We start from the raw sequence: 112,888 nt of genomic DNA on the forward strand, positions 1-112,888 counted from the left end.
CTTGCTGGCCTGTCGCTGCAGGTGGTGCTGGGCATCGTCACTGTTATCTACGCCGCACCGTGGCAAGTCGCCATCCTACACCAACTGCTCGCCGTTGGCGTCTGGACCCTGATCCTACGCGCCCGCTTCCTGACCGCTTATCCCATTGCAACCTCACTTCGCGGAGTTTGACTTCATGACTGCATTCGACGACCTGATGGCCTTCCAGCGGGAAACCTCGGCCTTGGGGCAGATCTCAGGACGGCTGGGCTGGGATCAGGAAACGGTGATGCCCCGCGGTGCCGCGCAGCAGCGGGGCGAGGAGATGGCGGCGATCGAGGCGGTGCTGCATGCCCGCCGCTCCGACCCGCGCGTCGGTGACTGGCTGAAGCGGGCCGAGGCGCCCTGCGAGGTCGGCGCAGCGCAACTGCGCGAGATCCGCCGCGCGTTCGAGCGGACCAGCAAAGTGCCCGCCGATCTGGCCAAGGCAATCGCGCGGGTGACCTCTCAGGCGCAGGGCAAGTGGGCCCAGGCCCGCGCGGATGAGGATGTGGCCGCCTTCCTGCCGGTGCTGGAAGAGGTGGTCGCGCTGAAACGCGAAGAGGGCGCGGCGCTGGCGCAGGGCGGCGATATCTACGACGCCATGGTCGAGGACTATGAGCCCTACACCACGGGCGGCCAGATCGCCGCGATCTTCGACGCGATGCGTCCGCGCCTGGTGGCCTTGCGTGCCGCGGTGCTGGACAAACCGATGCCCAAGGGCGTCTCGGGCACCTTTGACGAGCAGTCGCAGATGCAGCTGTCGCGGAAACTGGCCGTCACTTTCGGGTATGACCTGAACCGGGGCCGGGTGGACAAGGCGGTGCATCCGTTCAGCTCGGGCAGCGGCTTGGACGTGCGGATCACCACCCGCACCAGCAATGTGGACCCGTTCAACTGTTTCTACTCGACCATCCACGAGGTCGGCCATGCCGCCTACGAGCAGGGGATCAATCCGGCCTATGCGCTGACGCCGCTAGGGCAAGGCGTATCGATGGGCGTGCATGAAAGCCAGAGCCGGATTTACGAAAACCAGCTTGGCCGGGGCCGCGCCTTCACCGGCTGGCTGTTCGGGCAGATGACCGACCTGTTCGGCGATTTCGGCATTTCGGATGCGGATGAGTTCTACTCCGCCGTGAACCGGGTCCATAACGGCTATATCCGCACCGAGGCGGATGAGGTGCAGTACAACCTGCACATCATGCTGCGCTTCGATCTGGAGCGCGCGCTGATGGCGGGCGATCTGCAGGTGGCCGATCTGGAGGCGGCGTGGAACGACCGGTTCGAGGCCGATTTCGGCTATGCGGTGGACAAGCCCTCGAACGGGTGTTTGCAGGATGTGCACTGGTCGGTGGGACTTTTCGGCTATTTCCCGACTTATTCGCTGGGCAATGTCTATGCTGGGTGTCTTTACGAGGCGCTGCAGGCGGCGGTGCCGGACCTTGGGGCACAACTGGGCCAAGGCGATACCTCGGGCGCGACCGGCTGGCTGCACGAGAACCTGCAGCGGCACGGCGGCCTCTATGCCCCGCGCGAGGTGATCGAGCGGGCCAGTGGCATGGAGCCGGGACCGGAGCCGCTGCTGCGGTATCTCGAAGGTAAGTTCGGTGCGCTTTACAGGCTGTAACCTTTAACATGACCCGGAATGGCCGCCGTGGGGCGGCCATTTTCGTTTCTGCGAGGCAGGGGCCGCGACGTCATCGCGGGTTCGGGGCGGAACTTCTGGCATCCGGTCGCACTCGGACTAAAGTGGTCCGACACGGATCGTACGGAAATAGTCTTGTTCTTTGACAGCATTGTGAAATCACGGATCGCATCGGTTCCGACCAGCGAGGAGCTCTTGCGGGTGCGACGGCGGGCGCGGGAGTTACGACGAAAAGCGCGCGGGGCGCCTCATACGGTGTCCTATTTTCACGATGTCTCGGATCCCTACAGCTTTCTGACTTCTCAGGTGCTTAGGGAGTTTTGTGATCGCTATTCGGTCGAGTTACGCTCTTATCTGATCTCCGGGCCTCCGGACGCGGCTCTGCCGGACCCGGCGGCGCATCAGAGGAACGCGCTTGCGGATGCCGCGCGTCTGGCTCGCAAGCAGGGGCTGGTTGTGCCGAGGAGTACTCCGCCTGACCGGGCGGCGATTGCTTCAGCTGAGGCGCGCTTGGCAGCGGAATTGCAGAGCCCGGATTTTGCTGGGATTGCCCGCAAGGTCGGCGCGGTTTTGTGGGCGGGGCAGGATATCCCGAAGGGACCGACAATAGACCCCGGCGAGTTCAAACAGGCTGGGGACCAGCAGCTTGCCGATTGGGGGCACTATCTGGGTGGAACGTTTCATTATGCCGGCGAATGGTATTGGGGCATCGACCGGCTGCACTATCTGGAAACCCGCCTGCAGGAGCTGGGTCTGGGCGAAAGGCACCCACCCATCGCACCGCCATCTGAGCCGCGTGCGGAAGGGGCCGCGAAGCAGGGCAGCGAGGTTGAATTCTTCTTCTCTTTTCGCAGTCCCTACTCCTATCTCGCTTTTAACCGCGTTTGCGATCTGGCCCACCGGCACAACGCCCAGCTGATACTGCGTCCGGTCCTGCCTATGCTGATGCGCGGCCTGCCGGTTCCGCCCGCTAAATCCTCGTACATTCTGTACGACTGCGCCTGCGAAGCGCGTCGTATGGGCATTCCCTTCGGACGCATCTGCGACCCGCTGGGGTGGGCGGTCGAGCGGGGATATGCGCTGCTTGATCATGCCGAGGCGCAGGGGCGGTTGGCGGAGTTCTGTGCCGCGTTCATGTCCGGAGTTTGGTCACAGGGGATCGACGCGGCGACGGATCGAGGGATTGCCCGGATCGTTGAGGCGGCAGGGTTGAACTGGGATGCCGCAAAGCCCAAATTGCAGGCAAACAATTGGCGGAAGCGCATCGAAGCCAATCAGGCCCGGTTGCAGGAGATCGGCCTGTGGGGTGTGCCGAGCTTTCATGTGGCCGGGCAGAGCATCTGGGGGCAGGATCGGCTTTGGGCCGTCGACGAGTTGCTGACAGTGCAAGACTGATCAAAAAAGGCACCGCAGCAATTGCCACGGTGCCCGTCATCTCAAGTGTGAAGCGGCTTATTCCTCGGCCTCTTCGTCACCCTGATCCGCGATCCAGGCGACGCTGACGACTTCCTCGCCTTTGCCGGTGTTGAACACCTTTACACCACCCGCCGAGCGTGACCGGAACGAGATGCCATCGACCGGCACCCGGATCGACTGACCCCTGGACGTCGCCAGCATGATCTGATCGTCGATCTCGACCGGGAACGAAGCGACCAGTTCGCCGCCGCGCATGGCCTTATCCATGGCCGCGACGCCCATGCCGCCGCGCCCGCGCACCGGATAGTCGTGGCTGGAGCTTAGCTTACCGGACCCGCCCGCCGTGATGGTCAGGATCAGATTCTCGGCCGCCGACATCTCGGCGTAACGCTCCTGACTGATGGTGGCCATGGCGTCGCCTTCCTCATCCGTGGTTTCGGCATCGTCGGTCAGCCCCGCCACCGCGCGGCGCATCTTGAGATAAGCGGCGCGCTCGTCCGAGGTCGCGTCGAAATGGCGGATCACCGACATTGATACAACGTGGTCGCCATTTGTCAGCTTGATGCCGCGCACACCGGTCGACTTGCGGCCCTTGAAAACACGCACATCGGTAGTCTGGAAGCGGATCGCGCGGCCTGAATTGGTCACCAGCATCACGTCATCGTCTTCGGAACAGATGCGGACATTGACCAATTCCACGCCCTCGGGCAGGTCCATGGCGATCTTGCCGTTGCGCTTGACGTTGGTGAAATCGCTCAGCGCGTTGCGGCGTACGTCTCCGGCGCTGGTGGCGAAGACGATTTGGAGGTTTTCCCATTCCTCGTCCGGCACATCCACCGGCATGATCGCCGCGATGGATACGCCGGTCGGGATCGGCAGGATGTTGACGATTGCCTTGCCCTTGCCTGTGCGTCCCGATTGCGGCAGGCGCCAGGTCTTGAGCTTGTAGACCATCCCATCGGTGGTGAAGAACAGAAGCTGCGTATGAGTGTTGGCGACGAAGAGGGTGGTGACCACGTCCTCTTCCTTGGTCTGCATGCCGCTTAGCCCCTTGCCACCGCGCTTCTGGGCGCGGAAATCGGCCAGCGGCGTACGCTTTATGTAGCCGCCCGAGGTGACCGTGACGACCATGTCCTCTCGCTCGATCAGGTCCTCGTCTTCCATGTCGCCGGACCAGTCGACGATCTCGGTACGGCGCGGCACGGCAAACTGTTCGCGCACGTTGCGCAGTTCATCGGCGATGATGGACATGATCCGCTCGCGCGAGCTGAGAATGTCCAGGTATTCCTTAATCTTGCGCGCCAGTTCTTCCAACTCGTCGGTGACTTCCTTGACACCCAGCTGGGTCAGGCGCTGCAGGCGAAGGTCGAGGATGGCGCGGGCCTGAGTTTCGGACAGGTTATAGGTTCCGTCCTCGTTCATCCTGTGGGTCGGGTCGTCGATCAACTGGATGTAGCCCGCGATATCGGCGGCGGGCCAGCGACGGGTCATCAGCTTTTCGCGCGCTTCGGCGGCATCCGCCGAACTGCGGATCGTGGCAACCACTTCGTCCACGTTCGAGACTGCGACGGCCAAACCACACAGGACATGGCTGCGTTCGCGCGCCTTGCGCAGGTCGAACGCGGTGCGGCGGGCAACGACATCCTCGCGAAAATCGATGAACGAGGTCAGGAACCGGCGCAGGGTCAATTGCTCGGGGCGTCCACCGTTCAGCGCCAGCATGTTGCAGCCGAATGAGGTCTGCATCGGCGAGAAGCGATAGAGCTGGTTCAGCACCACTTCGGGCGTTGCATCGCGTTTCAGTTCGATCACCACCCGCACGCCATTGCGGTCGGATTCGTCCTGAACGTGGGACACGCCTTCGATCCGCTTTTCGCGCACCGCTTCGGCGATCTTTTCGATCATTGCCGCCTTGTTCACCTGATAGGGGATCTCATCCACGATGATGGCGTAACGGTCCTTACGCAGTTCTTCGGTGCGGGTCTTGGCGCGGATGATGACGCTGCCGCGCCCTTCCAGATAGGCTTTTCGGGCACCAGAGCGACCTAGCATGACGCCGCCGGTCGGGAAGTCAGGGCCGGGGACGTATTCGATCAGTTGCTCGGACGTCAGGTCCGGGTCGTCAATCAGGGCCAGCGTGGCATCGACCACCTCGCCCAGATTGTGCGGCGGGATGTTGGTGGCCATACCGACGGCAATACCACCGGCGCCATTGACCAGCATGTTCGGGAAGCGGGCGGGCAGGACCGTCGGTTCCTTGTCCTTGCCGTCGTAGTTATCCTGAAAGTCGACCGTTTCTTTCTCGATATCGGCCAGCAGGGCGCCCGCAGGCTTATCCATCCGCACTTCGGTATACCGCATGGCCGCCGGGTTATCGCCGTCCATCGAGCCAAAGTTACCCTGACCATCCAGCAGTGGCAGCGACATCGAGAAATCCTGCGCCATCCGCACCAGCGCGTCATAGATCGCGCTGTCACCATGCGGGTGGTATTTACCCATCACGTCACCCACCGGACGGGCCGATTTGCGATAGGTCTTGTCATGGGTGTTGCCGGTCTCGTGCATCGCGTAGAGGATGCGCCTGTGTACCGGTTTCAGCCCGTCGCGCAGATCGGGGATCGCGCGGCTGACGATGACCGACATCGCGTAATCGAGATACGAGGTGCGCATCTCGGATTCGATGGACACGGTAGGCCCGTCGTAGCTGGGGCGCTGGGGTGGGGTTTCATCCATGTTTTCAGGGGTTTCTGGCGTATCGCTCACGTAAACTGCCCGATCTTTATGCAGGGTCTATATCTTGTGGATGCATCTTATCAGACTGCGTACATAAGGTGCAAGCAAGCAGCATCGTGGCGCGAAAATTACCGTTCACGGATCGGTAACACATTGTTTTCGTAAGTGTTTAACCATTTTCGTGGTATCGTGAAGAGACCGAACCAGAAATGGAGGTCTTGTATGGAGCAAAGCGAAACCGAGCTAATGCTCAAAGGCTACGGCCTGACCACGGCCGAATTTTACTATCACATGCCGGATTACATCCACGTTTTAAACACGTTCATCTGGCAGGAATACGACCTGGCGCCCGACCATCCCAGATTGTTCAAGTTCGTCGAATTCTGGCAGCGCGAGATCGAGGGGCCGCTGCATTCTGTGCGGTTCACCCATCGCAAGATGATTTCGCCGGGGGAATGGCGGAATGTGACCGGAGAGTTTTACCTGAACTGACGGACTCAGCCCGCGCGCCAGGCATAGACGGAGCAGCCGGTGGATGTAGTTGCGGTATAACTTTTCCCGTCGGCGGCCATGCGACCACGCCATGTCACGGTGATACCCGGGAAATAGTCGGTGCCATTGATCTGCTGATCGTTCAGATAGACCTCGGAATGGGCCTTTTGCCCCAGCGAGTCGCTGATGTTGCCGGTGTATTTGTTGCCGCCCGCATGATTAAAACGAACGCGCCCGGTAACCTTCAGAACCAGCACGCAGTTGGCCTTGTAGCTCCATGCCCCGGCCAATGTCAGAGCCGATGATTTGGGGCTGGGAGAGGGGCTGGTCTTGGGCGCAACAGCGGCCTTGCAGATCGTCCCGCTTTTGCCCTGCAATTCTTCCAAAGCATGTGCGGTGCCCAGATCGTCAGAGCCCAGAGACGAACCGCTGGCGGCCAGATAGGTTTGGAAAGCCCGCTTGGTGCGTGGCCCTGCTATTCCGTCGGCGCCACCCGCCGAACACCCAAGAGTATTCAACGCCCGTTGGGTTGCGCGCATAACCTCGCGGTTGTCGTCCACAACGGGTGCGGCTGCCACTTCCACCGGTTCACTGTCAGCGTGCCGCGCAACCGGTTCGGTATCGGGCTGCTTGAGGCTCTCGCGTAGCTGCAGGGCGACCGTATAGCTGTAGTCCTGTGATTGGTCTTTGTAGCGGTCCAGAAAACTGTCCAGCGCGCTCACCGTGCCGATCGACCGGGCCAGTTCCAGATCGGCCCGCATGTCGTCCGCCGGGGCGGGCAGGGCATCCGCTACCGGAGCTGCCGCAGCGGCGGGCGTGAAATAGAACTCACCCAGTAACTCGTCATAATAAGCCGGGAACTGGTTGTGCTGGACAGATCTGGCCAGATCGCTCACCTCGACACGCAGGTCCGAGACCAGCGCCCGCAGCTCCAGCCCGGGCTGCGACAGGCGCGGCAGCAAGGCGCGGGTAAAGACCGAGTTCTCGGCGGCATCCGTGTCGTTCAGCTTGTCCAGCGCCAACTGACCCGCCCCCGCGGAAAAGATCACGAAGGTCCCTTGCGGCGCGGTGATCCGCCCCAGCCCCCGCGTTCGCCCGATGCTGCGGCCCGCAACCGTCTCAAACGGGTTGTTGCGGCAGGCGTCAATGATGGCGATCGAGGTGCGTGCCCCGGTGGCGCGCACCCGGTCGAGCAGGTCCGACAGCGCAATGGATTCGGATTTCACGAAATCGCTTTCACCAGCATTCGGGGCCACGATATCGGTCGGCAGCAGATAATTCTCGCCGTCGATTTCAACTCCGTGCCCGGCGAAGAACACAAAAGCCGTATCGCCGGGTTCCAGCCGTGCGGTGAATTCCGAGACGCGTCGGTTCATGGCACGACGATCAAGGTCGATGCCCTCGACCGTTTCAAAGCCCAGACCCTTCAGCCGGGCTGAGACCGCGCGGGCGTCCGCCCCGGCCTTGGCCAGCGCCGGAACGGCGTCATAAGCGTCATTCCCGATGACCAGCGCCAGCCGTTGTTCGGCCCAGGCGGGCAGGGTTGCGAGAAAGAAAAACAGAATAAAATACCAGCCTGTCAAAATGACCTCACATTGAATTCGCAGTTGCGCCTTCAGTATAGCCCCCGAACTCAAATGAACGGAGAAAGTGAGCCGCACTTTAACCGGACAGACAGCCAAAATAAGTGAATTCGATCACAAGAGGCCAGTTTCGTGCGTGTTCCGGTTTCTGCCGATTGCAGCGCGACGCTCGAGAATGTCTTTTCAATTCCTGTGCAGCAGGATTAACTGACTGAGATAACTGACCTATTGCGTGGGTACGGGTGGCCCAGCCAATACGGCTGGAATTCAAGCTGTCAGCAGAATATACCGAAAATGATTGCGCTAACATTGGACATGGCAGGGCATCGGAGTTAAGGACGGGGCATGGTTTCACGCGTCATACCGGTTGATCCTTTCGATCTGGTCATCTTCGGCGGCACAGGCGATCTGGCCCGGCGCAAGATCCTGCCTGCGCTGTTTCGCAGGTATTGCGCCGGTCAATGGCCCGAGGATGTCCGCATCATCGGGGCTGCCCGGTCCGAACACGATGATTCCGCCTATCGCGCACTTGTCGCTGATGCGCTGCGCGAGTTCGCCCCGGAGCGTGCCAAGGATTCGCCGTCAGTTGACGGGTTTCTTGCCCGTGTCAGCTATGTCCGGATCGACGCCGAGGAGCAGGCGGGATGGGCCGAACTGGCCGGGCAACTGACCGAGGATCGGGTGCGCGCATTCTACTTTTCGGTCGGTCCGCGTCTGTTCGGTGCGCTTGCTGGGCAGATCGAGGCGCATGGCATGGTCACCGACCGGACCCGGATCGTGGTGGAGAAACCCTTTGGTCACGACTTGCAAAGCGCCCGCGATCTCAACGCCACATTGGCGGGGCATTTCGACGAAGGCCAGATCTATCGGATCGACCATTATCTGGGCAAGGAGACGGTCCAGAACCTGATGGCGGTGCGCTTTGGCAACATGCTATTCGAGCCGCTGTGGAACAGCCAGTATGTCGATCACATTCAGATCACCGTGGCCGAGACGGTGGGGATCGCCGGGCGCGAGGGGTATTATGACCGCGCGGGCGCGATGCGCGACATGATGCAGAATCACCTGATGCAGCTTCTGTGCCTGATCGCCATGGAGCCGCCCGCGAAATTCGACCCCGATGCGGTGCGGGATGAAAAACTCAAGGTGATTCGCGCGCTCGATCAGGTGCAGCCGCATCACATCGTGCGCGGTCAGTACGGGCCCAGCGACGGTGAACCGGACTATCGCGGCGCGGTGGGCAATCCGCGCTCGGCAACCGAGAGCTATATCGCCTTGCGCGCCCATATCAGCAACTGGCGGTGGGCGGGCACGCCGTTCTATCTGCGTACCGGTAAGCGGCTGGTGGCGCGGTCCTCGGTGATCAACGTGATGTTCAAGGACGCGCCGCATTCGATCTTTGGCGCTGATGCCGGGCGGCATGCAAATGTACTGTCGATCCGGTTGCAGCCCAACGAGGGCATCACGCTGAAGGTGACGATCAAGGAACCGGGGCCGGGCGGTATGCGTCTGATCGACGTGCCTCTGGACATGAGCTTTGCCGAAGCGTTGGGGCCGGAAAACCAGGACCCGCCGGATGCTTACGAGCGGCTGATCATGGACGTGATCCGCGGCAACCAAACGCTGTTCATGCGCGGCGACGAGGTTGAGGCCGCCTGGGCCTGGACCGATCCGATCATCGCCGGATGGCAGGCCCGCGGCGATGTGCCGAAACCATACGACAGCGGCAGCACCGGCCCGGGCGACGCCGAGCTGCTGATGAAACGGGACGGTCGCCATTGGCAGGGGATCAAGCCATGAACATCCAGGAATACGCCGATCGCGACATGCTGGCCATCGACGTGGCCAACCAACTGGCCGGAGATCTGGAAACGGCGCTGCTGCATCACGACACAGCCGCGCTGGCAGTGGCAGGGGGAACGACGCCCGGCCCGGTCTTTGACAGCCTCTGCGCCGCCGATCTGGAATGGGATCGGGTGCATGTCCTGCCGACCGACGAACGCTGCGTGCCGCAAGACCATGACCGCTCGAACGCGCGCCTGATACAGGAGCGTTTACTGGTCAACCGCGCCGCCACCGCGCGGTTCCTGCCGCTTTACGTCCCCGCGACCGAGCCCGAGGACGTCCTGCCCGAGATCGAGGCGATGCTGGCCCCGGAACTGCCGATTTCGGTGCTGGTGCTGGGCATGGGTGAGGATATGCACACAGCCTCGCTCTTTCCCGGCATGCCGGGTCTGATGGCCGCGCTTGATCACGACGCTCCGCCACTGGCGGTTGCCCGGCCCGAAACCCAGCCCGAGGCGCGGATCACCCTGACGGCGCCGGTGCTGGACGGGGCGGTGTCGAAACATCTGGTGATCTACGGGGCCGCCAAGCGCAACGCGCTTGAGCGGGCCATGTCCCTGCCGCCCGAAGACGCCCCGATCGCGGCGGTTCTGGGTGGCACCACGGTGCATTGGGCGGAATGAGGAGCAGACATGTTTGACCGATTGCAGGCACTGGCCACCGAGGCGCAAGGACGCCATATCCTTGATCTCTTTGCCGCCGACTCGGATCGCGCGGCGCGGTACTCGGCCGAGACCGGCGACATGCGGCTGGACTATTCCAAGACGCATATTGACGACGCGGTGCAGGAAGAACTGCTGGCGCTTTGCGACCGGACCGATCTGGCGGCACGGCGCGAGGCGATGTTCAGCGGCGCGCCGATCAACGAGACCGAAGGGCGCGCGGTGCTGCACACGGCGTTGCGCAATCTCGACGGTGATCCGGTCGAGGTGGACGGCCAGGATGTCATGCTCGGTGTGCTGGAAGTGCTGCAGCGGATGCGCGTCTTTGCCGAAGAGGTGCGCGGCGGCGCGATACAGGGGGCAGGGGGCAGCTTCACCGATGTGGTCAATATCGGCATCGGCGGTTCGGACCTTGGCCCGGTGATGGCGGCGCTGGCGCTGTCGCCCTATCACGACGGCCCGCGCGTGCACTACGTCTCGAACGTGGATGGGGCGCATATCGCGGATACGCTGCGCCCGCTCGATCCGAAACGGACGCTGGTGATCGTGGCCTCCAAGACCTTCACCACCATCGAGACGATGACCAATGCTCGCACCGCCCGCGCCTGGATGCAGGATGGCGGCGGCGATCCCACCCGGCAATTCGCTGCTGTGTCTACGGCTTTGGATCTGACCGGCGACTTCGGCATCCCGCCCGAGCATGTGTTCGGGTTCGAAGACTGGGTTGGCGGGCGTTATTCGGTTTGGGGGCCCATCGGCCTGCCAGTGATGATTGCCGTCGGCGCCAATGCCTTCGATGCGTTTTTGCGTGGCGGACAGGCGATGGACCGGCATTTCCGGTCGGCGGATTGGGCCGAGAACATGCCCGTTATGCTGGCGCTGGTCGGGATCTGGCACCGTCAAGGCTGTGGCCATCCCAGCCGAGTGGTGCTGCCCTATGATCAGCGCCTGCTGCGCCTGCCAGCCTATCTGCAACAGCTTGAGATGGAATCGAACGGCAAATCAGTGGCGATGGACGGCTCGCCGCTGTCCGTGCCCTCGGGACCAGTTGTCTGGGGCGAGCCCGGCACCAATGGCCAGCACGCCTTTTATCAGCTGATCCATCAGGGCACCGACGTTGTGCCGTGCGAGTTCATGGTGGCCGCCGAGGGGCATGAGCCTGAACTGGCGCATCACCACCGCCTGCTGCTGGCCAACTGCCTTGCTCAATCAGAGGCGCTCATGCGCGGACGGTCTCTGGATGAGGCACGTCAGCGGATGGCCGACAAGGGGCTGACCGGGGATGAGCTGGAACGGCAGGCCCGCCACAGGGTCTTTGCGGGCAACCGGCCATCGACCACACTGATTTACCCAAAGCTCACGCCATTTGTTCTGGGCCAGATCGTGGCGCTTTATGAACATCGCGTCTTCGTAGAGGGAGTGATCCTGGGGATCAATTCCTTCGACCAGTGGGGCGTGGAACTGGGTAAGGAGCTTGCAACGTCTTTGGACCCGATCGTGGATGGCGAAGCTGGGACCGAAGGCAAGGACGGCTCGACCGCAGCACTGGTTGCTTACGCCCTGCGCCATCGCGATTGAACGTCCGGGTGTGCTTAGCCTGCCGTAACGGAAAGTTGCACGTGACTTGTTGTTTTTAACAGCGTCTCTTGGCAGGCTCCCCTTCGGGAGAAAATGACCCGAGGCTTCCGGCCCTATCAGCGTCGCCACAGGTCATCGACAAGAAAAAGCGGTTCCGGAGAATGATGCCCGGAACTCTGACGGGAGGGACAGTTCCATGCTGGGACAGATGATGACGCAGCCGCTGCTGATTTCGTCACTGATCGACCACGCCGAGCGGTATCACGGCCAGACCGAGATCTGGTCCGTGGAAACCTCGGGTGGAGTGACGCAGACAAGCTGGGCCGAGGTCGCCCGCAATGCGCGCCGCATGGCCTCGGCGCTCACCAAGCTGGGCTTGGAGCCGCAGGCGCGTGTCGCCACACTGGCCTGGAACAATCGGCGGCATCTGGAGATCTACTATGCGGTTTCGGGGGCGGGCTTGGTCTGCCACACGATCAACCCGCGCCTTTTTCCGGAACAGCTGATCTATATCATCAACCATGCCGAGGATCGGGTTCTGTTTCTTGACGCGACCTTCGTGCCGCTGGTTGCCGCGATCCGGGACAAGCTGGAAGGTGTCGAGCAGTTCGTGTTGATGGGTGCTCGTGATGATGGTGCAGCAGAGCAGATCCCCGGCCTGACCTTCTATGACGACCTCATCGAGACTGGGGACGCCGATTTCAACTGGCCGGTTTTCGACGAAAACACCGCTTCGAGCCTTTGCTACACGTCTGGCACCACGGGTCACCCCAAAGGCGTGCTTTATTCTCATCGATCCACCGTGCTTCACAGCTTTGCCTCGAACACCCGCGACGTCATCGGGTATTCGGCGCGGGATGTGGTGATGCCTGTGGTGCCGATGTTTCATGTCAACGCCTGGGGATCGCCCTATGGCTGCGCCATGTCCGGCGCGCGCATGGTGCTGCCAGGGCCGGATCTGAGCGGCGACGCGCTGGTGCGGCTGATCGACGGGTATGGCGTGACGCTGGCCATGGGTGTGCCGACCATCTGGCAGGGCCTGCTGGCCTCTGCCGCCAAGCTGGGAAGCAAGCTCGACAGCCTGACCCAGACCGTGATCGGCGGCGCGGCCTGTCCGCCGTCGATGATCGAGGCCTTCCGCGAGCAATATGGTGTCGATACCGTCCACGCCTGGGGCATGTCCGAGATGAGCCCGCTGGGCACGACCAATATTCCGCTGGCGAAACATTTCGATCTGCCGCTTGAGGATCAGTACCGCCTGCGCGAAAGCCAGGGCCGTCCGCCTTATGGGGTCGAGCTGAAGATCGTGGATGACGAGGGCCGAGACCTGCCTAATGATGGGGTCACACAGGGCGACCTGATGGTGCGTGGCCACTGGGTGCTGACCAGCTATTTCCACATGGAGGATCAGGCACTGCTGCAGGATGGCTGGTTCGCCACCGGCGATGTGGCGACACTGGACACAGACGGCTACATGACGATCCGCGACCGCTCCAAGGACATCATCAAATCCGGCGGCGAGTGGATCAGTTCGGTCGAGCTGGAAAACATCGCCGTCGCCCATCCCAAACTCGCCACCGCTGCCGTGGTGGGGGTGCCGCATCCGAAATGGGACGAGCGGCCCTTATTGGTGGCGGTCAAGGCCGAGGGCGAGGAGCCATCCGAGGCCGAGCTTCTGGAGTTCTTCGACGGCAAGATCGCCAACTGGCAGGTGCCGGACAAGGTGATCTTCGTCGAGGCCCTGCCGCTGAATGCAACAGGCAAAGTTCTCAAACGGAACTTGCGCGAGCAGTTTTCAGGAGCTTTAAGCGGTTGAAACGACCGGGCTACCGAAGGCTGTTTTAGCTTTCTCGAACTGCTTTTTGACAGGCTGTGGCATGGAGCGTGTTTGAAATTCACTGTTCTCGAAATTGAAACCCGGCACACAAACATTGCTCGCAAGATCCTGGAAATAATAAACAATACGGGGAGATGTCTTTGGAGCGGGTAACGGGAATCGAACCCGTAACTTAAGCTTGGGAAGCTCGCGTGATACCTTTTCACCATACCCGCGCTCCGAGGCCTTGAAATACGCAATCCCCATCTAGGCGTCAAGCTGGTACCGCGCCCGGTTTCTGAGCCGAGGCGAAACCTCCGCCAGCCATTTCCTGCCCGCGGATCAAGGCACATCCAGCCCCTTCTTCTGTTTTAAAATATCACGGGGGAGTCACGGCTTGCCGGGACGGGGGCAGAGCCCCCCTCCAATCCAAAAACTATCCGCGCCGACGCCGACGTCGACCACCGCCTGCACCGGCCTCGGCCTCTCCGCCGGTGTTGAACGAAGGCGAGGGCAGAGACACAACCAGGCCAAGCTCCGGAAACGGATCGGTCTTGTGCGGGATCGCGTTGGCGGCGACGAAATGATCCTGGAATTTGGGCTCGATGGCGGTTTCCACCTTGGTGATCTCGCGCACCACCCGTTCGATCTCGGCCCGTGAGGCGATGTTGCAGAGTGCAATCCGCGCGCCGGTCCCGGCGGCGTTGCCTGCGCTCATCACCTTGTCCAGCGGTGCGTCGGGGATCATGCCGAGCACCATGGCGTGCTTGGTCGAGATATGGGCGCCGAAGGCTCCGGCCAGCACCACGCGGTCCACACGCTCCACGCCCATCTCGTCCATCAGCAGCCGCGCGCCCGCATAAAGCGCGGATTTCGCCAGCTGGATGGCGCGGATGTCGCCCTGGGTCACGGTGATGCGCGGGCCGCCCTCGGCGCTGGCGTCGTGGATCAGATAGGCGTGGGTGCGACCCTCGGGCACGCAGCGGGCGGTGCCGGTCTGCCCGGCAGACCCGATCAGGCCGCTTTCATCCAGCAGGCCCGCCATGCGCATCTCGGCCACCGCCTCGATGATGCCCGAGCCGCAGATGCCGGTGATGCCTGTGGTGGCGATGTCGATGTCGAACCCGTCCTCATTCGACCATTTCTCGGACCCGATGATGCGGAATCGGGGTTCCTTGGTGACCGGGTCGATCTCGATCCGTTCGATGGCTCCGGGTGCGGCACGCTGGCCGGAACTGATCTGCGCGCCTTCGAAGGCCGGGCCGGTGGGCGAGGAACAGGCCAGCACGCGGGACGTGTTGCCCAGCAGGATCTCGGCATTGGTGCCCACGTCGACGATCAGCACCAGATCCTCGGATTTGCCGGGCTCTTCGCTCAGTGCCACGGCGGCGCAATCGGCACCCACGTGGCCGGCGATGCAGGGCAGGATGTAGACCCGCGCGCGCGGGTTTATGGCGGTCAGATCCATCTCGCGCGCGGGGAGCGAGAGGCTTTCCGAGGTGGCCAGCGCGAACGGCGCCTGACCCAGTTCCACCGGGTCGAGGCCCAGCAGCAGGTGGTGCATCACCGGGTTGCAGACAAACACCGTCTCGACGATCAGGGCGGCGTCGATCCCCGCCTCTTCGGCGATTGAGGTGGTCAGGTCATTGATCGCCTCGCGCACGGCCCTGGTCATCTCCTGATCGCCGCCGGGGTTCATCATCGCATAAGAGACCCGGCTCATCAGATCCTCGCCAAAGCGGATCTGCGGGTTCATCAGGCCGGACGAAGCCTTGACTTCGCCCGTTTCCAGATCGGTCAGATGCGCGGCGATGGTGGTCGAGCCGAGGTCGATGGCCAGCCCGAAAAGACCGCTTTCATGCAGGCCGGGCCAGATTTCGACGATGCGGGCCACCTCGTCCTTGTGGCCCTTGTGAACGGCGACGGTGACCTCCCATTTGCCCTTGCGCAGGGTCGGCTGCAGCTTGGTCATCAGCGACAGGTCCGCCGTGACCGCCTCGATGTTCCATTGCTGGCGCAGGGCGCGTTCCAGCCGCTCCAGATCGCCGGTGGGGGAATGCATGTCCGGTTCCTCGACCACCACGAAATAAAGCCGGGTGGCCGGGTCCATGACGATGGCGCGGGCGGCGGCAGCCTTGCGCACCACCTGGCGATGCACCTGGCTTTCGGGTGGCACGTCGATCACTACATCGCCCTGCACGGCGGCCTGACAGCCCAGACGGCGGCCCGGCTTCAGCCCGCGCTTGTCGTCATAGCGCTGCTCGACCGCATTCCAGTCGCTCAGCGCGCCTTCGCGCACGGTCACGCCATGCTTGGGGAACTCTCCATAAGATGGCGTGATCTGACATTTCGAGCAGATCCCGCGCCCGCCGCAGACCGAATCCAGATCGACGCCCAACTGACGCGCGGCGGTCAGGATCGGGGTGCCGACAGGAAAATGGCCGCGCTTGCCGGACGGTGTGAAGACGACGAGAGGGTCGGTGGTCATGAAGGGCCTGCCTTTGGTGTTCACGCGTATGCCGCGCAAGATATGGAATTGCGCCAGAAGGGAAAGGGTATTCAGCGGCAGGTTTTGGCCGGGTTGCGTCCTTTCCGCCGCTTTGTTTCGTGGCCTCGTGCGGATTTGCGTATTTGGGGCAAGAAGAAGCGGGCGGGGATTACGGAGGTGAGGGGGTTTCCCTTAGCCCGAAACCATGCCATAGGGTCACCGCCAAACGGGGCTTTGCATGGGGTTAACAGATGCAGATTCGTGAGGCACTCACCTTTGATGACGTTCTACTGGTTCCGGCGGCCTCGTCGGTGCTGCCGTCCACGGCGGACACGACCACGCGCGTGACGCGCGAGATCACCATGAACATACCGCTGCTCAGCTCAGCCATGGACACCGTGACCGAGGCGCGCATGGCTATTGCGATGGCGCAGGCGGGCGGCATGGGGGTGGTCCACAAGAACCTCTCGGTTGATGAGCAAGCGCGTGAGGTGCGGCGGGTCAAGCGGTTCGAATCGGGTATCGTATACAACCCGGTGACGCTGCGTGCCGATCAGACCTTGGCCGATGCCAAGGCACTGGTTGCGCGGTACAATTTCACCGGCTTCCCTGTGGTGGATGACGCGGGCCGAGTGGTTGGCATCGTCACCAACCGCGACATGCGCTTTGCCACGTCGGAAGATACACCGATCCGGGCGATGATGACCGCCGATAATCTGGCCATGCTGCGCGAGCCTGCGGATCTAGAAGAGGCCAAGTCCCTCATGAAGGCGCGCCGGATCGAGAAGTTGCTGGTGGTGGATGGCGATGGCAAGCTGACCGGCCTGCTGACATTGAAAGACACCGAACAGGCGGTTCTGAACCCCACCGCCTGCAAGGACCAGTTGGGCCGTCTGCGCGTGGCGGCGGCCAGTTCGGTTGGCGATTCAGGGTATGAGCGCAGCGGGGCACTGGTGGATGCGGGCGTCGACATCATCGTGGTGGACACCGCGCATGGCCATTCCGAGGGCGTGATTCAGGCGGTGAAGCGGGCAAAGACCTTGTCGAACGAGGTGCAGATCATCGCCGGCAACGTGGCCACAGCCGAGGCGGCCAGCGCGCTGATCGACGCGGGTGCGGATGCGGTGAAGGTTGGCATCGGGCCGGGCTCGATCTGCACCACGCGGATGGTGGCAGGTGTGGGCGTGCCGCAGCTGACAGCGATCATGGATTGTGCCTCAGCCGCGGGTGACGTGCCGGTGATCGCCGACGGTGGCATCAAGTTCTCGGGCGATTTCGCCAAGGCGATTGCGGCGGGAGCGTCCTGCGCCATGGTGGGCTCGATGATCGCCGGGACCGACGAGTCTCCGGGTGAGGTGATCCTGTATCAGGGCCGCTCGTTCAAATCCTATCGTGGTATGGGCAGTCTGGGCGCCATGGCGCGCGGCTCGGCGGACAGGTATTTCCAGAAAGATGCCGCCAGCGATAAGCTGGTGCCCGAAGGGATCGAAGGACAGGTGCCTTACAAAGGCTCGGCCAGTGCCGTCGTGCATCAGCTGGTGGGCGGTCTGCGTGCGGCCATGGGCTATACTGGTTGCGCCACGGTCGAGGAGATGCGCCGCGACTGCAACTTCGTCAAGATCACCGGTGCGGGGCTCAAGGAAAGCCACGTGCATGACGTGCAGATCACTCGCGAGAGCCCGAACTACCGCGTCATGTGATTTTGAATTGATCGCGACCGGTGCCCCCGCGAGGCGGCGCCGGTTTTCGTTTGCTCCGAGGCGGATCGGCAGTTATGAGCGTGTGAACGATCTGAAAATCGGACCTCTGCCATGACCCCCGCCGCCCGCGTTCAGGCCGCCATCGATATTCTAGATCAGATCCTCGCTGGGGCACCTGCCGAAAAGGCGCTGACCGGTTGGGCGCGGCGCAGCCGGTTTGCAGGCTCCAAGGACCGGGCAGCCATCCGCGACCACGTGTTTGATGCCCTACGCTGCAAGCGGTCCTTTGCGGCTTTGGGCGGGGCCGGAACCGGGCGTGGTCTGATGATCGGTGCGTGCCGTGCGCGCGGCGAGGATCTGGCGGAGATTTTCACCGGACAGGGCCATGCGCCGCAGCCATTGCGACCTGATGAATCCGGGCGCGCGCCACAGGGAGATGCCGAAGCGCTCGATATTCCCGATTGGCTCTGGCCGTCATTTTCCGACGGTCTCGGCGCAGAAGCCGCAGCCGCCGCAAAATCCCTGCAAACCCGCGCGCCGGTGCATCTGCGAGTCAATCTACGCAAGGCGGACGTGCCAGAGGCCATCGCAGCGCTCGCAGCCGACGGGATCACGGCAGTGCCGCATCCAGCCTGCGCTACAGCGCTTGAGGTCACCGAAGGCGCTCGCCGGGTTGCCCAGAGCGCGGCCTATCGGGATGGGTTGGTCGAGTTGCAGGACGCCGCCAGCCAAGCCGTGGTCGAGACCCTGCCCTTGGCGCAGGGGATGCGCGTGCTGGATTATTGCGCGGGCGGTGGCGGCAAGACATTGGCGCTGGCTGCGCATACCGGGATCATGGTCTTTGCCCATGACGCGGCTCCGCAACGGATGCGCGATCTTCCGGGAAGAGCCGAGCGGGCCGGGTTGGCCGTGACGCTGCTCAACAAAAGCCAGATTGCCCGGCAGGTGCCATTCGATCTGGTTTTGACCGATGCGCCATGTTCCGGCAGCGGATCGTGGCGTCGGGCGCCCGCTGGCAAGTGGACGCTGACGGAGAAGCGCCTGGGTGAGTTGGTGGAGATTCAGCAGTCCATTCTGGAACACTCCTCCAGTTTGGTGACGCCAAACGGAGTGCTGGCCTATGCCACCTGCTCGATGCTGTGTGAAGAAAATGGACATAACATCAATAAATTCCTTAGGAATCACCCGACTTGGTCCGAGTCCTTCCGTAAACAATGGCTGGTATCACACGGCACCGACGGTTTCTTTGCGTCACACTTGACGCGGGATAGAAATGACGCGTAGCAACTATAGGTAGAGTTGCTGCGTTAAGCCGGGTTTAACCCTTGTTGCGCGAAATACTCCTGTCGAATCCCTGCAAGACGGAGTTGGGACGTGTCAGATTTTGCCGCATCGTCTACCCCGTTCCTTGAGCGTCAGACGCCCAGGGGATCGCGGGTTGTGGTGGTCTGCGTTCTGGCGGTCATTGCGCTGGCGGCGGCCTATGGTGGCAGTTTCTCTCAGGCAATGCAGTACGCGCTGGCGGCAGGGGGGCTTTCGCTGGTATTGGTGCTTGGCGTGATGATCGCGCTCGGCTGGCGCGCCGACCGATCGGGACGGGTGGCGCGTGCGATGTTGTTTTCCTTCATCGAAAGGGACGCCACGCCCAGTTTCGTTGCTGACGAGAATGGGGTCATTCAGACCGGCAACATCGCCGCCTCTGCGCGGTTCTCGGCCGGGCAGGGTGAGACGATGGCAGCGGCGCTGCGGTCGGCCCTCCCCAACCCTCAGGCCATTCTCTACAGGCTGCAGGCCCGCGCGATGCTGGATGGCAACGCGCGCGAGGATGCGGTGACCCGCCGTGGCCATGTGCGGCTGGCAGTGCATCTTTTGGGAAATGGTGCCTTTTTGTGGCGCGTTGAGGATATTCAGGACGGACGGGGTGCTAACGCACGCGCAGACATGCTGCCTCTGCCCATGCTGACCGTGGGCCGGTCAGGGACGGTGCTTTTCATGAACGAGGCCGCGCGCCGTTTTGCAGGCGGGCGGGTGAAGTCGCTGGACCGCCTTTTTGTCGAGTTGCCTTACAAGCCGGGTGAGATCAATCAGGTGTCGGTGGAAGGCGGGATTGTTAACGCCGTGGTGACCGAGCTTGCCGAGGCGCCGGCCCGGCTCGAGCTTGTTCTTGTTCCCGTCGACCAAACCTCGGTTGAGGCCGTGAACACGGATTTCGCCGCGCTGCCGGTGCCGCTGATGCGGCTGTCTCCCAAGGGGCGCATCCTCGAGGTGAACCGGCTCGCGGCGGAACTGCTGGGCCCGGAGTTATCCGAGAGCGTTTCGGTCGAGGATGCGATGCAAGGGTTGGGGCGCCCGATCCCCGACTGGTTGCGTGAAACCGTGATCGGGGCGGCAGCGCCCCGCTCGGAATTCCTGCGCTTGACCCGCAAGGACAAGGAGATGTTCGTTCAGGTCACGCTGAGCCGGGCCTGCAAGGATGGTGAGGCTGGGTTGATCGCGGTGCTGAACGACGCGACTGAGCTCAAGACGCTCGAGGCACAATTCGTGCAAAGCCAGAAGATGCAGGCCGTGGGCCAACTCGCCGGCGGTGTGGCGCATGATTTCAACAACCTGCTGACCGCGATTTCCGGCCATTGCGATCTGCTGCTCTTGCGGCACGATCAGGGCGATCCGGACTATGGTGATCTAGTGCAAATCAACCAGAATGCAAACCGCGCCGCAGCCCTTGTCGGTCAGTTACTGGCCTTTTCCCGCAAACAGACCCTGCGGCCCGAAACTTTGGATCTGCGCGATACTCTGTCAGATCTGATCCATCTGCTGAACCGGTTGGTTGGCGAGAAGATCACGCTGACGCTCAGCCACGATCCGGTACTGAGGCCGGTGCGAGCCGACAAGCGGCAGCTCGAACAGGTGCTGATGAATCTCGTGGTGAATGCACGTGATGCCATGCCCAATGGCGGCGAAGTACGGATCGAGACCGAGATTGTACAATTGGATCAGCCGATGAACCGCGACCGAGCCACGCTGCCCGTCGGCGAGTATGTGACCGTCAAGGTGATCGACGAAGGCATCGGTATCGCGTCGGACAAACTGCAAAAGGTGTTTGAGCCGTTCTACACCACCAAGCGAACCGGCGAGGGGACCGGGCTGGGTTTGTCCACTGCCTATGGAATCATCAAGCAGACCGGCGGGTTCATTTTTGTCGACAGTGTCGAGGGGAAGGGATCGGAATTCACGCTATATCTGCCAGTCTGCGTTGAAACTGCCCGTAAGGAGACAGTCAGCGATACACCGGCGCCGACGCCCGCCTCGAAACATGGTGAAGGCGTTGTTTTGCTGGTCGAGGACGAAGCACCTGTCCGTGCCTTCGCCTCGCGCGCCCTGCGTTTGCGAGGGTACACGGTTTTGGAAGCAGAATCGGCCGAGGATGCGTTGCGCCTGCTGGAAGATCGCGACTTAGCCGTGGATGTTTTTGTCACCGATGTCGTGATGCCCGGGATGGATGGTCCCAGCTGGGTTCGCATGGCCCTGGCTGATCGTCCCCAGGTGCGGGTGGTATTCGTGTCCGGTTATGCCGAAGGAGCCTTTGGCGATGCTGGACCAGAGGTCCCGAATTCGATCTTTCTTCCCAAACCGTTTTCGCTGAATCAGTTAACCGAAACGGTTTATCAGCAGTTGCATTGAAAACGGCCTCGTTTTGGTTCGCGGTGTGGCAGCGTGGCGAGCTAGACCTTGAGTATGCTTGGGCCGAGGTCGGTTGGAACGGCACTGCAGTAGCCCTGGAGCGACAGAACCGTTCGCATGCCTCAGAGGGCAGCGCCTATCGCGCCGATTTGTGCAGATCGAACTCCCCGGCGAATTTACGACGAAAGCGCTCTTCGACTTTCGAAGACAGGGAAAGTGGTATCTCCGGAGAGGCGTTCTCGCGGTTCAGGATGATCTTGGTGCCCAGGCGGTTTTCCAGAAACGCGATGATCTTGTCTTGGTGTTCATACTTGAAGATATGGGTGGCGCCGACGCCGTTGCTTCGGGTGATGAAAAACTGGCTTTGGCTGCCGACATCGGCAAAGGCGGGGCGGGTGCCTTTCATGTAGGCTTCGACGAATTCGTCGAAACTGATGCCTTCGGTCGATGTTGGGCTGCCGGTGAGTGCGGGACGGTGGCGGTACCGATACCAACTGCCCAGCCAGTCGATGGGTTCTCGTACCACGGCCATGATCTCCATTTCGGTATCGAACATCTTGCGAAAAATGTTCTGAAAAAACCGATCATAGCGGCGGACAGGCGCGTGTTTGAGGTCGGGCGGACCGGAAACCACGAGGTCGGCCCGGTCGCGCAAGGCAGTCTGATAGGCCGTGCTTCCGGTTTTAGGAACGGATAGAAGGGCCAGCCGTTCCTTATAGAAAACAAGCATTTATGCGCGTCTCATTAGTTTCTCCCACACTCACAGATTGCCGTAAACCACTCTTTAACACAATTGCGGAACAGTAGGTTCCGGAAGTTTTGAGTTGAAATGTTCTCTTTTTGATCCCATAAGGAACAAGAGGTGAACAAAGCAGCGATTGCCGCCCGGCCACGGGTGTGACAAAAGGAAAGTGAACGGGATAATGGCGGATCTTCTGACGATGAGCAGCAAGCAGAACGCGGACAAGCAAAAGGCGCTGGACAGTGCGCTGGCCCAGATCGAGCGGCAGTTCGGCAAGGGCTCGATCATGAAACTGGGCGGTGAGAATGCCATTCAGGAGATCGAGGCGAGCTCGACCGGCTCACTGGGGTTGGACATCGCGCTGGGAATCGGCGGTCTGCCGATGGGCCGGATCATTGAGATTTACGGGCCGGAAAGCTCGGGCAAGACTACGCTGACGTTGCATTGCATCGCGGAACAGCAGAAGCGGGGAGGTGTCTGCGCCTTTGTCGATGCCGAACACGCGCTGGATCCGCAATATGCTCGCAAGTTGGGTGTCGATCTGGACGAGTTGCTGATCAGCCAGCCCGATACCGGAGAACAGGCGCTGGAGATCACCGACACGCTGGTGCGGTCGGGCGCGGTCAACATGGTTGTCGTGGATTCCGTTGCGGCGTTGACGCCGAAATCGGAACTGGAGGGCGACATGGGCGATAGCAGCGTGGGTGTGCAGGCCCGCCTGATGAGCCAGGCGATGCGTAAGCTCACCGGTTCGATCAGCCGGTCGAACTGTATGGTGATCTTCATCAACCAGATCCGCATGAAAATCGGCGTGATGTTCGGCAGCCCGGAAACCACCACCGGCGGTAATGCGCTGAAATTCTACAGCTCGGTGCGTCTGGACATCCGCCGCATCGGCGCGATTAAGGACCGCGACGAGGTGGTGGGCAACCAGACCCGCGTCAAGGTCGTCAAGAACAAGGTGGCACCGCCCTTCAAGCAGGTAGAATTCGACATCATGTATGGCGAGGGCATCAGCAAGATGGGCGAGCTGCTGGATCTCGGCGTGAAGGCCGGCGTGGTCGACAAGTCGGGATCGTGGTTCAGCTATGGCGATGAGCGGATCGGGCAGGGGCGTGAGAATGCCAAGCAGTATCTGCGTGAGAACGAACGCGTGGCGCTGGAAATCGAGGACAAGATTCGCGCCGCCCATGGGTTGGATTTCGACATGCCGCCGGGCGCGGAAGAGGATGACATCCTCGAAGCTTAAAGGACGCTGATGGGAACAGCTGAAATCCCCCGGTTCCCCGATGGGAGCTGAGAATATCCGGAGCAGGGCGGTCCATCGGGGCCGCCTTGTTTCGTTTCATGGCCGCAAGTGCTGTGGACTATCACTGGGCACGCGGATAAACCTGCGCAGAACCTTTCGATTATGCGCTGAGAGAGCGGGAATGCCGACGCTGAACGATATCCGATCCACCTTTCTGAACTACTTCGACAAACAGGGTCATGAGGTTGTTGCGTCGAGCCCGCTGGTGCCGCGCAACGATCCGACGCTGATGTTCGTCAACTCCGGCATGGTGCAGTTCAAGAACCTGTTCACCGGGGTCGAAACACGTGATTACAAACGCGCCGCGACCTCCCAGAAATGTGTGCGCGCAGGTGGAAAGCACAATGACTTGGATAATGTGGGCTATACCGCACGGCATCATACCTTCTTTGAAATGCTGGGGAATTTCTCGTTCGGTGATTATTTCAAGACCGACGCGATCCCCTTTGCATGGGAACTGATCACCAAGGAATTCGGCATCGACAAGAGCCGCCTGCTGACCACGGTCTATCACACCGATGACGAGGCCTTCGAGATTTGGAAAAAGGTCGGCGTGCCCGAGGACCGGATCATCCGCATCGCCACGAATGACAACTTCTGGCAGATGGGGCCGACCGGGCCTTGTGGACCCTGCACCGAGATTTTCTATGATCATGGCGATCACATCTGGGGCGGTCCTCCGGGCAGCGCGGAAGAGGATGGCGACCGGTTCATCGAGATATGGAACATCGTCTTCATGCAGAACGAGCAGTTCGAGGACGGCTCGATGGTCGAGCTTGACATGCAGTCGATCGACACCGGCATGGGGCTGGAGCGGATCGGCGCGCTGCTGCAGGGCAGCCATGACAATTATGACACCGACCTGTTCAAATCGCTGATTGAGGCCTCGGCGGATGCTACCAGTGTCGATCCCTATGGTGACAAGAACGTGCACCATCGGGTGATCGCGGACCATCTGCGCTCGACCTCGTTCCTGATTGCCGACGGGGTGATGCCGTCGAATGACGGGCGCGGATACGTGCTGCGCCGGATCATGCGGCGGGCGATGCGGCATGCGCATCTGCTGGGCGCCAAGGACCCGGTCATGCACCGGCTGGTGCAGGCACTGGTACAGCATATGGGCGCGGCGTATCCCGAACTGGGCCGGGCGCAGGCATTGATCGAAGAGACGCTGCTGCTCGAGGAAACCCGGTTCAAGCAGACCCTTGACCGTGGTCTGAAGCTGCTGGATGACGAGTTGGACGGGTTGGCCGAGGGCGCGCCGCTTTCTGGGCAGGCGGCTTTCAAGCTTTATGACACATACGGCTTCCCGCTGGACCTGACACAGGATGCGCTGCGGGAGATGGGTCGGACCGTGGATACCGACGGCTTTGACGCCGCGATGGAAGAGCAGAAGGCCAAGGCGCGCGCGGCCTGGGCTGGCTCGGGCGAGGCGGCGGACAATGCGGTCTGGTTCGACGTGATGGACACCGGGGGCGCCACCGAGTTCCTGGGTTATGACACCGAAAAGGCCGAGGGGCAGGTCAGCGCGCTGATCGTGGATGGCGCCCTGGTCGACAGCATTGAGGCGGGGATAAGCGGCTGGATCGTGGTCAACCAGACCCCGTTCTATGGCGAGGCCGGCGGTCAGGTCGGTGATACCGGTGTGATCCGTCGGCTGGAAAACCGTGACGAGGTGGCGCTGGTCGAGGACACTCGTAAATTCGCCGATGGCAAGGTCTATGCCCACAAGGTGACTGTGGAACGCGGCACGATTGCCAAAGGCGATCCTGTCGAGTTGGAGGTCGATCACACCCGCCGCTCGGCGATCCGGGCGAACCACTCGGCGACGCACCTGCTGCACGAAGCGCTGCGCGAACATCTGGGCGATCACGTGGCGCAACGCGGCTCGCTGAACGCGGCGGACCGGCTGCGGTTCGACTTCAGCCATTCAAAGGCGCTAACGGGAGAGGAATTGGACAAAGTTGCGGTGGATGTGAACGGCTATATCCGCCAGAACTCGACCGTCGAGACCCGGATCATGACCCCCGACGACGCCCGCGCGATTGGGGCGCAGGCGCTGTTCGGAGAGAAATACGGGGACGAGGTGCGTGTGGTGTCGATGGGTCGGGCTGAAACCGGTAAGGGTCAGGGCGGCATGACCTATTCCATCGAACTGTGCGGCGGCACCCATGTGAAGCAGACCGGTGACATCGGCACATTCGTCCTGCTCGGCGACAGCGCGTCCTCGGCCGGGGTGCGCCGGATCGAGGCGCTGACGGGCGCGGCGGCGTTCGAGCATCTGGCGGGCGAGGCGGTGCGGATGGGCCAGGTGTCCGGCATGCTCAAGGCGCAACCGGCGGAGGTGGTTGACCGGGTCAGGGCACTGATGGATGAGCGCAAGGCGCTGCAGAACGAGGTCGCGCAGCTGCGCCGTGACTTGGCCATGGCCGGGGGGGCGGGGCAGGGCAACGGCTCGGACGCGCGCGAGGTGAACGGCGTCAAGTTCCTGGCGCAGGCACTGACCGGTGTGTCGGGCAAGGACCTGCCGGCGCTGATTGACGAGCACAAGGACCGTCTGGGCTCGGGCGCGGTGCTGCTGATCGCTGATACCGGCGGCAAGGCAGCCGTGGCCGCAGGCGTGACCAAGGATCTGACCGACCGGATTTCTGCGGTCGATCTGGTCAAGGCGGCGGTCGTCGAATTGGGCGGCAAGGGCGGTGGTGGCCGTCCGGACATGGCGCAGGGCGGCGGCAAGGATGCGGCCAATGCCGACGCCGCCATCAAGGCCGCAGAACAGGTGATGGGAGGATAAGATGGGTGCACTCTGGATAGCGCATGTGACGGTGACGGATGCCGAGGCCTATGGCAAATATGCCGAGCTTGCGGGCCCGGCGATCGCCAAGCACGGGGGTGAGTTCATCGCCCGTGCGGGGCGGTATGTTCAGCTTGAGGGCAGGGAGCGGCCCCGCAACGTGGTGGCCAGGTTTCCCTCGGTCGAGGCGGCGGTGGAGTGCTACAACTCATCCGAGTATCAGGAGGCGCTGAGCCATGCGCGCGGCGCCTCGGAGCGTGAACTGATGGTGGTCGAAACGTCGGAGTAAAGCGGTCCGACCACCGGCATCTGATTCGCCAAGGAATTTGTAAGACGATCAAAGACTCCGCTTTGGCGGGGTCTTTTGCCTTGGAAACGGACTGTTTCCAAGTTCGATTGGGTGTTGCGGCAACCTCACAGGGAAAAAATTTTGATTTTCTGATAGTTATGTAGGTCCGTACTGGGCGAATCGTCCCAGAAACATGCCCTAAATCAGGCAAGAGGACAGAATCTATCCGCGAAGTCGCCACATTTTTCGACGGATTTCCGCCGCTTTTCCCGGTCAAAACGGGTGGCGATTGCTTTTTCAGACCGAATATCGGACGAACCGCACAACTCACAGTTGGTTCACTGAGGCAGCAATCGACCCGATTGATTTGGACCGAGGATCAGGCATGACGAAAGCAGGTATCTCCGCAGGTGCCACAGTGGTGGCGAGCATCAAGGGAATTGCGTTCTCCGCGCTGATGGTTTGCGCACCGCTCCTGTTTGCGCAAACGGCCCAAGCATCCGAAGGGCGGTATCTGCAGGCATCGTCGTCTTTCCCGCCTCCAACCGGCGCCAGAACGCTGTGCAAAACCTACTCATGGGCGTGCGCGACTTCGCCGAAGAAGCGGATTTCAAGCGCGCAGGAACTGGCCCTCGTGCAATCGGTCAACAAGCGTGTCAACCGGACCACTCGCTCGGTGACGGATGAGAGCCAGTACCGGAAAGCGGATATCTGGGCATTGCCGACTGCGCGTGGCGGAGATTGCGAAGATTTCGCGCTGCTGAAAAAACGTGACCTGATCAAAATGGGCCTCGATCCCAAGAAACTCCTGATCGCGACCGTTCTGGATACACGCAGAAATTCGCATGCGGTTCTGGTCTATCGCTCGGGGCAAGGTGACCTTGTACTGGACAATCTGACGAATTCGATCAAGCCGTGGAAAGCCACTCACTACCTGTTTTTGCGTATGCAGGATCCCAATCGCCCTAAGAACTGGGTTGGGGTGTCCAACCAAAGCTAGGGAAAAGCGCGCCAGTCCGGCGCGCTTTTGACTTTTGGGCTTGTTTCACAATCCGATGAACTAGTTCAGCGAGACTCTTTTCCGGATTCGGGGCTGTCCCCACCGCGGTCGCCGCCTTCACCACCGCCGCCTTGGTCGCCGCCTTCACCGCCGTCGCCGCCTTCACCGCCATCATCGCCGCCGTCGTCGCCGCCATCATCGCCGCCGCCATTATCGCCGCCGTCGTCGCCGCCATCATCGCCGCCATTATCGCCGCCGTCGTCGCCGCCATCATCGCCGCCATTATCGCCGCCGTCGTCGCCGCCATCATCGCCGCCATCATCGCCGCCGTCGTCGCCGCCATCATCGCCGCCGTCGTCGCCGCCATCATCGCCGCCGTCGTCGCCGCCATCATCGCCGCCATCATCGCCGCCGTCGTCGTCCCGACCGATGTCTTCTCTGTCATCATCGTCGCTGCGATCAGAATCGTCGGACGGATCCGACACCGATGCCGTTGGAAAATCCGTCAGCACCGCAGCAAAACCCGGACAAGTCAGCGTGGTCCGCGCAAGGATGTCCTCGAAATCGGACCGGCGCTGCAAATAGCGCAGCATGCGGGCCTCGACGACACGACATGAACACAAGGTTTCAGTGGATACAGATTTGCGAGCTGTTTTGTATGTGCATTTCCCACCTGCCGCGTATCCCCCAGAAGCGACCAGCGATAAAGCAGTAGATGCAAATACTACTGAAAGAAAACGTGCCTTCGCACTCATAATGACTACTCCAAAAAAAAGTACTAGTGACCCAAGGTCAGCTAACCTTACCTGCTTGCCTTAAACTCGTCAATTTTGTTTCAAACTTTTGCCGTTTACTTCCGAAACTTATCAGTTGAAATTTCGGAATTCACTATCCTTTACGGAGAAAGCTACAAGGAATTAAGTGCTTGTGCGGCATCAAAAGGCCCAAAATTGCCGTTCACAAAATGTGACAGTTTATTGAGGCGCTGACACAAAGCGGGAGACAATCCCGCTTTGTGGGTTTTTGTTTATTTGCAATATCTTAGGCGCTCTTTGCCATGCGTTTACGCTCGTGAGGATCAAGGTAGCGCTTGCGCAGGCGGATGGCATTTGGTGTGACTTCGACCAGTTCATCATCGTCAATATAGGCGATGGCTTCTTCCAGCGAAAACTGCACATGCGGGGTGAGTCGCACAGCATCGTCCGAGCCAGAAGCGCGCACGTTGGTCAGCTTTTTGCCCTTAAGCGGATTGACCTCAAGATCGTTATCACGGGAGTGTTCGCCGATGACCATGCCCTGATAAACATCCGTTTGGGGCCCCAGGAACATGCGCCCGCGCTCTTCGAGGTTCCACAGCGCATAGGCCACGGCCTGACCGTTCTCCATCGAGATCAGGACACCCGCACGGCGGCCCGGGATCGGGCCCTTGTGCGGTGACCAGCCGTGGAACACCCGGTTCAGTACGCCGGTGCCGCGGGTGTCGGTCAGGAACTCGCCGTGATAGCCGATCAACCCGCGTGAGGGCACATGGGCGATGATTCGGGTCTTGCCCGCGCCTGCGGGGCGCATCTCGACCAACTCGCCCTTGCGCGCGCCGGTGATCTTTTCAATTACCGCGCCGGAATACTCGTCATCGACATCGATTGTGACCTCCTCGACGGGCTCCAGACGCTGGCCGTTTTCCTCGCGGAACAGAACCTGCGGGCGCGAGATGCTGAGTTCGAACCCTTCGCGCCGCATGTTCTCGATCAGCACGCCCATCTGCAATTCGCCCCGGCCTGCGACCTCAAAGGCCTCGCCGCCGGGGGTGTCGCTGATGCGGATGGCCACGTTCGATTCGGCCTCTTTCATCAGCCGGTCGCGGATCACGCGGCTCTGCACCTTTTTGCCGTCGCGGCCTGCCAGCGGCGAGTCGTTGATGCCGAAGGTCACGGTGATGGTGGGCGGGTCGATGGGTTGGGCGGGCAGGGCCTCATTCACCTGCGGATCGACCAGCGAATCCGCCACCGTTGCCTTGCTCATGCCTGCGATGGTGACGATGTCGCCCGCCTCGGCCACGTCGATGGGTTGCTGGCTGAGGCCCCGGAAGGCGAGGATCTTGCTGGCGCGGAAATTCTCGATCACCGTGCCGTCCCGCGACAGGGCCTTGAGCGCGGCGCCCGCCTTGAGGGTGCCGCTCTCTACCCGGCCGGTCAGGATGCGGCCGATGAACGGGTCGCTGCCCAGCGTGGTGGCGAGCATGCGGAACGGTTCATCCTTGTGGGCGGTCTGTTTCGGGGCGGGGACGTGATCCACGATCAGATCAAAAAGCGCCGACAGGTCTTGGCGCGGCCCGTCCAACTCCATATCCGCCCAGCCCGAGCGGCCCGAGGCATACATGGCCGGGAAATCCAGCTGATCGTCATCAGCACCCAGATTGGCAAAAAGGTCGAAACATTCGTCCAGCGCCCGGTCGGGTTCGGCATCGGGTTTGTCGACCTTGTTCAGCACCACGATGGGGCGCAGGCCCAGCGCCAGCGCCTTGGAGGTGACGAACTTGGTCTGCGGCATCGGGCCCTCGGCGGCGTCCACCAACAGGACCACGCCATCGACCATCGACAGGATCCGCTCAACCTCGCCGCCGAAATCGGCGTGGCCGGGGGTGTCGACGATGTTGATGCGGGTGCCGTTCCACTCCACGCTGGTCGCCTTGGCCAGAATGGTGATGCCACGCTCACGCTCAAGATCGTTGCTGTCCATGGCACGCTCGGCCACGGCCTGATTTTCCCGGAACGCACCGGATTGTTTCAGCAGCTCATCGACCAGCGTTGTCTTGCCGTGGTCCACGTGAGCGATGATTGCGATATTGCGCAGGTCCATGAGAGGTCAGCCTTTGAACGGGAAGTTGCCGCGCGCATAACGCGGTGCGGCAAAAGATGCCAGCCCTAACGCGCGTTCAATGCCCGGCGGTCTGCGAAAACAGGTGAATGACCAGAATTCCGGTGATGATCAGCCCCAGACCGGTCACAGCGGGCCAATCCAGCCGCTGGCCAAAGACGATAAAACCGATGATCGCAATCAGCACGATCCCCAGTCCCGACCAGATCGCATAGACCACGCCCACCGGCATGACCCTGAGCGTCATGGACAGGAAATAGAAGGCGCAACCATATGCCGCCACCACAAGAACTGACGGCCATAGCCGTGTGAATTGCTGGCTGGCCTGCAGCGCCGTGGTGCCGATGGTTTCCGCGATAACCGCAATCAAAAGGATGAAATAAGCCTGGGGCACGGGGAAGGCTCCTGGTATTGGGGCTGATTTTGACGCGAGCATGAGCACGATTTTCGCTGGCCGGGCAAGAAAAAAGACAGATTGTAATCTCATCTTCATCAAAACCACAGACTGGCCGGTCATGGTGAAAAGTCAGGTAAACCTGACTATGTCGGCGACAGAGGAGTTGTTAGTATGCACTCGTTTTTCATGACTGACTTTAAAGAGTATTCAGAATGACCCCGTTTGCGAAAACCATCATTTTGACATCTGCCATTATCGTGGTGCTCGGGTGGCTTGTTGGAGGGGGCTCCGTTGAAAGCGACGCCGCGCAGACCGGAAGTCAATACCAGATGATCCGGGTCTGACACCGAGCCGACAGAATGGCAAAAAAGGGGGCCGCTGGCCCCCTTTTTCTGTCGCAACGGTGTTTTGGGGTCAGCGTTGCAGCCCCAGCCGGTCAAAACAATCTTCAAGCTGTGGCAGAAGCCAGGTCCATAGGCCGGGCGCCCCAAGGCTGACCGGCTTGCCGACGCGGCTTTCCATCTGGCCAAGGTTGACCTGATAATCGACCCATGTGCCGCCACCGTTTGCAAGATTGGCAATCGGGGTTTGCACTCGGTCGATGGCCTTGCCAAAGATCGTGTCGGCGCTTTCTGCCGCTTCGAATTCACGCCAGAGGGACAGAAACTCGCGATGCTGCGTCCTAGGCAGCAAGCCGAACAGCCGCTCTGCCGCTGCCTCTTCTTTGGCGGCCTGGGCGGCGTGGTCGACCTGACCGTGGATCGGGTTGTCGCCGGCGTCGATCTCGACAATGTCGTGCAGAAGCAGCATTTGGATAACGCGGTCAATGCGAACCCCATGCGCGGCCTGATCCGCCAGCACCCAGGCGTAAAGCATGATGTGCCACGAATGCTCTGCCGAGTTCTCGACGCGCGAATTGTCCAACAGGCGCGAGGCCCGGTTGACGGATTTCAGCCGGTCGGCTTCGGTCAGAAAGGGCAGGCGGGCGGTGAATGCATCGGCGCCTGTCGCAGGGGCCTCTCCCAACAGCACCCGTGCATGGGTATAGGCAGCGGGGAATTCCTGTCGCAGATAGGCGGCGCGGCCCCCATTCAGGTTGTCGCGCACGACCTCAACGTGATCGGGACGCGGGGTTTCGGCGCAAAGCACCTGAAAGATCGGCTGACAGCGGTCCAAACGTTTGGCATAGCGGGCATCGGGGGTCTCGTCGGCCTCGAACTCGGTCCAGAGTGCCAGAAATTCGGCGCCCTGATCCGGGGGCAGCAGGCCAAACAGACTGCGCGCGGCGGCCTGTTCGGCGCGGGCAACGGCGTCCCAGTCGGTCTCCTCGTGGATCGGATGATCGCCGACCTCGATTTCGACCAGATCGTGCAGAAGCAGCATTTTGATGGCACGGTCCACCGACACGTCAGGCTCGGCCAGAGGCGCAAAGACCAGCGCCCAGAGCGCCAGATGCCAGCTGTGTTCGGCAGAGTTTTCGGGCCGCGACAGATCGAGCAGGACATTGGCCCGATCGACGCTTTTCAACCTGTCCGCCTGTTTCAGAAACGCGATCTGGGCGGAGAGGCGGTCGCTCACTGCTTTTCTTTCGTCTTGGCGCCCTCGCGGAATTCGCTGAGCTTGCCGATCAGGAACTTGCGCGCGGTGCGTTCGGCCAGACGCACGCGGACCTCGGTCAGATAGGCCTCTTCCAGCGATTGCGAGGCGGCGGCCAGAACCTCGCCCACTTCGACAAACAACCGGTCTTGGCCGGTTTCTTCCATCACCTTCAACGTGTCCTCGGCCAATTTGCCGGCAAGGGTGTCGAGCGTGTTGGACATCAGCGGGTATTCTCCGTCAGGCGACGCTTCACATATTCGGTGGTGTGGTCGATCAGCGTGTCCATGTGAGAGTCCTGAAAGAAGTGATCGGCCCCTTCCACCTCGGTATGGGTGATCGTGATCCCCTTTTGCTCATGCAGCTTGTTGACCAGCGCGGTGGTGTCCGTGGGTGGGGCCACCCGGTCGGACGAGCCGTTGATGATCAGACCCGATGAGGGGCAGGGGGCGAGGAAGGAAAAGTCGTACATGTTGGCGGGCGGCGAGACCGAGATGAAGCCGGTGATCTCGGGCCGGCGCATCAACAGCTGCATGCCGATCCAGGCGCCAAAGGAAAAGCCCGCGACCCAGCAATGCTTGGAATTGTTGTTCATCGACTGCAGATAGTCGAGCGCGGAGGCCGCATCGCTCAGCTCGCCCACGCCCTGATCGTATTCGCCCTGGCTGCGGCCGACGCCGCGGAAATTGAAGCGCAGAACCGTGAAACCCATGTTGTAAAAGGCATAATGCAGGTTGTAGACCACCTTGTTGTTCATGGTGCCGCCAAACTGCGGGTGCGGATGAAGCACGATGGCGATCGGTGCGTCTTTTTCCTTTTGCGGGTGGTAGCGGCCTTCCAGGCGGCCTTCGGGTCCGGGAAAAATCACCTCGGGCATGTGTGCTTTGGTCCTGTCTCTTCTTTCGCGGCACCGGGATAATCTTGACGGTATCCCGCGGGTACCTTAGAACGGTTCTAAGTGAAAGGCGCGCCGGATGGTCACGCTGTCAGTGGGAGATACGCACTGGTGGCGATGAGGTCAATCATTTCGCGCAAATGCGACTTTTGAGGGTGCAAGGATGAAGCTGTCGACCAAGGGCCGATACGCGATGGTGGCGCTGGCGGATATCGCGTTGCAACCGGCGGACACGCTGGTGACGCTGGGCGAGATTTCCGAGCGTCAGGACATCTCGCTTCCCTATCTCGAACAGCTTTTCGTGAAACTGCGCCGGGCCGAGCTGGTGTCGTCGGTGCGCGGTCCTGGCGGAGGCTACCGGCTGGCGCGCCGGGCTTCCGAGATTCGCGTGGTCGAGGTGCTGGCAGCCGTGGATGAGACGGTGGATGCCATGCACAAGGGGGCAGGAGCATCCGGAGCCTCCTCGGGCAGCCAGGCGCAGTCGCTGACCAACCGGCTGTGGGAGAGCCTGTCCGCCCATGTCTACGTGTTCCTGCACCAGACCCGTTTGTCGGACGTGATCAAGAACGATCTGGCACCATGCCCGGCGGTGCCAAGCCTATTCGCAGTCGTGGATGACTAATTGTGGGAAGCCTGACTTTGGTCAATGCGCCGGGATTTGACGTGCTGAAAAAGATGCATCCATGAAACGTGTTTACCTCGATCATAACGCCACCACGCCCCTGCGCCCCGAGGCGCACGACGCGATGATCGCGGCGATGGATGTTTGCGGCAATCCGTCCTCGGTCCATGCAGAGGGACGGGCGGCCAAGGGAGTGGTCGAAAAGGCGCGGGCACAGGTGGCCTCGGCCTTTGGAGCGGATGGGGCGGATATCGTCTTTACCTCCGGTTCCACCGAAGGTGCTGCACTGGCGCTGGCCAGGCGTGGAATGCACGGCGCGGCAATTGAGCATGATGCGGTAAGAGCTTGGATTTCTAAGGATTTGTCTGTTTCCATGACCGGGCAGGTAACGGTCGAAGACCCGGTGCAGACAGCGCTGCAACTGGCGAATTCGGAAACCGGCATCGTTCAACACCTGCCGCAGGGCATCGCGGTCACCGACGCCACTCAGGCTTTTGGCAAATTGCCGGTTGCCTTCAACTGGCTGGACGCGCAGATGGCGTTGGTTTCGGCGCACAAGCTAGGCGGACCCAAGGGCATTGGTGCGCTGGTGATGAAACGGGGCACCGATCTGCCCGCACAGATCAAGGGTGGTGGGCAGGAAATGGGCCGTCGTTCCGGGACCGAAAACGTGATTGGAATAGCCGGGTTCGGCGCCGCTGCCGAGGCTGCGGCCCGCGATCTGGCGGACGGTATCTGGGATCGGGTTGCGGAACTTAGAAATATTCTAGAAAAGGCCCTTGAGGCCAGCGCTAAATCTACTATTTTTGTCGGGAAAGATCAGGACCGTCTCCCGAACACGATGTGTTTTGCAACGCCCGGATGGAAGGGCGAAACGCAGGTGATGCAGATGGATCTGGCGGGCTTTGCCATCAGCGCAGGTTCGGCCTGTTCCAGCGGTAAGGTCCGGGCCAGCGCCGTGCTGCGCGCGATGGGATATGACGAGGCAACCGCAGCCAGCGCGATCCGCGTGTCGCTTGGGCCTCGGACAATGGAAGAAGATTTGCTGCGCTTTGCGGATGCGTGGCTGGAAAAAGAGAAAAAGCATCGCGCGCGGGCCGCGTGATCTGACGGAGGATGTCATGGCCGCTTTGGACCAGACTCAGGTAAAAGAAGGCGTCGATCAGGAGACCGTGGACGCGGTGCGCGAGGTCGGGGGTGCCTACAAATACGGCTGGGAAACCGATATCGAGATGGAATACGCCCCCAAAGGGCTGACCCCGGATATCGTTCGGCTGATCTCTGAAAAGAACGATGAACCTGAGTGGATGACCGATTGGCGGCTGCAGGCGTATGACCGCTGGCTGCAAAAGGAAGAGCCCGACTGGGCCATGGTCGACTACCCCGAAATCGACTTTCAGGACCAGTATTACTATGCCCGGCCCAAGTCGATGGAGGTAAAGCCGAAGTCGCTGGATGAGGTCGATCCCAAGCTGTTGGCCACTTACGAAAAGCTGGGCATCCCGCTGAAAGAACAGATGATTCTGGCAGGCGTTGAGGGCGCTGAAGCCGTACCTGCCGAGGGCCGTAAGGTTGCCGTGGATGCGGTGTTCGACTCGGTTTCGGTCGGCACCACCTTTCAGGCTGAACTTAAGAAGGCTGGGGTGATTTTCTGCTCGATTTCCGAGGCGATCCGCGAGCACCCCGAACTGGTGAAGAAATATCTGGGCTCGGTCGTGCCGGTCTCGGACAATTTCTACGCCACTCTGAACAGCGCCGTGTTCTCGGACGGCTCCTTCGTTTACGTGCCGCCCGGCGTGCGCTGCCCGATGGAACTGAGCACCTATTTCCGCATTAATGCGGAAAACACCGGCCAGTTCGAACGCACGCTGATCATCGCCGACAAAGGCTCCTACGTCTCCTATCTAGAAGGCTGCACGGCACCGCAGCGCGACACCTCACAACTGCATGCCGCCGTGGTCGAGATCATTGTCGAGGAAGACGCCGAGGTGAAATACTCGACCGTTCAGAACTGGTATCCTGGTGACGAGAACGGCAAGGGTGGCATCTACAATTTCGTCACTAAGCGGGCCGATTGCCGGGGCGACCGGGCCAAAGTGATGTGGACGCAGGTGGAAACCGGCTCGGCGGTGACATGGAAGTACCCGTCCTGCATCCTGCGCGGCGATGACAGCCAGGGCGAGTTCTATTCCATCGCCATCACCAACAACTACCAGCAGGCTGATACCGGCACCAAGATGGTGCATCTGGGCAAGAACACCAAGTCGCGCATCGTGTCCAAGGGTATCAGTGCGGGCAAGGCGCAGAACACCTATCGCGGGTTGGTGTCGATGCACCCCAAGGCGAAGAACTCGCGCAACTACACCCAGTGTGACTCGCTGCTGATCGGCGACAAATGCGGGGCGCATACGGTGCCTTACATAGAGGTGCGCAACAATTCCTCGCGCTGCGAGCATGAGGCGACCACGTCCAAGGTGGATGACGATCAACTCTTCTACTGCCGCCAGCGCGGTATGGACGAGGAAGAGGCGGTTGCGCTGGTTGTGAACGGCTTCTGCAAGGACGTGCTGCAGGCGCTGCCGATGGAATTCGCGATGGAGGCGCAACAGCTAGTGGCGATCTCGCTGGAGGGGAGCGTCGGCTGACCAATGGGACAGGACGAGTTTCAGGCAAGGCTGCAACGCATCAGCGCAAAGCAGCCCTCCACTTCAGTGCCCAAGGCGGCCAAATCCGGAGAACCCGCTCGCGGCGCGGCTAAATCTTCGGTCAGAGCCGTGGTTTTTGGCGCCATCTGCTCGTTGATTGTCTTGGTGTTGTTTCTCAACATTCAATCCATCAGCGACATGGCACCTGAGAGCGTGAGGCAAAGCGAAACACCCGGTGCTTATGGTCTCCCGGTGGCGATCCTTGCAATCGCCTGGTTCACCCTAATCCCGATCTGGTTTGTTGGCAGTGTCTTGATGAAGGCAATGCGGGGCTCAGGAAGGCTGATGCCTTCGGCTTTTGTTCTCGGAGCATTCATATCTCTTTGCCTCGGTTTGGGCGCCGTGCAGGTACTGGGAGCCGGAGGTGTGGGGTGACTTATGAGATGTCACAATCGGTCAACTCCGGAAGTCTGAGTGATCGACTTACGCCGGGTAGCCGACATGAGAACGTGCAGAGCATAAAGCGGGACACTATGAACAAGAACGCAAAGGGCTTCATTCCTTACATGCTGCCTGTCCTCGGCGGGCTCATTGCCATTTTCTACGTGAACTTCAGGGAAATGAGTTTCCTGAACCCGATGCTAGCGGTGGCTGTAGGTGTCTTCCTCGGATGGGGCGCGGCGCAGCTTCTTCGCAGGTTCATGAGATAGAGGCGCCATCTGCGCTCGGGCACAAGGGAAACACCAGATGATCGTCACAACCACCCCCTCAGTCGAAGGCCGACAGATCGCGGAATATCACGGCATCGTCGTGGGTGAAGCAATCATGGGTGCCAATGTCGTGCGCGACTTCTTCGCCTCGATCACCGATGTGGTGGGCGGGCGCTCGGGCGCCTATGAGAGCAAGTTGCAAGACGCGCGCGAGACTGCGTTGCACGAGTTGGAAATGCGCGCCGCCGACAAGGGCGCGGACGCCGTAGTCGGCGTCGATCTGGATTACGAAGTTGTAGGTGAAAGCATGCTGATGGTTTCGGCCAGCGGCACGGCGGTCAGCCTGAGATAGGAACATGCCGGGGCGAGGCGCCCCGAACGATACGCGAAGGATGAAAACATGCTGGAAATCAAGAACCTGCACGTCAAGCTTGAGGAAGAAGAAAAGGAAATCCTCAAAGGCGTCGATCTGACCGTCGAGGCGGGCAAGGTGCATGCGATCATGGGGCCGAACGGGTCGGGCAAGTCGACGCTGTCCTATGTGCTCTCGGGCCGCGATGGTTACGAGGTGAGCGAAGGCTCGGCGTCGCTGTCCGGTGAAGATCTGCTGGAACTCGAACCCGAGGAGCGTGCCTCCGCTGGTCTGTTCCTGGCATTCCAGTACCCGGTCGAGATCCCGGGTGTCGGCAACATGACCTTTCTGCGCACCGCCGTGAACGCGCAGCGCAAGGCGCGCGGCGAGGATGAACTCAGCGCCGCTGACTTCCTGAAACTCGTCCGTGCCAAGGCGAAGGAGCTGAAGATCGACGCCGATATGCTGAAACGCCCCGTGAACGTCGGCTTCTCGGGTGGTGAGAAAAAGCGCAATGAAATCCTGCAGATGGCGATACTCGAGCCGCGGATGTGCATTCTGGATGAGACCGACTCGGGCCTTGATGTGGATGCAATGAAGTTGGTGGCCGGAGGTGTGAACGCGCTGCGCGACGAAGGCCGCGGTTTCCTCGTCATCACCCATTACCAGCGCTTGCTGGATCACATCAAACCGGACGTGGTGCACATCATGGCCGATGGCCGCATCGTCAAGACCGGTGGCGCCGATCTGGCGCTTGAGGTCGAAAACAACGGTTACGCCGATATTCTGGCCGAGGTGAACTGATGGCGCTGCCCGAACTGAAACAGACCGCAACCGAGGCGCGGCTCTCCGTTATGGAGATGCCCACCGCAGGCTGCACAAAATCCGCGCGCGAGGCTGCCTTGGCCCGGGTGCGCGAGATGGGCCTGCCGTCACGCCGCGACGAGTATTGGAAGTACACCCGCCCAGACACGCTGGTTGAGCCGCAGGCGATCCGAGCCGCTGTATTCGAGCATGACGAAAAGCCGATGTTCGACGGGCAGGACCGTCTGCGCATCGTCTTTGTCGACGGGGTGTTTGATGCCGAGGCCTCTGACGATCTGAGCCTCGAAGGTGTCAAGATCGACCGGCTTGAAGATATCTGTTGCAAGGACATTCACTGGGCCAAGGATCTCTATGGCGAGCTTGAGGCGCGGGGACACACGCCTGTGCACCGTCCGCTCGCGGCACTGAACACCGCCTTTGCCGCCGATGGCGTGGCCATTCAGGTGACCGGCAAACCATCGAAGCCGATCAATCTGGTCTACATCCACAACTCCGAGAATTCCGATGCCATCCTGCACCATGTCGTGCGCGTGGAAGAAGGGGCCGAGGTTACCCTTCTGGAAAACGGCCCCGCTGCGTCGCGCTTTAACAAGTGCATGGAGATCGACATCGCCGATGGCGGCACGCTGCACCATGTGCGGGCGCAAGGGCGCGACCATGAACGCCGCGCCGCGACCCACATGTTCACGCGGCTGGGGGAGCGGTCGGTCTACAAATCATTTACGCTCACGGTGAACGGCGTGCTGACCCGCAATGAGCAGGTGATCGAGCTGACCGGCGACGACGCCGTGGCTCATGTGGCCGGCGCATGTGTCGGTGATGGCGACTTCCACCATGACGACACCGTCTTTGTCACTCATGACGCGGTGAATTGCGAAAGCCGTCAGGTGTTCAAGAATGTGCTGCGCAACGGGGCAACCGGCGTGTTCCAGGGCAAGATCCTGGTCAAGGAGGGCGCCCAGAAGACCGACGGCTATCAGATCAGCCAGTCGCTGCTTCTGGACGAAGACAGCCAATTCCTCGCCAAGCCCGAGCTCGAAATCTATGCCGACGATGTGGCCTGTTCGCACGGCTCCACTTCAGGCGCGATCGACGAGACCGCGCTGTTTTACCTGCGCTCGCGCGGGGTGTCTGAGAAGGACGCCACCAACATGCTGACCCTGGCCTTTCTGGCCGAGGCCGTGGACGAGATCGAGGACGAGGCTCTGGCCGAGGACATCGTCGAGCGGCTCGAAGGCTGGCTAACGCGGCGCAGCTGATGCCGGTCACCACCGATATCGCGGCCACTTACCGCGGCCCCGGGCGTGTCGTTCGCCGACTGCTGGACATGGGCCAGCGCGAGGATCGGGCTTTGGCCATCCTGATGGCCGCCTGCGCGCTGGTCTTCGTGGCTCAGATGCCGCGTCTGGCGCGCGAAGCGCATCTGACCGGGCAGGAGCTGAACATGCTGCTGGGCGGTGCTCTGCTGGGTTGGCTGATCATTGCGCCGCTCCTCCTTTATGGCATCGCAGCACTCAGCCATCTGCTGGCCCGACTGGTCGGTGGCAGGGGAGATTGGTACGGGGCCCGGCTGGCGCTGTTCTGGTCGCTCCTGGCCTCAAGCCCGGCGCTGCTACTACACGGGCTGGTGGCTGGCTTCGTCGGCCCCGGACCGGCCCTACAGGGGGTTGGCATTCTGTGGCTGGTGGTGTTTGGGTGGTTCTGGCTTTCCGGCCTGAGGCAAGCAGAAAGGCCCACCGCATGAACTCAACCGCCTACTGGCGCGATCTGGTCGTCACCACGGTCACCGATCCGGCCGAAGCCGCACGCCAGTTGATGGCGCTGGGGCTGGGCCGCGACGTGCTGTGGCTGGCGCTGGCGCTGGCAGTGGTGCTGAACACCACCATCCAGGCGGCGTCGAATGTTCTATTTACCACCATCGATCCGGCCTTTCAGGGTATCGCGCTGTCGCTGGTGACCTATGCGGCCATTGTCGGCGGCGGGCTGATCCTGACCATCTTCACCATTTTCCACATCGGCCGGTTGATGGGAGGGCAGGGCGCATTCGAGGATGTCATGGTGCTGATGGTCTGGATGCAGTTCCTGCGGGTTCTGGTGCAGGCGGCCGGTGTGATCCTGTTGCTGACGGTGCCGTTTCTGTCGGTCCTGCTGGCCCTGGTTGCGTTTCTGATTGGTGTTTATATCTTTGTCCACTTCATCGATCAGGCGCACCGGTTGGGCTCACCCGGGCGGGCGGCAGGGGTCCTGATCGCCTCGATCGTCGCGATTGCCATCGTGTCATTCATCCTTTTGTCCCTCGTCGGAGGGCCGATACCGGGAACCTTGCCAAATGTATGATGTTCAGAAAATCCGCGGCGACTTTCCCATTCTGTCGCGCGAAGTGAACGGCAAGCCGTTGACCTATCTCGACAATGGCGCCTCGGCTCAGAAACCGCAGGCAGTGATCGACGCCGTGACCCGGGCCTATGCCGAGGAATACGCCAATGTTCATCGGGGCCTGCATTTCCTGTCGAATCTGGCCACCGAGAAATACGAGGCAGTGCGCGGCACCATCGCCCGGTTCCTGAACGCAGGTAGCGAGGATGAGATCGTCCTGAACTCGGGCACCACCGAGGGCATCAATCTGGTCGCCTATGGTTGGGCCATGCCGCGGCTGGAGGCCGGGGACGAAATCGTGCTGAGCGTGATGGAGCATCACGCCAACGTCGTGCCCTGGCATTTCCTGCGCGAGCGGCAGGGTGTGGTGCTGAAATGGGTGGACACCGATCCCGACGGCGGGTTGGAGCCGCAGGCGGTGCTCGACGCCATCGGGCCCAAAACCAAGCTGGTCGCCATCACCCAATGCTCAAACGTCTTGGGCACCGTGGTAGACGTCAAGGCGATCACCCGTGGCGCACACGATCTGGGCGTGCCGGTGCTGGTCGATGGCAGCCAGGGCGCGGTACACATGCCGGTGGACGTGCGCGATATCGGCTGCGATTTCTACGCGATTACCGGACACAAGCTCTACGGTCCTTCCGCATCCGGTGCGATTTATATTCGGTCTGAGCGCATGGCCGAGATGCGCCCCTTCATCGGGGGCGGCGACATGATCAAGGAGGTCTCGAAGGATCAGGTGATCTACAACGATCCGCCGATGAAATTCGAGGCCGGAACCCCTGGCATCGTGCAGACCATCGGGCTGGGCGTGGCGCTGGAGTACATGATGGAGTTGGGGATGGAGAACGTGGCCGCGCACGAGGCCGGTCTGCGCGACTACGCCATGCAGCGGTTCTCAGGGCTCAACTGGCTGCAGGTGCAGGGTACGCGACCGGACAAGGCGGCGATCTTCAGTTTCACGCTCGATGGCGCGGCCCATGCCCATGACATCTCGACCATCCTCGACAAAAAGGGCGTGGCGGTGCGCGCGGGTCATCACTGTGCCGGGCCGCTGATGGATCACCTCGGAATGACCGCCACTTGCCGTGCCAGCTTTGGCCTCTATAACACGCAGGACGAAGTAGACACCCTGGTCGATGCGCTGGAACTGGCGCACGAGCTCTTTGCCTGACGCGTAACGGGGCCGCCTTTTAAGGGCGGCTTTTTTTGGTCGTTGCGCGGAACAGGAAGCCACTGCCGATGCTGGCCAGCCGCAGTTCAGTTCAAAAATACAAAGTGTTCTGAGGGGGATGGCGCACCTGAGAGGATTCGAACCTCTGGCCTCTGCCTTCGGAGGGCAGCGCTCTATCCAGCTGAGCTACAGGTGCCTGGGCCGTTAGCTATCCTTCTTCGGTTCGGGGTGCAACTGCAAATTGGTTGCTTTCGGCGCCACGGCAGGTCGAAAAAGAAAACCCCCGTGCAGGTTTACGCGGGGGTGGTCACAAACGTCAGAAAGGCCGGTTTAACGGCCCCAAGTGCGGATGACGCCGCAATCCATATGCACGAAATTCGACCGCGAATAGCGGCCTACGCCCCCGGCGCGGCAGGATTGCGCCGCCCGTGCCACCTGGCTGACCGAACGCGATGCAAGGCGCAGATCGGCGGCCTGGCCTTTCATGTGAAGAGAGTTCTTCGCCACCCCGCGCGAGCGCGAGCGCAGCATTGCGTTGGTTCCGGGGCTGCGATAGCCGGACAACAGCATGTAGGGTTCATTGACATCCAGAAGATTGTGTGCCGCTGCCATGATGTCGATGGTACGCAGATCGATGGATTTGACCTGATCCGTGCGCCAATCACGCATGAAGTGATTGACCTCCTTGACCGCGTCCTTGATATATTTCCCGTCCACCCAATATATCATATCCAAACGCTCACCGGTGCGACCGGAATACATGCGGATGCGGCGGATGTCCCCGCCCCCCCGCAAGAAGCCTGCTGCGTTCGAATATGTGGGTGTTGCCACGATTGCCGTTGCTGCAAACGCACCTAACAGGGCACGCCGGGTCAAGCCCGTTGAGCTGATTTTTGTCATTTACTGCGTCGTCCCGTACTACGATCCTGCCTGCGCACGATGTTACGTGCACTGTGTTAACAGTTCATTCCATCCCCAGATGCGAAATGTATGCCATAGGCGGATTCGCAGGCCAAGACTTGTTTGGTTCAGAGATATCCAAGGGGAATTTTCGGCGGGTTTTTGCCCATACCAGAAGGGCTGCCACAGGCCTGCCACAATTCACTAACGCCGAGCGGTCCCGATCCGATGCAAACGCGCATCACGCCGGGATTCTTGCTGTCAAGTGATGCATTTGTGAATAGACATTTTCCCCGTAAATTTTGGAAACTTGGTGGACTAAAATCAGATCGTTCCATTTGTATGACCAAGGTTACCCTCATGTTCACTCTTGTTCGGCAACGTACCGCTTATGCTCTGGCAGCTTTTCTGGCAGCGTCAGGTGCGTTCTTACCAGTGCCCGCGACGGCTCAGATCACGGCATTCAAACAGGCCGTTGCCGAGGCCGCTGCGTCCAATGACGGCGTGGCCACCTATTACCGCGAAGCCAACTATGAGCCGATCTGGACAGGTGAGGGGGATGTGTATCGCGCCCGCCGCGCGGCGCTGATCGACGCGTTGTCGCGTGCGGACCTGCACGGGCTGCCATCCGGCATCTATCGCGTTGACGAATTGATGCGCCAGATGGAGGAGGCGCGGACGGTTCGGGATCTGGGCATGGTCGAAGCGGCGCTGAGCAATGTGTTCATCAGCTATGCCAATGATCTGCAATCGGGCTTGCTGACACCGGCGCGCATCGACAGCGGGTTGGTGCGTCAGGTCGAACGTCGCCCGGCTGAGGATTATCTCTCCGAATTCGCGGGGGCCAATCCGGGCGGCTATCTGGCGGCGCTGGTGCCGAACTCGACACAGTACAAGGCGCTATTGAAGCAAAAGGTGACCCTTGAGCGGCTGTTGAATGCGGGCGGCTGGGGTGAGGCCGTGCCTGTCACCAAGCTTGAGCCTGGCGATACCGGGCCCGCGGTCCTTGCGCTGCGCAACAGGCTGGTCGCCATGGAGTATATGAAACCCACTGCAAGTGGTCGATTTGACGACGCGCTGCGTGCCGGCGTGTTGGCGTTTCAAACGGATCATGGACTGGAAGCCGATGGTGTTGCCGGCAAAGGCACAATAACCGAACTCAACAAATCCGTCGCTGACCGGCTGAAATCGGTTGTCGTGGCGATGGAGCGGGAACGCTGGCTGCCGCAGGAACGCGGTGGGCGGCACATTCTGGTGAACCAGACCGATTTCTCGGCCAAGATCGTGGACCAGGGCCGCATCAGCTTTGAAACCCGCGCCGTCATTGGCAAAAACGTGCATGACCGCCGCAGCCCCGAGTTCTCGGACCAGATGGAGCATATGGTGATCAACCCGAGCTGGTATGTGCCGCGCTCGATCATCACCAAGGAATACCTGCCGAAACTTGCCGCGAATCCAAATGCGGTCAGCCATCTTGAAATCACCGACCGGCGTGGACGGCGGGTGAACCGCGGGGCCGTGGATTTCAGCCAATTCAGCGCGCGCAGCTTCCCGTTTGCGATGCGTCAGCCTCCGGGTAAGCGGAACGCATTGGGGCTGGTCAAGTTCATGTTTCCCAACAAGTACAACATCTACCTGCATGACACGCCGCAAAAGAGCCTGTTCTCGCGTGAGGTGCGGGCGTTCTCGCATGGCTGTATCCGTCTGGCGGATCCGTTCGATTTTGCCTATGCGCTGCTGGCCCGGCAGGAAGAAAACCCCAAGGCCTTCTTCCACCGCATGTTGAACACCGGCAAGGAAACCAAGGTGGTTCTGGACCAGCCGGTGCCGGTGCATCTGATCTACCGCACCGCCTTCATCGGCCCGCGGGGTGCAGTGCAGTACCGCCGCGACGTTTATGGCCGTGACAAGAAGATCTGGGAGGCGCTGAACAAGGCGGGGGTGGCCCTGCCTGCGGTTCAGGGGTAAGCACGGGCCAGATCCTCTGACAGGGAGCCCCGAGAATGCAGTTTACCGTCCAACAGATCGCCGAGGCCCTTGGGGCTGAGGCTGAGGGCAATACCGATCTGACAATCCTGCGCGCGGCCGAGCCGGGCGATGCGGGGCGGACCGATCTGGCGCTGGCCATGTCTCCCAAATATGCCGAGGCACTTGGGGCGGGGCAGGCGCGCGCAGCGATATTGTGGCCCGGGGCGGATTGGCAGGCGTCGGGGCTTGAGGCGGTGATATTCGCCCCGCGCCCCCGCATGGCCATGGCCGGTGTGACGGTGATGCTGGATCGTGGGCAAGGGGTACAGCCCGGTATTCACCCGTCGGCGGTCATTGATCCCACGGCGGAGATTGGTAGCGATGTTTCCATTGGACCGTTGGCGGTTGTTGGCGCGCGGGCTCGAGTCGGAGCCGGCTCGATCATCGGTCCGAATTGCGTCATCGGCATGGATGCGACGCTGGGCGAAGGCGCGCTGCTGCGCGAGATGGTCAGCATCGGCGCCCGCACCGTGATCGGCGATCGCTTCATCGCACAGCCCGGCGCCCGCATCGGCAGCGACGGGTTCAGTTTCGTCACGCCTGAGGTCTCGGGCGTCGAAAACGTGCGCAAGACCATGGGTGATCAGGGCGATGCCAGGGCCCAGAACTGGCTGCGCATCCATTCGCTGGGTGCGGTCGAGATCGGCGACGATGTCGAGGTTGGCGCCAACAGCACCGTGGACAACGGGACCATCCGCAACACACGGATTGGCCACGGCTCGAAACTGGATAACCTCGTGCATGTGGGCCACAACACGCGGGTCGGCAATGACTGCCTGCTGTGCGGTCAGACCGGCGTGTCCGGCTCGGTCGAGATCGGCAACAACGTGGTACTGGGTGGGCAGACCGGCGTGGCCGATAACATCTTCATCGGCGACGGGGTGATTGCGGCCGGCGGCACCAAGATTCTGTCCAACGTGCCCAAGGGCCGGGTGGTCATGGGCTATCCGGCGATCAAGATGGAGACCCATACCGAGATCTACAAGGCACAGCGCCGCCTGCCACGTCTGGCCCGTGACGTAGAGACGCTGAAAAAGGCGGTTTCCAAACAGTCACCGAGCGATTAAATCAGCCCCAAGGCGATAATCAGAGGATTGACATGAGCATCAGCGACCGCGTGATCGCGATCATTGCAGAGCAGGCCGTGCTGGAACCATCGGACGTGACACCCGAAAGCACGCTTGAGGATCTGGGTATTGACAGTCTCGGCCTTGTTGAAAGCATCTTTGCCATCGAGGAAGAGTTCGACATCTCGATCCCCTTCAACGCCAACGAACCCACGGCCAGCGATTTCGACATCTCGAACGTGGCGGCCATCATTGCGGGCATCGAAAAGCTCGTTTCGGAAAAGGCCTGACGCGCGACCATGAAACGGGTCGTAATCACCGGTGCGGGCACCATCAACTCTCTGGGGCATTCAGTACCCGACACGCTTGAGGCCATGCGCGAAGGGCGCTGTGGGATCGGCGAACTGGATTTTCGCGATGTCGAGCGGCTGTCGATCAAGATCGGTGGCCAAGTGCGCGGGTTCGAGGCCGAGGGGCGCTTCAACCGTCAGCAGATGACGCTCTATGACCGGTTCACCCAGTTCACGCTGACCGCCACCAAGGAGGCCATCGAACAGTCGGGGATCGAGTTCCACGGCGATCTTGCGGCGCGGTCGGGTGTGGTGCTAGGCACTGCCGGGGGTGGGGTCAGCACCTGGGACGACAATTACCGCTCGGTCTACGAGGACGGCAAGAACCGGGTGCACCCGTTTGTGGTACCCAAGCTGATGAACAACGCGGCCGCCAGCCACGTGTCGATGGAATACAACCTCAAGGGCCCGAGTTTCACCGTCTCAACCGCCTGCGCCTCGTCCAACCATGCGATGGCATTGGCCTTTCAGATGGTGCGCAGCGGTGCGGCCCCTGCGATGCTGACAGGGGGGTCGGAATCGATGCTGTGCTTTGGCGGGGTCAAGGCCTGGGAAGGGCTGCGGGTCATGTCCAAGGATGCCTGCCGCCCGTTCAGCGCCAACCGCAACGGCATGGTGCAGGGCGAGGGTGCGGGGATCTTTGTGTTCGAAGATTACGACCACGCTCGTGCCCGTGGTGCCGAAATCCTGTGCGAGGTTGTGGGCTTTGCCATGTCCTCAGACGCCGCTGACATCGTCATGCCCAGTAAACAAGGCGCGGCGCGTGCGATGTCCGGGGCGCTCGCGGATGCCCGCATTGACGCCAGCGAAGTGCGCTACATCAACGCCCACGGTACCGGCACGGCGGCCAACGACAAGACCGAATGTGCCGCTGTGGCCGATGTGTTTGGGCCGCATGCGGACGATCTGATGATCTCGTCCACCAAATCCATGCACGGTCACCTGATCGGCGGCACCGGCGCGGTCGAGCTACTGGCCTGCATCATGGCCCTGCGCGACGGCATCATCGCCCCGACCATCGGTTATGAAGAGCCCGACCCGGAATGCGCGCTGGACGTGGTCCCGAACGAGGCGCGGGAGGCAACGGTCAACGTGGCGCTCTCGAACGCCTTTGCGTTTGGCGGGCTGAACGCGGTTTTGGCCCTGCGCCGGGTTTGAGAATTTCCTTCAAAAGAAAAGGCCGCCAGCGCAGATGCACGGCGGCCTTTTTCATTTGATCGGCTGGCTCAGTTGCTGACCACGTCCACCACGTTGTACCCGGCGGTAAAGCCCTTGAGCGACATTTTCAGCGTGATCACCTGATCTGGTGCAGGCGCTGGCACCAACGAGATTGTGGCCTCGGTACCCTTTTTCATCGCATCGATGTCTTCCTGGGTCAGACCGATCTGCGCGATGCAACCGACCGGCGCGCAATAGGAGTAGTTGTAGCGTTTGCCCGGGCCGCCATCGACCGAGATCGTGAGTTGTGCGGGCAGCAGTGTTTCAAGCGGCACAATCACGGTTGCGCCCGCCACGGCAACCTGGCGCCCCTCCAGCCGGAACATCGAGAACTCGGCCATCGGGTTGCCCTCAGGGCCGTTCAGAATCTGCAGAAGGGAGCAAGGGTCCTCGTCGGACTGCGTCTTGACGCAGGCCAGGTCCCAATCGCCGTGCTTTTCCTTGGAATAACGCTGACCCACGGGCGTCTCGCCATCCTGAACGGGCTGGCCGAGGTCCAGAACTTCACTGGCGCCGGCGGATTGTCCGTCGGTTGATTGTTCAGTCGCATCGGTGCTGTCGGTCGGTGCCGCGGCCTCTTGTGCGAAAGACGCATGGGACCATGCGGTCAGGGCCAGGACACACACTGGGAGGGGGTTCTTGAACATGATTGCCTCTTTGGGATCGGGACTGCTCTTTGGCACCGTCTACCACGGCTGCACAAAGGTGTCAGGCGCTATCGTTCGGTGGATCGTCAATTTGATCGGATATCCGCCGCTAGGCACCGCCAAACGCGGCCACAGTCAAGGATTTGGCGACCGGAGTTGCAGCCAAAGTTTCAACGAAAAAGGGAGCCGAATGACGGCTCCCCTTCAGAAATGTATCTCCCCGTCGGACTGGCCGACTTAGTTATGCGGCAGACGTTACGAAAGGGGGGGCCATGGGTCAACCGTTAAGCCAATTTTTTTTGTCAACCAGAGGTAAAGTCACGGAAAATACGTTTCGGAGTAGCGCGTGGCCGGAAAAAAGCCGTGCCCGAAGGCACGGCCAGTCTAACAGGGAGGAAGTCTGTCCCCCTCACAGCACCTGAGCAAGGAAGGACAAAAACACTATCGCAGCCAAAGGTTAACTTTGTATGGTCTGGGTGGATCGCTTAAACTTGAGGCATAACTTCAATGGATGAAAAGATTTTCCTGGGCGGCGGTGGGCCGGATTATGGCGTGCAACAGGGGCTGGCCCTGAAATACGCAAACCGGCACGGTCTGATCGCGGGGGCCACGGGCACGGGCAAGACAGTGACTTTGCAGATCCTGGCCGAAGGATTTTCCAAGGCGGGCGTGCCGGTTTTCATGGCCGACGTAAAGGGCGACCTGTCCGGATTGGCCAAGGCCGGGTCGCCCGAGCACAAACTTCACAATGCGTTTACCGAGCGAGCGCAGAAAATCGGGTTTGACGATTTCTCCTACGGTGCGTGCCCGGTGACCTTCTGGGATCTGTTCGGAGATCAGGGCCATCCCGTGCGCACCACGGTCACCGAAATGGGCCCGTTGCTGCTGTCGCGCCTGCTGGAACTGTCCGAGGCGCAGGAGGGTATTCTGAACATCGCTTTCCGTCTGGCCGATGAAGAGGGGATGGGGCTGCTGGACCTCAAGGACCTGCAGGCGCTGCTGGTCTGGATTGGCGAGAACCGCGCCGATCTGGCGCTGCGCTACGGCAATATCTCTCCCGCGTCGGTCGGCGCAATCCAGCGGCGGCTGCTGGTTCTTGAAAACCAGGGCGGCACCCGCTTGTTCGGCGAGCCCGCGCTGGAGCTGTCGGATCTGATGCGCACCGAGGCCGACGGGCGCGGTGTCGTGAACATTCTTGCGTCGGACAAGTTGATGGCGGCGCCCCGGCTCTATGCGACTTTCCTCCTGTGGCTGCTCAGCGAGCTGTTCGAGGAACTGACTGAAGTGGGCGATCCGGATAAACCCAAACTCGTGTTCTTTTTTGATGAGGCCCATCTGCTGTTCGAAGATGCCCCCAAGGTGTTGGTGGACAAGGTCGAGCAGGTGGCCCGTCTGATCCGGTCAAAGGGGGTTGGGGTCTACTTCATCACCCAGAACCCCGCGGACGTGCCCGAGGATATCCTCGGCCAGCTTGGCAACCGGGTACAGCACGCGCTGCGCGCATTTACCGCCCGGGACCGCAAGAACCTGCGTATGGCGGCGGAAACCTACCGTGAGAACCCGGCCTTCGATACCGAAGAGGCGATCCGCGAGGTCGGGGTGGGCGAGGCCGTCACCTCGATGCTGCAGAAAAAGGGTGTGCCGGGCATCGTGGAGCGCACGTTGATCCGCCCACCGGGTTCACAACTCGGGCCGATCACAGCGCAAGAGCGCAAAGCTGTGATCGCGGCATCCTCCATGGCCGGAAAATACGACACCGTGGTCGATCGGCGTTCGGCCTACGAGGTTCTGGCCCAACGGGCCGAGCAGGCTGCACAGGCGGCAGAAAAGGCAGAAGCCGATGAGGTGGTTGAGGCGCAGTCACCGGCAGATCGGGAATACGCCTCGGCCAGGCGGTTCACGGGAAGCAGGGTAGGGCGCTCAACAGCGCGGCGCAGCCACAAACGGGACACTTTTGCCACCGCAATGACCGCTGCCGTAATCAAAGAATTGAAGGGCACCACTGGACGCCGGATTGTGCGCGGTATATTGGGTGGTCTGTTTCGTAACCGTTAAAGACAGGCGCACCGGCTGGATGATGTTCCGGCCGGTGCACATACGCTGACTTAATGTGGGATCAGGTGGCCCGGCGGCGGCCTTCAGCTTTGCAAACCTTGTCCGCGGCGCGGCTGGTCATGCTTTCAGGATGCGCGATGGCTTCGTCCCAAAGGGTCGTATCGGAGGTGTAAAGCTGGCAGGTGACCGTGCCCTGAGGGGTTTCGACATTCACCGGCGTTGTTGCCAGATTTTCGCGCGTCGGGATGGCGCAGCCTGAAAGCGTGGCCGCAGAGATTACGATGAGAGTGGATTTGGAAAGAAAGGTCATGAGTGGCCTATTTTGTTACAGGGTTACCAGAGACGATCGTTACAAGTGCGGTAGAACCATATCGACAGGTGTGCTGGACGCTGTGCCTTATAACTTCAAAACCGCAAAAGTCGTTTAAATTTTCTGCGATCAGCAATCAAGAAGCCGCGCCGGATTTGTGGGCGCGGCTTCAGCATTAGTTCCGATCCAGGTTCAGTGTTCCGGAATCAAACCTCGTGGGCTGAAGCGGAGAACCAGCAGCAGCACCAGCCCCATGGTCAGCAGACGCATATGGGCGGCGCTGTCGATCAGGTGCTCTTTGAGGGCGCTGCCATCGGCCATGCCGGATGTGATGACTTGCATCAGCCACAGCCCGATCGGCTCGACCTGTACCCAGAGGAACCAGATCAGCATCGCGCCCAGAACGGCGCCGAAATTGTTGCCCGAGCCGCCCACGATCACCATCACCCAGATCAGGAAGGTGAAGCGCAGCGGCTGGTAAGTGCCCGGAGTCAGCTGTCCGTCCAGCGTCGTCATCATCGCCCCGGCAATACCGCAGATGGCCGAACCCAGAACGAAGATCTGCAGGTGGCGGCGGGTGACATCCTTGCCCATCGCCTCAGCAGCCACCTCGTTGTCACGGATCGCACGCATCATGCGGCCCCAGGGGCTTTTGAGCGCCATCTGCGCCATCCAGAGCAGCACCAACAGCACGATGAGGAACAGCACCGAATAGCCCAGCTTGACATAGAGGGTCGAGGCGGTGACCGGGTCGAGGCCCAGACCGCTTGCCCGTTCGACAAAGCTTGGATCGTTCTGCAGGTCGATCTCGTATGGTACCGGACGGGGCAGGCCGATCACGTTCTTGACCCCGCGCGCCAGCCAGTCCTCGTTCTTGAGCACGGCGATGATGATCTCGGCAATCCCCAGCGTGGCGATGGCCAGATAGTCCGAGCGCAGCCCCAATGCCGTCTTGCCGATCAGCCACGCAGCGCCCGCGGCCAGCAGACCGCCTGCGGGCCAGGCCAGCAGCACCGGCAGGCTCAGCCCGCCGATATTGCCTGCGGCGGCGGGGTTGATCGCCTCGACGGCGGCCACGTTCGGATCGAACACGCCACGATACAGGAAGAACCCGCCGATCATGATCGCAATCAACACCAGCATCCGGGTGCGCCCCTTGGGCATTTTCTTGGTCACGAACACGGCGGCCACCACGGTCGCGGCCCCCATCAGCAGTGCCAGCACGATGCCGATCCCTCCCGCACCCCATGCGCCTGCGGTCGGAGCGGCCGCGACCAGCACCACCGCCAGCCCGCCAAGCGCGACAAAGCCCATGACGCCCACGTTGAACAGCCCGGCAAACCCCCATTGCAGGTTCACGCCAATGGCCATGATCGCCGAGATCAGCCCCATGTTCAGGATCAGGATGGCCGAGTTCCAGCTTTGCATGAACCCGGTCAACAGGATCAGACCACCGACGAGTAGAAAGAGAAGAGTATTTTTCACCGGCTCGCTCATACCGCTTTCCCCTTAAAGAGCCCGGTGGGCTTGTACAGAAGCACGATTAGCAGGATCACGAAGCTGACGGCAAATTTGTAGTCGGTGCTGAGCAGTTGCACGAGGCCCGACGGCGCCAGCGCGTCCGGCAGCACATAGGTCAGCACCTTCTTCCAGGCATAGGTGATCGTCACCTCGGAGAACGCAATGATGAACCCGCCCGCGATGGCGCCCAGCGGATTGCCCAGACCGCCCACGATGGCCGAGGCAAAGATCGGCAGTAGCAACTGGAAATAGACGAAGGGCTTGAAGCTCTTGTCGAGCCCGTAAAGTACCCCGGCGGTGGTCGCCAGCGCTGCCACGATCAGCCACGTATACATCACCACCCGTTCCGGGTTGATGCCCGAAAGCAGTGCCAGATCCTCGTTGTCCGAGTAAGCCCGCATGGATTTTCCGGTGCGGGTCTTATTAAGAAACCAGAACAGCAGTGCAACGGCAATCACCGCAACAACCACGGTCAGGCCTTGCGTTGTCTTGATCGCCAACCCTTCTCGCAGGCCGGTCATCTCTTTGAAATCGCGCGCCGAAATCAGAAAGCGTTCGCCGTCAGCGAACCTCTGGTCGTTCGGACCGATGATGAACCGCACGAGGCCGTTCATGATGAACATCACGCCCATCGACACGATCACTAGAATAACTGGCTTGGCCTTCTGTTCTCGGTAGAAATGATAGACCAGCCGGTCTGTGATCAGCACAAGCGCCATGCAGCCGAGGATGGCAACCGGCAGGGCCAGCAAGGCGGTGGGAAGCGGGCCAAGCCCGACACCCATGCTTTGCAGCCACCAGGTGACCAGAACGGCGATCATCGCGCCAAAGGCCATGGTATCGCCATGGGCGAAATTCGAAAACCGCAGGATGCCATAGATCAGCGTTACTCCCAGCGCGCCGAGGGCCAACTGGCTGCCATAGGCAATGGCGGGAACCAGAACGAAGTTGGAAAGCGCCACAATGGCGTTGAGGAAGTCCATCAATTTTCCCTCTCACAATTACCAAATGTGGCCGTTGATATTGGTGCTCCGTCGGACGCCTGAGAGTGCTCACTAATTATTAATGACCCATCCTCGTAGATTGTAACCAATCCCGTAAGCCCAGTAACTGCACCGTTGATCAGCCAATCACGCCGCTTAGCCTGATCTTGAGTCAGTTCTTCTAAATCGACGAGAAAGCTCCTCGCTTCTATTCGACCTTGTCCTGGCAACCGGTCGAAAATCCGCAATTTGGCTGTCAAAATCACACATTCTTCGTCCTTGGTACATGCCATGGAAGTCGTACAATCAAATTTTTCGGCATTTCCAGCGTTAGCAGCGACCGACAAGAGACCCATAAATAGGAGGCGTGGGTTGAACGGATTCAACATCTTTCATCACCCTCCCAAGAACGACTTACGCACTTCCGGATCGGCCAACAGCTCCTTGCCGGTGCCGGTATAGGCATTCCGCCCCTGAACCAGCACATATCCCTTGTCCGCAATCTCGAGCGCCTGCCGCGCGTTTTGCTCGACCATCAGGATCGGCAGGCCGGTGCGGGATACTTCGATGATGCGGTCGAACAGTTCGTCCATGACAATGGGCGACACGCCTGCGGTGGGCTCATCCAGCATCAGCACCTTGGGCTTGGTCATCAGCGCCCGGCCAACGGCGACCTGCTGGCGTTGGCCGCCCGACAGCTCTCCGGCCGCCTGATCGCGCTTGTCTTTCAGGATCGGGAACAGTTCGAATACCTGCTCCATCGTATCCGAAAAGTCGTCGGTGCGGATGAAAGCGCCCATCTCGAGGTTCTCTTCCACCGTCATCGAGGTGAAGATGTTCGAGGTTTGGGGCACGAACCCCATGCCCTTGACGACCCGATCCTGCGGGCTGAGCTTGGTGATGTCCTCTCCGTCCAGACGCACTGAGCCGGACCGGACGTCGAGCATCCCGAACACCGCCTTCATCGCGGTGGACTTTCCGGCACCGTTCGGGCCGACGATGACCGCGATCTCGCCCTTGTCCACGGCGATGGTGCAATCATGCAGGATGTCGGGGCCCTTGCCGTAGCCGCCGGTCATGGTGTCACCGATCAGGAACGGCCCGCCGCCGACATAGTGGGTTTCGCCGCTTTCGCGATGGGCCGGGGTCATGGTGCCAATTCCTGCGGTGTTGGTAATCGTGGCATCCTTGTTGCCGTGGTCATCGTGATAGGGGTTGTCGCCTGAGCCGGGGGTCATTCCTGCGCCTCCAGCTGATCCTTGTTTTTCAGACCGGTGCCCAGATAGGCCTCGATCACGTGCTCGTTGGCCTTGATCTCGTCCAGCGTGCCCTCGGCCAGCACCTTGCCCTCGGCCATACAGATCACCGGATCGCACAGGCGGCCGATGAAATCCATGTCATGCTCGATAACGACAAAGGTATAGCCGCGTTCCTTGTTCAGCCGGATGATCGCATCGCCGATGGTGTTCAGAAGCGTCCGGTTCACGCCGGCGCCGACCTCATCCAGAAACACGATCTGGGCGTCCACCATCATGGTGCGGCCCAGTTCAAGCAGCTTCTTCTGCCCGCCCGAGACCTGACCCGCCTTGTGATCAGCCAGATGTTCGATGGTCAGGAACTCGAGTACCTCGTCCGCCTTCGCCTTGAGCGCGCGTTCCTCATCAGCGATCCGCTTGCGCCCGAACCAGGTGTTCCACAGCGATTCCCCCGATTGTAAACCCGGCACCATCATCAGGTTTTCGCGGCAGCTCATCGACGAGAACTCATGCGCGATCTGAAAGGTGCGCAGCAAACCCTTGTGGAACAGCTCATGCGGCGGCAGGCCAGTGATGTCTTCGTCCGCCATGGTGACACGGCCCGATGTCGGTGGCAGAACACCCGCAATCACGTTGAAAAGAGTGGTCTTTCCGGCTCCGTTCGGGCCGATCAGCCCGGTGATGGAGCCTTTGGTGATCTCCAGCGACGCGCCGTCCACCGCGTGAAACCCGCCGAAATGCTTATGCACGTCCTCAACGACGATCATGTGTTCCCCCAGCCGCTTCGCTTTGGCGCGGCCCTGTTGTTTGTTGCCTCATCCCCCGAAAAGAGAGGTGCGGCCTTTTGTCATTGAAACAGCCCGGACACAAGGGCCCGGGCTGCTCAAAGGTCAGATCATTGTTGCAAGATCAGCGGAATTTGACGGTGGTGATCTTACCGTCCTTGATCTCGTACTGACGGTAGTTGCCGGCGCTTTCGCCGGGGCCGATCAGTTCAACCGCGGTGGCGCCGACATAGTCCACATCGCCGCCATCCTTGAGGATCTGCAGCGCCTTGGCCAGCTCACCGGGGTAGATCTTTTCACCCGGCTCGTTAGCCACGTCCATGACCTTAGCGGCGTAGTCCGCAGGCGCTTTCGAGTTCGCCGCCTGCATGGCCAGCATGATCAGAGCGGCAGCATCGTAGGATTCGCCTACGAACGACGAGGTGCCGTCGAACCCGTTGGCCTCACCCATCGCCTGGATGGTGGCGGCACCCGGGCTGTCCGTGCCGGGAAGTTGTCCGGTCGATCCGTCGATTTCCGAGCCGAAATCATCTTCCAGCTTGGCTCCATACATACCGTCCGGGAAGTGGAAGGTGTCGAACGCGCCGGAGTCGAGCGCCGCGCGCATGATGCCCGAGCCACCCTGATCGACGTAACCCGCGATCACCAATTTTTCGCCACCCGCCGCGGCCAGAGCGCCGACCTCGGCCGAATAGTCGGCCTTGCCGTCTTCATGTGCGGCGGCAATGGTCACCGTGCCGCCTGCCGCTTCGAACGCCTGCTGGAAGCTGTCCGCCAGACCCTTGCCATAGTCGTTGTTGGTGTAGGTCAGTGCGACTTCCTTGACGCCCTGTTCCATCAGCACGTCGGTCATCACCTGACCCTGACGTGCATCCGACGGCGCAGTGCGGAAGAACAGGCCGTTGTCTTCGGCGGTCGAAAGCGCGGGCGAGGTGGCAGAGGGTGAGATCATTACCATGCCGTTCGGCAGCGCCACGTTCGACAGGATTGCACCGGTCACACCCGAGCAGTCGCCGCCGACGATGCCGTCAACACCGTCCGAGGTGATCAGACGCTCGGCGGCTGCGGTGGCCGCGCCGGAATCGATGCAGGTCGAGTCGGCCCGCACGGCCGAGACCGTGGCGCTGTCGAGCAGCAGGCCGCTGTCGGTAACTTCCTTCATCGCCAACTCTGCCGCGTCCGCCATCGGCGGGGTCAGCGATTCAATCGGGCCGGTGAAGCCATAGATGATGCCCAGTTTCACTTCCTTGGCGTGGCCGTCAGCAAAGGCGGCACCAGTCAAAAGCGCAGTGGCCGCAGTGGCCGTGAGCAGTTTTTTCATGAGGTTACTCCCTTATTGGAACGTATTCGTTCTGCCCGAACCCTAGGCAAGCCTTCGCAAAAATAAAAGCCCTAACGAAAAAGTGCCTTTGCGTGATCCCGCGGGCTTGGTTTGATTGGGACAGCCGGACATTCAAGTCCCGGTGTCCATGTGCGGAGCGGTTGGCCATGCGTCTCTTTCCAATGATTCTGATATGGTTTTGCGCGGCGTCTCAGGTCGCGGCGCAAGCAATTGAAACCAGTGAAGGAAAGGCGCGCCTCACGCAGGTTGTGGGCGGGTTGGATACTCCGTGGGCCATCGGTCTGCTTCCAGGGGGCGGGTTTCTGGTCACCGAGCGGGATGGTCGCCTGCTCCATGTCAGCGGCGGCACCGTGCACAAGGTCGCGGGTGTTCCGAAAGTGCACGTTTCGGGGCAGGGCGGGTTGCTTGACGTGACAATCCCGCGCGATTTTGCCCGGACACGCGAGGTTTTTCTGACATTTTCCAAAAAGCAGTCAGGTGGCGCGGGTACGGCTTTGGCGATTGGTCGACTGAGTGCCGACGGCAAACGCCTGACCAACCTGCGCACCGTGTTCGAGGCCGCACCGGGTGGCAGCGGCGGGCGTCACTTCGGCAGCCGCGTGGTCGAGGCGCGTGACGGCACGCTGTTTGTCACGATCGGTGACAGGGGCGATCGCCCCTCTGTGCAGGATCGGTCAAATCACAATGGGACGATCATCAGAATCAACCGCGACGGTTCGGTGCCTGCCGACAATCCCTTTGCCGGGCAGGCAGGGGTTCGGCCCGAGATTTGGTCCTACGGCCACCGCAACCCGCAGGGCGCGGCGCTGGATTTGCAAGGGCGGCTCTGGACCGCCGAACACGGCGCCAAGGGCGGGGACGAGGTGAATCGCATCCGCAAGGGCGCGAATTTCGGCTGGCCGGTGATTTCCTACGGTGTGCATTATTCTGGCAAGAAGATCGGCGAAGGCACTACGAAAACGGGGATGGAGCAGCCGGAATTCTACTGGGACCCGTCCATCGCGCCTTCGGGGCTGATGGTCTATTCCGGCAAGCTCTGGCCCGCGTGGAGGGGGGACATTTTTGTGGGCTCGCTGAAATTCGACTACATCTCGCGGCTGGAGGGCAACCGGGTGCGTGAGGTTGAGCAGATCAAAGGCCCGGAGACCGAGCGCGTGCGCGACATCGTCGAGGCGCCAGACGGCTCAATCTGGTTCATCTCCGTGGGGCAGGGGGCGGTTTACAGGATGACGCCTGAGTAATAAGTGCGATCAGTTGGGGCGATCCAGCCGGAAATAGGCGGTATCGCACCATTCCGTCTCGCCATAGAGAAAGTTCTTCTCAATCAGCCCGGTCTGCCGGAAGCCCAGCTTTTCCAGCAGCTTGACCGAAGCCGCGTTGCGGGGATCACATTCGGCCGTCAGGTGCTCAAGGTCTTCGTGCCGCTCAAAGATGCGTGGCAGAACTGCCGAAAGCGCCTCATATGCAAAGCCCTTGCCCCAGTGATCCGGATGCAGAATGTATCCGATCTCGGGTCTGGCCCACATTCCGGCCTTGCCGATGCATGTGCCGTCGAACTCAACGATGTACTCGAACCGGTTCTTTGCATCTTCCGTCATGAAGCCTTCAAGAAATCGCCGGGTCGGTTCGAGGTCTTCATGGGCCGGATGACTCCAGTAGCGCATCGCGCCTGTGTCTGAAAAAATACTGTGCAGCGGCAGCAGGTCGTCTGGCCGCGCGGGGCGCAACAGCAGACGATCGGTTCGGATCACACCGACAGCCGCGTGGCTTGTGCGCCGCGCTCGCGATAAGGCGTCGTGTTGTAATGCGCCCGGTAGCATTTCGAGAAATGCGAGGGACTGGCGAAACCGCAGGCCAGCGCGACGTTGATCACGCTCATATCCGTCTGCATCAGCAGGTTGCGCGCCTTCTGCAGCCGCAGCTCCATATAGTAGCGCTTGGGCGAGCGGTTCAGATAGCGGCGGAACAGCCGTTCGAGCTGTCTAGTGGACATGCCCACATCCTTGGCCAGAATCGAGGGGCTGATCGGCTCCTCGATGTTCTTTTCCATCATCTGGATGACCTGGCTCAGCTTGGGATGCCGCACACCGATACGGGTGGGTGTCGACAGGCGCTGGGTGTCCTGGTCCGTGCGGATCGAGGAATAGATCATCTGGTCCGCCACCGCATTGGCCAGCTCTTCCCCGAACTCGTCGGCAATCAGTTTCAGCATCAGGTCGATGGACGAGGTGCCCCCGGCCGTGGTCATCCGGTTGCCGTCGATCAGGAAGACCGACTTGGTCAACTCGACCTTCTCGAATTCCTCGACGAAACTATCGGCATTCTCCCAGTGAATCGTCGCACGCTTGCCATCCAGCAGGCCCGCCTTGGCCAGTGTGTGGGCACCGGTACACAGCCCGCCGATGCGGATGCCCTTGCGTGCCTCGCGGCGCAGCCAGTTCAGCATCTTTTTGGTTGAGGCCATCTGCACATCGACGCCGCCGCAGACCAGCATGATATCGTCGCGCGAAAGCTCGCCCAGATCACTGTCCAGCTTGAAAGTGGTGCCGGCGGAACAGCTCACCAGCTCACCGCCTTCACCGGCAAGAACCCAGCTGTACAAGTCCTTGTTTGCCATACGGTTGGCAATCCGAAGACTGTCCAGCGCCGAGGCAAAGGACAGCATGGAAAACTTGTCCAGCAAAACAAATACGAACCGGCGGGATTTGGCCGGAGCGTTTTCCACGTCGACAACTTGGCGTTGCTCTTGCATGGCGGATTGTCCTTAGTTCGGCGTCTTCCGGATCGGTGACGGGCGCGGATATGGCAGTCACCTTGTTCAGAGCTTGTTTGCGGCGTCAAGAGGTGCAAATCGGATATGGCGCCCGACCACGGCATTTTGTATAGAGGCCACCTGATTACCTCAGCGGAGATATGAGCTATGACCGAGTGGCAAAAATCGAACTGGCGCGCCAAGCCGCGGGTTCAGATGCCCGATTATACCGATCCGGCCGCACTGGCCAAGGTCGAGGCGCAGCTTTCCAAGTATCCGCCGCTGGTGTTTGCGGGCGAGGCGCGGCGTCTGAAGCAGCATCTGGGTGCTGCCGGACGGGGCGAGGCCTTCCTGCTGCAAGGCGGCGATTGTGCCGAGAGTTTCGAACAGTTCAGCGCGGATGCGATCCGCGACACGTTCAAGGTGATGTTGCAGATGGCGATGGTGCTGACCTATGGCGCCAAGGTGCCGGTGGTGAAAGTGGGCCGCATGGCGGGCCAGTTCGCCAAACCGCGCAGTGCGCCGACCGAGACCGTGGATGGGGTGGAACTGCCCAGCTACCGCGGCGACATCATCAACGAGCTGGCGTTCACGTCCGAGGCCCGCGTGCCGAATCCGGCCAAGATGCTGCAGGCCTACACACAGGCGGCAGCCACGCTGAACCTGCTGCGCGCTTTTTCGACCGGTGGTTTCGCCGACATGAGCATGGTGCATTCCTGGACGCTGGGCTTTACCGACGATCAGGATGTGCAGAAGTATTCCGAGATCGCCGACCGCATTCAGGACACGATCGACTTCATGGGTGCCGCTGGCATCACCGCCGACACCACCCATGAATTCTCGACCGTCGAGTTCTACACCAGTCACGAAGGGCTATTGCTGGAATATGAAGAGGCGCTGACCCGTCTCGATTCGACCTCCGGCAATTGGCTGGCGGGCTCGGGGCACATGATCTGGATCGGCGACCGCACCCGGCAGCCGGACGGTGCGCATGTGGAGTTTGCGCGCGGTGTGCTGAACCCCATCGGCATGAAATGTGGCCCGACGACGACGCCCGAGGACCTCAAGGTGCTGATGGCCAAACTGAACCCTGAAAACGAAGAGGGTCGCCTGACCCTGATCGCGCGCTTCGGCGCCGGCAAGGCGGGTGAGCATCTGCCGCGTTTGATCAAGGCGGTCAAGGAAGAGGGCGCCAAGGTTACCTGGGTCTGCGATCCGATGCATGGCAACACCATCAAGTCGGCGACGGGCTACAAGACCCGGCCCTTCGATTCGGTGCTGCGTGAGGTGCACGACTTCTTCGGCGTGCATCAGGCCGAGGGCACCATCCCCGGCGGCGTGCATTTCGAGATGACCGGTCTGGACGTCACTGAATGCACCGGCGGCGTGCGGGCGGTGACCGAAGAGGACCTCTCGGACCGGTACCACACCGCCTGCGACCCGCGCCTGAACGCCAGCCAGTCGCTGGAACTCGCCTTCCTGGTGGCCGAAGAACTGACCAATCTGCGTCGCGGTCGCTCGAAACGCGCCGCAAGCTGACGAGTCTCTCGTAGAAACAGAAAACGGCGGGCCTTGCGCCTGCCGTTTTTCATTGAGTAGCACGTCTCCCTGTGACCGTGCCCTTCGGTCTCAGCTGTCCCGCGACACCACGAGCCGCAGATGCGGGGCAGGGGAGTCGAGTGGCGCCTGATCCTCGGCAAAGCCGGTGACCGGCTGTGGGGCAGAGGCCTTTGCCTCTGGCTGGTTCAGGTCCCGCAGGCGAGATTTGGTCACGCCGAAACTATAAGGCGTCTTGCTGATCGGTCCGTCAGCCACCATCACGCCCAAAACACGGCTGATATCACCCAAATCGCTTTTCAAGGGCAGCAAGATCATGCGCGCCTCGATCTGCGCTCGGCCCATGCGCTTTTCCGATCCCATCTCAAGCTCGGCCACGGCGGGTGTGTCGAACAGGTGTTCCAGAGTTGCGCTGATCTCACGCCGCGCAGCGGCGGTGAAAAACGCGGTCAGCGGCATGCCACGCACCTCCATCCCAGCCAGTTTGCTCAGGTGATTGCCGGCCAGACGGAACCGCGCGATGCCCGGTGCGATCCGTTCAAGGATGAAGGTGTATTCCAGAATGTTTTCCAGCCCGCGCGGGTCGATATTCGAACGGTTCGGCACACCCCCATCGGTACGCAGCGCGGTCCAATAGGCCTCGGCCTGGCGAATGGGCGACAGGCTGCGCCCGCTGCGGAACCGGTCCATTGCCACTACTTTCCCCACCTCTGATCCGGGGCCATTCCCAAAGAAGGTCCTCATCTGCATCACCCTAACGCTGGCCGATCGCTTGCCTGTTTCGCATCTCTGGCGTGCGAGCGCCGCACAGAAACAGGTTACTCAAGAGTTAACCTGACACGGGTTTATTCAATTTTGGAGCAATTCTTTAACGAATGGTTAATTTCTACTGACCAACCCCAATCTGAGCAAAGACTTGCCCTGCGCCGCCGGATGGCATTAGGTGCGGCAACGCCGGGGCCAGGGGGCTGCGGCGCCGCGAAAAGGGCAGGAAAGGGCACGCATGATCAGATCCATGACCGGATTCGCCTCGGCCAAGGGTGAGCTTGGCGCCTATAGCTGGAGCTGGGAGCTGCGCAGCGTGAACGGCAAGGGGCTGGATCTGCGCCTGCGTGTGCCCGACTGGCTGGAGGGGCTCGAGGCGGCGCTGCGCGGCACCCTTGGCAAGGCAATCGCGCGCGGCAACGTCACCCTGTCACTGCGCTTGGCCCGCAGCGAAGAAGGCGGCGCACTGACCCTGAACCATTCGGCGATGGCCGTCGCGCTGGACGCTGTGGCCGAGGTCGAAGAGGCGGCGCGTACTCGTGGTGTGACCCTAGCGCCCTCACGGGCCGCCGATCTGCTCGCCCTGCGCGGCATGATGGAGGCGGGCGCGGGCACCGATGATGGGGCGGCGCTGGTGGCAAAGCTGAAATCCGAATTCGACCCACTGGTGCGTGCCTTTCTGGACATGCGTGAAACCGAAGGCGCAGCACTTGCCGAAATCCTCGAAGGCCAGATCGGTCAGATCGAGGCGCTTTCCACTCAGGCGGCGACTCTGGCCGAGGCGCGCAAGGAACAGATGGCGGAAACGCTGCGCAGCAACCTGGCGCGGGTACTGGACAATGCCGACGGAGCCGATCCCGAACGGGTGGCGCAGGAACTGGCGCTGATCGCCGTCAAATCCGATGTCACCGAGGAAATCGACCGCCTCGCCGCCCATGTCAAGGCGGCGCGCGATCTGCTGCAAAAGGGCAGCCCGGTCGGGCGCAAGCTGGATTTCCTGATGCAGGAATTTAACCGCGAGGCCAACACGCTCTGCTCCAAGTCGCAGAATGCGGAGCTGACAGCGGTGGGGCTGGAACTGAAGACTGTGATCGACCAGATGCGCGAACAAGTGCAAAACGTGGAATAGGAGCGGCACATGACGGACCGGCGCGGCCTCTTGATCATTCTTTCCTCGCCTTCGGGCGCGGGCAAATCGACACTGGCCCGGCGGCTCATGGCATGGGACGAGGGGCTCAAGTTCTCGATCTCTGCCACCACACGCCAGCCGCGCCCCGGAGAGGAGCACGGACGGGAATACTTCTTTCTGAGCGAAGAGGAATTCAAGCAGCAGGTGATGGATGGCCAGATGCTGGAACACGCCCACGTGTTCGGCAATTTCTACGGCTCGCCCGCCGGACCGGTCCGCGAGACAATCGTCAGCGGACGGGACGTGTTGTTCGACGTGGACTGGCAGGGCGAAATTCAGATCCGGAACTCGGATCTGGGCAAACACGCGCTGTCGATCTTCATTCTGCCACCCTCGATCCGCGAATTGCGCCGCCGGCTTGAGGCGCGCGCGCAGGACAGTGACGACGTCATCTCGAAGCGGATGCTGAAAAGCTGGGACGAGATCAGCCACTGGGGCTATTACGACTACGTTCTGATTAATGACGATCTGGATGAGACCGAGGAAAAGTTGAAAACCATCGTCAGTGCCGAACGGATGCGCCGCATTCAGCAGCCCGCGTTGCAATCGCATGTGCGCGCGCTGCAGACCGAGTTCGAGGAATTGTCATGACCATCTACGCTCTGGGCGATCATGCGCCGCAGGTCCACGAGGACACCTGGGTGGCGCCCGACGCCAACCTGATTGGCAAGGTGGTGATGGAGGAGGGATCCTCGGTCTGGTTCGGCTGCACCATCCGCGCCGATCACGAGGAAATCCGTGTGGGTGCCGGTTCAAATGTGCAGGAAAACGTCGTCATGCATATCGACGCGGGCTATCCCCTGACCATCGGCAGGAACTGCACCATCGGGCATAAGGTGATGCTGCATGGCTGCACGATCGGGGAAAACTCGCTGATCGGCATGGGGGCCACGATCCTGAACGGTGCGAAGATCGGCAGAAACTGCCTGATCGGGGCCGGGGCGCTGATTACCGAGAACAAGGAGATCCCCGACAATTCGTTGGTCATGGGCGCCCCGGGTCGGGTGGTGCGTGAACTGGACGAGGCCGCCGCGCAGCGGATCACCTGGAGCGCGCTGCACTATCAGGAGAATATGCGCAAGTTCCGCGACACGCTTGTTGCGGTGAACTGAGCGCTGCGGCAGAGGGTGGGATGACCGAAGATGTGATCTCGGAGTTTGTTGCTGCGGTGCCGATGCCTGCGGTGGTGGTGGACCAGTCCGAACGCATCATCGCCGCCAATGCGGAAGCGCAGACGCTGTTGGGCCATCAGATGGTCGGGCGCCATTTCGCCACGCTGCTGCGGCAGCCGCAGATGATCGACGCCATCGAGCAGAGCCTCCGCACAAAGGGGTCGGTGAAGACACGGCACCTGTCCAATGACGGCGCGCAAGACACGACATTCGAGGTGCAATGCCGCTATGTCGACGGCATAGGCGCCGTGGGCGGCGGCGCTGTGCTGGCCAGTTTTCTCGATGTCACGCATCTGGAGCAGGCGGGTCAGATGCGGCGGGACTTTGTGGCCAATGTCAGCCATGAGTTGCGCACGCCGCTGACCGCGCTGATGGGATTCATCGAAACCCTGCGTGGCCCTGCGCGTGATGACACCGCCGCGCGGGAGCGGTTTTTGGAGATCATGGCGGATGAGGCCAACCGGATGAACCGGCTGGTGGGAGATTTGCTGTCGCTGAACCGGGTGGAAAGCGCTGAGCGTGTTCGGCCAACCGACCGGGTCGACCTGACTGGGCAGGTGCAATCCACGCTGATCTCGCTGCGCCCGCTGGCCGAGGGTGCAGGGGTGACGTTGACCCTGACGGCGCCCGAGCTGCCGGTAGTGGTGACAGGGGACAGCGATCAGTTGCGGCAGGTTTTTACCAACCTGATTGAGAACGCGATCAAATATGGTGGCGGCGGTGGTGAAGTGGATGTGACACTGACCGCATCCGACCGTGACCCGGCCGTGCGCGCGGCGGCGGCGCGGGTGCAGGTGGTGGACAAGGGCCCCGGTATCGATGCCGTGCATCTGCCGCGCCTGACCGAGCGTTTCTACCGCGCGGACAGCCACCGTTCACGCGAGTTGGGCGGCACCGGGCTGGGACTGGCCATCGTCAAGCACATCGTGAACCGCCACCGGGGGCGGTTGCGGGTGGAAAGCGAGTTGGGGAAGGGCTCGACCTTTACGGTGATCCTGCCGAGATAGGGCGTGCGGCTCAGCTTTGATCCGGGTGCGACTATTGATCACTTAAGTCACCAAGATCTGATGTGATGGACGGGGGGGTACGTTGACGTCTTGAGCAACAGAGGGTCGCGCCCTCCCTCGGGTGGGCGCTTTAACCGCGCGTGGTCTGCGGTTTATCTCGGAAGCCCCGGACGACGGTCGAGCGGTCAATGACATAGACTGAGCGCCCTCCCAAGGGGAGGGAGGGCGCAGCCCGGCGGGCTTCGCCCTTGATTCCGGGCCGGAGTTTCAGGCAACGAAGGTCGTCTATTGGCCGAAGAAGGAGTTACCCACGAAAATGGAGGATCTACGAGGAGTTCTTCACGTGATGGATCAGACGCCCGCCATATAAGCAACTATGCTCGCCGCGCATGTCTGTTTTGCGTCGCGTCTCCTGGAAAACGCGGCGGTTGTCATGAAACTGTTACACAGCTGTCACAAAAGGCTCATGCACCGCTCCTAAGAGTGCGGGCAAGATCATCATGGGGGTGATCATCAATATTCTGTCAAGGAGACTGAGATGTCCTTTGTGAAACTGTCCGCTTCGGCTTTGGCCATCGCCGCCGTATCGGCCACCGCTGCTGCCGCGCGCGATCAGGTCCAGATTGCCGGTTCGTCGACCGTTCTGCCCTACGCCTCGATTGTTGCCGAAGCCTTTGGCGAGAACTTCGACTTTCCGACCCCGGTGGTGGAATCGGGCGGTTCGTCGGCTGGTCTGAAGCGGTTCTGCCAGGGTGTGGGCACCGAGCACACCGACGTTGCAAATGCGTCGCGCGCCATCCGTGAAAAAGAAATCAAAGCCTGTGCTGAAAACGGCGTGACCGACATCATCGAAGTGCGCATCGGCTATGACGGCATCGTGTTCGCGTCGCAGCTGGACGGTCCCGCATACACTGCATTCACCCAGTCGGACATCTTCAACGCTCTGGCCCCGAAGGTCATGGTCGACGGCCAGCTGGTCGACAACCCGTACAAGAAGTGGTCGGACTTCAACGCTGACCTGCCTGCCGAAGACATCCTGGCCTTTATCCCCGGCACCAAGCACGGCACCCGTGAAGTGTTCGAAGAAAAGGTGATTGCGACTGGCTGTGAAGCCACCGGCGCAATGGAGGCCATGATTGCCGGCGGCATGTCGGAAGACGACGCGGAAGATGCCTGCCTGGAAGTTATGTCGGACGGCCGCGCTGTCGACATCGATGGTGACTACACCGAGACTCTGGCGTCGATCGATGCCAATGCAAACGGCATCGGCGTGTTCGGCCTGGCGTTCTATGAGAACAACACCGACAAGCTTAAAGTTGCGACCATGACCGGTGTCGAGCCTTCGACCGAGACCATCGCCTCGGGTGAGTATCCGGTTTCGCGTCCGCTGTTCTTCTACGTCAAGAAAGCCCATATCGGCGTAATCCCCGGCCTGAAGGAATATGCTGAATTCTTCATCTCGGACGAGATCGCCGGTGGCGATGGCCCGCTGGCCGAATACGGCCTGGTTGCGGATCCGGCTCTGAGCGAAACTCAGGAAGCCGTTGCTGCCGAAGAAGTCATGGGCGGCGGCAGCTAAATCAATCTCGATTGATTGAACCTGAGAGGCGGCGGCAGCCGCCGCCTCCATCAAACCAAGTCTTTGCGGTAAGGCTTCAGGGGGACAGATGTCCGTTTTCTGGCTTTGTATAATCGTGCTGGCGATCGCGGTCGTCGGCTTTGTTTTTGGAAGGCAGCGCGCGCTGGCAAGTGCTGGCGGCAACAGTGGATATCTGCACTCACTGCCGAACTACTACGGCTGGAACGTGTTCATGAAGGTCATTGTCCCCGCCTTTGGGTTGATGGCCATCTGGCTGATCGCCCAACCGCTGGTGATCCAGAACAGCATTTCCGGCATGATCCCCGAGAGTGAGATCAAGGAAGGCTCGAATATCGGTCTTGTCATGGCCGATGTTCGCCGCACTGCTGAAGGTCTGGACAATGCCGTTGCGGCGGGTGCCATCGATGAGGAAATGGTACAGAACGCGCGCGCAGATATCACCGACATTACTGCGCGCCTGAAGGATGCCGGGCAGGTGGTGACATCCACGATCACGCGGCCCATCCTGCGCGCCGCGCAAGCCTATCGTTCGATGACATCCAGCGCGAACCTGATCATGACGATCCTTGTACTCGCCGTGGCTCTGATAGCCGCACTTGTCGCGTCTCTTCAGTCAAACAAGGCCTACCGCGCCCGTAACGTGGTTGAGCAGGGTATCCTGGCGTTGCTGATCGCTGCGGCCTCGGTTGCCATCCTGACGACAATCGGAATTGTGCTGTCGCTGATCTTCAACACGGTAGAATTCTTCAAGCTCTATCCGGCCATCGATTTCTTCGCGCTGCTTGAGTGGGCACCGAGTTTTTCGGGGCGGGGCGGGTCTTCGGCCCTGGGTATTCTGCCGCTGCTCTGGGGCACCATTTACATTTCGATCGTCGCGCTGCTGGTTGCCGTGCCGATCGGATTGTTTGCCGCGATCTATCTATCGGAATACGCCACGCCGCGCGTTCGGGGGATCGCCAAGCCCATGCTGGAAATCCTCGCCGGTATCCCGACCATCGTCTACGGTCTGTTTGCCCTGCTGACAATCGGGCCGATGCTAGTGTCGGTCTTTGGGCAGGATGGGCTCGGCTGGATGGGTGGCGGACGTTCGGTCATGACTGCGGGCATCGCCATGGGCATCATGCTGATCCCCTTTGTCAGCTCACTCAGCGATGACATCATCAACGCGGTGCCGCAGTCGATGCGCGATGGCTCTTACGGTCTGGGCGCAACCCAATCCGAGACCATTCGTCAGGTGGTTCTGCCCGCCGCATTGCCCGGCATCGTCGGTGCGATCCTGCTGGCCGCATCCCGCGCAATTGGCGAGACCATGATCGTGGTCATGGGGGCAGGGGCCGCTGCGCGCCTGTCGCTTAACCCTTTCGACGCCATGACGACCGTGACCGCCAAGATCGTGTCGCAGTTGACCGGCGACTCGGATTTCGCCTCGCCCGAAGCTCTGGTGGCCTTTGCCCTCGGCATCACGCTCTTTGTTCTGACCTTGGGCCTCAACGTCTTTGCTCTGTACATTGTACGGAAATACCGGGAGCAGTACGAATGACCGACGCAAGCCTTCCAAAAGGCGGCGCCAAGCCGCATCTGTCGTCGCTGACCGAGCCCGATGCGCGCACCAAATCGCGCAATGCGGCGGAAAAGAGGTTCCGCGCCTACGGGGTCATCGCCATCGGAACCGGTATCCTGTGTCTGCTGGTCCTTCTTTTCGCGATCATCTCCAACGGGATCGGCGCGTTCCAGCAAACTTTTATTGAGGTACCCGTCTATCTGGATCCGGCCAAGCTGGACAAGAAGGGCGAACGCAACATTGAAGATATCAAGAAGGTATCGACCTTTGGGTACAACCCGCTGATCCAGAAGGCGGTTCTGGAGCAAGTCGAAAAGGCGGGCATCGACACGCCGCTGACCAAGCCAAAAGATATGAAAGCGATGATCTCGGCCTCTGCCGCGGGTCAGATACGCTCGATGGTCATTGAAAACCCGGATCTGATCGGCGAGACCGTCGATGTGCGGTTCCTCGCCTCGAGCCGAGTGGACGGTTATCTCAAGGACCGCGTGAAACGCGAGCATCTGGCCCGTGACAAGAACATCGATGCCGAGCATCTGGATGTTGTTGACGGGTTGCTTGAGGCAGGGGTGGTGAAGAAGACCTTCAACCCGGCGTTCATCTTCGGTGCCGACGCCTCGGAGAGCCGCGCGGAACAGGCCGGTCTGGGCGTTTCGATGATCGGGTCGTTCTTCATGATGCTGGTGGTGCTGTTCCTGGCCCTGCCGATCGGGGTTGCCGCCTCGATCTATCTCGAGGAATTCGCGCCCAAGAACCGCTTTACCGACCTGATCGAGGTGAATATCTCGAACCTGGCCGCCGTGCCGTCCATCGTCTTTGGTATCCTCGGTCTGGCCGTGTTCATCCAGTTCATCCATCTGCCGCAATCGGCGCCTTTGGTGGGCGGTCTGGTTCTGACGCTGATGACCCTGCCGACGATCATTATCTCGACCCGTGCTTCGCTGAAATCGGTGCCCCCGAGCATCCGGGACGCGGCCCTTGGGGTAGGGGCCTCGAAAATGCAGTCTGTGTTTCACCATGTGCTGCCTCTGGCCGCGCCGGGTATCCTGACCGGTACCATTATTGGCCTTGCGCAGGCTCTAGGTGAAACTGCGCCGCTGCTGCTCATCGGGATGGTGGGCTACATTGCCTCAAACGCGCCGGATGGGATTGCCAGCGGCCTGCTGGATCCGAACTCGGCCATGCCCGCGCAGATCTATGAATGGGCAAAGCGGGCCGACCCGGCTTATTATGAGCGCGCCTGGGGTGGTATCATCATCCTGCTGGTATTCCTTGTCACCATGAACACTGTGGCCGTGATCCTGCGCCGCCGCTTTGAACGCCGCTGGTAAAAGGGGCTGAGAAATGAACGATATGTCGCGAGTGGAGAGAGCCGTGGATAGTAAAGAGACCAAAATTGCCGCAAGGAAAGTGCAGGTCTATTACGGCGACAACCACGCCATCAAGGACGTAGATGTCGAAATCGAAGACAAGACGGTAACCGCTTTCATCGGCCCGTCAGGCTGCGGCAAGTCGACCTTTCTGCGCTGCCTGAACCGGATGAACGACACGATCGACATCTGCCGGGTGGAAGGCGATATCCTGCTGGATGGCGAGGACATCTATGATAAGCGCGTTGACCCGGTGCAGCTGCGCGCCAAGGTGGGAATGGTGTTCCAGAAACCCAACCCGTTCCCCAAGTCGATCTACGACAACGTTGCCTACGGTCCCCGCATCCACGGTCTTGCCAGGAACAAGGCGGAACTGGATGAGATCGTTGAGAAATCCCTGCGCCGTGGCGCGATTTGGGATGAGGTCAAGGACCGTCTCGACGCCCCCGGAACCGGTCTTTCGGGCGGACAGCAGCAACGTCTGTGCATCGCCCGCGCCGTGGCGACGGAGCCGGAGGTGCTGCTGATGGACGAGCCGTGCTCGGCGCTCGACCCGATTGCCACCGCGCAGGTCGAGGAACTGATCGACGACCTGCGTCAGCGGTACTCGGTGGTGATCGTCACCCACTCGATGCAGCAGGCCGCGCGGGTCAGCCAGAAAACCGCGTTCTTCCACCTCGGCAATCTGGTGGAGTTCGGAGAGACCGGCCAGATCTTCACCAATCCCGAAGATCCGCGCACCGAAAGCTACATCACTGGCCGGATCGGCTGAGGACAGGTATTCAGACATGACCGAACAACAACATATCGCTTCCGCATTCGACCGCGATCTCGAGGCGGTGCAGGCCCATATCATGAAGATGGGCGGGCTGGTCGAGGCGGCCATCATGGGCGCCGCCCGGTCGCTGGAGACCCGGGACGAGGAACTGGCGCAAGAGGTTCGTCAGGGCGACAAGGCCATCGACGCCTTGGAAGACCTGATAAACGAGGAAACCGCCCGGTTGATCGCCCTGCGCGCGCCCACGGCAGGCGATCTGCGGCTGGTGCTGTCGGTTCTAAAGGTGTCGGCCAACCTCGAGCGTATTGGCGACTACTCCAAGAACATCGCTAAGCGCACCACGGTTCTGGTCAACGCCGCCGAAGTGAACGGCAGTGCCTCCGCCCTGCGCCGCATGGCGCGCGAGGTCGAGGTGATGCTGCGCGATGCGCTTGATGCCTATATCCGGCGCGATGCTGAACTGGCTGCGGACGTAATCGCGCGTGATGAGGATGTGGACCAGATGTACAACGGTCTCTTCCGCGAATTCCTGACCTTCATGGCCGAGGATCCGCGCAACATCTCGGCCTGCATGCATCTGCACTTCATCGCCAAGAATATCGAGCGCATGGGTGATCATGTCACCGCGATTGCGGAACAGGTGATCTATCTGGTGACCGGAGAACGCCCGTCGGAATCCCGGCCCAAGGCCGACACCACGTCGCAAACGATCTGAAGAGGGAGCGAGACCCATGTCCGCCGATCAACCGACTGTCCTGGTTGTTGAGGACGAGCCCGCTCAGCGCGAAGTTCTGGCCTATAACCTTGAGGCCGAGGGGTTCCGCGTGTCCCGGGCGGGAAGCGGGGACGAGGCCCTGCTGCTTGTGGATGAGGATAACCCCGACATCATCGTGCTGGACTGGATGATGCCGAACCTCAGCGGTATCGAGGTCTGCCGCCGCCTGAAGTCGCGGGCCGAAACCCGGTCGATCCCGATCATAATGCTGTCCGCGCGATCCGAAGAGGTGGACAAGGTGCGCGGGCTGGAAACCGGCGCGGATGACTATGTGGTCAAGCCTTATTCGGTGGTCGAGCTGATGGCACGCGTACGTACCCAGCTACGCCGGGTGCGGCCCTCGACCGTGGGGCTGCGGCTGGAATTCGACGATATCGTGCTGGATTCCGAGACCCACAAGGTCAGCCGCGCCGACAAGCCGCTGAAACTGGGCCCAACGGAGTTCCGCCTGCTGTCCACTTTCATGGAGAAACCGGGCCGGGTGTGGAGCCGCGAACAGCTTCTGGACCGGGTTTGGGGCCGCGACATCTATGTCGATACCCGCACCGTGGACGTGCATATCGGACGGCTGCGCAAGGCGTTGACCCAGCATGGCGGCGAGGACCCGGTGCGCACGGTACGCGGCGCCGGCTACGCGTTGGGATGAGGGGATAAGCGGTTTCGAAATCGCCTTGGTCCCTCGGGTGGCAAGTGGTGTCCGCCACTACAGGCCTGGCGCGCCTGCAAAAAAAGTTGATGGCAAAGCCGCTTCGAAGCGGCTTTCGCGCTATCTGGGCAGCGCATCCTCGGGCTGCGCCTGCGCGGCCAGCCAGTGGCGAAACTCACGTAAAGAAGGGTCTTTCGACTTCGATTTCGGCCAGACCAGATAATAGGCGCCGATGGACTCCACTTCGTCTGGATATGCCGCGACCAGCCGCCCGGTCGCAAGCTCCTGCTCAACCAGATAACTCGGCAGTAAAGCCACTCCAAGCCCGTGTATGGCGGCCTGCGAGATAGTCGAGAACTGATCATGCACGGTGCTGGGCAGGGGGGCTGTGTACGTCACGTCCAACTGACCGAACCAATCCTGCCATGCCCTCGGACGGGTCTGAATGTGCAAGAGTGGCAGGCGCAGCAGGTCCTTCGGCGATTTTGGTGTTCCGTTTGGCAGAAGCGTTGGTGCGCAGACCGGCAGAACACGCTCGGATTTCAGCAGCAGGCGGTCAGTTCCCGGCCAGTCAGGTTCACCAAAATGTATTGCTGCATCAAAAGGTTCCGAGGCAAAGTTGAACGAACGCAGCCGGGTGGACATGTTGATGGTGATCTCAGGATGTAGCCGCGCAAACTCCGGCAAGCGCGGGACCAGCCAGCGCATTCCGAAAGTGGGTAGAATAGCGAGGTTCAGCGTCCCGCCCACCTGCGCCACATGCAACCGCAGCGACGCCTGGGTAATCTGGTTCAGCGCCTCGCGGATCTCAATCACATATTCCTGCGCCACCGGCGTCAGCGACAGCCGCTTTCGGTCACGCTGGATCAGGTCGACGCCCAGTTGCGCCTCGAGCGACTGCAACTGACGGCTGACTGCGCTTTGGGTCAGCGCCAGTTCCTCGGCCACGGCAGAGGCCGAGCCGAGACGGCCCAGCGCCTCAAGCGCGCGCAGGGCGGAAATCGACGGCAGAAAACGGCGGGACGCGGTCATGTATGCGTTTTACTCATGAAATGATGCGGAAGTCTTGCTGTTTTTTGCAGTTTTGGCAGGCTAGGGTGCGCGCCAAGCCGAAACAGGAGATGCGCCATGAATGCCCCCGCCACCCAACCGACCCTGCGCACCAAGGATGCCCCCAATCTGGGCCGGTTCGACTGGGAAGACCCGTTCCGCCTGTCCGATCAGCTGAGCGAAGACGAACGGATGATTGCCGCCAGCGCCCGTGCTTATGCGCAGGAAAAGCTGCAGCCGCGCGTGACCGAGGCTTTTCAGAACGAGGAGACCGACCCCGAAATCTTCCGCGAAATGGGCGAGATGGGCCTGTTAGGCACAACGATCCCCGAGGAATATGGCGGCATCGGCGCGGGCTATGTCTCATACGGTCTGGTCGCGCGCGAGGTTGAGCGGGTGGATTCGGGCTATCGCTCGATGATGTCGGTGCAAAGCTCGCTAGTGATGTATCCGATCTATGCATACGGAAGCGAAGAACAGCGCCGGAAATACCTGCCGAAACTGGCCACGGGCGAGTTCATCGGCTGTTTTGGCCTGACCGAAGCGGATGCGGGCAGCGATCCGGCCAGCATGAAGACCCGCGCCGAAAAGACCGAAGGCGGATATCGTCTGACCGGCTCCAAGATGTGGATCTCGAACGCGCCGATTGCGGATGTATTTGTGGTCTGGGCCAAGTCCGACGCCCATGACGGCAAGATCCGCGGTTTCATCCTGGACAAAGGCATGAAGGGGCTGAGCGCACCGAAGATCGAAAACAAACTGAGCCTGCGCGCCTCGATCACCGGCGAGATCGTGTTGGACGGCGTCGAAGTGAGCGAGGACGCGCTGCTGCCGCATGTACGGGGCCTGAAGGGGCCGTTCGGCTGCCTGAACCGCGCGCGCTACGGTATCAGCTGGGGTGCCTTGGGCGCTGCCGAATGCTGCTGGCACGCGGCGCGGCAATACGGGCTGGACCGGCAGCAATTCAATCGCCCGCTGGCGCAAACGCAGTTGTTTCAACGCAAGCTGGCCGATATGCAGACCGAGATTGCGCTGGGTCTGCAAGCCAGCCTGCGGGTCGGACGGTTGATGGATGACGCCAACGCGGCGCCTGAGATGATCTCGATCGTCAAGCGCAACAATTGCGGCAAGGCGCTCGAGATTGCGCGGATGTCGCGCGACATGCATGGCGGCAACGGCATCTCGCTGGATTTCCACGTGATCCGCCACATGGTGAACCTTGAGACGGTGAACACCTATGAAGGCACCCATGACGTGCACGCGCTGATTCTGGGGCGGGCGCAAACCGGGCTGCAGGCGTTTTTCTAGGGTTCGACTGCTGGCGAAAAGGCGTGTCCCGGTGGCAGGGGCGCGTCTTGCGGTATTGAGGCCTTCGCGGCTTTATTGCCTTTAAAGTTTCTTATAATCAGTATTATGTAAATATACCCCCCGGGGTGCGGAGGCCATTGTGCAACGTTTGACGTCGCGACGGCATTGGAGCGTGCTTCGATCCGGTCTAGGCTTCTCTTGATGCGCTAATGAACTGCCAAGAATGGCAGTATTGCAGTATTTTATGCCCGACACTTCGATGAACACCGCTGCGGAGAACCCGGATGGAGCTGAAAGACAAGATCGTTGTGGTCACCGGAGCCGCCGGTGGGATCGGCAAAGGTCTGGCCGAGCGGTTTGCCCGTGAGGATGCGCACACCGTTGTGTGCGCGGATATCGACATCGATGGCGCCCGGCAAGTTGCCGAAACAATTGGCGGTACCGCCATTCCCTGCGATGTCTCTACCGAAGCCGAGATCAAAAACCTGATCGCCCAGGTCGAAGATGAGATCGGTCCGATCGACCTGTTCTGCTCCAACGCGGGTATCCTGACGCTCGGTGGCCTCGATGTCCCGGATGCGCAGTGGCAGCGGATTTGGGAGGTCAACGTGATGTCTCATGTCTGGGCTGCGCGCCATGTGGTGCCGCGCATGGTCGCCCGTGGCGGCGGCTATCTGCTGAACACCGCCTCAGCCGCCGGACTGCTCAATCAGCCGGGTGCTGCACCTTATGGTGTAACCAAACATGCCGCCGTTGGCCTCGCCGAATGGCTGGCGCTGACTTACGGCGATCAGGGCATCGGGGTTTCGGTGCTGTGCCCTCAGGCGGTCCGGTCCGAGATGACGCGCGGACATGAGACCTCGGTTGCCGCAATCGACGGCATGCTGGAGCCCGAGGATGTCGCCGAAGCCTGCGTCGAGGCGATCCGCGAAGAGCGGTTTCTGGTGCTGCCGCACCCGCAGGTGCTGGATTACATCCGCCTGAAGGCTGCGGATTACGAGCGCTGGATCGGCGGAATGCGCAAGTTAAATCGGCAGTTTGGCGGCGAAACCTAACCTTTCGGACGGCGCATCAGCCCCTCTTGCGCCACCGAGGCGATCAGCGTGCCATCCGCCGTATAGATCGCCCCGCGATTGAAGCTGCGCCCCTGCCCCGTCCACGGCGCGTCCATCGTATAAAGATGCCAGTTCTCGAACGATACCGGCGCGTGAAACCACATGGCGTGATCCAGGCTGGCGCCGTTCACACCTCGGCGGAACCAACTCAGCCCGTGTGGACGCATGCCGGAACTGAGCAGCGCCATGTCCGATGCATAGGCCAGCAGGATATGTTGGGTTTGGGGATCAGTTCCCGCGGCGGCCCCCATGCGAAACCACAGGTGGTTGCGGTCATCGCTGGGCTGGGGATCGAAGAGATCGAGTGGCGCGACCTCACGCACCTCAATGGGACGCTCGCGCAGGAATTCGGTGCGGTACTTCCCTGGAATGCGGTCGAGGTATTTGCCGCGCAACTCATCCCGGCTGGGATGCGAGTCGGGGCCGTCAACCCGTGGCATCGGGTGCTGATGGTCCCAGCCCTCATCCTGAACATGGAACGAGGTCGACATGTTCAGAATCTGCCGCCCATGCTGGATCGCCACCACGCGGCGGGTGGTGAAAGAGCCGCCATCCCGCGCCCGATCCACCTGATAAATAACGGGAATGGACGGGTCTCCGGGGCGGATGAAATAGGCGTGCAGCGAATGACAAAGCCGATCCTCGACCGTCCGGTAGGCTGCCGCCAGCGCCTGTGCGATCACTTGCCCGCCATAGATCCGCGTCGGCGTCTCACCGCCCGAGCCGGTTCCGCGAAACAGATCGACCTCCAGCCGTTCGATGTCGAGCAGGTCGAGCAGTTTGCGTTCCGCGTCCGTCATGTGGGCCTCCTTTGGCGTCGGCGCCGGGTTTACCGCCTGTTTGCCCAGTCCACCAGTGCCGCGTGGATCAGCGCCTTGAGTTCGGCCCGCGAGGGATATGAGCTGGATGGCGACAACTGCGTAAAGAAGATCACCGTCAGGTCTTGCACCCGGTCCAGCCAGAAAAAGGTCGAGGCCATGCCGCCCCAGCTGAAATCCCCCATCGAGCCGGGACATCGGGCGCGTGCCGGGTCCAGCACCACCGCGCCGCCCAAGCCAAAGCCCATGCCCTCCATCGGCTGTTCGGCAAAGCTCTGGGGTCCCATCGAAGCAATGTCGCCCGGCAGATGGTTACGCATCATGAACTCCAGCGTCCGGGGTCCAAGTAGACGGTGCCCGTCAACCTCGCCACCCCGGCGCAGCATCTCGGCAAAGCGGGCGTAATCGTCGATGGTGCCGACCAGCCCGCCGCCGCCCGAGTGCATCTGGGCGCCCTCGAACGGCGAATGGTCTGCCTGATCGACCAGCCGCAAGGTCTCTCCTCCGCTGCGCGCCGCATTCAGCGCCATCGCGTCACCCGCCAGCGGTGTGTAGAGCGAGGCGAACCGGTCCCCTGCCCCATCCGGCACCGCAAACGCGGTCTCGGTCATGCCGAGAGGCGCAAAAATTTCCTCTGCAAAGAAGTCGCCCAGCGATTTTCCAGTTACCACCTCGATCACGCGGCCGAGAATATCGATGCCTACCGAATATTCCCAACGGATGCCGGGCTGGAAGGCCAGCGGCAGCCTTGCCACCAGATCCACCATGTCGGCCAACACACCCTGATTGGGTTTGAACAGCAGGTCCTGCGCGTCCATCTCCTGCGCCAGAACACCGGGGTTGAACGGATAGCTCAGGCCGCCGGTATGGGTCAGCAACTGGTGCAGGGTCGGCGTGGGCGCCGATTCGACCTGATCGAGCCGCTCCGCACCGGGGGCGAGCGCCTGCATGTCCTTGAAACCGGGGATGAAATCCGACACCGGCGCGTCGAGATGAAACAGCCCGCGCTCGGCCAGCATCATCACCGCTACCGAGGTGATCGGCTTGGTCATCGAATAGATCCGCACTAGCGTGTCGCGGGCGAAAGGCAGGTCCTTTTCGACACTGCGCAGCCCGCAGGCGTTGAAATACACCTCCTCCCCGCCGCGCATCACCAACACCGAACTGCCCGGATATTTACGCTCGTCCACATATCGCTGCATCCAGGTGCCGATCCGGTCCAGCCGCGATCGGTCGAAGCCGCGCGTGTTGGCGAGTGTCATATTGTCATCCCTTTTGCCGATCCCGGGTGTGGTCCGAGTGTTGACCGATCTGCGCGCCCGGTGAAAGCCCGAATGCCCGTCACCCGATCATGCGCCGCATCGCGGGCTTGGTTTCTTCGGTGAACCAGCCGCCCTCGGGCGCCTTGGCGCCCTCTGCCATCCCCGCTTCGATCAGTGCGATCGTGGTGCCGCGGATCTGGCGTTTGACCGAGGCATAGGTCTTGGGCGGGATTTGTGCCAGCGCCGTTGCCTCATGTAGGGCGCGGTCCAGAACGTTTTCGTCCATCGCGTCCACCACGCCGAGCCGATATGCGGTCTCCGCATCCATCGGCTGTCCGGTCAGCATCAGGCGGCGCAGCGTGTTGGGATCGAGCGTCGCCCGCGCGATCTCCATCGGCGCCAGCGGGAAATCGGCTCCGACGCGAACTTCGGCCAGACCCAGCTTGGCGTGAGGCGCAGCCACGCGGATGTCGCTGCCCAGCACAAAGAACAGCCCTCCGGCAATTGCCGCGCCATTCACCGCACAGACCGTCGGTTTCGGGCAAGCGAAGAGCGACAGGAAACCTCTGTTCAGCCCGTCGACGATCGCGTGCTGCTGTGGTAGATCGAAATCTTGCGCCTCCTTCAGATCGAGCCCGGCGGAGAACACCTTGAACGGGCTGGTCAGGACGATGGCGCGCACCTCCGGGTCTTGCGCCATGGCTTCCATCCGGGCCGCGAAATCCATCAGAAATTCGGCACTTAATGCATTGACCGGTGCCCGGTTCAGCCCCAGTTCGACAATCCCGTCGCCGTGGTCGGTTCGTGTCAGCAACTCGGTCATCGCGCTTCTTCCTCCCCGTCTGTCCCTTGTACCGTAGCGGGGCCACGTAGCTTCGGTCGAGCTTTTCAGGCATCGGAACCGGCGTGACGCGGTGTCACGACGGCGCTGGATCGGCATCCTCTTGCCCGTCAGGGGCTGGTACGATCTGAAACGCGCAACCATGCGGTGATCCTGCTACTCTGCCCCAGAGTCCACGACTGCGCCCGGATTCGATGGCGGCGCAGATTTCCCGAAACCGAGTGCGGAGGAAGACGGTGAGCCAGTCCATTGAATTCATTTATGATTTCGGAAGTCCAAACTCCTATCTGGCCCACAAGGTTTTGCCGGATCTGGCCGCGCGTTGCGGGGTTGGCCTGCGCTATTCGCCCGCTCTTTTGGGCGGCGTGTTCAAGGCCACCAACAACCAAAGCCCGATCACTGCCTTTGCCCACGTCCGGCACAAGCTGACCTACCAGATGCATGAGATGCATCGTTTTGCAAAACGCCACGGGCTGACCTTTCACATGAACCCGCATTTCCCGGTCATGACCCTCGCCCTGATGCGCGGCGCCATATTCGCGCGGGGAAAACCGTGGGAAAGCAAATATACAGATGCCGTTTTTGACGCGATCTGGGTGCATGGCCAAAAGATGGACGACCCGGGCGTGATCCGCGAGGTGCTTCAGGAACATGGCCTACCCGTGGATGAAATCGGCGCAGCGGTGCAAAGCTCCGGCGTGAAGCAGGCGTTGAAAGACGCGACCGAGGCCGCCGTCGAGCGCGGTGTCTTTGGTGCGCCCACGATGTTTGTCGGCGACGAGATGTTCTTTGGCAAGGACAGCCTGACCGAGCTGGAATTCGAGCTGCAACAATTGTGCGTGACGGCCTAACCCTTTAGCGCTTTGAGCCCGTGCTGGGCAAAGACCGGCACGTACTGACCCAGCTGCTTCGCCCGCTCGGGGTTCGAGGCGTTGCCGTCCAGCGCGCGTTTGTAGACGCCCTGAATGATCGCTGCCATGCGGAAAAAATTGAAGGCTAGGTAAAAGCCGAAATTGTCGATCCCGGCCAGCCCGCGCCGACGGCAATAGTCACCAATGAACTCCCGGTCAGACGGCAACCCCAACGCCGCCCGGTCGATCCCTGCCAGCCCCCGCCCCTCTTTGCCCGGCGGCATCTGCCATTGCATGATCACGGCGGCCAGATCGGCGTAGGGATGGCCGATGGTCGACAGCTCCCAGTCCAGCACACCGAGGCATTTGGTGCCGTTTTTCTCGAACATCATGTTGTCGATGCGGTAATCGCCATGCACAAGCGTGCGCTGCCCGTCATCCTCGGGCATGCCCGTCTGCAGGGCCTCGATCAGCGCGTCCATGCCCGGAATGCTGCCGGTTTCCGAGGCGCGGTATTGCTTGGTCCAGCGCCCGATCTGGCGTTCGAAGTAATTCCCTGGCGGCCCGTAATCCGACAGCCCGACCGCGTCGGCATCGACCATATGCAGCGCGGCCAGCACCCGGTTCATCTCGGCCATTACCGCACTGCGGGTTTCGTTGCTCTCACCCTTCATCGAGGGCTCAAAGAAGTTGCGCCCGTCCAGATGCTCCATGACATAAAAGGCCGAGCCGATCACACCGTCATCCTCGCACAGCAGATACATCTGCGGCACCGGTACGTCCGAGCCCGCAAGCGCGCGCTGCACCCGGAATTCGCGATCCACCGCATGAGCCGACTTCAGCAACTCGCCGGGCGGCTTGCGGCGCAGCACATACGAACGGTCCGGCGTGTCCAGCCGAAAGGTTGGGTTGGATTGGCCAACAGCGAATTTGGTGATGGTGAGCGGACCGTGATAGCCATCGAGATTCGCGCGCAGATAGGCGTCCACCTCATCGAGGTCGAGGGATTGAGTATCGTCACTCATCACATCTCTCTACCCTATGAACTCCGCAGCCAGCCGGGCCCCGGCGGCGCGGTATTCCCGGTCAACGCGATCCACCAGCGCGGCGGCAGGAACAACCTCGATCACGGCACCAATGCCCTGCCCCGAGCCCCAGATCTCCTTCCACGCCTTGGGCTTGGACGAGCCCGAATCGAAATTCATCGAGGACGCGTCCGCCGATGGCAGATCGTCCGGGTCCATCCCCGCCCGCACAACGGATTTCTTCAGGTAGTTCCCGTGCACCCCGGTAAAGAGAGAGGAATAGACGATATCCTCGGCCCCGCTGTCGACGATCATATTCTTGTATTCAGGGCGCGCGTTGGCCTCATGCGTGGCGATGAAGGGCGAGCCGACATAGCCGAAATCAGCCCCCATCGCCCGCGCGGCCAGCAGGGATTCGCCGCTGGCGATAGCGCCTGACAACGCCAGCGGGCCATCGAACCAGTTCCGTATCTCACGGATCAGCGCCATCGGCGATTGCTGCCCGGCATGCCCACCTGCACCTGCGGCTACCGCGATCAGACCATCGGCGCCCTTGCCGATCGCCTTGCGGGCAAAGGTGTTGTTGATGATGTCATGCAGTACCACACCACCGCTGCTATGGGCGGCTTCGTTCACCTCGACCCGCGCGCCCAGCGATGTGATCCAGACCGGTACTTTCCAGCGGGCGCATATCTCAAGATCCCGCTCCAGTCGCGCGTTCGAACGATGCACGATCTGATTCACCGCGAAAGGCGCCGCCGGGTTGTCGGGGTTTTCCTGATTGTGGCGGTCCAGTTCCTCGGTGATCTGTTTCAACCAGGCCTCCAGCAAAGGCGGCTCGCCCTCGCCTTCGCGGGCATTGAGCGCGGGGAATGCGCCGATAATGCCGGCCTTGCATTGCGCAATCACCAGTTCGGGCACCGAGATGATGAAAAGCGGTGCACCAATCATTGGCAAGCGCAGCCCACGTAACTGCGGCGGCAGGTGGCTGTCGTCCCGTTTCCAGATCATGTCCTTCATGTCAGCTCCCTGCTCGATAAGCCTGTGCGCAACCCGTTCTACTGCAACGCTTTCTCAAAGATGTTGTGGCCGGCCATCACGTTGATGCCACCGGAGACCGGGATCACTGCGCCGGTCACATAGGACCCGCCGCGCCCGCATAGAAACAGCATGCAGCCCGCGATATCCTCATCCCGACCGACCCGTTTCAGCGGCACGTCGCCGCCCACCTTTGCCCGCATCTCTTCATCTGCCGTGGCAAAGGCGGTCATCCGCGACACGAATGGCCCCGGCGCCAACGCGTTCACTGTCACGCAATAAGGCGAGAGTTCCTTGGCCATGACCTTGCTCAGGTGGATCACGGCGGCCTTCGAGGCCGAATAGCTGTAGGCGCCGTCGCCCATCGGGATCTCGCCCATGACCGAGCCCACATTGACCACCCGTGCCGGATCGTCGACCGAGCCCGCCTCCATCAGCATCGGCAGCAGTTTCTGGGTCAGATCGAACACGCCCGCCACATTGACCGACATGACCTTCTCCCAAGCCTCATGTGGAAACTGCCCCATCGGCGCCCCCCAGGTCACCCCCGCGTTGTTCATCAGGATGTTCAGGGTGTCGGTCCGCGATTTCACCTCGGCCACCAGCGTGTCGACCCCTTCCTTGCTGCCCACATCGCCCGTGAAGCCCTCGGCAGTTCCAGGCGCGTCCAACGCGTTGAGCTCTGCCGCCACCGCCTCGCAAGCCTCTCCGTTGCGCGAGGCGATCAGCACCCGTGCGCCCGCCCGCCCCAACGCCTCGGCGGCCATGCGGCCGATGCCGGTGGCCCCTCCGGTCACCAGCGCGATTTTTCCATGGAGCGAAAACAGAGCCTCGGGTGTCATGATTTCCCTTTTTGTAGGTATTTGAGCGGAGAAGCGCTCGAGGTTTACGTTGCTGGCCGGGCCCTAGGTAAATTCTGACGCAGTGTTGCTGTTCCCTCCCTACCGGCGCTCAGTATCATGGCCGCTACGCGATACGGGCCGCCCATTTCGCGATGCCTCCTCCCGCGCGCAGAGAGATGTTTCACGACGCAGGATTGCATTTCGGAATCTGGTTGACAATGGACGGTTCGGCCTTGCGACTTAACGTCAGAACGCGATGCAACCGGCATCGCAGACAGGGAGAGTGATGCGATGAAAGCGATGCTGAGCGTGGCCGTGGGCGGCCCCGAGACGCTGGAACTGACCGAGTTGCCGGACCCAACGCCCGGCAAGGGAGAGCTATTGATCCGGGTGCGCGCTGCGGGCGTCAACTTTCCCGACACGCTGATGATCCGCGACCTTTACCAGATGAAACCGCCCCGCCCCTTCGCCCCCGGCGGCGAGGTTGCGGGAGAAGTGCTGGCGCTTGGCGACGGTGCGCAGGGTTTTGCTGTCGGCGATCGGGTGCTGGCGCTGACCGGGCATGGCGGCTTTGCCACCCATCTGACGCTCAAGGCGGCAACGGCGGTGAAAATCCCCGACGGCATGCCCTATGAGGACGCCGCGTGCTTCATCTTCACCTATGGCACCTCGCATCACGCGCTCAAGGACCGGGCCGGGCTGAAGGCGGGGGAAAGCCTGCTGATTCTGGGGGCTGCGGGCGGCGTCGGAGCGGCAGCCATCGAGTTGGGAAAAGCGGCAGGTGCCAAAGTGATTGCCGCCGCCTCGTCTGAGGAAAAGGCCGAGTTTTGCCGTCGGATTGGCGCGGATGAGGCGCTGATCTATCCGCGGGAATTGGATCGCGACGCGCAAAAGGCGCTCTCGGGTGAGATCAAGCGCCTTGCAGGTGGCGAGGGAGTAAATGTGGTCTATGACGCCGTGGGCGGAGACTATGCGGAACCCGCATTGCGTGCGATGGCGTGGCAGGGGCGCTATCTGGTGGTGGGCTTTCCGGCGGGCATCCCAAAGATTCCGCTGAATCTGACCCTCCTCAAAGGCTGTCAGATCGTCGGCGTCTTCTGGGGTGCATCGGTGTTTCGCGACCCGCAGGGCCATGCCGAGAACATGTCTGATCTCTTTCGCCTGTACGGTGAGGGCCGGATCAAACCTCAGATCAATGCGCGGTTCCCACTGGAAGAGGTTCCTCAGGCGCTGACGCTGATGCAGGATCGCAAGGTCATGGGCAAGGTTGTGATCACCATGGAGTGAGGTCAGCCCAGATGCGCACAGTCGTTGAAGCCCATTACCGTCATCCGCCCTCCGTGAATCACCAGACGGTTGATCGAGCCATTGGCGGCGTTGTTGAAGGCAAAGGGCTCGGCCCCGCAGGCCATTGCCACGGCGGCCCCGATCACACCGCCATGCACAAAGGCGGCGACGCGCTGGTCCGAGTGGCGCTCGGCAATCCGCATCAGTCCAGCGCGCACGCGGGTATGCAGGGCGGCCGTGGTCTCGGCGCCCGGGATTTCACCCCATTCCTGCCCATCCCGTGCCCGTTGAAAGGTCGGGTCATTGTTGGCCGCGCGGATGCGGTACTCGCCGTCCCAGTCGCCCAAACAGACCTCGCGCAGATCCGGTTCGGTCACCGGTTCCAGCCCCAGATGCGCAACCAGAGGGGCCGCCGTCTGATGCGTGCGCTGCAGGGTGGTCACATAGATCGCGGCCAGCCTCTCTCCCTTCAGTCGCTCACCAACCGCCCGCGCCTGCGCCTCACCATTGGGATGCAGCGCCGGGTCGCCATGCCCGTCCTTCATCGGAAAACTCTTTCCCGGCACTGCCGCCTGGGTCTCTCCATGCCGGATCAGCAGCAGGTCCACCGCTCCTTTGGGCGGCACATAGGCGCGTTGGCGGTATTCTCGGGTCATCCAGGCACTCCGTTTGGCAAACGCCCGCATCCTGCCCCAACGAGGGTCTGGGGTGCAACGGAAGGATCATGAAGATGTCTCAACTTGAAGCAGCCCTTGCCGCCGAGCGGAACCGGATTGGCACCGAGGTCGGTATCTCGGACTGGATCATCGTCGATCAACCGATGATCGACGGCTTTGCCAAATTGACCCACGACGATCAGTGGATCCACACCGATCCCATCCGCGCAGCGGCCGAAACACCGTTCGGCGACACCGTCGCGCATGGGTTTCTGACGCTGTCTTTGGCGAGCCGGTTTGCCTATGACTGCCTGCCGCCTGTCGACGGGCAATCGATGAGCATCAACTACGGTTTCAACCGGCTGCGCTTTCTATCTCCGGTCCGGGCCGGATCGCGTCTGCGGGGCCGGTTTACCCTGCGCGATGTGCAGCGCCGCTCAGATACCGAATTGCTGCGGACCCATGATCTCAGCATCGAGGTCGAAGGGCACCACACCCCGGCGCTGGTGGCAGAATGGCTAAGCCTGATCGTGGTTGATCCGGAACCGTGATCGGGCGTGCTGCAAAGCTGGGCATGGCGGCCCTTCGGATGCAGAAAAGCCGCAACAGATCATCTGAATGCGTGAGTGCGTGGTGGACAGCCCCAGCCATTCATGGCTATGACTGGCGTGAATGGGGATAACACACGTATGAGCAAGATTCTGGTCTTGAACGGCCCGAACCTGAACCTTCTTGGCACCCGCCAGCCCGAGGTTTACGGCCACACCACGTTACAGACGATCGAAGAGGCCTGTGTCGCCCATGGGCGTACGCGTGGGCTTGAGGTTGCTTGTGTGCAGTCCAACCACGAAGGCGCCCTGATCGACGCAATCCATGCGGCACGCGATGAACAGGCGGGTATTGTCCTGAACGCAGGCGCCTATACCCACACGTCAATTGCCCTGCATGACGCCATTGCCTCGGTCGATCTTCCCGTGATCGAAGTGCACCTGTCCAACATCCACGCGCGTGAGCCGTTTCGTCACCATTCCTGCATTGCCGCAGTTGTGATCGGCCAAATCTGCGGATTCGGCGCACACAGCTACATTCTCGCACTCGATGCCTTGGCCGCGCATCTGGATGGGGAGGCTGGCGCATGACGTTGCGGGACTACCTCCAATACGTCAGCTATTCCAAAACGCTGGAAGAGCTTTGGGATGCCCACACGCGGCAGATGGCGGATTATGGATTCGACCGGTTGCTTTACGGCTACACACAATACCGAACCGCGACCTCGCTGGGTGATCCCGAAGACTTCGTGATTCTGACCAATCATGACAAGGACTACATCGACGGTTTCCTGCATTCGGGCCTCTATTTCCACGCTCCAATGCTGAAATGGGCTCTGGATCACGAAGGGGCTGCCAGCTGGCGCATGCTGGCTGAGATGAATGCCAGCCAGGCCATGACCCGGGATGAGCGTCGCGTCTATGACTTCAATGCGTCCAAAGGTGTGATGGCTGGCTATACGGTCAGTTTCAACTCGGTATCGATACGCACCAAGGGCGCGATTTCCTTATGTGCCCGCGAGGATCTGAGCCAGGACAACATTGATGCGGTCTGGGATGAGCACGGGCAAGATATCCTGCTGATGAACAACGTTGCTCATCTGAAAATAATGAACCTGCCCTATACCGCCCCGAACAGGTCCCTGACCAAGCGGCAGCGCGAGGCGCTGCAATGGGTCGGCGACGGCAAGACCACGCAGGATATCGCCCTGCTGATGGGGTTGACGTCGGCCACGGTCGAAAAGCACCTGAGGCTTGCGCGCGAGGCGCTGTCGGTCGAAACGACGGCGCAGGCCGTTCTCAAGGCGGCTCTGCACAACCAAATGTTCGTGGTCGAAGCCTGAGGTACCAAACGTGACGCTGCCACGCGTCACTTTACCTAGGGTAAGGAAATCATGACTTCCGAATCCCTCGTCTTTGTCGCAATATGAGAGCGTTCCGTGAGTGGTGGCTTTGGCCAAGGAACATTCAGGCCGGATCTCTGCAATTTCAGGGCGCTCCGGTCGCTCTGGCAAAAGGCGCTTATTTTTCGGCGTTCTTGCGTTGGAAATTTTGAGGAGCCCCTACCATCCCCATCGTGTGGGGCTCCTCATCACTTTCCCGTTGATTGGTTTATCTGGGCTGCATTTCGGTGCAGCCCTTTTTTAGTCACAGAACTTGGAACACGCGCAAGAAAACCGGCTGCGCAATGCGCAACCGGTTTTTTGGTATTGATCTGTCGCCAACCAGTGGCGCCAGGCTTTCTCAGCCCTGAGCAGCCTTTGCAACCTCGGCGGCAAAGTCTTCCTTTTCGACTTCGATGCCTTCGCCAACTTCCAGCCGGACAAAGCCGGTGATGGTGGCGCCGGCCTCTTTGGCGGCGGCTTCGACGGTCAGGTCGGGGTTCACCACGAACTGCTGGTTCAGCAGGGTGGATTCGGCGATGAATTTCTTCATCCGGCCCACGATCATCTTCTCGATCACCTGCTCCGGCTTGCCGGATTCGCGGGCGATGTCCATCTGAACCTGCTTTTCCTTCTCGACCACGGCCGGGTCCATGTCTGCCTCGGACAGAGCAGCAGGGTTCACAGCGGCAATGTGCATCGCGACCTGCTTGCCGACGGCTTCGTCACCACCCGACAGCGCAACCAGAACGCCGATCTTGCCCATACCTGCTGCAGCGGCGTTGTGGACATAAGACACAACGGTTTCGCCTTCGATCTTGGCCATGCGGCGCACCGACATGTTCTCGCCGATGGTGGCGATCTTGTCGGTCAGGGTATCGGCAACGGACTTGCCACCCAGATCAGCCGCTTTCAGCGCCTCGACGTCAGCCACGTTCAGCGCGGCGCCGGCGATGCCCGACACCATCTCCTGAAACTCGGCGTTCTTGGCGACAAAGTCGGTTTCCGCGTTCACTTCAACGGCTACACCGGTGCCGCCTGCGACGACAACGGCAACCAGACCTTCGGCGGCAGTACGGCCCGATTTCTTGGCGGCCTTGGCCAGACCCTTGGTGCGCAGCCAGTCAACTGCGGCTTCCATGTCGCCACCGGTTTCGGTCAGCGCCTTTTTCGCGTCCATCATGCCTGCGCCGGTCGAGTCGCGCAGTTCCTTCACGAGTGCTGCTGTGATTGCCATTTTCGGCTCTCCTCAATTCAAACGGATTTGGGGCAGGTCATACCCTGCCCCATATGTCAATTCAGTGACGGGCAGCTTACGCTTCGGCCGGGGTCTCGGCGGTGTCTTCTGCCAGGGCTTCTTCGGCCGGAGCTTCTTCCATCTCGCCCAGGTCGACGCCAGCGGCGCCCAGCTGCGCCGACATGCCGTCCAGAGCGGCGCGGGCAGCCAGATCGCAGTAGAGCGCGATTGCGCGGGCTGCGTCGTCGTTGCCGGGGATGATGTAGTCCACGCCGTCGGGCGAGCAGTTGGTGTCAACCACAGCCACAACCGGGATACCCAGTTTGTTGGCTTCGGCAATCGCCAGTGCTTCTTTCTTGACGTCGATGACGAACAGCAGATCCGGCACGCCGCCCATCTCGCGGATACCGCCCAGCGAAGCCTGCAGCTTGTGCTGGTCACGTTCCATGCCCAGGCGCTCTTTCTTGGTCAGGCCCTCGGCGCCGGATTCCATGGCTTCGTCGATCTGGTTCAGACGGTTGATCGACTGGGAAACGGTTTTCCAGTTGGTCAGCGTGCCGCCCAGCCAGCGGTGGTTCATGAAGTACTGAGCCGACTTCTCGGCAGCTTCGGCGATCGGCTGAGCCGCCTGACGCTTGGTGCCGACGAACAGGATGCGGCCGCCTTTGGCGACGGTGTCACGGATGACCTGCAGCGCCTGGTCCAGCATCGGAACGGTCTGGGTCAGGTCCATGATGTGGATGCCGTTGCGGGCGCCGTAGATGAACGGCGACATGCGCGGGTTCCAGCGCTGAGTCTGGTGGCCGAAGTGAACGCCAGCTTCCAGCAGCTGGCGCATGGTGAACTCGGGAAGAGCCATGCTATCTTTTCCTTTCCGGTTTTTTCCTCGGCGGGGGTTTCAGAGCGGATGCTCCAACCGGCGGTCTTGATGGGGATGTCTCCCCCAAAAAGGCCAAACCCCGCCTGCGGGTTTGAATGGCGCGCGTATACGGCAGGATCAGATGGGGTGCAAGGGTTAAATACCCTTATTTTGCAGGGCTCGCCAATGGCCGGGCCAGCGCGTGGGCGTGACGCACCGCCGCCTCGCAATGGGCGGCCAGCGCCTTGCGGTCGGGGAAATCGCTGACACGCGCCGGGCTGTGATAAATCAACTCAACCGAGCCCTGTCGCCGCGCCGCCAGAGTCTTGAGCAGATGAGGTGCAAAATCCATGTCCCCCCACCAACCGTAGAACCGGTCCGGCTGCCCCTCGGGCGCGTGAAATACCACCGAAACCGGCTGCACATACATGAAATCGCGCAACTCATCCGAGAAAAAGGCGGCAAACAGCGTGGTCTTGAACGGCAGCACCCGCAGCCCGTCGGTCGAGGTGCCCTCGGGGAAGAACAGCAGCTTGTGCCCCGCTTTCAGTCGCTCCTCGAACAGCTTTGTCTGCTCACGCGCCTTTTTGCGATCGCGCTCGATGAATACGGTGCCGGTGGCGCGGGCCAGCCAACCGATGCCGGGCCAGTTCGCGACCTCGGCCTTTGAGACGAAATAGATCCGTTTCCGGGCGTTGAGCGCGAAGATGTCTAGCCACGACGTGTGGTTGGCGACGACCGCCCCCGGTTCCTGCATCAGCTCGCCTGAAGTGCGAAACCCGATGCCAAGAATGCGGAATGCGTTCCTGCAGACAAACTGGCTGATATAGGGCGTCACCGGGCGGTGCAGGCCGTAAAGAGGCCGCTCGATCATCCGCACGGCGAGTAGAATGAACAACCCGCCAAAAACCAACACCGCCAGCGGCAGGCCGCGCAGAATCACTAGTAGCACGCCGATTACACCGACCTTAACCGGATCGGGATCATCCTCGCTGTTCCAAAGCGCATCCATCAGCCCGCTTGCGCCCCGCCATAGATGCGCCGCTGCCGCTCATTCATGCGGGCGGTGTCGAGGATCAGGCAGATATCGGTGGTGTTGAAGGCGTGGTCGATATAGGCCCCCTCGCCCACAAACCCGCCAAGCCGCAGATACGCCTTGATCAGCGCCGGAACTTCAAGCATCGCCTTGCGCCGGTCCAGATCCTCGGGTGCCATCAGGTTCATGTCCACATAGTGCTGCGGCTGGGTGCGCACGCGCAGATCGGGCGGCGCCAGATGGTTGTGATGCAGCATCGACAGAGGCTGCGCCAAAGCCTGAACATCGGTACCGTGAAAGCTGGCGACGCCGAACAGCACCTCGATCCCGTGCTCGGCGACATAGCCCGCCAGCCCGTTCCACAGATGATACATCGCCGTGCCGCCGCGATAGTCGGGATGCACGCAGGACCGGCCCAGCTCCAGCAACTTGCGACCGCTCTGTTTCAGCACCGACAGGTCATATTCATCCTCGGAATAGAATTGTCCCATCGCCTGCGCCCGGTCGCCGCGTAGCAGGCGGTAGACGCCAATCACCTGGCCCGAGCCGTCATCAATTGCCAGCATGTGGTCGAAATATGGGTCGAACCGGTCCCGCTCCAACCCCGCCTCATGATCGATCATCTCGCCACCGCCGCCAAGCTCGCGCACGAAGACGTCATAGCGCAGCCGCTGGGCGGCACGCAGCTCATCCTCGGTCTCGGCGATCTTGACGGTAAAGGCAGGCCCGCGATCCGGCATTCACGCTCCGTTTGTCAGGAAAAATTGGGACGCCGCACTGATACAGCACATTCGGCGACAAAGGCAATATCCGCCGCAGGATAGACGCGGATGTTAATCATTCATCAACCAGTTTCACGGATCAAAGACGGGCATCAAGGCGATGCGCGCACCGTCGATCACCACCTTCCCCTGCTCGCGGAAATTCACGGTGATCTTGCCGCCGATATTGGACTGCACCTGTCCTATGCCCCAATCGGGGAAATCGGGGTGGCGGACGTACATGCCGGGTGCAAGAATGGCATTCAGATCTGTCATGCGCGGCTCAGCTTGGGGTCAGGATGGCGGGTGCTACAGGAGGTATGCATGGGCGAAAGCAACGTCAACCTTGCCGCTCTGATCGGCTCGCGGATCTGCCACGATCTGATCAGCCCGATCGGCGCCATCACCAACGGGCTTGAGCTGCTGGATATGGCCGGTGGCGTGCAGGGGCCAGAGATGGAGTTGATCTCGGACAGCGTCGACAATGCCGGTGCCCGCATCCGGTTCTTTCGCATCGCCTATGGTGCGTCCGGAGAGCAGTCGCTGGGCCGGTCCGAGGTTGCGGGGCTGCTCGGCGACCTCAGTCGCACCGGCCGGGTCAAGACCCACTGGGGCCCGGTCGATGCCAAGCCGCGCGGCGAGATCAAGCTGACTTTCTTGGCCCTGCAGTGTTGCGAAACCGCAATGCCGTTCGGCGGTACGGTAGAGGTCGCCTGCGACGAAGGGCGTTGGAGCGTAACCGGAACCGCTGACAAGCTGAACATCGACCCCGACCTGTGGCAGGGGCTGAGCAAGCCGGGCTCTGGCGCACCAATCACGCCGGCGCTGGTCCAGTTCATGCTGCTGCCGGATGTGGCGGCAGAGATGAACCGCCGAGTGCGGGTCGAGACCACCGCCACCCAGCTTACGATCAGGTTCTGACGCGCCGCCTTACCCGGCGCGTGTCGTGCCGTTGCCGCGCACCAGATATTTGAAGCTGGTAAGCTGCGCCGCCCCTACCGGGCCCCTCGCGTGCATCTTGCCGGTGGCGATCCCAATCTCGGCGCCCATCCCGAACTCCCCGCCATCGGCGAATTGGGTCGAGGCGTTGTGCATCAGGATGGCGCTGTCGAGCCGTTCGAAGAACCGCGCGGCGGCAGCCGGGTCTTCGGTCATGATGCAGTCGGTGTGGTTCGAGCCGTATCGGCGGATATGCGCGATGGCCGCGTCGATATCCTCGACAGGTTTCGCCGCGATAATGCTGTCGAGGAACTCCTTGCCCCAATCGGCGGCGGTGGCGGTGGTGGTGCCGTCGGCGGCCAGTGCGCCTTCGGCATGCACCTCGACGCCAGCGGCCAGCAGCGCCGCGATGACATCGCGCCCAAGGCTGTCGGCCACATCCCGATGCACCAGCAGGCATTCGGCAGCGCCGCAGATGCCAGTGCGCCGGGTCTTAGCGTTCAGCACCACGTCCAGCGTCTTCTGCGGGTCTGCGGCTTCGTCGATATAGATATGCACGATGCCTTCGAGATGGGCAAAGACCGGCACCCGCGCCTCGCGCTGCACCAGCCCCACCAGCCCCTTGCCGCCGCGTGGCACGATCACGTCCACATGGTCGGTCATGGTTAGCAGTTCCTGCACTGCCGCACGGTCGCGGGTCGGCACCAACTGGATTGCATCCTCCGGCAGATTCGCTGCCTTCAGCCCCTCGACCAGACAGGCGTGAATGGCGGATGAGGAGTGAAAGCTCTCCGAGCCACCCCGCAGGATCACTGCGTTGCCGGATTTCAGGCACAGCGCGCCCGCATCCGCCGTCACATTGGGTCGGCTTTCATAGATCACGCCGATAACCCCCAGCGGCGTGCGCACCCGCTGGATATTCAGCCCCGAGGGCATGTCCCATTCGGTCAGCACCTCACCCACCGGATCGGCCTGATCGGCCACGGTGCGCAGCCCGTCGACCATGCTCTGAACGCGCGCCTCATCCAGCATCAACCGATCCATCATCGCCGGGCTCAGGCCCTTTTCGCGGCCATATTCGAGGTCTTTTGCATTGGCCTCGATAATCGTAGCGCGGTTGGTCCAGACCGCGTCCGCCGCCGCGATCAGGGCGGCGTGTTTGCGTTCAGCGCTGGCAAAGGCCAGGTCCTTGGAGGCAGCCTTGGTGCGAGCACCGAGGTCGGCCATCAGGGCGGGAATGTTGTCGAGATCCTTCATCGCAGGCGCCTTTCGGGTCGGTCGGGATTGTGTATTTCTAGCAAGAAGAAGCGTCAGAGCGCCATATCATCGCGGTGGATAAGCGCCGCGCGGCCAGGATAGCCCAGCGTTGGTTCGATTTCGGAGGATTTGCGCCCCTTGATCGCGTCCGCCTCCTGCGCGGTATAGCGGCTGAGCCCCTGCCCCAGTTTGCGGGCGCCGGGCCCGAGGATCGCAACCGGATCGCCGCGCCCGAAATCGCCGGTCACTTCGGTGATGCCCGCCGGCAGGAGGCTCTTGCCGTTGGAGAGCGCAGTGGCCGCGCCCTGATCGACCACGATCTCGCCGCGCGGTTTCATTGCGGAAATCCAGCGCTTGCGCGCCGCCTGTGGGTCGAGTGTGGCGGTGAACCAGGTGCAGTTCGCACCATCTTCCAGCGTTTTCAGCGGGTTGAGGGGTGATCCTTCGGTGATCGCCATGTCGCAACCCGCCGCCGTGGCCATCTGCGCTGCCATCAGCTTGGTTTTCATCCCGCCCTTGGAGAGCCCCGAGCCCGCGTCACCGGCCATCGCCTCGATCTCGGGCGTGATGCGCTCGATGACGTCATAGCGAGTGGCGGTGGCATCTTCGTTCGGATTGCCGGAATAGAACCCGTCCACATCCGACAGCAGGATCAGTTGATCCGCGCCCACCGTCACCGCGATCTGGGCGGCCAGCCGGTCATTGTCGCCGTAGCGGATCTCATCCGTTGCCACCGTGTCGTTTTCATTGACGATCGGCACCACGCCCAGCCCCAGCAGGGTCTCCAGCGTGGCGCGGGAGTTTAGGTAGCGGCGACGGTCCTCGCTGTCCTCCAGCGTCACCAGCACTTGCGCAGTGGTGATATCGTGCGGTGCCAGCGCCTCTTCATACGCGCGAGCCAGACGGATCTGGCCAACGGCGGCGGCGGCCTGTGACTGTTCCAGCGGCAAGGCAACGGCAGACAGGCCCAGAACCCCACGCCCGAGCGCGATGGAACCGGAGGAGACAAGAATCACATCCGTCCCCTGCCCTTTGAGCCAGGCCACATCCTGCGCCAGCGAGCGCAGCCAGTCCGAGCGCAACAGCCCCGTGTCCCGGTCCACCAACAGCGCCGAGCCGATCTTGACCACCAACCGCCGGGCCGACCTCAGGGTTGCCAAGGCTGTGCCTCCTCGACGGGTTTCAGCCGTAGGCGGTCCTCGTCTATGCGGGTGCGCAGAACGCGCAGCACCTCGGTCACGCCCTGACGCGCCACACCGGACATTGTCATGACGGGGTCGCCAGCGGCCTCTTCCAGTTCGGAGCGGGCCCGCTCAAGCTCTTCTTCATCCAGCGCGTCGATCTTGTTCAGCACGGTGATGCGGGGCTTGTCGGCGAGATGGCCGCCATAGGCCTCAAGCTCGTGAATGATGGTGGTGTAATCTTCGGCCACGGTCTCGGACGTGCCGTCCACCAAATGCAGCAGCACGGCGCAGCGTTCGACATGGCCCAGAAACCGGTCGCCGATCCCGCGCCCCTCATGCGCGCCTTCGATCAGGCCGGGGATGTCGGCCACCACGAATTCGGCATTGTCCACGCCGACGACGCCCAAATTGGGGTGCAGCGTGGTAAACGGATAGTCGGCGATTTTGGGCCGCGCGTTCGAGGTTGCGGCCAGAAAGGTTGATTTGCCCGCATTGGGCATCCCCAGCAGGCCTACATCTGCGATCAGCTTGAGGCGCAGCCAGATGGTGCGTTCGATCCCCGCCTGACCAGGATTGGCCCGGCGCGGGGCCTGATTGGTGGCCGACTTGAAATGCAGATTGCCGAAACCGCCGTTGCCGCCACGCGCCAACAGAACCCGGTCACCCACTGCCGTCAGATCGGCGATCACCGTCTCTTCGTCCTCGTCGAGGATCTCGGTCCCCACAGGCACCCGCAGCACGACTTCGTCGCCGTCCTTGCCGGTGCGCTGCTGACCCCGGCCCGGCTGACCGTTCTTGGCAAAGAAATGCTGCTGATAGCGGAAGTCGATGAGCGTGTTCAGCCCCTCGACCGCTTCAGCCCAGACCGAGCCGCCCTTGCCACCGTCACCGCCATCGGGACCTCCATATTCGATGTATTTTTCGCGCCGAAAACTGACGCACCCGCCACCGCCGGCCCCGGACCGGATGTAGACCTTTGCAAGATCGAGAAATTTCATGAGGGCTCCCTACTGCAAAGGCGGCGGCGCGCCAAGTCAGAGTTTTCGGCTGTATGTCCAGGTGGGCACGGCCGCGTCGCGGGCGACCGAATAGCTTTCGGCGTCTCCCAGATACTGGAACCCGCAATGGGTCAGCACCCGGGCCGAGGCAGGGTTGTCCTGAAAGACGCTTGCGAACATGGTGGCGTTGTCCAGCGGATTGGCCTCGACCAACGTCTGAACCGCCAGCGAGGCAACGCCGGTGTTCCAAAAGATCGGAGCGACCCAGTATCCAACCTCGGACTGGTTCCGGTCCATCTTTTCCAGCGAGATCAGACCCATCAACTCGGGCCCGCCATCCTTGGTCGCGTCCATGGCCCAGACATCCTCATCCCGGTCCTCGGACATCGCCCGCAGGACAAACGCCTCGGTCATGCCAGGGGGCACGGGATGCGGGATCGACGTGGTCATGCGGGCCACGCGCTCGTCGCTGGCGTAATGCTCGATCAGGCCCATGTCAGACCGGCGCAACGGGCGCAGGTCGAACCGCTCGGTTTCGATGACCGGCTGATTTATTATCGTTTCAAGTTTCATATGTGTGCTCCTCCTCCGAACAACACAAAAAGGACGGACGCGACGGTTAGGCCCGCCAATGTCCACATCAGATATTTCTCGGCAGCCCGTCCTGCAACCGCATGGGCGATCCTGTCGCCGGCAAAGGTCCAGATCGGGTGCAACACCAGCTGACAGCTCAACAGACAGAGAGCGATCGTGAGTGTCGCATCAAATGTTGACGTTCCCGTGGCAACGAAGCCGGTAAAGCCCGCGACGATCATCGCCCAGGCCTTGGGGTTGAGCGGGTGCACGATCAGCCCGGCCCAAAAGCCCGGTGCCCGGTCCGCCGCCCGCCCCGGTGCGAGACGCAGGTTGGCAACTTTCCAGGTAAGCCAGCAAATATAGGTTGCCGAGGCGTATTTCAGGGCCGTGAACAGCCATGGCACCTGCTCGGCCAGTTCCATCAGCCCAAAGCCCACCGGCCAGATCACCAACTGCTTGCCAAGCGCCACGCCCGCCACAAAAGGTAGCGCCGCGCGAAAGCCATAACGCGCACCTGTCGCCAGCAGGGCCATGTTGGCCGGGCCCGGCGTGCCGACCTGCGAGGCGGCAAAGATCAGGAAACTGGTGGTTGCGACGGCCATAGCAAAGACAGTTCAAACCTTGGTGAAAAACGAGAAAGGGGACCGGCATGTTCTGCCGGTCCCCCATGAATTTTCTCTTAACCTTCTTGGGTCTCGGCTTACTCTGCGGCCTCCGCCACTGGCAGGACCGAAATAAAGGTGCGGTTTTTAAGTCCCTTGTGGAACTTCACGGCGCCATCGACGGTTGCAAAGATGGTGTGATCCTTGCCCATGCCAACGCCTTCGCCCGGCCAAAACTTGGTGCCGCGCTGACGCACGATGATGTTGCCTGCGATGGCGGCCTGGCCACCATACAGTTTCACGCCAAGGCGGCGACCTGCTGAGTCGCGACCGTTACGGGAGGAACCGCCAGCTTTCTTATGTGCCATTCTCTCTCTCCTTAGCCTTTGGCCAGCTCTTTGGCCTGTTCGATCCAGCCTTCACGCTCGATCCGGCCTTTGAACGACAGTTTCTCGTCCATAGCAGCTACATCTTCATCCGTCCACGCCGCGATCTGCGCGAAAGTGGTGACGCCGGCTTCGAGAAGCTTCTTCTCGAGCGCGGGACCAACACCCGACAGCTTTTTCAGATCGTCTGCGCCCGCGGCCTCGGCCTTTTTCGGAGCCGCTTTCTTGGCTGGCGCTTTCTTGGGCGCAGCGGTTTCGACAGCGGTTGCGGAAACCGAACCGGTTGCAGCCTTGACGCCTGACTTCTCAGCGCCCGAGGCGAGGATGTCGGTGATCTTGACCAGGGTCAGCTTCTGACGGTGGCCAACAGTGCGCTTCGAGCTGTGCTTACGGCGGCGCTTGACGAAGTTGATGACCTTGTCACCCTTGATCTGTTCGATCACTTCGGCCTGAACGGCGGCACCATCGACAAACGGCGCGCCAACGACCGGAGCGTCTCCGCCCAGCATCAGTACGTCGTTGAATTGAACTTTTTCACCTGCGTCGGCAGCCAGTTTTTCAACGCGGAGCATATCGCCCGCCTGAACCTTGTACTGCTTGCCGCCAGTCTTGAGGACCGCAAACATGCGTCTTTCCTTTTCATCACCGCGTTCTGTGGTCCCCAGGGTAACCTGGGCGTTTCGGCTTGCGCCACCTCGAACAGCGCGCCCTTATTGGGCGGGTTTCAGACCCCTGAGACATCCCCATGGGCCAAATAATAACGAGACCCGGCACGGGTATTCCGGCCGGGATGCGCGCTTATCCGGGCATTCCGGGCAAATGTCAACCGGATTCGGGCGCTTAGAGATCCGTTGCCGTCAGTGCCAGCGCGACGGCCAGCCCCAGCTCATACGAGATGCTGTCATACATCGCGTCAAACCCCTCAAAAAGGGCCGCGTTCAGGGCCTGCCCTGCCCCGGTTCGGGAAAAGGCGATATTCTCGCGCATCTCGGCCTCGCTCAGGGGCTGATAGGCCATCAGCAGAAAGCCATAAAGCCACGCGGTGGTTTCAGCCCGGGTTTCCTCCTGCTGGTCCAGCAGATCCGACAGCATCACCCCGTCATCCCGCTGGGCACCGTGCCCTTCGGCCATGCCACGGTAGAAATTGAAATCGGCGCTCAGCGCGCCCTTTACATTCTGCGCCACCAGATCGTTGACCGAGATATACTCCTCGACCAACCGAAACCGTGCGTCCTGTTGATCGACCTCTTCGTAATAGGTCCGTGCTGCCTCTTCTATGGCGGGTGTTGCAAACGCCCTGCGGGCCGAGTTCTCCAGCGATATGATCGTCTGCCCCAGATCGCCTTCAAAGAAGGTGGCGGCCTGCGCGCGCTGTTCCGTCGTCATGCCATCGGCCAGTGCCTTCCGCAGACCGGCCTGCATCTCATCGGCGACATAGATCCGTTGGATCTGCTGATCGAAGGGCTGTCCGCCCTCGCCGCCCAGCATCTGATCGTCCAGTTCCCGACCATAGTTCAGCCCCTCATCGCACAGGATCTCCACGACTTCATCCAGACGCAGCGCTTGCGCCAGCCGGTCCAATGTCTCGTCCGCCGCCACAGGCAGTGCCCAGAGGCACATCGCAGCCAGTGTCAACGGGGCCAAACGCATCAGATATCCTGCGCCGGGTGCAGATCGGCCATACGGGTGGCCAGAATCTCGAACCGGCCCGCCATGATCTCGTATTGCACCGCGTTCAAAAGCTCATAGACCTCCTGCATCAGCGGCTGTTCCAGCGCCTCAACGTAAGCGTCCACATCTTCGTCCGAGAAATCCTGATAGGTATAGGCGGCACCCGCCAGCGCCGAAAGCTGCAAAGCACTGCGCATCGAGGCCTCATTCTGGCGCAGCATCGCGCGCAGCTCGTCCGCATCCATCTTCAGGTCGACCACCCCGGCAGCACTGGCCGCCAGCAGAAAGCGTACCTGAATCTCCTGCAGCGCCCGCAAAGCCGTGCCGCTGGAATCGATGGCGCGGTTCATCCGCTTGAGTGATTCCACCCGCTGCGAGCCTTCCTTGACCAGATCGGCGACGATGGCCTGCCCGTCCTGCTGCTTGACCGTGTCATCCTCGATCATGTGTGACGCATTCTCGGCCTCGACCAGCCTCTGCCCAAGATCGGTTGCGTAGAACTCAACGGCATGGGTCAGCGCCTCGTCACTCAGCGTTTGTTCCAGGATCGAAACAGCGATCTCGCGCATGGTTTTGGTGTCGAAAACCTCCTGTGTCAGCCGCTTCCAGTCCGAGCCAAAAACACCGGGATCGACCCCAAGCATCTCGGGTGCGGAAGATGAGGCAAAGGCGATGCTGTCCAGCGCCACATCAAAGCCGGTTGTCGTCAGAAATGCCTCGATCCGTGCGCGGTCGGCGGCGCGGGCCGGCGTGGTGGCGATCAACAGGGCCAGAACGGGTAAAACGATCAGCGGGGCGCAACGGCGCAAAACATGTCTCATACTCTTTAGCCTAGGTGATTCCAGGCCACGGGCAACGGAAAATCGGATGCGGTGCGAAATCCCGAAGTTTCTGCTTGCACCCCCGGTCAATCACCACTAAATCCCCCCCTCACAGACCCCCGCGGAGAGGTGCCGGAGTGGTCGAACGGGGCGGTCTCGAAAACCGTTGTGGGTGCAAGCCCACCCAGGGTTCGAATCCCTGTCTCTCCGCCATGATCTTCCTGCTAGAACTTCCAAAATGACGCCCGGTGACAGCCGGGGCGGGTTTTGCCATGTCTTGGGCGTCACCACAGCTCGCATCATCGATAGGGGAAGGCCATGACAGAAGATCAGATACGTCTCCGCGAAGGCCGCGCCCTGCTGATCGGCATGTGGGGCAACCTGTTCATGGGGGCCGCCGGTGTCGTCGCGGCGATCCTGTCTCATTCGGATGCCATTCTGGTGGATGGCCTGTTTTCGCTCATCGGCTTCACATCTGCCCTGCTGGGGCGCCGGGTCAGCGCCACGGTGCATGCCGGGCCCGACCGGCTGCGCCCCTTCGGCTATGCGGCGGATGAGGCGATCTTTGCCACCTTCCGGGCGCTGTCGCTGCTCGGGCTGGTGCTGTTCGCGATGTCGGGCGCGGCGATGAACATCTACGGCTATCTCACAGGCGATCCGCCGGTGCCGCTGAAATTCGGTCCGCTGATCGTTTATTTCGTCCTGATCGGGCTGACCTGTGCATTGCTGTGGTTCATCCACCGCCGGGCCTGGAAACGGACCGGCGAGAGCAGCGATATTCTGCGGATGGAGGCCACGGCAGCCGCCTTCGACGGCATCATCACTGCGGCGGCAGGCGTGGGCATGGCCGGGATCTACTTCCTGCAGGACACCGCGCTGTCGGTGATCACGCCGGTGGGGGATTCGATTATCGTGCTGCTGCTCTGCTCGACAGTCATTGCGCGCTACATTTCCGATTTCCGGCGCGGACTGGCGGAACTGGCTGGTGTCACCGCTGCGCCCGAGCACATCGCAACCACCCGCCGCGCCGCGCGGGCTGCATTGGGCGAGGATGGCGGGCGGCTGAACGATTTGTCGGTCACCAAGCTGGGGCGCAGTTTTCAGGTGGCGGTCTATTACGATCCGGGCCGCCCGGTTCTGGCGCAAGAGATCGACACGCTGAACCTGCGTCTGCAACATGACATCTCCGCTGCCTTGCCCGGCGCCGATGTCATCCTCCTAGCCACCGCCTGCGGACGCAGTTGGCCCGCCACGATGGATCCACGGAGCAACCCACGCCCATGATCATCCCGTCTGTGGGCGCGCTGAGCCTTCTATGGACCGGAGCAAAGGCACGCAGTGCCGCCGGGCCGCGCCCTCCCTCCCCGTCGCACCAAGGGTGCGCCACTCTATTTTTTTGCGCGCCTCCGGCGTGACGGAGGGCGCATTGGCGATGACGCGCGTCGCTCATCTTTTGTTCAGGGCTTTTGAGATAAATCGCCGACCACAACCGTAGTCGGCGCCGGCCCGAGGCAGGACGCAGCCCTCTGTTGGTCCGGATATACACGCTTGGTCGGCGCCGCGCGTCATCCTCGGCCAACCACCGTCAGAACAACGTAAAAAGCCGGGCTTCCCGACCCGGCCTTATGTCTCGTCTTGCCCCGGATCAGGCGCGGCGACGGCGTCCGCCTCCGCGGCGACCACGGGCTCCTTCGCCTGCGGCACCTTCCGCCTCGGGGGCCTTGTTGAACTTGATCCACGCCCCGCCATGCGGGTCATTGTTGGTCAGAAGGTTGGCGGCCCGGATGGCCTCCATCTCCTTACCCGCACGCGGCTGGGTCGAACCCAGACCGAACAGTTGGCAGAAGGCCTCGTCATCCATGTCCGGCGGTAGAATCACGCCCTTGGCCTCAACGTCGGCCTTCTTCTCGGCCAGCTTCTTGGGGCCGACCGGCAGCGCCACCGGGTTCATGATTGCCGAGGTCATGCCGGCGGCCATCGCCATCGGCAGGAAGGCGTTGTTGATGCCATGCCGGTTGGGCAGACCGAACGAGATGTTCGATGCACCACAGGTGGTGTTCACACCCAGCTCTTCGCGCAGACGGCGGACCAGGGCGAACACCTGCTGGCCGGCGGTCGCCATGGCGCCGATGGGCATCACCAGCGGGTCGACCACGATGTCATGGGCCGGAATGCCGAAATCGGCGGCCCGTTCCACGATCTTCTTGGCCACGTCGAAGCGCACATCGGGGTCTTCGGAAATCCCGGTGTCGTCGTTCGAGATCGCCACCACCGGCACGTTGTATTTCTTGACCAGCGGCAGAACCAGCTCCAGACGCTCTTCCTCACCGGTGACAGAGTTCAGCAGCGGGCGGCCCTCAGCCGCCTCAAGACCCGCCTCCAGCGCGCCCGGCACCGAGGAGTCGATGCACAGCGGGACTTCCACCAGCCCCTGAACCAGCTCGACGATCTTTGTCATCAACGGCGGTTCGGTCTCGTTCGGGTTGGGGTTCGAGTTGTAGACGACGCCCGCGTTGATATCGAGCACGGTGGCGCCTGCGGCCACCTGTGCCAGCGCGTCTTTTTCGACGGTCGAGAAATCGCCTGCCTCCAACTCAGCCGCCAGTTTTTTGCGGCCCGTGGGGTTGATCCGCTCGCCGATCACGCAAAACGGCTCGTCAAAGCCCAGAACGGCAGTTTTTGTTTTTGATTCTACGACTGTACGGGTCATTGCCGATCCTTAGGAGTTTGCAGGCTTCGCCGAGGCGCCGCCATTGTTGATGGCCCAGTTGGCGTTGGTCTTGATGCCGCCAAGCGGGAAGAAATGCACGGATTCGATGTTGAAATCCGGGTTCGCGGCCTTGTGCTCGGCCAGTTCGGTGATCACGTCGCTGGGCTCATACGGCAGCAACAGCTTGGACACGTCCATGGCGCGCTTTTGCAGCACTTTCAGTGACGGGCCGACGCCGCAGGCGATGGCGAACTTGATCAGGGTCTGCAGCTTGGCCGGGCCCGCGATCCCGATATGAATCGGAATATCCACACCTACCGCCTTGACCGAGTTGGCCCATTCGATGATCGGCTGGGCCTCGAACGCGAACTGCGTGGCCAGCGCCATCTGCGCGTCGGTGCGCTCGCTGAATTTCTGTTTCCACTGAAGGGCTTCGTCGACGTTCTTTGTAGTGCCGTCGGGGTCGATATCCTTGTTGCCCTCGGGGTGACCGGCCACGTGCAGACGCTTGAAACCCGCCTTGTCGAACAGACCGGTTTCCATCAGTTGCATAGAGCTGTCGAAATCTCCATGCGGCGTGGCCACGCCACCGGCCAGCAGCAGCGCCTGATCGACGCCCGCCTCGCCCTGATACATCGAGATCCAATTTTCCAGCGTGGCTGCATCCTTGATGATCCGGGCCGGGAAATGCGGCATCACCGGATAGCCCTCAGCTGTGAGGCGCTTGGCGGTCTTGACCATGTCCTCGATCGGCGTGCCCTCGATATGGGCGATGTAGACGCGGGTGCCTTGCGGCAGCAAAGCGCGGAAATCGTCGACCTTCTCGGCGGTGCGCGGCATCACCTCGATCGAGTAATTCTTGAGGAAAGCCTCGACGGTCGGATTCACCGGGCCGGGTTCGACCGCATCACGTTTCTTGAAGTTCAGCAAAGCCATTGCGGCCTCCCATAAAGATGTGGGGCTTATGCCCAACCGTCATTGGCGATCAGGGCCTTGATGCGGTCCTGATCGTATTCCGTTTCCAGACGCAGCGCCTGCGCCTCGGCGATCTCGGACGGATCGCCCTCAACCGCAAAGGGTTTGGCCTTGCGCCACTCGGCCAAGTAAGCATCGCTATCCTTCGCATTCACCTTCATCGCGGCGCGGTCGATGGCTTGCTCGAACCGCTCCTCCAGCTGTCGTTTGGCACCGCGTCGGCCCTTGCCGACGATGACCTGAGCCGGGATGTCGCGCCAGTATACGATGGTGACGTCGGGCATCGCTGTTGATTCCTCCTGACCTGATGAGCAGGTTCTAAACGGCAATGTGGGTGCGGGTCGGTCGATTTTCGACATGTGCCGTATGTGCAGCGACCTTTTCGCCCACGATGGGATACAGGGCATGTACCTTATTTTTCCGCATTGGCAGACATCAAAATACTCATCACTTTAATGAGCCGCTTGCGTGATGTGGGCACGCAACCTATGGTCGGGGTAACTCGAAATCGGAGGGCGTGTGACATGGCGCCCAAGCGTCCCAGAGGTGCGGGCGCGTTCCCGAAAGCGGTCGAAAGCCCCGCGCCTGGCAGGCCCGATCCCGACGCTCTTTATGCAGCGCTTGATCTGGGCACAAATAGCTGCCGCATGCTGATTGCCCAGCCCAAGGGCAGTGGGTTCCATGTGGTGGACAGTTTCTCCAAGTCCGTGCAACTCGGCGCCGGGCTTGAGCGGACCGGGCGGTTGTCGCGGTCCTCGATGTCGCGCACCGTGCAGGCGCTGCGCATCTGCCAGCAAAAGCTCAAGCGCAACAAGGTCAAGCGGATGCGCCTGATCGCGACCGAGGCGTGCCGACGTGCCAAAAACGCGCGCGATTTCATCCGGCAGGTCAAGCGCGAGACCGGGCTGACGCTTGAGATCATCCAGCCCGAGGAAGAAGCGCGCCTTGCCGTGATCTCCTGCGCGCCGCTGGTCAGCACCAAGACTGAGCAGCTGCTGGTTGTCGATATCGGCGGCGGCTCGACCGAGCTGGTGTGGATCGACATCTCCTCCGTGCCGCGCCGCGACCGCCCGTCGGCGATCATGCGCCTGCACGCCGGGTTTCATCCCGCAGAAAGCCCGTTTCCGGCGGCCAAGGTCGTGGACTGGATCAGCGTGCCGCTGGGCGTCGCCACGCTGCGCGACCAGTTTCATGACGTCGAAGACGACGCCGCCCGCTTCGCGCTGATGAGCTGGTTTTTCGAGGAAAACCTCGCCGATTTCGCCCCCTACAAGGATGAACAGGCGCGCGAGGGGTTTCAGATCGTCGGCACCTCCGGCACCGTCACCACAGTGGCCGCCAGTCATCTGGGGCTCAAGCGTTACGACCGCACCAAGGTGGACGGGCTGCGCATGACCAGCGATCAGATTGACAAGGTCATACGCGGTTATCTAGAACTCGGGCCTCAGGGCCGCCGCCGCGATCCCCGTATCGGCGAGGATCGGCAGGCCCTGATCATGTCCGGCTCGGCCATCTTGCAGGCGCTTTTGCGGCTCTGGCCCACCGACCGCCTCTCCGTGGCGGACCGGGGGCTGCGCGAAGGATTGCTCTATGCACAGATGAGCGCGGACGGCGTATTGGAAGACGGACCGTTCTGATGGCGAAGACACCGAGTGGAAAGAACACTTCGGGCCGCGGGCAACGCGACCTGAAGGTCAAGGTGAAGACCGCGCGCGGGCGCAAGCTCAGCTCGACGCGCTGGCTGCAGCGGCAGCTCAATGACCCATATGTCAAGCGGGCGCAGGCCGAGGGCTATCGCGGACGCGCGGCCTTCAAGATTCTGGAACTGGACGAGAAATACCGCTTTCTGGTGCCGGGCGCGCGCGTGGTCGATCTGGGCTGTGCGCCGGGCGGCTGGTGTCAGGTGGCGGTCAAGCGGGTGAATGCGCTGGGTGAGAAATCCGGCAAGAAGATCGGCACCGTGCTGGGCATCGACCTGCAGGAGGTCGAACCGATTGCCGGGGCCGAGATACACCTGCTCGATTTCATGGAAGATGACGCCGACGAAAAGGTCAAAGAGTGGCTGGGCGGCAAGGCGGATGTGGTGATGTCTGACATGGCCGCCGCCTCATCCGGGCACAAGCAGACCGACCATCTGCGCATTATCTCGCTGTGCGAGACGGCGGCCTATTTTGCCTTTGACGTGTTGGAGCCCGGCGGTACGTTCGTGGCCAAGGTTCTAGCCGGCGGGGCCGAAGGTGATCTGCAAAAACTGCTGAAGCAGAAATTCACTAAGGTGGCGAATGTCAAACCGCCTTCTTCACGGTCGGACAGTTCCGAGAAATTCGTGGTTGCCACAGGTTTTCGGGGCGACTGACGCGATCAGTCCCGCAAGCTTTGTATGCCAGGCAGCTGCTGTTTTCTGAACGACGCCATCGCAATCCCCTTCAACAGCTTTGCATCGGATTTGCTGATATAGGTGCAAGCCGGTTTGGGCTTTGGGATGTTTTGCTCGGGTCCTGCGCCACTCTCTCGTTGGCGGATCAGATCAAAGATCGCGGCGTGCCGATGCTGGCCTTCGTGGTACATGAATCACCTGTTAACAACACCGGGGCGCACATTGCCCCTGCCCTACACTTGCAGGTAATTTGGCCGTGAAAACGGCGGGAACCGGGCAATCGCGTGCCGTATCACGGTCGCAATACTCACAGCGCCGTGAGAGGCTATGAGGATGTGTCATCCGTTGGGACAGGCTTCAGGTCGATCAGCGCCCCGTTGAATTCAGCCCCCAGAATCAGGATCACAGCGCAGAGGTAGAGAAAGATCAGCGCCGCCATGGCGCCCGCCAGCCCGGCGTAAGTGGCGCTGTAGGTTGCGAACTGGCCCACATAGATGGAAAACCCCCAACCTCCCGCTGCCCAGAGCGCGAGTGTCAACACGACGCCCGGCAGGATCTGGATCAGGCTGTGCCGGTGTCCGGGCAGCAGCGCGTGAAAGGCCAGCACCATCCCGGCGGGCATCGCCACAGCGAAAATCCAGCTCAGCCGGTCCACCGACAGCCATTCGACCGCCTCGCCGGTACCCGGGATCGGAAGCGTGTCGGTGACCAGCCGGGTATAGACCGGCAATACCACCTCGAACGCGGCGGCGGCCAACAAGGCGGCTCCACCCCCAATCACCAGCGCGATGCACAAAAGGCGGGATTTCCAGAACGGGCGCGTATCTTCGTCATGATAGGCCTGCGTCAGCGCCATCCGCACCGCGTTTACCCCGTTCGACGCAAACCAGACCGCCAACAGGCCGCTCAGCGTGATCACACCGGATTTGTCCCCTGCCAGCACCGCGCGCAGTTCGGCCACGATCGGGTCGGCCACCTCGCTGGGCCAGGCGCCGAGGATCAGATCAATCAACTCGTCGGTCACGTAATCCTGCGACAGGCTGCCCGCGAGCGCCACGGTGAACAGCATGAAGGGAAACAGCGCCAGCATCATCGACATCGCCACATGGCTGCTCATGACAAAGCCGTTCTTGGTGACAAACCGGCGCAGGGCCAGCCACAGGGCTTTGAGCGGCAACAGGATGGCAGGATTCGCAACGCGGGTCATGCCGTTACCCTAGACCGCCCGCGCGCCCGGCAGAACCCCCACACGCCCCGCCGATAACCGCCTGCGGCCATTGCACAATCCGACCGCAGGGTGCAACACTGTCCACACACACTAGTTTGGTCCCGGGCGTCCCTGCCCCGACCCCGCAAACGGCAGAGAACCGGAACGCGCATGGCCTATGACAGTAACGACCCAAACGGCCCCATCCGCTTGAGCCTGTCTGCGATGCGGGACATCGCCATCGTGCTGACGCTGGCGATCTTTGCGCTCTATGCCGGTGCCGGCTTTCTGATCCCACTGACCGTGGCGCTGCTGGTCAATGTGCTGATCATCGCGGTCAGTGATCGGGTGGTGGCGTGGGCGTCGGTACCGGTCTGGCTGGCCAATCTGGCCGGGATCACGGTGGTGCTGGCGGGCTTGTTCATGATCATGTTCGTGCTGGGCAATCAGGCCACGCAATTTGCCCGCGCCGTCGGCACCTATGAGAGCCAATTCGATACTGCGGTCAGCCGCATTACCGGTCTGGTCGGCAATGAGGTCACCGAGTTCATCCGCGACAACCTGATCAGCATCGACATGTCGCTGGTCGCGCGCACTGCACTGGGCAGCGCCACCTCGCTGCTGAACCAATTCCTGTTGATCAGCCTCTATGTTGCCTTCCTGATGGCCGAGCGCCTGGCCTTTCGCAACAAGATCCGGCTCGCCGCGCGCAGCCCGGAACTGGGGGCTGAGCTTGCGTCGATGATGGATGCAATCTCGTTCAGCCTGCAGCGCTATGTGGGCGTCAAGACCTTCATCAGCGCGCTGACCGCCGCGATCAGCTACGCGGTGTTCCGCGCGCTGGGGCTGGAATATGCCGAGACCTGGGCGGTGCTGACCTTTGCATTGAACTTCATCCCCTCGATCGGGTCGATCATCGCGGTGATCTTTCCGGCGCTGGTGTCGCTGGTTCAGTTCGAGAGCATCGGGCCGTTTCTGGTCATCGTTTTTGGTTGCGGTACGTTGCAATTCGCAATCGGCAATTTCGTGGACCCTGCCCTGCTGGGCCGCTCGCTCAACATGTCGACCTTTCTGGTCATTCTGGCGCTGACGTTCTGGAGCACGGTCTGGGGCGTCATCGGCGCCTTTCTCAGCGTGCCGCTCACCGTCTGCATCCTGATCGTCTTCAGCCATGTACCAGCACTCAGGCCGGTGGCGATTCTGATGTCGCTGGACGGGCGGTTGAGCGATGACGACCCGGATGCGCGCTGACAGTCGGACGATGGAGCAGCCTCTGTTCATCGGCTCCGAAATCTATCGGCGCTCGACCTATGGGTCCAAACATCCGCTGGCGATCCCGAGGGTCTCGACGGTTATCGACCTCTGCCGCGCGCTGGGCTGGCTGCCGCCCGAGCGCTACCGCACCAGCCCGCGTGCTAAACCCTCAGCACTTACCCTGTTTCACACGCCGGAATACATCGGCGCCCTGCAAGAGGCCGAGCGCCGCCAGCAGGTGAGCGAGGCCATCCGCGCCCGTCACGCACTGGGAACCATCTCGAACCCGGTCTTCCCCGAGATGTACCGCCGCCCTGCCACAGCTGCGGGTGGTTCGATGCTGGGCGCCGAACTAATTGCCAAGGGCGGTGTCGTCTACAACCCGGGCGGCGGTACCCATCATGGGTTTCCGGATCGCGCGGGCGGGTTCTGTTATCTCAACGATCCGGCGCTGGCGATCCGAACACTGTTGAACAAGGGGCTCAGCCGCATCGCCTACGTCGATATCGACGCCCATCACTGCGATGGGGTCGAGGCGGCGTTTCATGGTTCGGACGCGGTGCGGATGATCTCGGTGCACGAGGCGCGGCGCTGGCCCTTTACCGGCATGCTGGAGGACAACGCGGGCGGCGCGGCCTTCAATCTACCGGTCCCGCGCGGGCTGAACGATGACGAGTTCGCGCTGATCCTCGATGAGATGATCCTTCCCGCTGTTGAGGCACACCGGCCCGAGGCCATCGTGCTGCAATGCGGGGCGGATGCGGTGGCTGAGGACCCGCTGTCCCGGCTGGCCCTGTCGAACAACGTCCACTGGCGCACAGTGGCGGCGCTGCGTTCGCTCACGCCTCGCCTGCTGGTACTGGGCGGCGGTGGGTATAACCCGTGGTCGGTGGCGCGGCTTTGGTCCGGGGTCTGGGCGACGCTGTCCGGGCACGAGATCCCCGAACATCTGCCGCCTGAGGGACAGTCCATTTTGCGCACCCTGACCTGGCGCCGTGCCGCCGGACGCACGCCGCCCGAGCCGTGGCTGACCAGCTTGCGTGATGCGCCACGGATGGGCCTGATCCGCGATGAAATCCGCACCGACGTCCAAAAACTTGCTGATCGCATGTAACCGCAAACCCAAGGTTTTTCCGCAGTGGCCGCCTGAACGGCCAATGCCACGTCGCAGGTGATTGGGTCGTTTTGTACCAGAACATGGCGGATCGTTGACACGGCCGCCGATTGGGTCCGTATATACACGGGCGCGCCGTAATCCGGGACCCGACGAAAATCATGTGGACCGCAATCGTCACTCTGTTCCTCGCCGGGCTGTTTCTGACGGCTCTGTTCTGTGCGCTACGTGCGGCCCAAACGGCGCGCACACCGCAAGGCGCGGTCGGCTGGGTGGTGTTTCTGCTGGCAGTCCCCTGGGCGGGCGTTCCGCTCTACCTCTTTCTGGGACACCACCGTTTTCACGGCTATCGCGTCGCGCGGCGGGAAAGCGAACGGGTTGTCGCGAGCATCAAGGCCTTCGGCGAAAGCGCCCGGCCCGATCCTGAAACCCTCACCATCAGCCCGCGCCCGTTCGAGGAACTGGCCCACCTGCCCGTATCGCGCGGCAACGGCGCGGACTTGTTGATCGACGGTGAGGCGACGTTTCATGCCATCTTCGAGGCGCTGGATGCGGCCGAGCACTACATCCTGCTGCAATTCTATATCGTGCGTGACGACGAGCTTGGGCAGGAACTGCAGGACCGCCTGATCGCCGCCGCCAGACGCGGTGTGCATGTACGCTTCATGACCGATGCGGTCGGCAGCTATTCTCTGCCCGACAGCTACTACGAAACGATGCGGAATGCCGGTATCGACACGGCGGACCCCCGCGACCAACGCGGCCCCAATTTCCGTTTCCAGCTCAACTACCGCAATCACCGCAAGACGGTGGTGGTGGATGGTCGCGTGGGCTTTGTCGGTGGCCACAATGTGGGGGTCGAGTATCTGGGCCAGGACCCAAAGTTTGGCCCCTGGCGCGACACCCATGTCCGAGTGCACGGCCCCATCGCGCTGCAACTGCAATTGATCTTTGCCGAGGACTGGCACTGGGCCCGCAGCGAGGACCTGCTCGACCTGCTGCATTGGGAGATTGAGCCGTCAGAGGAGGATATGAACGCCCTCATCGTCGCGACCGGGCCCGGCGACAGCTCGGAAACCGGTGCGATGATGTTCTTCGCCGCCATTGCCGAAGCACGCGAACGGGTCTGGATCGCCTCGCCCTATTTCGTCCCGGACGTCGACATCATGAGCGCTCTCAAACACGCCGCCATGCGTGGGGTGGATGTGCGCATTCTGGTGCCGGATGTGATCGACCACCGAACCCCCTGGCTGGCCGCCTTCGCCTATTTCGACGAAATCCGCGACTGCGGCGTACGCGTGTTCCGCTATACCGACGGGTTCATGCACCAGAAGGTCTTTGTGGTGGACGATACACTCGCCGGTGTCGGTACAACCAATCTGGACAACCGCTCTTTCCGGCTGAATTTCGAGGCGATGGCCCTGTTCTTCGACACCCGCGCGGCGACAGCGGTCGAAGCGATGCTTCTGGACGATTTCGCAGCAAGCTACGAACTGACCCGTAAGCTGCAGCAACAATCCCTCTACATCCGTTATGGCGCGCCGCTGGCCCGTCTGTTCTCTCCTATCCTCTGATCGACCGCCCCGTTTCTGACGGATCTCCCTCAAAAAAGAACACAATTTGTGATAGGCACCGGCCCGAACTGCGCTAGTCTCAACCCGAAACACCAGGAACAGGGAGACGCCGCAATGAGATACCTGATGACCGCAAGTGTTCTGGCGCTGGGGCTGGCGGCCACGGCGCAGGCCGCCGAGTTCAAATGGGCCTCAACCACCGATCCGCAGACCATGGACCCGCATGCGGTCAACTCGGCCCCGGTTCTGGGGTTTCTCAACAACGTCTACGAAGGGCTGGTGCGGCGCGGCAAGGACATGACCGTGGAGCCTGCTCTGGCGACCAGTTGGGAGGCGATCGGTGGCGGTGAAGGCTGGCGGTTCAAGCTGCGCGAAGGGGTGACGTTCCACGATGGCAGCGCTTTCGATGCGCAGGATGTGCTGTTCTCATATCAACGTGCGTCCAGCGAGGCTGCAGACACCAGCAGCTGGTTCGCCCCTGTCTCCGAGGTCAAGATCGTCGACGACTACACGGTCGATATCCTGACCAACGCACCGAACCCGATCTTTCCATCTTCCATCGCCAACTGGATGATGATGGACAGCGGCTGGGCCGAGGCTAATGACGCCGTCGCACCGGACAAGGAAAGCGGCAATTACGCCACCATCCACGCCAATGGCACAGGCGCCTTCAAGGTTACTGCACGCGAACCCGGACTGCGTACCGTTCTTGAACCTTTTGAAGGCTGGTGGGGCGAGGCCGATCACAACATCACACGCGCTGAATTCACCCCAATTCAGAACCCGGCCACCGCCGTGGCCGCGCTGCTGTCCGGCGATGTGGACCTGATCAACCCGGTGCCTATCCAGGACGCAGGCCGGCTGGAGGGCAATGCCGAGGTCCAGGTAATCAAGGGGATCGAGGCGCGCGTGATCATGCTGGGTTTCCCGCATGAGGCAGAGACACTGAAATACGGCGCCGATGCCGGCAAACCCAACCCGTTCGCCGATGTCCGTGTGCGCAAGGCGGTGGCCCATGCCATCAGCGTCCCAGCGATCTTGCGCACCATCATGCGCGGCCATGCGGAGGAGGCCTCGCAACTCGTGAGCCCGGCCATGAGCGGCTATTCCCGCACGCTGGCCAACCGCCCGCCCTTTGACGTGAACGCGGCGCAGGCGCTGATGGCCGAGGCGGGCTATGCGGACGGGTTCTCGTTCGGCCTCAAATGCCCCAATGACCGCTATCTGAATGACGAGGCGGTGTGTCAGGCTGTGGTCTCGATGCTGGCCAAAGTCGGAATGCGGGCCGAGCTGGACGCCATGCCGGTGCGCAACTACTGGCCCGAGCTGCGCGAGGACAAGTACGACATGTACCTGCTGGGCTGGTCACCGGGCACCTTCGATGCCGAACATCCGATCCGCTTTCTGGCCAGCACTCCCAACCCGGAAAAGAAGCTGGGGAGCTGGAATTTCGGCGGATTCTCCAATGCCCGGGTGGATGAGCTGTTGCCACAAATCCAGTCCGAACTGGACGAAGGCGCCCGTCAGGCGATGCTGGATGAAGTGGTCCGGATCCTGCAGGAAGAGCAGGCCTATGTGACGCTCTATGTGCAACCACTGGTCTGGGGCACCCGCGCTAATGTCGAGGTCACACAACGGCCCGACAATTTCTTCATTCTGCGCTGGGTCAAGGTGAACTGATGCTGACAATTATTTGACGTAGAACACTAAACAGGGAGGAGAGAACCATGAAACACCTGAAATTCGGACTGACACTTCTGGTGTCGCTGTGTTTTCTCTCTGCCCCTCTCTGGGCCTGGCGGTCCTTGTCGGCGCCCTTCGCCCTTCCCGAATCCGCCTCATCCGGCGAAGTCGAAACCGAGGGCGCCCGTATCCACTACATGACCTTCGGCGATGCGGAGGGCCTGCCGGTGCTCCTGCTACATGGCGGGCTGGGCGCCGCCGAGGATTTCGGCTCCCAAATCCCTGCCCTGTCCGGACAGTATCGCCTGATCGCGATTGACAGCCGTGGGCATGGGCGCTCGACGGATGATGATCAACCCTACTCGTATACGCTAATGGCGCGCGATGTTCTGGCCGTCATGGACGCACTATCACTCGACAAGGCGGCCATTGTCGGATGGTCGGATGGCGGCAATATCGGTTTGGAACTGGCGATCACGGCGCCGGAGCGGCTGATCGGTGTGTTCGCCATCGGGGCGAACTACGACGTGTCCGGCGTTAAACCCTCGGCTGGCGGAGATGGCTTGGTCGGCCAATATGTCGGCTATGCCGTTGCACAATATGGCGCCATCTCACCCACCCCGGGCAGTTTCGGACCGTTCTCGGAAAAGGTCTTTGCGATGTGGGGGTCACAACCCAGCTTTTCCGAAGATCAGCTACGCGGGATTGCAACCCCTTTCATCGTTGCCGCGGGCATCTACGAGGAAGCAATTGATGAGGCACATACTCGTCGCATGGCCGACCTGATCCCCAACGCCGAATTGCTGCTGATCGAAAACGCCAGCCATTTTGTGCAATGGCAGCAGCCCGAGGTGGTGAACGCCGCGATCTTGGACTTTCTGGGCAGTCTGAGCGCCGACTGATCGCCCGGAATCTTTCAACGGGTCTTTTCCGGTTTCGGCCGGAATGGCTGTTGACACCTGTAACAATTCGCGGGACCAACTTGATCCATGCTCGCCTATGTCATTCGCCGCGTTTTCCAATCGATCGTCGTCCTGCTGGTCGTCGGGCTGGTCGCCTTTTCCATGTTCCGCTTTGTCGGCGACCCCATCGACAACATGCTGGGACAGGAGCGCACACAAGCCGATATCGACCGGCTGCGCACGGAGCTAGGCCTCGATCAGCCGTTCCCGGTGCAGTACTTCAAGTTCCTGCAAGGTGCTGCGCAGGGCAATTTCGGCGTCTCCTATAGGCAAGGTCGCCCCGTCGCTACCATCATCTCCGAGCGTGCGCCCGCCACGCTGGAACTGGCGCTGGTCTCGGGCTTTTTTGCCATCACGATGGGCATCGCGCTCGGCGTTTTCACTGCGATCCGACGACGAGGGATCGCGGCCAATGTGATCATGACACTCAGCCTGATCGGCGTGTCGCTACCCACCTTCCTGATCGGCATCCTGTTGATCTACGTGTTCTCGGTCGAGCTGGATTGGCTGCCCAGTTTCGGACGCGGTGAGACGGTCAAGATCGGCAACTGGTCCACCGGATTTCTGACAGCTTCGGGCCTCAAGGCGCTGATTCTGCCCGCAATTACTCTGGGCCTTTATCAGATGACGCTGATCATGCGGCTGGTGCGGTCCGAGATGCTTGAAGTGCTGCGCGCCGACTATATCCGCTTTGCCCGCGCCCGGGGTCTGACGGACCGGGCGGTGAACTTTCACCATGCACTCAAGAACACGCTGGTGCCGGTGATTACGGTGACCGGCCTGCAGCT

General features: G+C 61.5%; 110 protein-coding genes and 3 tRNA genes (2 of these 113 running past the window's edge). 63 read left to right on the plus strand and 50 right to left on the minus strand.

The genetic code is table 11. The features are described from left to right. From ctaA to GOX53_RS11550, 3 genes are all read left to right on the plus strand, one after another. Positions 1–171 carry the end of a heme A synthase gene (ctaA, locus tag GOX53_RS11540; RefSeq protein WP_171176420.1) on the plus strand. Its footprint begins 978 nt before the window's first position, so 171 of the gene's 1,149 nt are visible here — the last part of the coding sequence; the start codon falls outside the window, past its left edge; its stop codon occupies positions 169–171. A gap of 4 nt (positions 172–175) precedes the next feature. Then, positions 176–1,645 carry a carboxypeptidase M32 gene (locus GOX53_RS11545; RefSeq protein ID WP_171176421.1) on the plus strand — a complete coding sequence of 490 codons (1,470 nt, stop codon included), beginning with the start codon at positions 176–178 and terminating at the stop codon, positions 1,643–1,645. A 273-nt stretch (positions 1,646–1,918) separates the two neighbouring features. Next, on the plus strand, positions 1,919–3,058 hold the full coding sequence (locus tag GOX53_RS11550) for a DsbA family protein (RefSeq protein ID WP_217351755.1): 1,140 nt from the start codon (positions 1,919–1,921) through the stop codon (positions 3,056–3,058). A gap of 57 nt (positions 3,059–3,115) precedes the next feature. Here the strand turns inward: GOX53_RS11550 and gyrA are convergent, their stop codons facing one another. Further along, positions 3,116–5,842 carry a DNA gyrase subunit A gene (gyrA, locus tag GOX53_RS11555; RefSeq protein WP_371810285.1) on the minus strand — a complete coding sequence of 909 codons (2,727 nt, stop codon included), beginning with the start codon at positions 5,840–5,842 and terminating at the stop codon, positions 3,116–3,118. A gap of 192 nt (positions 5,843–6,034) precedes the next feature. Between gyrA and GOX53_RS11560 the strand changes: the two genes are divergently transcribed. Beyond that, a complete protein-coding gene (locus GOX53_RS11560; RefSeq protein WP_171176422.1) occupies positions 6,035–6,304 on the plus strand; it encodes an usg protein in 270 nt (89 codons plus the stop codon). A gap of 5 nt (positions 6,305–6,309) precedes the next feature. On the opposite strand, the gene GOX53_RS11565 is transcribed toward GOX53_RS11560, so the two are convergent. Further along, on the minus strand, positions 6,310–7,887 hold the full coding sequence (locus tag GOX53_RS11565; RefSeq protein ID WP_171176423.1) for a caspase family protein: 1,578 nt from the start codon (positions 7,885–7,887) through the stop codon (positions 6,310–6,312). Between the two features lie 345 nt (positions 7,888–8,232). Between GOX53_RS11565 and zwf the strand changes: the two genes are divergently transcribed. The 4 genes from zwf to GOX53_RS11585 all read left to right on the plus strand — a co-directional run bounded on the left by zwf (position 8,233) and on the right by GOX53_RS11585 (position 13,788). Beyond that, the gene (zwf, locus tag GOX53_RS11570; RefSeq protein ID WP_171176425.1) at positions 8,233–9,687 is read left to right on the plus strand and encodes a glucose-6-phosphate dehydrogenase; all 1,455 of its coding nucleotides are present in this window, start codon (positions 8,233–8,235) and stop codon (positions 9,685–9,687) included. Then, on the plus strand, positions 9,684–10,355 hold the full coding sequence (pgl, locus tag GOX53_RS11575) for a 6-phosphogluconolactonase (RefSeq protein WP_171176426.1): 672 nt from the start codon (positions 9,684–9,686) through the stop codon (positions 10,353–10,355). The genes zwf and pgl overlap by 4 nt, the downstream gene beginning before the upstream one ends. Before the next feature lie 9 nt (positions 10,356–10,364). Continuing rightward, the gene (gene pgi / locus GOX53_RS11580) at positions 10,365–11,972 is read left to right on the plus strand and encodes a glucose-6-phosphate isomerase (RefSeq protein WP_171176428.1); all 1,608 of its coding nucleotides are present in this window, start codon (positions 10,365–10,367) and stop codon (positions 11,970–11,972) included. 196 nt (positions 11,973–12,168) lie between these two features. Then, positions 12,169–13,788: a long-chain fatty acid--CoA ligase gene (locus GOX53_RS11585; protein ID WP_171176431.1), complete on the plus strand. Its 1,620-nt coding sequence runs from the start codon at positions 12,169–12,171 to the stop codon at positions 13,786–13,788. A 162-nt stretch (positions 13,789–13,950) separates the two neighbouring features. On the opposite strand, the gene GOX53_RS11590 is transcribed toward GOX53_RS11585, so the two are convergent. After that, positions 13,951–14,024: transfer RNA gene (locus GOX53_RS11590), tRNA-Gly, on the minus strand. Between the two features lie 200 nt (positions 14,025–14,224). After that, on the minus strand, positions 14,225–16,276 hold the full coding sequence (locus tag GOX53_RS11595) for an ASKHA domain-containing protein (RefSeq protein ID WP_171176433.1): 2,052 nt from the start codon (positions 16,274–16,276) through the stop codon (positions 14,225–14,227). 251 nt (positions 16,277–16,527) lie between these two features. Here GOX53_RS11595 and guaB point away from each other — a divergent pair, with 251 nt between their 5' ends. The 3 genes from guaB (at position 16,528) to GOX53_RS11610 (ending at position 21,657) form a co-directional block, all read left to right on the plus strand. Next, on the plus strand, positions 16,528–17,976 hold the full coding sequence (gene guaB, locus GOX53_RS11600) for an IMP dehydrogenase (RefSeq protein WP_171176435.1): 1,449 nt from the start codon (positions 16,528–16,530) through the stop codon (positions 17,974–17,976). Between the two features lie 111 nt (positions 17,977–18,087). After that, complete coding sequence (locus GOX53_RS11605; RefSeq protein ID WP_171176437.1) at positions 18,088–19,260, plus strand: RsmB/NOP family class I SAM-dependent RNA methyltransferase; 1,173 nt, start codon at positions 18,088–18,090, stop codon at positions 19,258–19,260. A gap of 90 nt (positions 19,261–19,350) precedes the next feature. Continuing rightward, the gene (locus GOX53_RS11610; RefSeq protein ID WP_371810286.1) at positions 19,351–21,657 is read left to right on the plus strand and encodes an ATP-binding protein; all 2,307 of its coding nucleotides are present in this window, start codon (positions 19,351–19,353) and stop codon (positions 21,655–21,657) included. 136 nt (positions 21,658–21,793) lie between these two features. On the opposite strand, the gene GOX53_RS11615 is transcribed toward GOX53_RS11610, so the two are convergent. Further along, complete coding sequence (locus tag GOX53_RS11615; protein ID WP_171176439.1) at positions 21,794–22,387, minus strand: sulfotransferase family 2 domain-containing protein; 594 nt, start codon at positions 22,385–22,387, stop codon at positions 21,794–21,796. A gap of 193 nt (positions 22,388–22,580) precedes the next feature. Between GOX53_RS11615 and recA the strand changes: the two genes are divergently transcribed. From recA to GOX53_RS11640, 5 genes are all read left to right on the plus strand, one after another. Then, the gene (gene recA / locus GOX53_RS11620) at positions 22,581–23,648 is read left to right on the plus strand and encodes a recombinase RecA (RefSeq protein WP_171176441.1); all 1,068 of its coding nucleotides are present in this window, start codon (positions 22,581–22,583) and stop codon (positions 23,646–23,648) included. A gap of 181 nt (positions 23,649–23,829) precedes the next feature. After that, on the plus strand, positions 23,830–26,502 hold the full coding sequence (alaS, locus tag GOX53_RS11625) for an alanine--tRNA ligase (RefSeq protein WP_171176443.1): 2,673 nt from the start codon (positions 23,830–23,832) through the stop codon (positions 26,500–26,502). Position 26,503: 1 nt separating this feature from the next. Further along, positions 26,504–26,791 carry a DUF1330 domain-containing protein gene (locus GOX53_RS11630; protein ID WP_171176445.1) on the plus strand — a complete coding sequence of 96 codons (288 nt, stop codon included), beginning with the start codon at positions 26,504–26,506 and terminating at the stop codon, positions 26,789–26,791. Positions 26,792–27,176: 385 nt separating this feature from the next. Further along, positions 27,177–27,791 carry a transglutaminase-like cysteine peptidase gene (locus GOX53_RS11635; RefSeq protein WP_171176447.1) on the plus strand — a complete coding sequence of 205 codons (615 nt, stop codon included), beginning with the start codon at positions 27,177–27,179 and terminating at the stop codon, positions 27,789–27,791. Positions 27,792–27,922: 131 nt separating this feature from the next. Further along, positions 27,923–28,408 (plus strand): hypothetical protein, encoded by a 486-nt coding sequence (locus tag GOX53_RS11640; protein ID WP_171176449.1) that lies wholly within the window; start codon positions 27,923–27,925, stop codon positions 28,406–28,408. Positions 28,409–28,832: 424 nt separating this feature from the next. Here GOX53_RS11640 and typA read toward each other — a convergent pair whose 3' ends face one another. After that, positions 28,833–30,650: a translational GTPase TypA gene (typA, locus tag GOX53_RS11645; RefSeq protein WP_171176451.1), complete on the minus strand. Its 1,818-nt coding sequence runs from the start codon at positions 30,648–30,650 to the stop codon at positions 28,833–28,835. Between the two features lie 76 nt (positions 30,651–30,726). Then, complete coding sequence (locus tag GOX53_RS11650) at positions 30,727–31,062, minus strand: multidrug efflux SMR transporter (RefSeq protein ID WP_371810288.1); 336 nt, start codon at positions 31,060–31,062, stop codon at positions 30,727–30,729. A 215-nt stretch (positions 31,063–31,277) separates the two neighbouring features. Here GOX53_RS11650 and GOX53_RS30125 point away from each other — a divergent pair, with 215 nt between their 5' ends. Then, positions 31,278–31,409 carry a hypothetical protein gene (locus GOX53_RS30125; RefSeq protein ID WP_256415869.1) on the plus strand — a complete coding sequence of 44 codons (132 nt, stop codon included), beginning with the start codon at positions 31,278–31,280 and terminating at the stop codon, positions 31,407–31,409. A gap of 70 nt (positions 31,410–31,479) precedes the next feature. Here the strand turns inward: GOX53_RS30125 and GOX53_RS11655 are convergent, their stop codons facing one another. Genes GOX53_RS11655 through GOX53_RS11665 form a run of 3 tightly spaced genes read right to left on the minus strand, consistent with a single transcriptional unit; the run spans position 31,480 to position 33,538 of the window. Further along, positions 31,480–32,643 (minus strand): HD domain-containing protein, encoded by a 1,164-nt coding sequence (locus GOX53_RS11655; RefSeq protein ID WP_171176456.1) that lies wholly within the window; start codon positions 32,641–32,643, stop codon positions 31,480–31,482. Further along, a complete protein-coding gene (locus GOX53_RS11660) occupies positions 32,640–32,885 on the minus strand; it encodes a hypothetical protein (RefSeq protein ID WP_171176458.1) in 246 nt (81 codons plus the stop codon). Before GOX53_RS11660 ends, GOX53_RS11655 begins: the two co-directional genes overlap by 4 nt. Next, positions 32,885–33,538, minus strand: a complete 654-nt coding sequence (locus tag GOX53_RS11665) for an alpha/beta hydrolase (protein WP_171176460.1) — start codon at positions 33,536–33,538, stop codon at positions 32,885–32,887. Before GOX53_RS11665 ends, GOX53_RS11660 begins: the two co-directional genes overlap by 1 nt. Before the next feature lie 181 nt (positions 33,539–33,719). On the opposite strand from GOX53_RS11665, the gene GOX53_RS11670 reads away from it, so the two are divergent. The 11 genes from GOX53_RS11670 (at position 33,720) to GOX53_RS11720 (ending at position 42,260) form a co-directional block, all read left to right on the plus strand. Then, positions 33,720–34,178 (plus strand): Rrf2 family transcriptional regulator, encoded by a 459-nt coding sequence (locus GOX53_RS11670; protein WP_171176462.1) that lies wholly within the window; start codon positions 33,720–33,722, stop codon positions 34,176–34,178. A 61-nt stretch (positions 34,179–34,239) separates the two neighbouring features. Then, entirely contained in the window at positions 34,240–35,283 is a 1,044-nt protein-coding gene (locus GOX53_RS11675) for a cysteine desulfurase family protein (RefSeq protein WP_171176464.1), read from the plus strand. Between the two features lie 16 nt (positions 35,284–35,299). Next, the gene (gene sufB, locus GOX53_RS11680) at positions 35,300–36,823 is read left to right on the plus strand and encodes a Fe-S cluster assembly protein SufB (protein WP_171176466.1); all 1,524 of its coding nucleotides are present in this window, start codon (positions 35,300–35,302) and stop codon (positions 36,821–36,823) included. A 3-nt stretch (positions 36,824–36,826) separates the two neighbouring features. Next, positions 36,827–37,258, plus strand: coding sequence for a hypothetical protein (locus tag GOX53_RS11685; RefSeq protein WP_171176468.1), 432 nt, complete (start codon positions 36,827–36,829; stop codon positions 37,256–37,258). A 98-nt stretch (positions 37,259–37,356) separates the two neighbouring features. Beyond that, positions 37,357–37,533 carry a hypothetical protein gene (locus tag GOX53_RS11690; protein ID WP_171176470.1) on the plus strand — a complete coding sequence of 59 codons (177 nt, stop codon included), beginning with the start codon at positions 37,357–37,359 and terminating at the stop codon, positions 37,531–37,533. 37 nt (positions 37,534–37,570) lie between these two features. After that, positions 37,571–37,885 (plus strand): heavy metal-binding domain-containing protein, encoded by a 315-nt coding sequence (locus GOX53_RS11695; RefSeq protein WP_171176472.1) that lies wholly within the window; start codon positions 37,571–37,573, stop codon positions 37,883–37,885. Between the two features lie 48 nt (positions 37,886–37,933). Continuing rightward, positions 37,934–38,689 carry a Fe-S cluster assembly ATPase SufC gene (sufC, locus tag GOX53_RS11700; RefSeq protein WP_171176474.1) on the plus strand — a complete coding sequence of 252 codons (756 nt, stop codon included), beginning with the start codon at positions 37,934–37,936 and terminating at the stop codon, positions 38,687–38,689. Further along, positions 38,689–39,969: a Fe-S cluster assembly protein SufD gene (gene sufD / locus GOX53_RS11705; protein ID WP_171176476.1), complete on the plus strand. Its 1,281-nt coding sequence runs from the start codon at positions 38,689–38,691 to the stop codon at positions 39,967–39,969. The genes sufC and sufD overlap by 1 nt, the downstream gene beginning before the upstream one ends. Further along, positions 39,969–40,454, plus strand: coding sequence for a YIP1 family protein (locus tag GOX53_RS11710; protein WP_171176478.1), 486 nt, complete (start codon positions 39,969–39,971; stop codon positions 40,452–40,454). The genes sufD and GOX53_RS11710 overlap by 1 nt, the downstream gene beginning before the upstream one ends. Next, a complete protein-coding gene (locus tag GOX53_RS11715) occupies positions 40,451–41,047 on the plus strand; it encodes a Yip1 family protein (RefSeq protein WP_171176480.1) in 597 nt (198 codons plus the stop codon). Before GOX53_RS11710 ends, GOX53_RS11715 begins: the two co-directional genes overlap by 4 nt. After that, complete coding sequence (locus GOX53_RS11720) at positions 41,040–42,260, plus strand: cysteine desulfurase (RefSeq protein ID WP_171176482.1); 1,221 nt, start codon at positions 41,040–41,042, stop codon at positions 42,258–42,260. The genes GOX53_RS11715 and GOX53_RS11720 overlap by 8 nt, the downstream gene beginning before the upstream one ends. 119 nt (positions 42,261–42,379) lie before the next feature. Here the strand turns inward: GOX53_RS11720 and GOX53_RS11725 are convergent. Further along, positions 42,380–42,456 (minus strand) — tRNA-Arg (locus GOX53_RS11725). A gap of 134 nt (positions 42,457–42,590) precedes the next feature. Then, the gene (locus tag GOX53_RS11730) at positions 42,591–43,160 is read right to left on the minus strand and encodes a DUF882 domain-containing protein (protein ID WP_171176484.1); all 570 of its coding nucleotides are present in this window, start codon (positions 43,158–43,160) and stop codon (positions 42,591–42,593) included. 360 nt (positions 43,161–43,520) lie between these two features. Between GOX53_RS11730 and GOX53_RS11735 the strand changes: the two genes are divergently transcribed. From GOX53_RS11735 to GOX53_RS11750, 4 genes are read left to right on the plus strand one after another with little or no spacing between them, the layout of a single operon-like run. Continuing rightward, positions 43,521–45,128, plus strand: a complete 1,608-nt coding sequence (locus GOX53_RS11735) for a murein L,D-transpeptidase (RefSeq protein ID WP_171176486.1) — start codon at positions 43,521–43,523, stop codon at positions 45,126–45,128. A gap of 35 nt (positions 45,129–45,163) precedes the next feature. Continuing rightward, positions 45,164–46,255 carry a UDP-3-O-(3-hydroxymyristoyl)glucosamine N-acyltransferase gene (lpxD, locus tag GOX53_RS11740; RefSeq protein ID WP_171176488.1) on the plus strand — a complete coding sequence of 364 codons (1,092 nt, stop codon included), beginning with the start codon at positions 45,164–45,166 and terminating at the stop codon, positions 46,253–46,255. Between the two features lie 32 nt (positions 46,256–46,287). Continuing rightward, positions 46,288–46,545: an acyl carrier protein gene (locus GOX53_RS11745; RefSeq protein WP_171176490.1), complete on the plus strand. Its 258-nt coding sequence runs from the start codon at positions 46,288–46,290 to the stop codon at positions 46,543–46,545. A gap of 9 nt (positions 46,546–46,554) precedes the next feature. Next, positions 46,555–47,763 (plus strand): beta-ketoacyl synthase, encoded by a 1,209-nt coding sequence (locus tag GOX53_RS11750; RefSeq protein ID WP_171176492.1) that lies wholly within the window; start codon positions 46,555–46,557, stop codon positions 47,761–47,763. Between the two features lie 68 nt (positions 47,764–47,831). Here GOX53_RS11750 and GOX53_RS11755 read toward each other — a convergent pair whose 3' ends face one another. Continuing rightward, positions 47,832–48,470 (minus strand): invasion associated locus B family protein, encoded by a 639-nt coding sequence (locus GOX53_RS11755; protein WP_171176494.1) that lies wholly within the window; start codon positions 48,468–48,470, stop codon positions 47,832–47,834. Positions 48,471–48,977: 507 nt separating this feature from the next. Between GOX53_RS11755 and GOX53_RS11760 the strand changes: the two genes are divergently transcribed. Next, positions 48,978–50,525, plus strand: a complete 1,548-nt coding sequence (locus GOX53_RS11760) for a helicase HerA-like domain-containing protein (RefSeq protein ID WP_171176496.1) — start codon at positions 48,978–48,980, stop codon at positions 50,523–50,525. Between the two features lie 61 nt (positions 50,526–50,586). On the opposite strand, the gene GOX53_RS11765 is transcribed toward GOX53_RS11760, so the two are convergent. The 7 genes from GOX53_RS11765 to GOX53_RS11795 all read right to left on the minus strand — a co-directional run bounded on the left by GOX53_RS11765 (position 50,587) and on the right by GOX53_RS11795 (position 56,701). Beyond that, entirely contained in the window at positions 50,587–50,835 is a 249-nt protein-coding gene (locus tag GOX53_RS11765) for a hypothetical protein (protein WP_171176498.1), read from the minus strand. A 192-nt stretch (positions 50,836–51,027) separates the two neighbouring features. Next, the gene (locus tag GOX53_RS11770) at positions 51,028–52,332 is read right to left on the minus strand and encodes a branched-chain amino acid ABC transporter permease (protein WP_171176500.1); all 1,305 of its coding nucleotides are present in this window, start codon (positions 52,330–52,332) and stop codon (positions 51,028–51,030) included. Further along, positions 52,329–53,339: a branched-chain amino acid ABC transporter permease gene (locus GOX53_RS11775; protein ID WP_171176502.1), complete on the minus strand. Its 1,011-nt coding sequence runs from the start codon at positions 53,337–53,339 to the stop codon at positions 52,329–52,331. The genes GOX53_RS11770 and GOX53_RS11775 overlap by 4 nt, the downstream gene beginning before the upstream one ends. Beyond that, complete coding sequence (locus GOX53_RS11780) at positions 53,339–53,728, minus strand: hypothetical protein (RefSeq protein ID WP_171176504.1); 390 nt, start codon at positions 53,726–53,728, stop codon at positions 53,339–53,341. The genes GOX53_RS11775 and GOX53_RS11780 overlap by 1 nt, the downstream gene beginning before the upstream one ends. A 6-nt stretch (positions 53,729–53,734) precedes the next feature. Next, positions 53,735–54,577 carry an ABC transporter ATP-binding protein gene (locus GOX53_RS11785; RefSeq protein WP_171176506.1) on the minus strand — a complete coding sequence of 281 codons (843 nt, stop codon included), beginning with the start codon at positions 54,575–54,577 and terminating at the stop codon, positions 53,735–53,737. Next, the gene (locus tag GOX53_RS11790) at positions 54,574–55,362 is read right to left on the minus strand and encodes an ABC transporter ATP-binding protein (protein ID WP_171176508.1); all 789 of its coding nucleotides are present in this window, start codon (positions 55,360–55,362) and stop codon (positions 54,574–54,576) included. Before GOX53_RS11790 ends, GOX53_RS11785 begins: the two co-directional genes overlap by 4 nt. Positions 55,363–55,504: 142 nt before the next feature. Continuing rightward, on the minus strand, positions 55,505–56,701 hold the full coding sequence (locus GOX53_RS11795) for an ABC transporter substrate-binding protein (RefSeq protein ID WP_171176510.1): 1,197 nt from the start codon (positions 56,699–56,701) through the stop codon (positions 55,505–55,507). Positions 56,702–56,868: 167 nt separating this feature from the next. On the opposite strand from GOX53_RS11795, the gene GOX53_RS11800 reads away from it, so the two are divergent. After that, the gene (locus GOX53_RS11800; RefSeq protein ID WP_171176512.1) at positions 56,869–57,963 is read left to right on the plus strand and encodes a PQQ-dependent sugar dehydrogenase; all 1,095 of its coding nucleotides are present in this window, start codon (positions 56,869–56,871) and stop codon (positions 57,961–57,963) included. 9 nt (positions 57,964–57,972) lie between these two features. Here GOX53_RS11800 and GOX53_RS11805 read toward each other — a convergent pair whose 3' ends face one another. Both GOX53_RS11805 and GOX53_RS11810 read right to left on the minus strand, forming a co-directional pair. Continuing rightward, positions 57,973–58,542 (minus strand): GNAT family N-acetyltransferase, encoded by a 570-nt coding sequence (locus GOX53_RS11805; protein ID WP_171176514.1) that lies wholly within the window; start codon positions 58,540–58,542, stop codon positions 57,973–57,975. Then, positions 58,470–59,474: a GlxA family transcriptional regulator gene (locus GOX53_RS11810; protein WP_171176516.1), complete on the minus strand. Its 1,005-nt coding sequence runs from the start codon at positions 59,472–59,474 to the stop codon at positions 58,470–58,472. Before GOX53_RS11810 ends, GOX53_RS11805 begins: the two co-directional genes overlap by 73 nt. Before the next feature lie 168 nt (positions 59,475–59,642). Here GOX53_RS11810 and GOX53_RS11815 point away from each other — a divergent pair, with 168 nt between their 5' ends. Next, the gene (locus GOX53_RS11815; protein ID WP_171176518.1) at positions 59,643–61,013 is read left to right on the plus strand and encodes a class II 3-deoxy-7-phosphoheptulonate synthase; all 1,371 of its coding nucleotides are present in this window, start codon (positions 59,643–59,645) and stop codon (positions 61,011–61,013) included. 90 nt (positions 61,014–61,103) lie between these two features. On the opposite strand, the gene GOX53_RS11820 is transcribed toward GOX53_RS11815, so the two are convergent. Further along, entirely contained in the window at positions 61,104–61,775 is a 672-nt protein-coding gene (locus GOX53_RS11820; protein WP_171176519.1) for a PAS domain-containing protein, read from the minus strand. Between the two features lie 259 nt (positions 61,776–62,034). Between GOX53_RS11820 and GOX53_RS11825 the strand changes: the two genes are divergently transcribed. The 10 genes from GOX53_RS11825 to phoB all read left to right on the plus strand — a co-directional run bounded on the left by GOX53_RS11825 (position 62,035) and on the right by phoB (position 71,894). Continuing rightward, positions 62,035–62,925 carry a YicC/YloC family endoribonuclease gene (locus tag GOX53_RS11825; protein ID WP_171176521.1) on the plus strand — a complete coding sequence of 297 codons (891 nt, stop codon included), beginning with the start codon at positions 62,035–62,037 and terminating at the stop codon, positions 62,923–62,925. A gap of 9 nt (positions 62,926–62,934) precedes the next feature. Next, positions 62,935–63,576 (plus strand): guanylate kinase, encoded by a 642-nt coding sequence (gene gmk, locus GOX53_RS11830; RefSeq protein ID WP_171176523.1) that lies wholly within the window; start codon positions 62,935–62,937, stop codon positions 63,574–63,576. After that, the gene (locus GOX53_RS11835; protein WP_171176525.1) at positions 63,573–64,097 is read left to right on the plus strand and encodes a gamma carbonic anhydrase family protein; all 525 of its coding nucleotides are present in this window, start codon (positions 63,573–63,575) and stop codon (positions 64,095–64,097) included. The genes gmk and GOX53_RS11835 overlap by 4 nt, the downstream gene beginning before the upstream one ends. A gap of 20 nt (positions 64,098–64,117) precedes the next feature. Beyond that, positions 64,118–65,164: an ATP-binding protein gene (locus tag GOX53_RS11840; RefSeq protein ID WP_171176527.1), complete on the plus strand. Its 1,047-nt coding sequence runs from the start codon at positions 64,118–64,120 to the stop codon at positions 65,162–65,164. A 538-nt stretch (positions 65,165–65,702) separates the two neighbouring features. After that, positions 65,703–66,743: a substrate-binding domain-containing protein gene (locus GOX53_RS11845; RefSeq protein ID WP_171176529.1), complete on the plus strand. Its 1,041-nt coding sequence runs from the start codon at positions 65,703–65,705 to the stop codon at positions 66,741–66,743. An 88-nt stretch (positions 66,744–66,831) separates the two neighbouring features. Further along, the gene (pstC, locus tag GOX53_RS11850) at positions 66,832–68,304 is read left to right on the plus strand and encodes a phosphate ABC transporter permease subunit PstC (protein ID WP_171176531.1); all 1,473 of its coding nucleotides are present in this window, start codon (positions 66,832–66,834) and stop codon (positions 68,302–68,304) included. Continuing rightward, positions 68,301–69,656 (plus strand): phosphate ABC transporter permease PstA, encoded by a 1,356-nt coding sequence (gene pstA, locus GOX53_RS11855; RefSeq protein ID WP_171176533.1) that lies wholly within the window; start codon positions 68,301–68,303, stop codon positions 69,654–69,656. Before pstC ends, pstA begins: the two co-directional genes overlap by 4 nt. Positions 69,657–69,669: 13 nt before the next feature. Next, complete coding sequence (gene pstB / locus GOX53_RS11860; RefSeq protein WP_171176535.1) at positions 69,670–70,467, plus strand: phosphate ABC transporter ATP-binding protein PstB; 798 nt, start codon at positions 69,670–69,672, stop codon at positions 70,465–70,467. A gap of 16 nt (positions 70,468–70,483) precedes the next feature. Continuing rightward, positions 70,484–71,188, plus strand: a complete 705-nt coding sequence (gene phoU / locus GOX53_RS11865) for a phosphate signaling complex protein PhoU (protein ID WP_171176536.1) — start codon at positions 70,484–70,486, stop codon at positions 71,186–71,188. A gap of 16 nt (positions 71,189–71,204) precedes the next feature. Next, on the plus strand, positions 71,205–71,894 hold the full coding sequence (phoB, locus tag GOX53_RS11870; RefSeq protein ID WP_171176538.1) for a phosphate regulon transcriptional regulator PhoB: 690 nt from the start codon (positions 71,205–71,207) through the stop codon (positions 71,892–71,894). 120 nt (positions 71,895–72,014) lie between these two features. Here phoB and GOX53_RS11875 read toward each other — a convergent pair whose 3' ends face one another. Continuing rightward, positions 72,015–72,926, minus strand: coding sequence for a LysR family transcriptional regulator (locus GOX53_RS11875; protein WP_171176540.1), 912 nt, complete (start codon positions 72,924–72,926; stop codon positions 72,015–72,017). A gap of 96 nt (positions 72,927–73,022) precedes the next feature. Between GOX53_RS11875 and GOX53_RS11880 the strand changes: the two genes are divergently transcribed. Both GOX53_RS11880 and GOX53_RS11885 read left to right on the plus strand, forming a co-directional pair. Continuing rightward, positions 73,023–74,252, plus strand: coding sequence for an acyl-CoA dehydrogenase (locus GOX53_RS11880; protein WP_171176541.1), 1,230 nt, complete (start codon positions 73,023–73,025; stop codon positions 74,250–74,252). A gap of 284 nt (positions 74,253–74,536) precedes the next feature. Next, complete coding sequence (locus GOX53_RS11885; protein ID WP_171176543.1) at positions 74,537–75,307, plus strand: SDR family oxidoreductase; 771 nt, start codon at positions 74,537–74,539, stop codon at positions 75,305–75,307. Here the strand turns inward: GOX53_RS11885 and GOX53_RS11890 are convergent. The 3 genes from GOX53_RS11890 to GOX53_RS11900 form a co-directional block, all read right to left on the minus strand. Then, positions 75,304–76,167 (minus strand): acyl-CoA thioesterase II, encoded by an 864-nt coding sequence (locus GOX53_RS11890; RefSeq protein ID WP_171176545.1) that lies wholly within the window; start codon positions 76,165–76,167, stop codon positions 75,304–75,306. The two genes, GOX53_RS11885 and GOX53_RS11890, sit on opposite strands and share 4 nt — an antisense overlap. 29 nt (positions 76,168–76,196) lie before the next feature. Next, entirely contained in the window at positions 76,197–77,447 is a 1,251-nt protein-coding gene (locus GOX53_RS11895; RefSeq protein ID WP_171176547.1) for a serine hydrolase, read from the minus strand. Positions 77,448–77,526: 79 nt separating this feature from the next. Then, a complete protein-coding gene (locus GOX53_RS11900; protein ID WP_171176549.1) occupies positions 77,527–78,270 on the minus strand; it encodes an enoyl-CoA hydratase/isomerase family protein in 744 nt (247 codons plus the stop codon). A 254-nt stretch (positions 78,271–78,524) separates the two neighbouring features. Between GOX53_RS11900 and GOX53_RS11905 the strand changes: the two genes are divergently transcribed. Continuing rightward, on the plus strand, positions 78,525–79,139 hold the full coding sequence (locus tag GOX53_RS11905; RefSeq protein WP_217351757.1) for a 2-hydroxychromene-2-carboxylate isomerase: 615 nt from the start codon (positions 78,525–78,527) through the stop codon (positions 79,137–79,139). Here the strand turns inward: GOX53_RS11905 and GOX53_RS11910 are convergent. The 3 genes from GOX53_RS11910 to GOX53_RS11920 are packed head-to-tail and all read right to left on the minus strand — an operon-like array spanning position 79,136 to position 82,044. Further along, on the minus strand, positions 79,136–80,164 hold the full coding sequence (locus GOX53_RS11910; RefSeq protein ID WP_171176553.1) for a phosphotransferase family protein: 1,029 nt from the start codon (positions 80,162–80,164) through the stop codon (positions 79,136–79,138). The genes GOX53_RS11905 and GOX53_RS11910 overlap by 4 nt on opposite strands. A 9-nt stretch (positions 80,165–80,173) precedes the next feature. Beyond that, positions 80,174–81,175, minus strand: a complete 1,002-nt coding sequence (locus GOX53_RS11915) for a nitronate monooxygenase family protein (RefSeq protein WP_171176741.1) — start codon at positions 81,173–81,175, stop codon at positions 80,174–80,176. 47 nt (positions 81,176–81,222) lie between these two features. Beyond that, entirely contained in the window at positions 81,223–82,044 is an 822-nt protein-coding gene (locus tag GOX53_RS11920; RefSeq protein ID WP_171176555.1) for an SDR family NAD(P)-dependent oxidoreductase, read from the minus strand. 291 nt (positions 82,045–82,335) lie between these two features. On the opposite strand from GOX53_RS11920, the gene GOX53_RS11925 reads away from it, so the two are divergent. After that, positions 82,336–83,331: an NADPH:quinone oxidoreductase family protein gene (locus GOX53_RS11925; protein ID WP_171176558.1), complete on the plus strand. Its 996-nt coding sequence runs from the start codon at positions 82,336–82,338 to the stop codon at positions 83,329–83,331. 2 nt (positions 83,332–83,333) lie between these two features. On the opposite strand, the gene GOX53_RS11930 is transcribed toward GOX53_RS11925, so the two are convergent. After that, complete coding sequence (locus GOX53_RS11930; RefSeq protein WP_171176560.1) at positions 83,334–83,987, minus strand: histidine phosphatase family protein; 654 nt, start codon at positions 83,985–83,987, stop codon at positions 83,334–83,336. A gap of 74 nt (positions 83,988–84,061) precedes the next feature. Here GOX53_RS11930 and GOX53_RS11935 point away from each other — a divergent pair, with 74 nt between their 5' ends. The 3 genes from GOX53_RS11935 to GOX53_RS11945 all read left to right on the plus strand — a co-directional run bounded on the left by GOX53_RS11935 (position 84,062) and on the right by GOX53_RS11945 (position 85,878). After that, a complete protein-coding gene (locus GOX53_RS11935; RefSeq protein WP_171176563.1) occupies positions 84,062–84,538 on the plus strand; it encodes a MaoC family dehydratase in 477 nt (158 codons plus the stop codon). Between the two features lie 138 nt (positions 84,539–84,676). Next, positions 84,677–85,126, plus strand: coding sequence for a type II 3-dehydroquinate dehydratase (gene aroQ, locus GOX53_RS11940; RefSeq protein ID WP_171176565.1), 450 nt, complete (start codon positions 84,677–84,679; stop codon positions 85,124–85,126). After that, positions 85,123–85,878, plus strand: coding sequence for a LuxR family transcriptional regulator (locus GOX53_RS11945; protein WP_171176567.1), 756 nt, complete (start codon positions 85,123–85,125; stop codon positions 85,876–85,878). Before aroQ ends, GOX53_RS11945 begins: the two co-directional genes overlap by 4 nt. A 400-nt stretch (positions 85,879–86,278) precedes the next feature. Here the strand turns inward: GOX53_RS11945 and tsf are convergent, their stop codons facing one another. The 5 genes from tsf to GOX53_RS11970 form a co-directional block, all read right to left on the minus strand. Next, positions 86,279–87,154: a translation elongation factor Ts gene (tsf, locus tag GOX53_RS11950; RefSeq protein ID WP_171176569.1), complete on the minus strand. Its 876-nt coding sequence runs from the start codon at positions 87,152–87,154 to the stop codon at positions 86,279–86,281. Between the two features lie 76 nt (positions 87,155–87,230). Then, a complete protein-coding gene (gene rpsB, locus GOX53_RS11955) occupies positions 87,231–88,013 on the minus strand; it encodes a 30S ribosomal protein S2 (protein WP_171176571.1) in 783 nt (260 codons plus the stop codon). Between the two features lie 166 nt (positions 88,014–88,179). Next, positions 88,180–89,025: a 1-acyl-sn-glycerol-3-phosphate acyltransferase gene (locus GOX53_RS11960; RefSeq protein WP_171176574.1), complete on the minus strand. Its 846-nt coding sequence runs from the start codon at positions 89,023–89,025 to the stop codon at positions 88,180–88,182. Continuing rightward, positions 89,025–89,789, minus strand: coding sequence for a GNAT family N-acetyltransferase (locus tag GOX53_RS11965; RefSeq protein WP_171176576.1), 765 nt, complete (start codon positions 89,787–89,789; stop codon positions 89,025–89,027). Before GOX53_RS11965 ends, GOX53_RS11960 begins: the two co-directional genes overlap by 1 nt. A 114-nt stretch (positions 89,790–89,903) precedes the next feature. Continuing rightward, positions 89,904–90,086, minus strand: coding sequence for a DUF3553 domain-containing protein (locus GOX53_RS11970; RefSeq protein ID WP_171176578.1), 183 nt, complete (start codon positions 90,084–90,086; stop codon positions 89,904–89,906). 48 nt (positions 90,087–90,134) lie between these two features. On the opposite strand from GOX53_RS11970, the gene GOX53_RS11975 reads away from it, so the two are divergent. Next, complete coding sequence (locus tag GOX53_RS11975; protein ID WP_171176580.1) at positions 90,135–90,731, plus strand: histidine phosphotransferase family protein; 597 nt, start codon at positions 90,135–90,137, stop codon at positions 90,729–90,731. A gap of 9 nt (positions 90,732–90,740) precedes the next feature. On the opposite strand, the gene GOX53_RS11980 is transcribed toward GOX53_RS11975, so the two are convergent. The 9 genes from GOX53_RS11980 to GOX53_RS12020 all read right to left on the minus strand — a co-directional run bounded on the left by GOX53_RS11980 (position 90,741) and on the right by GOX53_RS12020 (position 98,244). Then, entirely contained in the window at positions 90,741–92,006 is a 1,266-nt protein-coding gene (locus GOX53_RS11980; RefSeq protein ID WP_171176582.1) for a glutamate-5-semialdehyde dehydrogenase, read from the minus strand. A gap of 53 nt (positions 92,007–92,059) precedes the next feature. Beyond that, complete coding sequence (gene proB, locus GOX53_RS11985) at positions 92,060–93,166, minus strand: glutamate 5-kinase (RefSeq protein ID WP_171176584.1); 1,107 nt, start codon at positions 93,164–93,166, stop codon at positions 92,060–92,062. Beyond that, positions 93,154–94,188, minus strand: coding sequence for a GTPase ObgE (gene obgE, locus GOX53_RS11990; protein ID WP_171176586.1), 1,035 nt, complete (start codon positions 94,186–94,188; stop codon positions 93,154–93,156). Before obgE ends, proB begins: the two co-directional genes overlap by 13 nt. 36 nt (positions 94,189–94,224) lie before the next feature. Beyond that, entirely contained in the window at positions 94,225–94,761 is a 537-nt protein-coding gene (locus GOX53_RS11995) for a GNAT family N-acetyltransferase (protein ID WP_171176588.1), read from the minus strand. Beyond that, positions 94,758–95,366 carry a LysE family translocator gene (locus GOX53_RS12000; RefSeq protein ID WP_171176590.1) on the minus strand — a complete coding sequence of 203 codons (609 nt, stop codon included), beginning with the start codon at positions 95,364–95,366 and terminating at the stop codon, positions 94,758–94,760. The genes GOX53_RS11995 and GOX53_RS12000 overlap by 4 nt, the downstream gene beginning before the upstream one ends. A gap of 98 nt (positions 95,367–95,464) precedes the next feature. Beyond that, positions 95,465–95,734, minus strand: a complete 270-nt coding sequence (rpmA, locus tag GOX53_RS12005) for a 50S ribosomal protein L27 (protein WP_010440093.1) — start codon at positions 95,732–95,734, stop codon at positions 95,465–95,467. An 11-nt stretch (positions 95,735–95,745) separates the two neighbouring features. Beyond that, on the minus strand, positions 95,746–96,378 hold the full coding sequence (locus GOX53_RS12010; RefSeq protein ID WP_171176592.1) for a 50S ribosomal protein L21: 633 nt from the start codon (positions 96,376–96,378) through the stop codon (positions 95,746–95,748). Between the two features lie 214 nt (positions 96,379–96,592). Further along, positions 96,593–97,402 (minus strand): DUF2059 domain-containing protein, encoded by an 810-nt coding sequence (locus tag GOX53_RS12015; RefSeq protein WP_171176594.1) that lies wholly within the window; start codon positions 97,400–97,402, stop codon positions 96,593–96,595. Continuing rightward, positions 97,402–98,244 carry a DUF2059 domain-containing protein gene (locus tag GOX53_RS12020; RefSeq protein WP_171176596.1) on the minus strand — a complete coding sequence of 281 codons (843 nt, stop codon included), beginning with the start codon at positions 98,242–98,244 and terminating at the stop codon, positions 97,402–97,404. Before GOX53_RS12020 ends, GOX53_RS12015 begins: the two co-directional genes overlap by 1 nt. Before the next feature lie 123 nt (positions 98,245–98,367). On the opposite strand from GOX53_RS12020, the gene GOX53_RS12025 reads away from it, so the two are divergent. Together GOX53_RS12025 and GOX53_RS12030 are read left to right on the plus strand one after the other, a co-directional pair. Next, positions 98,368–98,457 (plus strand) — tRNA-Ser (locus tag GOX53_RS12025). A 105-nt stretch (positions 98,458–98,562) separates the two neighbouring features. Continuing rightward, positions 98,563–99,528: a cation transporter gene (locus GOX53_RS12030; protein ID WP_171176598.1), complete on the plus strand. Its 966-nt coding sequence runs from the start codon at positions 98,563–98,565 to the stop codon at positions 99,526–99,528. Positions 99,529–99,889: 361 nt separating this feature from the next. Here GOX53_RS12030 and GOX53_RS12035 read toward each other — a convergent pair whose 3' ends face one another. Genes GOX53_RS12035 through GOX53_RS12045 form a run of 3 tightly spaced genes read right to left on the minus strand, consistent with a single transcriptional unit; the run spans position 99,890 to position 102,213 of the window. Further along, positions 99,890–100,954: a methyltetrahydrofolate cobalamin methyltransferase gene (locus GOX53_RS12035; RefSeq protein WP_171176600.1), complete on the minus strand. Its 1,065-nt coding sequence runs from the start codon at positions 100,952–100,954 to the stop codon at positions 99,890–99,892. Between the two features lie 9 nt (positions 100,955–100,963). Next, on the minus strand, positions 100,964–101,890 hold the full coding sequence (locus GOX53_RS12040) for a methylenetetrahydrofolate reductase (protein WP_171176602.1): 927 nt from the start codon (positions 101,888–101,890) through the stop codon (positions 100,964–100,966). Positions 101,891–101,916: 26 nt separating this feature from the next. Then, positions 101,917–102,213 (minus strand): virulence factor, encoded by a 297-nt coding sequence (locus GOX53_RS12045; protein WP_171176604.1) that lies wholly within the window; start codon positions 102,211–102,213, stop codon positions 101,917–101,919. Between the two features lie 240 nt (positions 102,214–102,453). On the opposite strand from GOX53_RS12045, the gene GOX53_RS12050 reads away from it, so the two are divergent. After that, on the plus strand, positions 102,454–103,566 hold the full coding sequence (locus GOX53_RS12050) for a Ppx/GppA phosphatase family protein (protein ID WP_171176606.1): 1,113 nt from the start codon (positions 102,454–102,456) through the stop codon (positions 103,564–103,566). Next, the gene (locus tag GOX53_RS12055; RefSeq protein WP_171176608.1) at positions 103,566–104,285 is read left to right on the plus strand and encodes an RlmE family RNA methyltransferase; all 720 of its coding nucleotides are present in this window, start codon (positions 103,566–103,568) and stop codon (positions 104,283–104,285) included. Before GOX53_RS12050 ends, GOX53_RS12055 begins: the two co-directional genes overlap by 1 nt. A 5-nt stretch (positions 104,286–104,290) precedes the next feature. On the opposite strand, the gene GOX53_RS12060 is transcribed toward GOX53_RS12055, so the two are convergent. Both GOX53_RS12060 and GOX53_RS12065 read right to left on the minus strand, forming a co-directional pair. Further along, positions 104,291–104,497: a hypothetical protein gene (locus tag GOX53_RS12060; RefSeq protein ID WP_171176610.1), complete on the minus strand. Its 207-nt coding sequence runs from the start codon at positions 104,495–104,497 to the stop codon at positions 104,291–104,293. A gap of 134 nt (positions 104,498–104,631) precedes the next feature. Beyond that, positions 104,632–105,513, minus strand: a complete 882-nt coding sequence (locus GOX53_RS12065) for a YihY/virulence factor BrkB family protein (protein WP_171176612.1) — start codon at positions 105,511–105,513, stop codon at positions 104,632–104,634. A gap of 171 nt (positions 105,514–105,684) precedes the next feature. Here GOX53_RS12065 and GOX53_RS12070 point away from each other — a divergent pair, with 171 nt between their 5' ends. The 6 genes from GOX53_RS12070 to GOX53_RS12095 all read left to right on the plus strand — a co-directional run. Next, positions 105,685–106,764: an AI-2E family transporter gene (locus tag GOX53_RS12070; protein WP_171176614.1), complete on the plus strand. Its 1,080-nt coding sequence runs from the start codon at positions 105,685–105,687 to the stop codon at positions 106,762–106,764. Further along, positions 106,754–107,881, plus strand: a complete 1,128-nt coding sequence (locus GOX53_RS12075) for an acetoin utilization protein AcuC (RefSeq protein ID WP_254446542.1) — start codon at positions 106,754–106,756, stop codon at positions 107,879–107,881. Before GOX53_RS12070 ends, GOX53_RS12075 begins: the two co-directional genes overlap by 11 nt. Before the next feature lie 161 nt (positions 107,882–108,042). After that, positions 108,043–109,455 carry a cardiolipin synthase gene (gene cls / locus GOX53_RS12080; protein WP_171176616.1) on the plus strand — a complete coding sequence of 471 codons (1,413 nt, stop codon included), beginning with the start codon at positions 108,043–108,045 and terminating at the stop codon, positions 109,453–109,455. Positions 109,456–109,569: 114 nt separating this feature from the next. Continuing rightward, a complete protein-coding gene (locus GOX53_RS12085; protein WP_254446543.1) occupies positions 109,570–111,135 on the plus strand; it encodes an ABC transporter substrate-binding protein in 1,566 nt (521 codons plus the stop codon). Between the two features lie 47 nt (positions 111,136–111,182). After that, positions 111,183–112,040 (plus strand): alpha/beta fold hydrolase, encoded by an 858-nt coding sequence (locus tag GOX53_RS12090; RefSeq protein WP_171176618.1) that lies wholly within the window; start codon positions 111,183–111,185, stop codon positions 112,038–112,040. 87 nt (positions 112,041–112,127) lie between these two features. After that, positions 112,128–112,888, plus strand: partial view of an ABC transporter permease gene (locus GOX53_RS12095; RefSeq protein WP_171176620.1) — the 5' portion only. Its footprint extends 217 nt past the window's final position; 761 of the gene's 978 nt are visible here — the first part of the coding sequence; the start codon lies at positions 112,128–112,130; its stop codon lies off the right edge, out of view.

Source organism: Ruegeria sp. HKCCD8929, assembly GCF_013031405.1.
Classification (GTDB): Bacteria; Pseudomonadota; Alphaproteobacteria; order Rhodobacterales; family Rhodobacteraceae; genus Ruegeria.

Bases quoted from the DNA above. Each gene is read 5' to 3' on its own strand.
- GOX53_RS11545 (WP_171176421.1), top strand. From the start codon at position 176: ATGACTGCATTCGACGACCTGATGGCCTTCCAGCGGGAAACCTCGGCC.
- GOX53_RS11560 (WP_171176422.1), top strand. From the start codon at position 6,035: ATGGAGCAAAGCGAAACCGAGCTAATGCTCAAAGGCTACGGCCTGACC.
- zwf (WP_171176425.1), top strand. From the start codon at position 8,233: ATGGTTTCACGCGTCATACCGGTTGATCCTTTCGATCTGGTCATCTTC.
- pgl (WP_171176426.1), top strand. From the start codon at position 9,684: ATGAACATCCAGGAATACGCCGATCGCGACATGCTGGCCATCGACGTG.
- pgi (WP_171176428.1), top strand. From the start codon at position 10,365: ATGTTTGACCGATTGCAGGCACTGGCCACCGAGGCGCAAGGACGCCAT.
- GOX53_RS11585 (WP_171176431.1), top strand. From the start codon at position 12,169: ATGCTGGGACAGATGATGACGCAGCCGCTGCTGATTTCGTCACTGATC.
- GOX53_RS11595 (WP_171176433.1), bottom strand. From the start codon at position 16,276: ATGACCACCGACCCTCTCGTCGTCTTCACACCGTCCGGCAAGCGCGGC.
- guaB (WP_171176435.1), top strand. From the start codon at position 16,528: ATGCAGATTCGTGAGGCACTCACCTTTGATGACGTTCTACTGGTTCCG.
- GOX53_RS11605 (WP_171176437.1), top strand. From the start codon at position 18,088: ATGACCCCCGCCGCCCGCGTTCAGGCCGCCATCGATATTCTAGATCAG.
- GOX53_RS11615 (WP_171176439.1), bottom strand. From the start codon at position 22,387: ATGCTTGTTTTCTATAAGGAACGGCTGGCCCTTCTATCCGTTCCTAAA.
- recA (WP_171176441.1), top strand. From the start codon at position 22,581: ATGGCGGATCTTCTGACGATGAGCAGCAAGCAGAACGCGGACAAGCAA.
- alaS (WP_171176443.1), top strand. From the start codon at position 23,830: ATGCCGACGCTGAACGATATCCGATCCACCTTTCTGAACTACTTCGAC.
- GOX53_RS11630 (WP_171176445.1), top strand. From the start codon at position 26,504: ATGGGTGCACTCTGGATAGCGCATGTGACGGTGACGGATGCCGAGGCC.
- GOX53_RS11635 (WP_171176447.1), top strand. From the start codon at position 27,177: ATGACGAAAGCAGGTATCTCCGCAGGTGCCACAGTGGTGGCGAGCATC.
- typA (WP_171176451.1), bottom strand. From the start codon at position 30,650: ATGGACCTGCGCAATATCGCAATCATCGCTCACGTGGACCACGGCAAG.
- GOX53_RS30125 (WP_256415869.1), top strand. From the start codon at position 31,278: ATGACCCCGTTTGCGAAAACCATCATTTTGACATCTGCCATTATCGTG.
- GOX53_RS11660 (WP_171176458.1), bottom strand. From the start codon at position 32,885: ATGTCCAACACGCTCGACACCCTTGCCGGCAAATTGGCCGAGGACACG.
- GOX53_RS11665 (WP_171176460.1), bottom strand. From the start codon at position 33,538: ATGCCCGAGGTGATTTTTCCCGGACCCGAAGGCCGCCTGGAAGGCCGC.
- GOX53_RS11670 (WP_171176462.1), top strand. From the start codon at position 33,720: ATGAAGCTGTCGACCAAGGGCCGATACGCGATGGTGGCGCTGGCGGAT.
- GOX53_RS11675 (WP_171176464.1), top strand. From the start codon at position 34,240: ATGAAACGTGTTTACCTCGATCATAACGCCACCACGCCCCTGCGCCCC.
- sufB (WP_171176466.1), top strand. From the start codon at position 35,300: ATGGCCGCTTTGGACCAGACTCAGGTAAAAGAAGGCGTCGATCAGGAG.
- GOX53_RS11685 (WP_171176468.1), top strand. From the start codon at position 36,827: ATGGGACAGGACGAGTTTCAGGCAAGGCTGCAACGCATCAGCGCAAAG.
- GOX53_RS11690 (WP_171176470.1), top strand. From the start codon at position 37,357: ATGAACAAGAACGCAAAGGGCTTCATTCCTTACATGCTGCCTGTCCTC.
- GOX53_RS11695 (WP_171176472.1), top strand. From the start codon at position 37,571: ATGATCGTCACAACCACCCCCTCAGTCGAAGGCCGACAGATCGCGGAA.
- sufC (WP_171176474.1), top strand. From the start codon at position 37,934: ATGCTGGAAATCAAGAACCTGCACGTCAAGCTTGAGGAAGAAGAAAAG.
- sufD (WP_171176476.1), top strand. From the start codon at position 38,689: ATGGCGCTGCCCGAACTGAAACAGACCGCAACCGAGGCGCGGCTCTCC.
- GOX53_RS11710 (WP_171176478.1), top strand. From the start codon at position 39,969: ATGCCGGTCACCACCGATATCGCGGCCACTTACCGCGGCCCCGGGCGT.
- GOX53_RS11715 (WP_171176480.1), top strand. From the start codon at position 40,451: ATGAACTCAACCGCCTACTGGCGCGATCTGGTCGTCACCACGGTCACC.
- GOX53_RS11720 (WP_171176482.1), top strand. From the start codon at position 41,040: ATGTATGATGTTCAGAAAATCCGCGGCGACTTTCCCATTCTGTCGCGC.
- GOX53_RS11730 (WP_171176484.1), bottom strand. From the start codon at position 43,160: ATGACAAAAATCAGCTCAACGGGCTTGACCCGGCGTGCCCTGTTAGGT.
- GOX53_RS11735 (WP_171176486.1), top strand. From the start codon at position 43,521: ATGTTCACTCTTGTTCGGCAACGTACCGCTTATGCTCTGGCAGCTTTT.
- lpxD (WP_171176488.1), top strand. From the start codon at position 45,164: ATGCAGTTTACCGTCCAACAGATCGCCGAGGCCCTTGGGGCTGAGGCT.
- GOX53_RS11745 (WP_171176490.1), top strand. From the start codon at position 46,288: ATGAGCATCAGCGACCGCGTGATCGCGATCATTGCAGAGCAGGCCGTG.
- GOX53_RS11750 (WP_171176492.1), top strand. From the start codon at position 46,555: ATGAAACGGGTCGTAATCACCGGTGCGGGCACCATCAACTCTCTGGGG.
- GOX53_RS11755 (WP_171176494.1), bottom strand. From the start codon at position 48,470: ATGTTCAAGAACCCCCTCCCAGTGTGTGTCCTGGCCCTGACCGCATGG.
- GOX53_RS11760 (WP_171176496.1), top strand. From the start codon at position 48,978: ATGGATGAAAAGATTTTCCTGGGCGGCGGTGGGCCGGATTATGGCGTG.
- GOX53_RS11765 (WP_171176498.1), bottom strand. From the start codon at position 50,835: ATGACCTTTCTTTCCAAATCCACTCTCATCGTAATCTCTGCGGCCACG.
- GOX53_RS11770 (WP_171176500.1), bottom strand. From the start codon at position 52,332: ATGAGCGAGCCGGTGAAAAATACTCTTCTCTTTCTACTCGTCGGTGGT.
- GOX53_RS11775 (WP_171176502.1), bottom strand. From the start codon at position 53,339: ATGGACTTCCTCAACGCCATTGTGGCGCTTTCCAACTTCGTTCTGGTT.
- GOX53_RS11780 (WP_171176504.1), bottom strand. From the start codon at position 53,728: ATGTTGAATCCGTTCAACCCACGCCTCCTATTTATGGGTCTCTTGTCG.
- GOX53_RS11785 (WP_171176506.1), bottom strand. From the start codon at position 54,577: ATGACCCCCGGCTCAGGCGACAACCCCTATCACGATGACCACGGCAAC.
- GOX53_RS11790 (WP_171176508.1), bottom strand. From the start codon at position 55,362: ATGATCGTCGTTGAGGACGTGCATAAGCATTTCGGCGGGTTTCACGCG.
- GOX53_RS11795 (WP_171176510.1), bottom strand. From the start codon at position 56,701: ATGAAAAAACTGCTCACGGCCACTGCGGCCACTGCGCTTTTGACTGGT.
- GOX53_RS11800 (WP_171176512.1), top strand. From the start codon at position 56,869: ATGCGTCTCTTTCCAATGATTCTGATATGGTTTTGCGCGGCGTCTCAG.
- GOX53_RS11805 (WP_171176514.1), bottom strand. From the start codon at position 58,542: ATGCTACCGGGCGCATTACAACACGACGCCTTATCGCGAGCGCGGCGC.
- GOX53_RS11810 (WP_171176516.1), bottom strand. From the start codon at position 59,474: ATGCAAGAGCAACGCCAAGTTGTCGACGTGGAAAACGCTCCGGCCAAA.
- GOX53_RS11815 (WP_171176518.1), top strand. From the start codon at position 59,643: ATGACCGAGTGGCAAAAATCGAACTGGCGCGCCAAGCCGCGGGTTCAG.
- GOX53_RS11820 (WP_171176519.1), bottom strand. From the start codon at position 61,775: ATGAGGACCTTCTTTGGGAATGGCCCCGGATCAGAGGTGGGGAAAGTA.
- GOX53_RS11825 (WP_171176521.1), top strand. From the start codon at position 62,035: ATGATCAGATCCATGACCGGATTCGCCTCGGCCAAGGGTGAGCTTGGC.
- gmk (WP_171176523.1), top strand. From the start codon at position 62,935: ATGACGGACCGGCGCGGCCTCTTGATCATTCTTTCCTCGCCTTCGGGC.
- GOX53_RS11835 (WP_171176525.1), top strand. From the start codon at position 63,573: ATGACCATCTACGCTCTGGGCGATCATGCGCCGCAGGTCCACGAGGAC.
- GOX53_RS11840 (WP_171176527.1), top strand. From the start codon at position 64,118: ATGACCGAAGATGTGATCTCGGAGTTTGTTGCTGCGGTGCCGATGCCT.
- GOX53_RS11845 (WP_171176529.1), top strand. From the start codon at position 65,703: ATGTCCTTTGTGAAACTGTCCGCTTCGGCTTTGGCCATCGCCGCCGTA.
- pstC (WP_171176531.1), top strand. From the start codon at position 66,832: ATGTCCGTTTTCTGGCTTTGTATAATCGTGCTGGCGATCGCGGTCGTC.
- pstA (WP_171176533.1), top strand. From the start codon at position 68,301: ATGACCGACGCAAGCCTTCCAAAAGGCGGCGCCAAGCCGCATCTGTCG.
- pstB (WP_171176535.1), top strand. From the start codon at position 69,670: ATGAACGATATGTCGCGAGTGGAGAGAGCCGTGGATAGTAAAGAGACC.
- phoU (WP_171176536.1), top strand. From the start codon at position 70,484: ATGACCGAACAACAACATATCGCTTCCGCATTCGACCGCGATCTCGAG.
- phoB (WP_171176538.1), top strand. From the start codon at position 71,205: ATGTCCGCCGATCAACCGACTGTCCTGGTTGTTGAGGACGAGCCCGCT.
- GOX53_RS11875 (WP_171176540.1), bottom strand. From the start codon at position 72,926: ATGACCGCGTCCCGCCGTTTTCTGCCGTCGATTTCCGCCCTGCGCGCG.
- GOX53_RS11880 (WP_171176541.1), top strand. From the start codon at position 73,023: ATGAATGCCCCCGCCACCCAACCGACCCTGCGCACCAAGGATGCCCCC.
- GOX53_RS11885 (WP_171176543.1), top strand. From the start codon at position 74,537: ATGGAGCTGAAAGACAAGATCGTTGTGGTCACCGGAGCCGCCGGTGGG.
- GOX53_RS11890 (WP_171176545.1), bottom strand. From the start codon at position 76,167: ATGACGGACGCGGAACGCAAACTGCTCGACCTGCTCGACATCGAACGG.
- GOX53_RS11895 (WP_171176547.1), bottom strand. From the start codon at position 77,447: ATGACACTCGCCAACACGCGCGGCTTCGACCGATCGCGGCTGGACCGG.
- GOX53_RS11900 (WP_171176549.1), bottom strand. From the start codon at position 78,270: ATGACCGAGTTGCTGACACGAACCGACCACGGCGACGGGATTGTCGAA.
- GOX53_RS11910 (WP_171176553.1), bottom strand. From the start codon at position 80,164: ATGAGTGACGATACTCAATCCCTCGACCTCGATGAGGTGGACGCCTAT.
- GOX53_RS11915 (WP_171176741.1), bottom strand. From the start codon at position 81,175: ATGATCTGGAAACGGGACGACAGCCACCTGCCGCCGCAGTTACGTGGG.
- GOX53_RS11920 (WP_171176555.1), bottom strand. From the start codon at position 82,044: ATGACACCCGAGGCTCTGTTTTCGCTCCATGGAAAAATCGCGCTGGTG.
- GOX53_RS11925 (WP_171176558.1), top strand. From the start codon at position 82,336: ATGAAAGCGATGCTGAGCGTGGCCGTGGGCGGCCCCGAGACGCTGGAA.
- GOX53_RS11930 (WP_171176560.1), bottom strand. From the start codon at position 83,987: ATGACCCGAGAATACCGCCAACGCGCCTATGTGCCGCCCAAAGGAGCG.
- GOX53_RS11935 (WP_171176563.1), top strand. From the start codon at position 84,062: ATGTCTCAACTTGAAGCAGCCCTTGCCGCCGAGCGGAACCGGATTGGC.
- aroQ (WP_171176565.1), top strand. From the start codon at position 84,677: ATGAGCAAGATTCTGGTCTTGAACGGCCCGAACCTGAACCTTCTTGGC.
- GOX53_RS11945 (WP_171176567.1), top strand. From the start codon at position 85,123: ATGACGTTGCGGGACTACCTCCAATACGTCAGCTATTCCAAAACGCTG.
- tsf (WP_171176569.1), bottom strand. From the start codon at position 87,154: ATGGCAATCACAGCAGCACTCGTGAAGGAACTGCGCGACTCGACCGGC.
- rpsB (WP_171176571.1), bottom strand. From the start codon at position 88,013: ATGGCTCTTCCCGAGTTCACCATGCGCCAGCTGCTGGAAGCTGGCGTT.
- GOX53_RS11960 (WP_171176574.1), bottom strand. From the start codon at position 89,025: ATGGATGCGCTTTGGAACAGCGAGGATGATCCCGATCCGGTTAAGGTC.
- GOX53_RS11965 (WP_171176576.1), bottom strand. From the start codon at position 89,789: ATGCCGGATCGCGGGCCTGCCTTTACCGTCAAGATCGCCGAGACCGAG.
- GOX53_RS11970 (WP_171176578.1), bottom strand. From the start codon at position 90,086: ATGACAGATCTGAATGCCATTCTTGCACCCGGCATGTACGTCCGCCAC.
- GOX53_RS11975 (WP_171176580.1), top strand. From the start codon at position 90,135: ATGGGCGAAAGCAACGTCAACCTTGCCGCTCTGATCGGCTCGCGGATC.
- GOX53_RS11980 (WP_171176582.1), bottom strand. From the start codon at position 92,006: ATGAAGGATCTCGACAACATTCCCGCCCTGATGGCCGACCTCGGTGCT.
- obgE (WP_171176586.1), bottom strand. From the start codon at position 94,188: ATGAAATTTCTCGATCTTGCAAAGGTCTACATCCGGTCCGGGGCCGGC.
- GOX53_RS11995 (WP_171176588.1), bottom strand. From the start codon at position 94,761: ATGAAACTTGAAACGATAATAAATCAGCCGGTCATCGAAACCGAGCGG.
- GOX53_RS12000 (WP_171176590.1), bottom strand. From the start codon at position 95,366: ATGGCCGTCGCAACCACCAGTTTCCTGATCTTTGCCGCCTCGCAGGTC.
- rpmA (WP_010440093.1), bottom strand. From the start codon at position 95,734: ATGGCACATAAGAAAGCTGGCGGTTCCTCCCGTAACGGTCGCGACTCA.
- GOX53_RS12010 (WP_171176592.1), bottom strand. From the start codon at position 96,378: ATGTTTGCGGTCCTCAAGACTGGCGGCAAGCAGTACAAGGTTCAGGCG.
- GOX53_RS12015 (WP_171176594.1), bottom strand. From the start codon at position 97,402: ATGCGTTTGGCCCCGTTGACACTGGCTGCGATGTGCCTCTGGGCACTG.
- GOX53_RS12020 (WP_171176596.1), bottom strand. From the start codon at position 98,244: ATGAGACATGTTTTGCGCCGTTGCGCCCCGCTGATCGTTTTACCCGTT.
- GOX53_RS12030 (WP_171176598.1), top strand. From the start codon at position 98,563: ATGACAGAAGATCAGATACGTCTCCGCGAAGGCCGCGCCCTGCTGATC.
- GOX53_RS12035 (WP_171176600.1), bottom strand. From the start codon at position 100,954: ATGACCCGTACAGTCGTAGAATCAAAAACAAAAACTGCCGTTCTGGGC.
- GOX53_RS12040 (WP_171176602.1), bottom strand. From the start codon at position 101,890: ATGGCTTTGCTGAACTTCAAGAAACGTGATGCGGTCGAACCCGGCCCG.
- GOX53_RS12045 (WP_171176604.1), bottom strand. From the start codon at position 102,213: ATGCCCGACGTCACCATCGTATACTGGCGCGACATCCCGGCTCAGGTC.
- GOX53_RS12050 (WP_171176606.1), top strand. From the start codon at position 102,454: ATGGCGCCCAAGCGTCCCAGAGGTGCGGGCGCGTTCCCGAAAGCGGTC.
- GOX53_RS12055 (WP_171176608.1), top strand. From the start codon at position 103,566: ATGGCGAAGACACCGAGTGGAAAGAACACTTCGGGCCGCGGGCAACGC.
- GOX53_RS12060 (WP_171176610.1), bottom strand. From the start codon at position 104,497: ATGTACCACGAAGGCCAGCATCGGCACGCCGCGATCTTTGATCTGATC.
- GOX53_RS12065 (WP_171176612.1), bottom strand. From the start codon at position 105,513: ATGACCCGCGTTGCGAATCCTGCCATCCTGTTGCCGCTCAAAGCCCTG.
- GOX53_RS12070 (WP_171176614.1), top strand. From the start codon at position 105,685: ATGGCCTATGACAGTAACGACCCAAACGGCCCCATCCGCTTGAGCCTG.
- GOX53_RS12075 (WP_254446542.1), top strand. From the start codon at position 106,754: ATGCGCGCTGACAGTCGGACGATGGAGCAGCCTCTGTTCATCGGCTCC.
- cls (WP_171176616.1), top strand. From the start codon at position 108,043: ATGTGGACCGCAATCGTCACTCTGTTCCTCGCCGGGCTGTTTCTGACG.
- GOX53_RS12085 (WP_254446543.1), top strand. From the start codon at position 109,570: ATGAGATACCTGATGACCGCAAGTGTTCTGGCGCTGGGGCTGGCGGCC.
- GOX53_RS12090 (WP_171176618.1), top strand. From the start codon at position 111,183: ATGAAACACCTGAAATTCGGACTGACACTTCTGGTGTCGCTGTGTTTT.